This is a genomic window from Bradyrhizobium sp. Leaf396, assembly GCF_001424605.1.
GTDB lineage: Bacteria > Pseudomonadota > Alphaproteobacteria > Rhizobiales > Xanthobacteraceae > Bradyrhizobium > Bradyrhizobium japonicum_C.
This window is the reverse complement of record NZ_LMQJ01000010.1, coordinates 115,344-218,665: the sequence shown is the minus strand read 5'-3', so window position 1 is coordinate 218,665 and position 103,322 is coordinate 115,344. Positions and strand designations below refer to the sequence as shown.

94 protein-coding genes, 7 pseudogenes and 2 riboswitches (1 of these 103 only partly in view) are annotated in these 103,322 nt (G+C 62.4%); of the genes and pseudogenes, 38 read left to right on the top strand and 63 right to left on the bottom strand.

Going from position 1 to position 103,322, the window contains the following annotated elements; all coding sequences use genetic code 11:
- Positions 1–62: 62 nt before the first annotated feature.
- The 3 genes and pseudogenes from tnpA to ASG57_RS12450 form a co-directional block, all read right to left on the bottom strand.
- Positions 63–431: pseudogene (gene tnpA / locus ASG57_RS39110) on the bottom strand (IS66-like element accessory protein TnpA); the annotation flags it as partial.
- Positions 432–581: 150 nt separating this feature from the next.
- Positions 582–1,028 (bottom strand): annotated as a pseudogene (locus ASG57_RS39105) (transposase); the annotation flags it as partial.
- A gap of 156 nt (positions 1,029–1,184) precedes the next feature.
- Positions 1,185–2,054 carry a recombinase family protein gene (locus tag ASG57_RS12450; protein WP_057196401.1) on the bottom strand — a complete coding sequence of 290 codons (870 nt, stop codon included), beginning with the start codon at positions 2,052–2,054 and terminating at the stop codon, positions 1,185–1,187.
- 453 nt (positions 2,055–2,507) lie between these two features.
- On the opposite strand from ASG57_RS12450, the gene ASG57_RS12445 reads away from it, so the two are divergent.
- Positions 2,508–4,034, top strand: a complete 1,527-nt coding sequence (locus ASG57_RS12445; RefSeq protein WP_057196400.1) for a porin — start codon at positions 2,508–2,510, stop codon at positions 4,032–4,034.
- 71 nt (positions 4,035–4,105) lie between these two features.
- A complete protein-coding gene (locus ASG57_RS39965) occupies positions 4,106–4,606 on the top strand; it encodes a MarR family winged helix-turn-helix transcriptional regulator (RefSeq protein WP_057196399.1) in 501 nt (166 codons plus the stop codon).
- A gap of 299 nt (positions 4,607–4,905) precedes the next feature.
- On the opposite strand, the pseudogene ASG57_RS12435 reads toward ASG57_RS39965, so the two are convergent.
- From ASG57_RS12435 to ASG57_RS12430, 4 genes and pseudogenes are all read right to left on the bottom strand, one after another.
- Positions 4,906–6,048: pseudogene (locus tag ASG57_RS12435) on the bottom strand (ISNCY family transposase); the annotation flags it as partial.
- Between the two features lie 60 nt (positions 6,049–6,108).
- A complete protein-coding gene (locus ASG57_RS37695) occupies positions 6,109–6,231 on the bottom strand; it encodes a hypothetical protein (protein WP_502686918.1) in 123 nt (40 codons plus the stop codon).
- 52 nt (positions 6,232–6,283) lie between these two features.
- Positions 6,284–6,406, bottom strand: coding sequence for a hypothetical protein (locus ASG57_RS39635; RefSeq protein WP_283806180.1), 123 nt, complete (start codon positions 6,404–6,406; stop codon positions 6,284–6,286).
- A gap of 1,051 nt (positions 6,407–7,457) precedes the next feature.
- Complete coding sequence (locus ASG57_RS12430) at positions 7,458–8,144, bottom strand: ZIP family metal transporter (protein ID WP_057196398.1); 687 nt, start codon at positions 8,142–8,144, stop codon at positions 7,458–7,460.
- A 734-nt stretch (positions 8,145–8,878) separates the two neighbouring features.
- On the opposite strand from ASG57_RS12430, the gene ASG57_RS39825 reads away from it, so the two are divergent.
- From ASG57_RS39825 to ASG57_RS12415, 4 genes are all read left to right on the top strand, one after another.
- Positions 8,879–9,121, top strand: a complete 243-nt coding sequence (locus tag ASG57_RS39825; protein ID WP_349510056.1) for a flagellar basal body rod C-terminal domain-containing protein — start codon at positions 8,879–8,881, stop codon at positions 9,119–9,121.
- A 56-nt stretch (positions 9,122–9,177) separates the two neighbouring features.
- Positions 9,178–9,585 (top strand): hypothetical protein, encoded by a 408-nt coding sequence (locus tag ASG57_RS12425; RefSeq protein ID WP_057196397.1) that lies wholly within the window; start codon positions 9,178–9,180, stop codon positions 9,583–9,585.
- 270 nt (positions 9,586–9,855) lie between these two features.
- Complete coding sequence (locus ASG57_RS12420; RefSeq protein WP_057196396.1) at positions 9,856–10,386, top strand: MarR family winged helix-turn-helix transcriptional regulator; 531 nt, start codon at positions 9,856–9,858, stop codon at positions 10,384–10,386.
- Positions 10,383–11,030 carry a class I SAM-dependent methyltransferase gene (locus ASG57_RS12415; protein WP_057196395.1) on the top strand — a complete coding sequence of 216 codons (648 nt, stop codon included), beginning with the start codon at positions 10,383–10,385 and terminating at the stop codon, positions 11,028–11,030. The genes ASG57_RS12420 and ASG57_RS12415 overlap by 4 nt, the downstream gene beginning before the upstream one ends.
- A 228-nt stretch (positions 11,031–11,258) precedes the next feature.
- On the opposite strand, the gene ASG57_RS37685 is transcribed toward ASG57_RS12415, so the two are convergent.
- Positions 11,259–11,480: a hypothetical protein gene (locus ASG57_RS37685; protein ID WP_156402647.1), complete on the bottom strand. Its 222-nt coding sequence runs from the start codon at positions 11,478–11,480 to the stop codon at positions 11,259–11,261.
- A 202-nt stretch (positions 11,481–11,682) separates the two neighbouring features.
- Here ASG57_RS37685 and ihpA point away from each other — a divergent pair, with 202 nt between their 5' ends.
- From ihpA to ASG57_RS12345, 12 genes are all read left to right on the top strand, one after another.
- Positions 11,683–12,954 (top strand): divalent metal ion exporter subunit IhpA, encoded by a 1,272-nt coding sequence (gene ihpA, locus ASG57_RS12405; protein WP_057196393.1) that lies wholly within the window; start codon positions 11,683–11,685, stop codon positions 12,952–12,954.
- Complete coding sequence (gene ihpB, locus ASG57_RS12400) at positions 12,951–13,940, top strand: divalent metal ion exporter adaptor subunit IhpB (RefSeq protein ID WP_057196392.1); 990 nt, start codon at positions 12,951–12,953, stop codon at positions 13,938–13,940. Before ihpA ends, ihpB begins: the two co-directional genes overlap by 4 nt.
- Positions 13,933–17,151, top strand: coding sequence for an efflux RND transporter permease subunit (locus ASG57_RS12395; RefSeq protein WP_057196391.1), 3,219 nt, complete (start codon positions 13,933–13,935; stop codon positions 17,149–17,151). The genes ihpB and ASG57_RS12395 overlap by 8 nt, the downstream gene beginning before the upstream one ends.
- Positions 17,148–19,352 carry a heavy metal translocating P-type ATPase gene (locus ASG57_RS12390; RefSeq protein WP_057196390.1) on the top strand — a complete coding sequence of 735 codons (2,205 nt, stop codon included), beginning with the start codon at positions 17,148–17,150 and terminating at the stop codon, positions 19,350–19,352. The genes ASG57_RS12395 and ASG57_RS12390 overlap by 4 nt, the downstream gene beginning before the upstream one ends.
- Entirely contained in the window at positions 19,349–20,545 is a 1,197-nt protein-coding gene (locus ASG57_RS12385; protein ID WP_063817318.1) for an OpgC domain-containing protein, read from the top strand. The genes ASG57_RS12390 and ASG57_RS12385 overlap by 4 nt, the downstream gene beginning before the upstream one ends.
- Positions 20,476–20,790 (top strand): ferritin family protein, encoded by a 315-nt coding sequence (locus tag ASG57_RS39820; protein ID WP_057196389.1) that lies wholly within the window; start codon positions 20,476–20,478, stop codon positions 20,788–20,790. The genes ASG57_RS12385 and ASG57_RS39820 overlap by 70 nt, the downstream gene beginning before the upstream one ends.
- 25 nt (positions 20,791–20,815) lie before the next feature.
- Positions 20,816–21,061 (top strand): PilZ domain-containing protein, encoded by a 246-nt coding sequence (locus ASG57_RS12375; protein ID WP_057196388.1) that lies wholly within the window; start codon positions 20,816–20,818, stop codon positions 21,059–21,061.
- Between the two features lie 19 nt (positions 21,062–21,080).
- Complete coding sequence (locus ASG57_RS12370) at positions 21,081–21,575, top strand: hypothetical protein (RefSeq protein WP_057196420.1); 495 nt, start codon at positions 21,081–21,083, stop codon at positions 21,573–21,575.
- A complete protein-coding gene (locus ASG57_RS12365) occupies positions 21,572–22,432 on the top strand; it encodes a hypothetical protein (protein WP_057196387.1) in 861 nt (286 codons plus the stop codon). Before ASG57_RS12370 ends, ASG57_RS12365 begins: the two co-directional genes overlap by 4 nt.
- A 3-nt stretch (positions 22,433–22,435) precedes the next feature.
- Entirely contained in the window at positions 22,436–23,335 is a 900-nt protein-coding gene (locus ASG57_RS12360; RefSeq protein WP_057196386.1) for a cation diffusion facilitator family transporter, read from the top strand.
- Positions 23,328–24,332, top strand: a complete 1,005-nt coding sequence (locus tag ASG57_RS12355; RefSeq protein ID WP_057196385.1) for a cation diffusion facilitator family transporter — start codon at positions 23,328–23,330, stop codon at positions 24,330–24,332. The genes ASG57_RS12360 and ASG57_RS12355 overlap by 8 nt, the downstream gene beginning before the upstream one ends.
- A gap of 96 nt (positions 24,333–24,428) precedes the next feature.
- Complete coding sequence (locus ASG57_RS12345) at positions 24,429–25,886, top strand: tetratricopeptide repeat protein (RefSeq protein ID WP_082528934.1); 1,458 nt, start codon at positions 24,429–24,431, stop codon at positions 25,884–25,886.
- 288 nt (positions 25,887–26,174) lie between these two features.
- On the opposite strand, the gene ASG57_RS12340 is transcribed toward ASG57_RS12345, so the two are convergent.
- On the bottom strand, positions 26,175–26,417 hold the full coding sequence (locus tag ASG57_RS12340) for a DUF2171 domain-containing protein (RefSeq protein WP_057196382.1): 243 nt from the start codon (positions 26,415–26,417) through the stop codon (positions 26,175–26,177).
- Positions 26,418–26,591: 174 nt separating this feature from the next.
- Between ASG57_RS12340 and ASG57_RS12335 the strand changes: the two genes are divergently transcribed.
- Positions 26,592–26,804: a hypothetical protein gene (locus ASG57_RS12335; RefSeq protein WP_057196381.1), complete on the top strand. Its 213-nt coding sequence runs from the start codon at positions 26,592–26,594 to the stop codon at positions 26,802–26,804.
- A 122-nt stretch (positions 26,805–26,926) separates the two neighbouring features.
- Here the strand turns inward: ASG57_RS12335 and ASG57_RS12330 are convergent, their stop codons facing one another.
- Positions 26,927–28,696 (bottom strand): carbohydrate porin, encoded by a 1,770-nt coding sequence (locus ASG57_RS12330; protein ID WP_162250053.1) that lies wholly within the window; start codon positions 28,694–28,696, stop codon positions 26,927–26,929.
- A 698-nt stretch (positions 28,697–29,394) separates the two neighbouring features.
- On the opposite strand from ASG57_RS12330, the gene ASG57_RS12320 reads away from it, so the two are divergent.
- The 3 genes from ASG57_RS12320 (at position 29,395) to ASG57_RS12310 (ending at position 31,809) form a co-directional block, all read left to right on the top strand.
- Complete coding sequence (locus ASG57_RS12320; RefSeq protein ID WP_057196379.1) at positions 29,395–29,832, top strand: SPW repeat protein; 438 nt, start codon at positions 29,395–29,397, stop codon at positions 29,830–29,832.
- 365 nt (positions 29,833–30,197) lie between these two features.
- Positions 30,198–30,410: riboswitch (cobalamin riboswitch) on the top strand.
- 347 nt (positions 30,411–30,757) lie between these two features.
- Positions 30,758–31,216, top strand: coding sequence for a helix-turn-helix domain-containing protein (locus tag ASG57_RS12315; RefSeq protein ID WP_046847894.1), 459 nt, complete (start codon positions 30,758–30,760; stop codon positions 31,214–31,216).
- A gap of 2 nt (positions 31,217–31,218) precedes the next feature.
- Complete coding sequence (locus ASG57_RS12310; RefSeq protein ID WP_046847895.1) at positions 31,219–31,809, top strand: VapC50 family PIN domain-containing toxin; 591 nt, start codon at positions 31,219–31,221, stop codon at positions 31,807–31,809.
- 419 nt (positions 31,810–32,228) lie between these two features.
- Here ASG57_RS12310 and ASG57_RS12305 read toward each other — a convergent pair whose 3' ends face one another.
- The 11 genes from ASG57_RS12305 to ASG57_RS12255 are packed head-to-tail and all read right to left on the bottom strand — an operon-like array spanning position 32,229 to position 45,877.
- Positions 32,229–33,134, bottom strand: a complete 906-nt coding sequence (locus ASG57_RS12305) for an NAD-dependent epimerase/dehydratase family protein (protein WP_046847860.1) — start codon at positions 33,132–33,134, stop codon at positions 32,229–32,231.
- Positions 33,131–33,964, bottom strand: coding sequence for a sugar phosphate isomerase/epimerase family protein (locus ASG57_RS12300; RefSeq protein ID WP_046848460.1), 834 nt, complete (start codon positions 33,962–33,964; stop codon positions 33,131–33,133). Before ASG57_RS12300 ends, ASG57_RS12305 begins: the two co-directional genes overlap by 4 nt.
- A gap of 34 nt (positions 33,965–33,998) precedes the next feature.
- Positions 33,999–35,705 (bottom strand): FAD-dependent oxidoreductase, encoded by a 1,707-nt coding sequence (locus ASG57_RS12295; protein ID WP_046847861.1) that lies wholly within the window; start codon positions 35,703–35,705, stop codon positions 33,999–34,001.
- Positions 35,702–36,412, bottom strand: coding sequence for an SDR family NAD(P)-dependent oxidoreductase (locus tag ASG57_RS12290; protein WP_046847862.1), 711 nt, complete (start codon positions 36,410–36,412; stop codon positions 35,702–35,704). The genes ASG57_RS12295 and ASG57_RS12290 overlap by 4 nt, the downstream gene beginning before the upstream one ends.
- Positions 36,413–36,433: 21 nt before the next feature.
- On the bottom strand, positions 36,434–37,387 hold the full coding sequence (locus ASG57_RS12285) for an NAD-dependent epimerase/dehydratase family protein (protein WP_046847863.1): 954 nt from the start codon (positions 37,385–37,387) through the stop codon (positions 36,434–36,436).
- 10 nt (positions 37,388–37,397) lie between these two features.
- Complete coding sequence (locus tag ASG57_RS12280) at positions 37,398–37,820, bottom strand: cupin domain-containing protein (RefSeq protein WP_046847864.1); 423 nt, start codon at positions 37,818–37,820, stop codon at positions 37,398–37,400.
- A gap of 32 nt (positions 37,821–37,852) precedes the next feature.
- On the bottom strand, positions 37,853–40,426 hold the full coding sequence (locus ASG57_RS12275; protein ID WP_046847865.1) for a branched-chain amino acid ABC transporter ATP-binding protein/permease: 2,574 nt from the start codon (positions 40,424–40,426) through the stop codon (positions 37,853–37,855).
- Entirely contained in the window at positions 40,423–41,292 is an 870-nt protein-coding gene (locus ASG57_RS12270) for a branched-chain amino acid ABC transporter permease (RefSeq protein WP_046847866.1), read from the bottom strand. Before ASG57_RS12270 ends, ASG57_RS12275 begins: the two co-directional genes overlap by 4 nt.
- A gap of 39 nt (positions 41,293–41,331) precedes the next feature.
- Positions 41,332–42,558 (bottom strand): ABC transporter substrate-binding protein, encoded by a 1,227-nt coding sequence (locus ASG57_RS12265; protein WP_046847867.1) that lies wholly within the window; start codon positions 42,556–42,558, stop codon positions 41,332–41,334.
- Positions 42,559–42,601: 43 nt separating this feature from the next.
- The gene (locus ASG57_RS12260) at positions 42,602–44,392 is read right to left on the bottom strand and encodes a thiamine pyrophosphate-binding protein (RefSeq protein ID WP_046847868.1); all 1,791 of its coding nucleotides are present in this window, start codon (positions 44,390–44,392) and stop codon (positions 42,602–42,604) included.
- A 30-nt stretch (positions 44,393–44,422) separates the two neighbouring features.
- On the bottom strand, positions 44,423–45,877 hold the full coding sequence (locus ASG57_RS12255; RefSeq protein WP_046847869.1) for an aldehyde dehydrogenase family protein: 1,455 nt from the start codon (positions 45,875–45,877) through the stop codon (positions 44,423–44,425).
- Positions 45,878–46,008: 131 nt separating this feature from the next.
- On the opposite strand from ASG57_RS12255, the gene ASG57_RS12250 reads away from it, so the two are divergent.
- Positions 46,009–46,962: a LysR substrate-binding domain-containing protein gene (locus ASG57_RS12250; protein WP_046847870.1), complete on the top strand. Its 954-nt coding sequence runs from the start codon at positions 46,009–46,011 to the stop codon at positions 46,960–46,962.
- A 426-nt stretch (positions 46,963–47,388) separates the two neighbouring features.
- On the opposite strand, the gene ASG57_RS12245 is transcribed toward ASG57_RS12250, so the two are convergent.
- On the bottom strand, positions 47,389–47,781 hold the full coding sequence (locus ASG57_RS12245) for a hypothetical protein (RefSeq protein WP_046848461.1): 393 nt from the start codon (positions 47,779–47,781) through the stop codon (positions 47,389–47,391).
- 430 nt (positions 47,782–48,211) lie between these two features.
- Positions 48,212–49,621: a DUF2130 domain-containing protein gene (locus ASG57_RS12240; RefSeq protein WP_046847871.1), complete on the bottom strand. Its 1,410-nt coding sequence runs from the start codon at positions 49,619–49,621 to the stop codon at positions 48,212–48,214.
- An 811-nt stretch (positions 49,622–50,432) separates the two neighbouring features.
- Here ASG57_RS12240 and ASG57_RS12230 point away from each other — a divergent pair.
- Complete coding sequence (locus tag ASG57_RS12230; protein WP_046847874.1) at positions 50,433–50,747, top strand: hypothetical protein; 315 nt, start codon at positions 50,433–50,435, stop codon at positions 50,745–50,747.
- Positions 50,748–50,775: 28 nt separating this feature from the next.
- Entirely contained in the window at positions 50,776–51,336 is a 561-nt protein-coding gene (locus ASG57_RS12225) for a hypothetical protein (RefSeq protein WP_046847875.1), read from the top strand.
- 75 nt (positions 51,337–51,411) lie between these two features.
- Here ASG57_RS12225 and ASG57_RS12220 read toward each other — a convergent pair whose 3' ends face one another.
- From ASG57_RS12220 to ASG57_RS12200, 5 genes are read right to left on the bottom strand one after another with little or no spacing between them, the layout of a single operon-like run.
- The gene (locus ASG57_RS12220; RefSeq protein WP_046847876.1) at positions 51,412–52,791 is read right to left on the bottom strand and encodes a metallophosphoesterase family protein; all 1,380 of its coding nucleotides are present in this window, start codon (positions 52,789–52,791) and stop codon (positions 51,412–51,414) included.
- Positions 52,784–53,083, bottom strand: coding sequence for a hypothetical protein (locus tag ASG57_RS12215; RefSeq protein ID WP_046847877.1), 300 nt, complete (start codon positions 53,081–53,083; stop codon positions 52,784–52,786). Before ASG57_RS12215 ends, ASG57_RS12220 begins: the two co-directional genes overlap by 8 nt.
- Positions 53,084–53,098: 15 nt before the next feature.
- Positions 53,099–54,094, bottom strand: a complete 996-nt coding sequence (locus ASG57_RS12210) for a caspase family protein (protein ID WP_046847878.1) — start codon at positions 54,092–54,094, stop codon at positions 53,099–53,101.
- 17 nt (positions 54,095–54,111) lie between these two features.
- Positions 54,112–54,438, bottom strand: a complete 327-nt coding sequence (locus ASG57_RS12205) for a TIR domain-containing protein (protein ID WP_046847879.1) — start codon at positions 54,436–54,438, stop codon at positions 54,112–54,114.
- A 31-nt stretch (positions 54,439–54,469) separates the two neighbouring features.
- Positions 54,470–54,952, bottom strand: coding sequence for a toll/interleukin-1 receptor domain-containing protein (locus tag ASG57_RS12200; protein WP_046848462.1), 483 nt, complete (start codon positions 54,950–54,952; stop codon positions 54,470–54,472).
- Positions 54,953–55,171: 219 nt separating this feature from the next.
- On the opposite strand from ASG57_RS12200, the gene ASG57_RS12195 reads away from it, so the two are divergent.
- The 4 genes from ASG57_RS12195 (at position 55,172) to ASG57_RS12175 (ending at position 58,927) form a co-directional block, all read left to right on the top strand.
- Positions 55,172–56,341, top strand: a complete 1,170-nt coding sequence (locus ASG57_RS12195; protein WP_082528932.1) for a Fic family protein — start codon at positions 55,172–55,174, stop codon at positions 56,339–56,341.
- A gap of 158 nt (positions 56,342–56,499) precedes the next feature.
- Positions 56,500–56,886 carry a TIR domain-containing protein gene (locus ASG57_RS12190; protein WP_046847880.1) on the top strand — a complete coding sequence of 129 codons (387 nt, stop codon included), beginning with the start codon at positions 56,500–56,502 and terminating at the stop codon, positions 56,884–56,886.
- Positions 56,883–57,851 (top strand): caspase family protein, encoded by a 969-nt coding sequence (locus ASG57_RS12185; RefSeq protein ID WP_046847881.1) that lies wholly within the window; start codon positions 56,883–56,885, stop codon positions 57,849–57,851. The genes ASG57_RS12190 and ASG57_RS12185 overlap by 4 nt, the downstream gene beginning before the upstream one ends.
- A 47-nt stretch (positions 57,852–57,898) precedes the next feature.
- The gene (locus ASG57_RS12175) at positions 57,899–58,927 is read left to right on the top strand and encodes a hypothetical protein (RefSeq protein ID WP_046847882.1); all 1,029 of its coding nucleotides are present in this window, start codon (positions 57,899–57,901) and stop codon (positions 58,925–58,927) included.
- A 112-nt stretch (positions 58,928–59,039) separates the two neighbouring features.
- On the opposite strand, the gene ASG57_RS12170 is transcribed toward ASG57_RS12175, so the two are convergent.
- Positions 59,040–59,927, bottom strand: a complete 888-nt coding sequence (locus tag ASG57_RS12170; RefSeq protein ID WP_046847883.1) for an ImmA/IrrE family metallo-endopeptidase — start codon at positions 59,925–59,927, stop codon at positions 59,040–59,042.
- A gap of 2 nt (positions 59,928–59,929) precedes the next feature.
- Entirely contained in the window at positions 59,930–60,256 is a 327-nt protein-coding gene (locus tag ASG57_RS12165) for a helix-turn-helix domain-containing protein (RefSeq protein WP_046847884.1), read from the bottom strand.
- A 151-nt stretch (positions 60,257–60,407) separates the two neighbouring features.
- Here ASG57_RS12165 and ASG57_RS12160 point away from each other — a divergent pair, with 151 nt between their 5' ends.
- From ASG57_RS12160 to ASG57_RS12145, 4 genes are all read left to right on the top strand, one after another.
- A complete protein-coding gene (locus tag ASG57_RS12160; RefSeq protein WP_046847885.1) occupies positions 60,408–60,617 on the top strand; it encodes a hypothetical protein in 210 nt (69 codons plus the stop codon).
- Between the two features lie 250 nt (positions 60,618–60,867).
- The gene (locus tag ASG57_RS12155) at positions 60,868–61,350 is read left to right on the top strand and encodes a toll/interleukin-1 receptor domain-containing protein (protein WP_502686931.1); all 483 of its coding nucleotides are present in this window, start codon (positions 60,868–60,870) and stop codon (positions 61,348–61,350) included.
- Positions 61,351–61,565: 215 nt separating this feature from the next.
- Positions 61,566–62,405: a type IV toxin-antitoxin system AbiEi family antitoxin domain-containing protein gene (locus tag ASG57_RS12150; protein ID WP_046847887.1), complete on the top strand. Its 840-nt coding sequence runs from the start codon at positions 61,566–61,568 to the stop codon at positions 62,403–62,405.
- A complete protein-coding gene (locus ASG57_RS12145; protein WP_046847888.1) occupies positions 62,395–63,306 on the top strand; it encodes a nucleotidyl transferase AbiEii/AbiGii toxin family protein in 912 nt (303 codons plus the stop codon). The genes ASG57_RS12150 and ASG57_RS12145 overlap by 11 nt, the downstream gene beginning before the upstream one ends.
- A gap of 465 nt (positions 63,307–63,771) precedes the next feature.
- Here ASG57_RS12145 and ASG57_RS12135 read toward each other — a convergent pair whose 3' ends face one another.
- From ASG57_RS12135 to ASG57_RS12120, 5 genes are read right to left on the bottom strand one after another with little or no spacing between them, the layout of a single operon-like run.
- Positions 63,772–64,848, bottom strand: coding sequence for a relaxase/mobilization nuclease domain-containing protein (locus ASG57_RS12135; RefSeq protein WP_244490928.1), 1,077 nt, complete (start codon positions 64,846–64,848; stop codon positions 63,772–63,774).
- Complete coding sequence (locus tag ASG57_RS12130; RefSeq protein WP_057196374.1) at positions 64,845–65,363, bottom strand: plasmid mobilization protein; 519 nt, start codon at positions 65,361–65,363, stop codon at positions 64,845–64,847. Before ASG57_RS12130 ends, ASG57_RS12135 begins: the two co-directional genes overlap by 4 nt.
- Entirely contained in the window at positions 65,354–65,785 is a 432-nt protein-coding gene (locus ASG57_RS37680; protein WP_156402645.1) for a hypothetical protein, read from the bottom strand. The genes ASG57_RS12130 and ASG57_RS37680 overlap by 10 nt, the downstream gene beginning before the upstream one ends.
- Positions 65,782–66,765 carry a ParB/RepB/Spo0J family partition protein gene (locus ASG57_RS12125; protein ID WP_057196373.1) on the bottom strand — a complete coding sequence of 328 codons (984 nt, stop codon included), beginning with the start codon at positions 66,763–66,765 and terminating at the stop codon, positions 65,782–65,784. The genes ASG57_RS37680 and ASG57_RS12125 overlap by 4 nt, the downstream gene beginning before the upstream one ends.
- Positions 66,755–67,561: a ParA family protein gene (locus ASG57_RS12120; RefSeq protein ID WP_230646798.1), complete on the bottom strand. Its 807-nt coding sequence runs from the start codon at positions 67,559–67,561 to the stop codon at positions 66,755–66,757. The genes ASG57_RS12125 and ASG57_RS12120 overlap by 11 nt, the downstream gene beginning before the upstream one ends.
- A 363-nt stretch (positions 67,562–67,924) precedes the next feature.
- On the opposite strand from ASG57_RS12120, the pseudogene ASG57_RS36625 reads away from it, so the two are divergent.
- Positions 67,925–68,382, top strand: a pseudogene (locus ASG57_RS36625) (type IV secretory system conjugative DNA transfer family protein); the annotation flags it as partial.
- A gap of 139 nt (positions 68,383–68,521) precedes the next feature.
- On the opposite strand, the gene ASG57_RS38660 reads toward ASG57_RS36625, so the two are convergent.
- Positions 68,522–69,169: a hypothetical protein gene (locus ASG57_RS38660; RefSeq protein ID WP_200948553.1), complete on the bottom strand. Its 648-nt coding sequence runs from the start codon at positions 69,167–69,169 to the stop codon at positions 68,522–68,524.
- Here ASG57_RS38660 and ASG57_RS12110 point away from each other — a divergent pair.
- Complete coding sequence (locus ASG57_RS12110; protein ID WP_057196371.1) at positions 69,168–69,425, top strand: WGR domain-containing protein; 258 nt, start codon at positions 69,168–69,170, stop codon at positions 69,423–69,425. The genes ASG57_RS38660 and ASG57_RS12110 overlap by 2 nt on opposite strands.
- Here ASG57_RS12110 and ASG57_RS38655 read toward each other — a convergent pair.
- The 20 genes and pseudogenes from ASG57_RS38655 to ASG57_RS12010 all read right to left on the bottom strand — a co-directional run bounded on the left by ASG57_RS38655 (position 69,398) and on the right by ASG57_RS12010 (position 92,218).
- On the bottom strand, positions 69,398–69,574 hold the full coding sequence (locus ASG57_RS38655; RefSeq protein WP_197433729.1) for a hypothetical protein: 177 nt from the start codon (positions 69,572–69,574) through the stop codon (positions 69,398–69,400). The genes ASG57_RS12110 and ASG57_RS38655 overlap by 28 nt on opposite strands.
- A 61-nt stretch (positions 69,575–69,635) precedes the next feature.
- A pseudogene (locus tag ASG57_RS12100) lies at positions 69,636–69,890 on the bottom strand (DUF736 domain-containing protein); the annotation flags it as partial.
- Positions 69,891–70,038: 148 nt separating this feature from the next.
- Entirely contained in the window at positions 70,039–70,338 is a 300-nt protein-coding gene (locus ASG57_RS12095) for a DUF736 domain-containing protein (protein WP_057196369.1), read from the bottom strand.
- 504 nt (positions 70,339–70,842) lie between these two features.
- The gene (locus tag ASG57_RS12090; protein WP_057196368.1) at positions 70,843–71,304 is read right to left on the bottom strand and encodes a hypothetical protein; all 462 of its coding nucleotides are present in this window, start codon (positions 71,302–71,304) and stop codon (positions 70,843–70,845) included.
- Positions 71,273–73,159, bottom strand: a complete 1,887-nt coding sequence (locus tag ASG57_RS12085) for a site-specific integrase (RefSeq protein ID WP_152343722.1) — start codon at positions 73,157–73,159, stop codon at positions 71,273–71,275. Before ASG57_RS12085 ends, ASG57_RS12090 begins: the two co-directional genes overlap by 32 nt.
- Positions 73,160–73,161: 2 nt before the next feature.
- Complete coding sequence (locus ASG57_RS12080; protein WP_057196366.1) at positions 73,162–74,994, bottom strand: site-specific integrase; 1,833 nt, start codon at positions 74,992–74,994, stop codon at positions 73,162–73,164.
- Positions 74,981–76,138 (bottom strand): tyrosine-type recombinase/integrase, encoded by a 1,158-nt coding sequence (locus tag ASG57_RS12075; RefSeq protein ID WP_057196416.1) that lies wholly within the window; start codon positions 76,136–76,138, stop codon positions 74,981–74,983. Before ASG57_RS12075 ends, ASG57_RS12080 begins: the two co-directional genes overlap by 14 nt.
- Positions 76,139–77,373: 1,235 nt before the next feature.
- A pseudogene (locus ASG57_RS12070) lies at positions 77,374–78,299 on the bottom strand (ArdC family protein).
- A gap of 356 nt (positions 78,300–78,655) precedes the next feature.
- Complete coding sequence (locus tag ASG57_RS12065; protein ID WP_054164265.1) at positions 78,656–79,243, bottom strand: hypothetical protein; 588 nt, start codon at positions 79,241–79,243, stop codon at positions 78,656–78,658.
- Positions 79,244–79,718: 475 nt separating this feature from the next.
- On the bottom strand, positions 79,719–80,057 hold the full coding sequence (locus ASG57_RS12060; RefSeq protein WP_057196365.1) for a hypothetical protein: 339 nt from the start codon (positions 80,055–80,057) through the stop codon (positions 79,719–79,721).
- On the bottom strand, positions 80,054–80,305 hold the full coding sequence (locus ASG57_RS12055) for a hypothetical protein (RefSeq protein WP_057196364.1): 252 nt from the start codon (positions 80,303–80,305) through the stop codon (positions 80,054–80,056). Before ASG57_RS12055 ends, ASG57_RS12060 begins: the two co-directional genes overlap by 4 nt.
- Positions 80,302–80,499 (bottom strand): hypothetical protein, encoded by a 198-nt coding sequence (locus ASG57_RS12050; RefSeq protein ID WP_057196363.1) that lies wholly within the window; start codon positions 80,497–80,499, stop codon positions 80,302–80,304. The genes ASG57_RS12055 and ASG57_RS12050 overlap by 4 nt, the downstream gene beginning before the upstream one ends.
- Before the next feature lie 9 nt (positions 80,500–80,508).
- On the bottom strand, positions 80,509–81,387 hold the full coding sequence (locus tag ASG57_RS12045) for a DUF7007 domain-containing protein (RefSeq protein WP_057196362.1): 879 nt from the start codon (positions 81,385–81,387) through the stop codon (positions 80,509–80,511).
- Entirely contained in the window at positions 81,384–81,860 is a 477-nt protein-coding gene (locus ASG57_RS12040; RefSeq protein WP_057196361.1) for a UCP036055 family protein, read from the bottom strand. Before ASG57_RS12040 ends, ASG57_RS12045 begins: the two co-directional genes overlap by 4 nt.
- A gap of 88 nt (positions 81,861–81,948) precedes the next feature.
- The gene (locus tag ASG57_RS12035; RefSeq protein ID WP_057196360.1) at positions 81,949–83,595 is read right to left on the bottom strand and encodes a ParB N-terminal domain-containing protein; all 1,647 of its coding nucleotides are present in this window, start codon (positions 83,593–83,595) and stop codon (positions 81,949–81,951) included.
- Positions 83,596–83,851: 256 nt separating this feature from the next.
- Positions 83,852–88,945: a helicase-like domain-containing protein gene (locus tag ASG57_RS12030; protein WP_057196359.1), complete on the bottom strand. Its 5,094-nt coding sequence runs from the start codon at positions 88,943–88,945 to the stop codon at positions 83,852–83,854.
- Between the two features lie 168 nt (positions 88,946–89,113).
- Positions 89,114–89,713, bottom strand: coding sequence for a DUF1419 domain-containing protein (locus tag ASG57_RS12025; protein ID WP_057196358.1), 600 nt, complete (start codon positions 89,711–89,713; stop codon positions 89,114–89,116).
- 178 nt (positions 89,714–89,891) lie between these two features.
- Positions 89,892–90,662, bottom strand: coding sequence for a hypothetical protein (locus ASG57_RS12020; RefSeq protein WP_057196357.1), 771 nt, complete (start codon positions 90,660–90,662; stop codon positions 89,892–89,894).
- Positions 90,663–90,736: 74 nt separating this feature from the next.
- The gene (locus ASG57_RS12015) at positions 90,737–91,126 is read right to left on the bottom strand and encodes a hypothetical protein (RefSeq protein ID WP_057196356.1); all 390 of its coding nucleotides are present in this window, start codon (positions 91,124–91,126) and stop codon (positions 90,737–90,739) included.
- Between the two features lie 186 nt (positions 91,127–91,312).
- Entirely contained in the window at positions 91,313–92,218 is a 906-nt protein-coding gene (locus ASG57_RS12010; RefSeq protein WP_057196355.1) for a DUF3991 and toprim domain-containing protein, read from the bottom strand.
- Positions 92,219–92,710: 492 nt separating this feature from the next.
- Between ASG57_RS12010 and ASG57_RS12005 the strand changes: the two genes are divergently transcribed.
- Positions 92,711–93,037 carry a DUF736 domain-containing protein gene (locus ASG57_RS12005; RefSeq protein WP_057196415.1) on the top strand — a complete coding sequence of 109 codons (327 nt, stop codon included), beginning with the start codon at positions 92,711–92,713 and terminating at the stop codon, positions 93,035–93,037.
- Between the two features lie 171 nt (positions 93,038–93,208).
- Positions 93,209–93,799: an SOS response-associated peptidase family protein gene (locus tag ASG57_RS12000; protein WP_057196354.1), complete on the top strand. Its 591-nt coding sequence runs from the start codon at positions 93,209–93,211 to the stop codon at positions 93,797–93,799.
- A gap of 36 nt (positions 93,800–93,835) precedes the next feature.
- Here ASG57_RS12000 and ASG57_RS11995 read toward each other — a convergent pair whose 3' ends face one another.
- On the bottom strand, positions 93,836–94,093 hold the full coding sequence (locus tag ASG57_RS11995; protein ID WP_162250052.1) for a hypothetical protein: 258 nt from the start codon (positions 94,091–94,093) through the stop codon (positions 93,836–93,838).
- 137 nt (positions 94,094–94,230) lie between these two features.
- Between ASG57_RS11995 and ASG57_RS11990 the strand changes: the two are divergent.
- A pseudogene (locus ASG57_RS11990) lies at positions 94,231–96,347 on the top strand (ATP-dependent helicase).
- Positions 96,348–96,359: 12 nt separating this feature from the next.
- On the opposite strand, the gene ASG57_RS11985 reads toward ASG57_RS11990, so the two are convergent.
- The 6 genes from ASG57_RS11985 to ASG57_RS11960 all read right to left on the bottom strand — a co-directional run.
- A complete protein-coding gene (locus tag ASG57_RS11985; RefSeq protein WP_057196352.1) occupies positions 96,360–96,947 on the bottom strand; it encodes a cupin domain-containing protein in 588 nt (195 codons plus the stop codon).
- 122 nt (positions 96,948–97,069) lie between these two features.
- Complete coding sequence (locus ASG57_RS11980; protein ID WP_230646653.1) at positions 97,070–97,870, bottom strand: sulfite exporter TauE/SafE family protein; 801 nt, start codon at positions 97,868–97,870, stop codon at positions 97,070–97,072.
- Positions 97,871–98,016: 146 nt separating this feature from the next.
- A complete protein-coding gene (locus ASG57_RS11975) occupies positions 98,017–98,436 on the bottom strand; it encodes a hypothetical protein (RefSeq protein ID WP_156402644.1) in 420 nt (139 codons plus the stop codon).
- A gap of 175 nt (positions 98,437–98,611) precedes the next feature.
- A complete protein-coding gene (locus tag ASG57_RS11970) occupies positions 98,612–99,760 on the bottom strand; it encodes a ribonucleotide-diphosphate reductase subunit beta (protein ID WP_082528929.1) in 1,149 nt (382 codons plus the stop codon).
- Positions 99,761–99,786: 26 nt separating this feature from the next.
- Positions 99,787–102,738: a ribonucleoside-diphosphate reductase subunit alpha gene (locus ASG57_RS11965; RefSeq protein WP_057196349.1), complete on the bottom strand. Its 2,952-nt coding sequence runs from the start codon at positions 102,736–102,738 to the stop codon at positions 99,787–99,789.
- 113 nt (positions 102,739–102,851) lie between these two features.
- Positions 102,852–103,069, bottom strand: a riboswitch (cobalamin riboswitch).
- A gap of 19 nt (positions 103,070–103,088) precedes the next feature.
- Positions 103,089–103,322, bottom strand: the end of a protein-coding gene (locus ASG57_RS11960) for a hypothetical protein (RefSeq protein WP_057196348.1). 315 nt of this gene lie beyond the right edge of the window; the window shows 234 of its 549 coding nt (coding positions 316–549); the start codon falls outside the window, past its right edge; the stop codon is at positions 103,089–103,091.

Below are 103,322 nucleotides of genomic sequence, written 5' to 3'. Positions count from 1 at the left end.
TACTCTTCAGTAAACGACCGACGTGCACGTTCCATTCAACACCTCCAGGCTCAACGAGCCTACTACAGGTGTCCACTCATTCGGAGGAAGTTCACATCGAGAACCCGACGTAGCGCGTCTCCATCAACGTCGCCATCGACCCGGATGCGGTGCCCGCTACCAAGATCAATCTCGATGATGCCCTGGCTCTTCCGTCGACGCACCGCCGTCGTCGTCAATGGCGCTTCGGCCACCTCCCGCGGCGGCACAGACGGTCCAATCTCGACCGGCACGAACGGCGCTATACTCGTTTCACCGTGCTTGCAAAGCTCTTTGCGCCACCTGAACAGCTGGCTCACATGAAGGCCGGCCATGCGAGCCACCTCGGAAACGCTGGCTCCGGGCTCGAGCGATGCTGCAACAAGCCGTTCCTTCTCATCCTGCGACCACCGCCGCCGCCGCTCGACCGATGTGATCACCTCTGCTCTCGAAATCGTCATAGCGCTTCTCCTAGGATTACCCCTAGGACCTGCAGCCCACGCGTCCCTCAAACAAGACGGCCCTTGGCGGAGGGATACCGTCGAGCCAGCTTTCAAGGTTTCAAGGCGATCCCGGGTTCGATCAAGATGTCGGAAGTAGGATCGCGCTCCATGAACGAGGAGCTTGCGGACGTAGCGGTTCCCGCGCTTGCTGATACCGAGGAGCTTCTGCTTACCTCCGGTGGAGTGTTCCCGCGGAACAAGTCCCAGCCATGCAGCCAGATCGCGAGCCTTCTGGAACTGGCGCCCGTTACCGACGGCCGCAAGAACTGCGGTTGCGCCCAGCGCCCCGATTTCGGGGATTGTCATGAGCCGACGGGCAACATCTTCTCGGTCTGCAATCGCGGCGATCTCTCTCGTCACCTCATCGATGCGCTGCTCCAGCCGGCGCAAGTCGGCAAACAAGTCTCCGAGAAGTCTGCGCATCGCCGACGAGAGGTCGTTCGACGCATCTTCGAGAACCAGCGGCAAGTCGAGCTTGAACAGACCAGCTCCTTGCCTCAATGACTCTACCCATTCTTGGAGGAATTTGCGGGGCTCAGACCATCGGCCATGGCGGCATAACTTAAACCAAATGGCCTCCGGCAAACCCGGTGCGGTTCAACTATTCTGGGTACAGAGCATTGGGCGACCTGTTGGGTGCGCCGTCCATCCGCCACTGCGATGTTAGCCAATTGAAATGCAGCGGTAGACTGGTCCATCCCGCAATTGGATCTCAACAAACCTGCCGTTGATGTCTTTGCGGATTTGGGCCGATGAATGTCTAGGCGGCGTGAGCTTTCCGGCGCTGTGAACGTTTAATCCGGTGACGATCTGTTTGAGTAGGACGGTGATGTTTACTCTCCTAGAGTAACGTTGATCTTGATCTAAAGAGAGAGCCTCGATTTCCTGCACAAGGTCGCATAGCGCAGCCCTCTCCTCTCGGCCCACGCAGTCGAGCAAGGCTGGGTGAGCGAGAAAGGCGAGAACGGTGGTCTCGAAGTCGCTGTATGACCAGGCCGATCGGCTGCATGCGCCCTCGCTCAAGACCTGCTCGCACACCAGAACCTGCACGTTCGAGATCCGATGGAAAATAACTTTGCTGCCGCAATAAGCACACCAGCATAAGCCACCGAAAATGTTCGCGAGATCATTTCCTTTGCGGCCGCGAAGGGCGAGGTTTTGCTGACGAGCAATTTGCGCAGCGTCAAAAGTCGCCTTGTCTACGACCGCCGGGTAATAGTTAGAAATGGGAGGGCCGCTCGGAATACCCTTCTTATTACCCCCGGCAAAGGATTTCGGTTGGTACTCACCATAGGTCGCTCGATTCCTGAGCATGTAATCAATGGTGGTGTGATCCCAATTAGGCGACTGGGTGAAGGTTGGCACCTTCTGTTCGTCGAGATAATTCGCGATGGCGTAGCTGCCCATTCCTCCGATCGCGAGATAGAAGATTCTTTGCACAATTTCTGCCCTTTCCGGAAGGAACACAAACGCCGATCGGTCGTCAGTAAGGCTAAGCCAGCTCGGGGCTGCTGAAATCTTCTTTAAGGACACTTCAAGGTCACTCGATAATTACTGCAGAGAGAGGCGCCTCGCCTTCGCTTCTTTCGCCTAGGGGTTCTTGCTTCCTGCCGTTTGGCCCCGAGTAACGCGAGGCTAGGGTTCCCCTGTGCTGATGCAACCATCACAGCACCGTGAAAGGAACTCACAATTACTTCAATGACTTCCTCGAAATGCATTGTGAATGCATGCGTGATTTTTGTGCAACACCCATCGGAAAACAAGCTTTTCGGGGCCGCTTTGAGGCGATCTGTTGTTGTGTGTGCATGGAGCTTCGATCATGGTGACTGGGCGACGGAGGGGGGCATCCCAAGGTCGTCCCGTTTAGGTTATTCGCTTAATGAGACCTAAGCTACGAGGATGCGTTGATTTCCAACGTCTTTTCGCGGGCAGTTCAAACGGCTTTGTACAGGGAATTGTACGGGGCTTCAAACTTGGAGGTTTAACATGAAGTTGGTAAAGAGCCTTTTGCTCGGCTCTGCGGCGGGTCTGATCGCCGTGGGCGGAGCGCAGGCAGCCGATCTTCCCGTGAAGGCCAAGGCGGTCGAATACGTGAAGATTTGTTCGCTCTACGGCGCGGGTTTCTACTACATCCCCGGCACCGACACCTGCATCAAGCTGGGTGGTTATCTGCGCGCTGAAGTCGCGCTGAACACCAACAGCGTCTACACCGGCAACTATTCCGGCGTCGCGGGCGCGCACAACGCCCTCAGCAACTATTACACCATGCGGGCTCGTGAAGACCTCAACATTGACACCCGTACCGCGACGGAATACGGCGTGGTCCGCACGTTCTTCGATGCGACGTTCAGTTGGACCAGCGGTGGCTACAGCGGTAGCGGAACCACCGCTTATGACAGCAACAACCCCGCCGGAACTGGCAGCGGACAGGTGGCTGGTGGTGCGCTCGGCGTGTACTACGCCTTCATCCAGTTCGCTGGCTTCACGATGGGTAAGGCGGTCTCCCAGTTCTCCGCTCCCTGGACCAACTATCCCGGCAACAACTTCGACGGTCTCGTCGGTGGCGGCGGCACGGTCACTGGCGTCAACCAGTTCACCTACACCGCTGACTTCGGTCAGGGCATCACGGCGTCGTTCTCGGCGCAGGATCAGGTCGCCTACTATCAGGCAGGCATCAACAACCTCGGTGCTCCGGGCGGCTTCGGTTACGGCACCAGCAACATCGGTGGATCGCGCTCTCCTGATCTGGTTGCCATGCTTCGCGTTGACCAAGCTTGGGGTTTGTTCCAGGCATCGGTGGCCGCACATGAGAACCATGCTGGTTACAATACTGGTGCCGGCGAATTCTCGGGTCGCGCCAGCGACAAGTGGGGTTGGGCTGGGCAACTTGCTTTGTCGATCAAGAACATCCCGACAGGCGCGGGTGACACGATCAACGTTCAGGGCGTCTACACGAACGGCGCGACCCGCTACAACATCCAAGACCTTGCCGGTGGTGCGGGTGCGTGGACAACCTACAGCGGCACTGGCGTGGCTGGCGCCTACCAGAGCCTCGGCATCGCGTTCGCTCCTGATGCAGTGTACGCCCCGGGCGGTGACCTTCAGCTCGTTGAGACTTGGGGTATGCGCGGCGGTTTCACCCATAACTGGGATCCGTACTGGAACACCGGTATCTACGGTGCATACGCTGCAGTTCGCTACAATGGCGCATCAAAGACGCTGATGTGCGGTGTCGGTGGTGTCGGTGGAACGGTGAGGGCGGCACTGGGTGCTGCTGGTCTCACCAACTGCGACCCGGATTACAACATCGCCCAGCTCGGGGTAATCACCCGATGGACCCCGGTCAAAAACCTCACGTTCTCGGCTGATTTCACCTACACCCGCTTGGATCAGAAGTACTCGGGCGTCACCGGCGCTGGTGCGAATGCTGCTGTCGGTAAGCCGGTAGCGGCGTATGAGTTGAAGGACCAGGATACCTATCAGTTGCTCCTCCGCGCTCAGCGCAACTGGTAAGCTTAGTCAAACGACGTGACCTCCAAGAGCCCTCGGCGGGAATGCCGGGGGTTTTCTTGCTTTATTGAGTGATGGTGGACCTTATGGCCCCCAATGAGGCCCGGGCACGGCCCCCCGAACTGGTTGAACAGATCGTTAGAGCGGTCCGATCTGTTGATGTTCTTATCTCGAAGGTTCAAACCGCATGGGCAAGCAAGATGGGGCTGACTGTTCCGCAATGGAATATGTTGGTTGTCATCGCAGAGGCTCACCAATGCGGGGGTCTCCAGGTCAAATCCGTTGCTGAGGCTTTGCGAGTAAATGGCTCGTTCATCGTCAACCAATCGAGACCATTGGAAGAACTCGGCCTAATCCGAAGGAAAAGCTCGAGCACTGATAAGCGACTAGTCTATCTTTCCGCTACGCCGAAGGCTCTCAAGGACCTTGCTGGAATACAAAGCAGCAGGGACGCGGTGACTGCGTCCATCAAGAAGGAAATGGGCGAGGCAGCGACATTGCACACGATAGAACTGCTGCAGCAGCTTGAGCGGTGTATTGGTCGTTGTCGTGTGAGGTTGCAGATCGAGGACTAAAAAGTCGTCCGTGAAGAGCGGCTAAGCGATTGATCTGGGGTCGGATTATTCGTTGTGACCTGTTTTGAGATTGCAGGGTTTTGATGCTTCGGGCATCGGAACCCTGCAATTTCGTTTTGAGGATTGAACGAAGCCGCTGGCGCGGCATTTGAGGAGAGGTGGTAACGGCCGCCTCCTGTCTGAGAGGATCGAGGGTTTTCAGAGCCCAACCCTTCAGACAGGAGGTTTTCCGATGACCCAGGTGAGCCCTCTCCGCCGACGCATGATCGAGGACATGACGGTCCGCAATTTGTCGCCGCCCGAATGTCACGCAGCAACGCGACCGGGTCCAAGCTGATGCAGATTTCCTGCAGTCGGGCCCGAACCGCATCGGAGGTACGTGGGTCGGCGGTCAGCCGCTGATGCGGCGTCGTCGGCGCACTATAAGATTTCTGGCCGCGTGCGCCATCGCGTTGCTTTCCGATCAGCTTGAACGGCGGCCGGAAGAAGTTTAAGAACAGGCGCACTGAACGATAGAGTTCTGCGAGCAACGCAGCCGCCTCGAGCCCCTAAAACCGCCGATAACCAATCATCCGTCGGACCGCGGCTCCGTTCTTCTGTTCGACAAATGCCTGGTCATTGTTGCGGTAAGGTCGGCAACGCGTGAAGACAATGTTCGCCTGCTCGCAATACGCTTTCAGCGTCTCGTTTATGAAAACAGAATCATTGTTGGTATCGATGCCCTGGAGCGAAATCGGCAGCTGACGGCGAAGCTCTGTCAACACGGTGCTCAGGAGCGTTGCTCGCGCACCAGCAACGGCGCACACTCCGTCCAACCGGTCGCAATATCCGTGAGCACCAGCGTCTGGATAAAACTGCCGCGCGCCGAGGGTCCGCTGTGGGCGACTAGATCGGCTTCAACAAAGTCCGGCGCCGGATCCTTCCAGTCGGCGGACGTCCGTACCGGGTTGCTCCGTCGCAATGCGCTCGCCACCGGCCGACGGCGCTGGCGCCCGCCCTCCTGTCGGATCTTGACCAGCGCCCGGTCGACCGTCGACGCGCTCATCGCCAGCAGCTTCGCGCGGATTTCAGGCGCCAGGCCCATGTGGCCGTTCCGTTCCATCGACTCGATCCGGAGCGGCAGCAGCGCTTTCAGTCTCTTGCCACAAACCGGTCCGAGGCCTCCCAAAGAACTACCAGCGCATTTCGTTCAGCTTCCTCTTAAATCCGGCGACGGCTGTGCCGAACCGAGGATGCCTTCGGAGCAGGCGCATCACGTGCTTTCGATGAAAGTCCGTCACAACCACAAAGCCGTCGAGCATTCGCACCTTCTCCGCGCGGCTCGCCTCTCTGTAGCGCTGCCCCACAGCGACCGTCAGTTCTCTTCGAGTCGCCATGCTCAGTTGCCTCGTTATCGCCCCCGCTGTCCCATTCCACTGGGGAGTGAGGCAACGGCCTAGCATTCAGGAACATTTCAGGCGGCGCAATGCGCTCGTGCCTTCCCGAGGCGGTGAGCGTTGGAGTCATATGGGATTTGAGGCCGATCGGCCGCGCGCCTCACCGGCAGCTTCGATGTCGGCGAAGGCCTTGGCCATGCCGTGGAGGCCGAGGACGTTGAGGCGATCGAGGGTCGGATGGGTGAGCAAGGGATGATCCCCTAGCTTTAGTAGCGCGGTCCGCGGATGTTGGCATGCAGGATCAGCGCATCGTCCACGGAGCGCTGGTGAGCAGGACGCCGATCGCGAGCGGCTCGGTCGGGACGGGATAGACGATCATGTGAGCCATCTGGGCCGGTTCTAACGCGACCGGCTCGGCCTGCATCAAACGGTGACATCCGCACTGGACATGAAGCAGGATTCCTGCATCCGCTAGGTCGCCCGAGTTTGCATGATCCGGGGCCGGATGCGACGAGCAGCAGACCATCACTCTGGATGGAACTCAGTGCCGTCGCAGTTTCGGAGCTGATGACCGAGAAGGCGAACGCGAAAACCATGAGGCTTGCCAAGGCAGCACGCAGCAGGCGCGCTGGGTCGCTAGTCCAAAGGTGCCGCAGGCTCGTCATCGCACCCCTGATCTTTGTTCTGCCGCAAGCAGGCACAAGGTAGGCCTTCCTCTTGCCGGGATAAGGCGCTTCATCGTCTGGGACGGCCTCAAGCGAACCTGCGCGAGATACCGAATCTGCTGTCCTTCCCCGGTTTGGCACGTCGGCCGATGAATGCAGAGCCGTATTGGTGCCCGGTTCCTCTGGATCGGCTTCGGATCCTAGCATCGGCGTCGCCCGCGCCGCGGCGCGCGGCCCGCTTCACCCGCAAAATAGCGCAGCGTCAGTTAGGTAACGAGGCTCAAGATGGCAGTACAGGCCGTAGCCCATCGCCGCCCGACTCGCGCCTGTGGCCCAGAGGCTGGCCGCGGTTGACGTGCCGGAGGGGCGACCGGCATATTTGGGTATCGCACCGTCGCCGATGAAGCTCACACCCGTGATCAAGCCTTCCAGGATGCGAGCCTGTCGTGTCGAGCCCGCACGAGCATGCAGATGGCGACGAGCACGGAACCGCAGGAGGCGACGGCGACGAGGGGGAAGGTCCGGATGCCGCCCGCGCGCTACTCCCGCTCGGTCCCAGCCGATCGGCACCGCGAGTGCTTAGGCAGCCGCGAGGTCGATCACGTGAAACGCCACCTCCCAAAAACCAAGGATTGTAAACGTAAATAAAAGGTCTCTTTAAACAGAACTGCAAGCTACTCTCGTGCGATACGGCTTACTCTCACTGTCACGTCCAAGCCATGTCCGTAAGGGCCAACTTCCACGGCGCCCGAAGGGCCGCCGTTTATTTGCGCTGGTCAGAAGACATGGCCGGCACGAGCGCGGACTCCTTCAGGCGACGATCTCCTCGATGACCAGCATGCCCAGGAAGCCGACGAAGAACATCGCGGTGGTCCAGGGTTTCTCGGGTACGGCATGCGCCTCTACGAGCAGCTCTTCCGTGACGAGATAGAGCAGCGCGACGAGCGCGAAGGCAAAGAAGCCGGCGAGGTAGGGACCGGGCAGCGCGCCGACCGGCGTGCCCAGGAGGGCGCCCACCGGCAGCAAGACCGCGAGACCGGCCACAATACCGATTACGCGCGCCGCCGAGCCGCTTGTCTGCTTGAGCTCGGACGCAAGCGCGAGCCCGAGGAACAGTACCTCGAGCGTGAGTGCGCCCGTGAGCAGCAGACCTTGCTTTGCTCCGGCGGCGAAGCCGATACCGAGGACGAGCCCATCGACCAGGATGTCGATCCCGACGGTCACGATGAGCCCGGTCGAGCCTTTCGCTGTCTCTCCCAGACGCTTGACCAGGAGCATCAGGGCAACACCGAGGGCTCCACCCACAATCACCGCGATGGGAGATTGCTGGTGCTTGAGGTCGGGCAGGATCTCGCCCGCTACCGCAGCAAACAGAACGCCCGCCGCGAGGTGCTGGATGGCGCTGGCAAGCGACGGGCCGGGTTGGCGCACGGCGGTGACGGCCGCCCCCAACACCGACGCGACGGCAGGGATGAGCGTGTAGGCCCAAGCCGACATCAGGGCTCCATAGCCGGGATTGTCATCGGTGACATGATCGGCTCCGGCCGCTGACCGGCTCAGGTCCGTCAGACATGCAGCGCCTTCTCCTCGGCCCGGTACACATCATCATAGCCGCATCATAGCCGCGTGTGCTCATGTTCATGGTTCTACTCATGCCGATACTACAATCGGCACTCTTGGAGCTTGCAGCGCACCGCAGCACCCTCTGCTCCGAGGCTGCAAACGGCAGTTTTCTTCAAACGTTCCAACAGCGGACATCGGTGGTCTGGATTGATCCAATCCTGCTAAGCGATCGTCTCGCCAGCTGCGATCGCCGTCTCCGCAACCCCGACCAGCTCCGACGGAGTAATCGCTACCGTCTGTGCCACTGGAGAGAAGGAATGTCAGCTTGACAACAACACGCAGTTTAACGGCAGGTTGACAGGTCGCAGACGAATTTCTATGGTTCCATCGCGAAAAACGTTCTCAAGGTGAAGCGACGAAACCGATCAAGCATCCACCGCGATCACGCTCATGATCAAGACGGACTCGGGCAAGTCGGGGCTGGCGAAGTACAAGGACTAACGGCCGCCATCCGGCGGCGATTTCGACGGCTCAGAGCCGCGCGTTCCTTGCCGAGACCGGGCGCGCGGCGACACGGCGCGCCCGGTGGATACTTTCGCTGCAACTCTCCAAGTAGGGCAAGCGCAACGTGTCGCTGAAACGGGCGGCGAGCGGCTTCATTCGGCAGTTTGAAAGGTAATCTCTCCAGTGCCCGACAAGACCGTCATCGGACTTCGCGGCTAATCACGCTGCAGCAGCAGTTGGACAAGATCGCCCGGCTACTGGGGGCCTTGGAGGGACCCAATGTAAATGCAGTCCATGAGATGAGCAGTCTCGTCGCTGCCACAAGAGCCTACGATCAGGTCGCCAACACGATCTTGCGCGAAGACGACAAGAACGAACTCAGAAAACTGGCCGGTGAGGATCTGTAGGCCCATAAGCTCTCTGCCGCTTCCGACAAAATGCGGGTCGACGGAAGGTGACCCTCATGTTAGGTAGCCGCGTCATCTTCACCAAGAGCGTGATCATTGTCCGGTTGTCAGGTCATAACGGGAACCCAGCGCGTCTCTGCGTTTCGCGGATCATGTCCGTTCTCCTGACCGTGGCGTACCTCCTGTCCGTAATTCTGCACGGACTCGTTGATGTGGACGTCGTCAATCGCTACGGATCATCCTCGGCGATCGTATTGATGGACGGGAAAGACTCTCAATCGCCCGAATGGGGCTTGGTGGCCGATCACCACTGTCACGGTTGCTTCTCGGTGTCGGTCCCCGCACCAGCGCAGCAGGCTGAACTCGCCTTGGATTTGAAGATCGCGGAGTTGCCAAAATCGGCGGCTCCCTTGTACGGCAATGTTAGCGGTCTTGATCCGCCCCCGCCGAAATCTCTGACCTGAAGACGAACCACGCGGGACGCATCGCGCGCCCTGTCTCGGCTTTCCGTCGAATTCCCTCGCGCGCTCGTCACGCAGCGCGATGATGGCATCCGTGTCTTTAGACTGTCGACGGCGTCGATCGCAAAGCTTTCGCGATCTCAGCCGAGTTGCTGGGGGAGCGAGCGCGCAGTCGATCTTGATCGACAACGGACTTTTCAGGAGCCGCTCTGGAGGCCAGTCCGTTTTGCCGGGGCCGTCGCGGCACATCGATTGAAATTGAAGGATCGCGCTATGGAAACCAAGCAAGCTGAAGGCCCGCAGTCCTCGACGACGGACAACCTCTTGCAGCGATTATCTTGGGAAGTGAAGCAAATACACGGTTGTCTAAGCGAAGTGCAGAAGTTCTGGGCGACCCGCGTGGGCGTCACGGTGTCTCAATGGAACATTCTCATGGCCATATCGCATCTTGCGGGCGACGAGGGTGTGCGGGTCCACGTGGTGTCGGAGAAGCTCGCCGTAGACGCCTCATTCGTCACCGCCCAGTCGCAGTTGCTTGAGTCCAAGGGACTGATCTACCGCAAGCCGAGCGCAATCGACCGCCGAGTCGTCCTCCTCGCGCTCTCGAGCAAGGCTCAATGGCAGATAGAAGAGCTGTCTGGCTCCATGAACGCTGTGAATGCGTATGTTGCCAATAACGCAAGCGGCAAGGCGCACCGGCTTCTCACAGAACTCGGGGAGCTGAAGAGCGTCCTCAAGCGCGCGGAGCTCCTGACGGCTTCGGACGCGCTCCGCCATTGGCCTCGCGGCCGCGACACCGCATGAAATTTCTATCGAAATTGGTCGTGGCGTTGCTTAAGCCTCTCTACTACCGCTTCGCCGCTGCCATGCTGCGCGACACGACATGGCAAGAGCCGTTGTTCGAACTGGTTTCGCCGAAGAGCGGAGAACGCCTGTTGGCCTTCGGGCCTGGAAGCGCATCGTCCGCGACGTCCCTCGCGGAACGGTTCACCGAGCTCGACATTGTCGTTGCCGAGCCGAGCGCGAGAGCGGTCCGGAACGCGAAACGGGCCGTCGCCAGCGGTGGGATCCGCAACATCACCTTCGTCGATGCCGTCTCCATGATCAATCTCCCGTTCCACGCAAGCTGTTTCGACTGCGCGATTTGCATCATGTCCTTTCACTTGCGGCCACCCGAAGAAAAGGTCGCGCTTGCCAAGGAGGCTCTGCGGATCTTGCGGCGCGGGGGCGTGCTTTACGTTGCGGACTATGATCGGCCGGCCAACCGCGAGGAACGGATCGTTCTCAACCTTGCAGCGCAAGTGTCCAGCAGGAGTGCCGTTCAGTCACATGTTGACGGGACTTGGACCCAATGTTTGAAAAAAGCCGGCTTTGCGGGCGCGAGATCGCAGTCGTCGCAGTCAGTTAAAATCGGGCGGGTTGCGATCATGTTGTTTCGGAAGCCATGACCAATGTCCCGAGCGCGGTCGTGCAGAAGGGGCGGTTGCCCCGGACCTGTGTCAGCGACTCCGATTCTCCGGAAGTGTGTCGAGGGGGTGGGGATGACCGCGCTTCAATGCGATTACCCACCTTGCCGCGAATGCTTCGCAACTGAATGCTTGGGATTGTTACAACATTGCGGGTCGACGTGAGCCGCTTGCCCATGCTACCTACCAACTCGCGAACGTAGAGCGTGGTCACTGGTGATCGATCGGATCAGATTTGGAATGAGGCGTATCCCTGCATTGCGCGGGGTTGTGTCCGTATTTCTGATCCTGACCTATCTGCTGTCGGGTGTCCTGCATCGCTGTCTCGACCTTGACGTGAGCAATCCGACCGGTTCCCCGGTGTTTTGGATGGTCGACACCAAAGTCGATAGCGGCCCTGAGAGCGGTGCCATCGTCGACCATCACTGCCATGGCTGTTTCGCGGTTTCTGTCGCAGCGCCCCCGCAGCAGGTCATGTCCGTGATGGAACCCAAGCTGGCGGACCTCATCCGGTCGACGGACCCGTTAACGGATACTGTCCGCCGTCTCGATCCACCACCGCCGAAGTCCCTAACCTGAAAAATGATCGCCGGGCGCATCGCGCTCTGATTCCGTCTTTCGTCAGGTTTTCATCATGTTTTCAAAGTGCATCACGCGTTTCGCGTGCGCGACGGCGTTGCTGGTCTGTCCTGGGCTGACGGCGGCGTCGCATTCGCAGACCCTCAATCTCGGGGCGGCGCTGCAGCGCGCGCTCGCGAGCAGCCCCCGCCTGACCGCCGCCGAGCGCGACATCGGGATCGCGACCGGCCAGCGCATTCAGGCGGGGGCGCTCCTCAATCCGGAACTGTCCTACGAGCAGGACAACTCCTTCGGTTCGGGCATCTATCGCGGGACGAAGTCGGCCGAGACGACGCTGCAGATCAGCCAGCTTTTCGAGCTGTTCGGCAAGCGCGAGGCCCGCATCGCGGCCGGCCAAGCCGGCGTCAACGGGGCGACGATCGAGCGGCAGGCAGTGCGTCTGCAGATTCTCTCGGAAACGGCCATAGCGTTTCTGAACGTGCTCGGGTTGCAGCGACGGATCCAGATTCTCGACGAGCAGGTCGCCGCTCTTGAGCGGCTGACGCCGTTGCTTCAGCGCCGGGTCGATGCCGGCGCGTCGTCCCCTGCCGAGACCGGCCGCGCCGAGGTTGCGGCCGCCCTGGTGAAGGCCGATCGCGAGCGCACCAAGGCAAACCTCGCCAGCGCGCGCCGCGAACTGGCGGTGCTCATGGGCGACACTTCCCCGAAGTTCGGCGCCGTCTCCGGACGGCTCGATGCGACCACGCGCGCGCCATCTTTCCGGACGGTGATCGCCGCCATCGACGCCAACCCGCAACTGGTTCGGTGGAATGCGATCTATGCGCAACGCAATGCCGAGCTGCTGCTGGCACGGCTCAGGCCCTATCCGGACGTCCGCCTCTCGGCCGGATGGCGTCACTTCAACGAGACCAACGATGACGCTGTTCGGTTCAGCGTGTCGGTCCCGATCCCAATCTTCGATCAGAACCAGGGCAATATTCTGTCGGCGCAGCAGAACCTTGCCAAGACGCGGGCGGAACGAGAAGCGAACCGCAACACTCTGATCGTCGTCGCCGGACGGGCCTACGACAACGTTCAGGGCTCGCTGCGGGAACTTGCGATCCTTCGCGACTCCGGCATCCCGAAGGCCCAGGCCGCCGCCAACGAGATCGAGCAGGGTTACGGTGCCGGGCGCTTCTCGCTGCTCGAAGTGTTGGACGCACAGGCCAACGTCACCCAGGCTCGTCTGCGCGAGCAGGAGGCGCTGCAGAACTACCATGTCGCCGTTGCCACGATCGAAGGACTCGTCGGTAATCCCTTCGCTCTGGCGCGGGAGAGCGCACGATGAAGACTTCGAGCGCATTTGTCCTCGCAATGGTCGCGGCCGCTGCCGGCGCCTTCGGTTATCGCTGGCTGACGCCGAAGGACGGCTCCGCCGCGACGCAGCAGGTCGCGAAGCAGGACGCCAAGGAAGAGAAGGCCGGCAACGAGCACGCCGAGAAGGACGAGCACGGTGCCGACCGCATAGTGATCAGCGATGTCAAGCTGGCCGCCGCCGGCGCCACTTTCGCCGAAGCGGGCCCGGCGACCCTGACCGAAACCCTATCGTTCAATGGCGTATTGCGTGCCAACCAAGAGACCGTCGTGCAGGTCACGCCTCGCTTTCCGGGCATCGCCCGCGCCATCAAGAAACGGATCGGCGATGTGATCGGCAAAGACGACCTGCTGGCATCCATCGAAAGCAACCAGAGCCTGACCGTCTACGATCTCAAGGCGCCGATCGCTGGAACGGTGATTGACCGTCAGATCTCGCTCGGCGAATACGTCTCCGAGCAGAAGCCGTCGTTCGTCGTGGCCGACCTGTCGACGATCTGGGTCGATCTGTCGATCTACCGTCAGGATCTCAGGCGCGTCCGGATCGGGGACGAGGTCCTGATCGATCCGGATGATGGGGCGGGCGACATCAAGGGCAAGATCTCTTACTTGGCGCCAGTCGGCGCGAGTGAGACGCAGACGGCGATCGCGCGGGTGATCCTGCCGAATCCAGACGGAAGGTTGCGGCCCGGACTGTTCGTGACGGCTCGTTTGGTGTTGGCCGAGCGGAAAGTCGGGGTCGCCGTGCGCACTGGCGCGATCCAGACCTTCGAAAACAAGACCGTCGTGTTCGTGCGCGAGGGCGACGACAAGCTCGAGGCGCGTCCTGTTGAGCTCGGGGATTCCGATCAAAAATTCGTGGAGGTCCGCGCCGGGATCTCACCGGGCGAGAAGTATGTTGCCGAAAACTCGTTCGTTGTGAAGGCGGAGATGGGCAAGGGAGAGGCCGAGCATGATTGAGCGCCTCATTGAGTTCTCGATCCGCCAGCGCTGGCTGGTTCTCCTGTTCGTGCTCGGACTTCTGGCTTTCGGCGGCTGGAACTTCGTGCGGCTGCCGATCGATGCGGTACCCGACATCACCAACGTTCAGGTGCAGATCAACACGCAGGCGCCGGGTTATTCGCCGCTCGAGACCGAACAGCGCATCACGTTCCCGGTCGAGACAGCGATGGGCGGCCTCCCGAAGCTGGAATACACCCGGTCGTTGTCACGCTACGGTCTGAGCCAGGTGACGGTCGTCTTCCGGGACGGGACCGACATCTACTTCGCCCGTCAGCTCGTCAACGAGCGCATCCAGCAGGTTAAGGATCAGCTTCCCGCCGGCGTCGAAGTCGCCATGGGCCCCGTTGCGACGGGGCTCGGCGAGATATTTCTCTATACCGTCGAGGCCAAGCAGGGCGCCAAGGCACAGGGCGGCAAGGAGTTCACGCCGAGCGATCTGCGAACGATCCAGGACTGGATCATCAAACCGCAACTCCGCAACGTGCCCGGCGTTATCGAGGTCAACACGATCGGCGGGTTCGAGCGGCAGTTCCACGTGCTGCCGGATCCCGGCAAGCTCATGGCCTACAAGCTGGGATTCCGCGACGTGATGACGGCGCTCGCCGCCAACAACGCGAACGTCGGCGCCGGCTACATCGAGAAGAACGGCGAACAGTACCTGGTCAGGACTCCGGGGCAGGTAGCCAACATCGCTGAGATCGAGGACATCGTCATCGGCTCGCGCGGCGGCGTACCGGTCCGGGTCAAGGATGTGGCCCAGGTCGCCGAAGGCAAGGATCTCCGTACCGGCGCAGCGACTCTCAACGGGAAGGAGACGGTCCTCGGGACAGCCATGCTGCTGATTGGCGAGAACAGCCGCGCAGTGGCCCAGCGGGTTTCCGCCAAGTTGAACGAAATCGCCAAGTCGCTTCCGGAAGGCGTCGTCGCCCGCGCCGTCTACGACCGAACTCACCTCGTCGAGGCGACTGTCAAAACGGTCGAGAAGAACCTCGTCGAGGGCGCGATTCTCGTCATCATCGTGCTGTTCCTAATTCTCGGCAACTTCCGCGCTGCTTTGGTGACGGCCTGCGTCATCCCGCTTTCGATGGCGATGACCGTCACCGGCATGGTCGAGACGAAGGTCAGCGCCAACTTGATGAGCCTCGGCGCAATCGACTTCGGCATCATCGTCGACGGCGCGGTCATCATTGTCGAGAATTGCCTTCGTCTCCTCGCGGAAGCGCAGCATGAGAAAGGCCGGCTGCTGAACCTGAACGAGCGACTGGAGACGATCCGCAACGGATCGGCAGAGGTCATCAAGCCGAGCCTTTTCGGCACGCTGATCATCGCTGTCGTGTACCTGCCGGTGCTGACCTTGACAGGGGTCGAAGGCAAGATGTTCACGCCGATGGCGCTGACCGTCCTGATGGCGCTTGCTGCCGCAGCTCTGTTCTCGGTCACCTTCGTGCCGGCAGCGGTGGCTATCATTGTCACCGGCAAGATCTCGGAGAAGGAGAACTTCTTTATGCGCGCCGCCAAGCGCGTCTATCTTCCTCTACTGGACCGCGCCATCGCCTTTCGACGCGTTGTTGCGGTCGGGGCGGTCCTGATGGTCGGGGCGAGCGTGTTCGCGGCGACCCGCATGGGCGGCGAGTTCATTCCGAGCCTCGACGAGGGCGACGTCGCCCTCGCAGCGATCCGCATTCCGGGGACGAGCCTGACGCAATCGCTCGACCTGCAGATGGCGCTGGAGAAGAGGATTCAAGAACTGCCCGAAGTGAAGGAGTTCTTCACGCGAACGGGCACGGCCGAGGTCGCGACCGATCCCATGGCGCCGTCGATGTCGGACGGTTACGTCATGCTCAAGCCGCGCAGCGAGTGGCCGGATCCGGAGAAACCGAAGGCGGAGCTGATCGAGGAGATCGAGAAGGCGGCCAACGACATCCCCGGCAGCAACTATGAGGTCTCCCAGCCGATCCAGTTGCGCGTGAACGAACTGATTTCAGGCGTTCGCAGCGACGTTGGCATCAAAATCTTCGGCGACGATCTCGACGTGCTGCAAGGAGCCGCCAGCCAGGTGCAGGCCGTGATTCAGGGTATCCGGGGGGCTACCGACGTGAAGACCGAACAGGTCGCCGGCCTGCCGATCCTCACCGTCAAGCTCGACCGGCGGGCTCTCTCCCGCTACGGCCTCAGTGTCGGCGATGTGCAGAACATTGTGGAGATCGCCGTAGGCGGAAAGAGCGTCGGCAAGCTTTTCGAGGGCGATCGGCGATTCGACATTGTCGTGAGGCTTCCGGAGCGTCTGCGCGGCAATATCGAAGCGATCCGTGCGATCCCGATTCCGTTGCCCGCCGAAGAGCCAGGATCAGCTCCGATCGCCAAGACGGCCTTGTCGGGAGCGCTCGGAGTACAGCCTCGCTACGTGCCGCTGTCGTCGGTAGCGACGGTCGATTCCGCGCCAGGCCCGAACCAGATCAGCCGCGAGAACGGCAAGCGGCGCATCGTGGTGACAGCCAACGTACGCGAGCGAGACCTTGGGTCGTTCGTGTCCGAAGCGCAGGATGCGGTCGCGCAGAAAGTCAAGCTCCCGGCGGGCTACTGGATCGGCTGGGGTGGGCAATTCGAGCAACTGGTCTCGGCGACCAAGCGGCTCACCATCGTCGTTCCGGTGGCGCTGCTGCTGGTGCTGCTGCTGTTGTTCATGAGCTTCGGATCGCTTGCCGACGCGCTGCTGGTGTTCAGTGGCGTGCCGCTGGCGTTGACGGGCGGCGTGCTGGCGCTGCTGCTACGGGGCATCCCGCTGTCGATCAGCGCGGGCGTCGGCTTCATCGCGCTATCCGGCGTGGCGGTGCTCAACGGTCTGGTCATCATCGCGTTCATCGAACGGCTCCGCCATGAAGGAAAGTCCGTGCTCGAGGCCGTCCATGAGGGCGCCGTGACGCGGTTGCGCCCAGTGCTGATGACCGCGCTGGTGGCCTCGCTCGGCTTCGTTCCCATGGCGATCGCGACGGGCGCCGGCGCGGAGGTGCAGCGACCGCTGGCCACCGTCGTCATCGGCGGCATCATCTCCTCGACGATCCTGACGCTGCTGGTGCTACCGGCGCTTTACGTGCTGTTCCGGAAGGACTCTGCGCCGGCCCCTAAGCCGGACAATGTCGACGGCGCTGCGGTGGGAAGCCACGCATGACCGAAGCTGCCCAGAAGATGAGACTTCGGGTCGGCGGAATGGACTGCGCGGCCTGCGCCATTAAGATCGAGAACGCCGTTTCGCGGATGCCCGGGGTGAGGAGCGTCGAAGTCTCGGTGACCGGCGGCAGCGTGTCGATCGATCATGAGGGGGTTGTTCCGCGCGAGGCGATCAGCCGGCAAATCGCAGCCTTGGGCTACGTCGTCGAGGACGACCGGCCCCAGGGTAATGAGCGGCCGACGTATCAGCATGATGATGGTGATGATCACAATGGTCACGGTCACCATCATGTCGCCGGCGGCCAGGAACCATGGTGGCGGTCGAGCAAGGGCGATGCGACGATTGCATGTGGAACCGCATTGGCAGTCGCCTTCGCCTTGGGAAAGGCGGTTCCGAGCATCGAGAACTGGGCGTTCCTGCTCGCGATGCTGATCGGGCTGGTGCCCATCGCGAAGCGGGCATTTTCAGCGGCTTTTGCCGAAACGCCGTTCTCGATCGAGATGCTGATGACTATCGCGGCCGTTGGCGCGGTCTTCATCGGCGCGACGGAAGAGGCAGCGACTGTCGTCTTCTTGTTCCTGATCGGCGAACTTCTCGAAGGGTTCGCTGCGGGGCGGGCTCGGGCGAGTATCCGGGATTTGACCAAGCTCGTCCCGAAGATCGCCCGGCTAGAGCAATCCGATGGCCAAGTCAGCGAGGTGGAAGCCGAGACGCTGTCCGTCGACGCTCTGATCCAGGTCCGTCCTGGCGATCGCATCCCCGCCGACGGCGTCATCGTCTCCGGAGACAGCGCGATCGACGAGGCGCCCGTCACCGGCGAGAGCACGCCTGTCCGCAAGAAGGCCGGGGCGGCTGTGTTCGCCGGAACCGTGAACGGAGAAGCTCTGCTCCGGATCAAGGTCAGCGCCTCCGCCCAAGACAACACCATCGCCCGCGTCGTCAAGCTGGTTGAGGAAGCGCAGGAGTCCAAGGCGCCCACGGAACGCTTCATCGATCGCTTCTCGCGCTACTACACGCCGAGCGTGGTGGTAGTCGCCACCATCGTGGCTATCCTGCCGCCACTCGTCTGGACAGGCGCAAGCTGGCGCGAGTGGATCTACAAGGGATTGGCCATCCTTCTGATCGGCTGCCCGTGCGCGCTGGTGATCTCGACGCCGGCGGCGATCGCCGCGAGCCTCGCGTCCGGAGCGCGCCGCGGCCTGCTCCTGAAGGGAGGAGCCGTTCTCGAGCGCTTGCGCGACGTTACCGTCGCTTGCTTCGACAAGACGGGGACGCTCACCGCGGGGAAGCCAAAGGTCACGGACGTCGTCGGATTCGGTCACGGGGAGGTCGAGATCTTGTCCGTTGCCGCATCGCTCGAGCGCGGCTCCAGCCATCCTCTCGCGCTTGCAATCCTGCAGGCGGCCTCCGACAAGAGCGCTCGGCCGCAGCATGTCGAGGACTTCGTAAATCTGGCGGGAGAGGGCGTCAGGGCAGTTCTCGGGGGGCGTACGGTCTTTCTTGGCTCGCCCGCTGCGGCCGAACGGATTGCCCCGCTTGCCGAAGACCAGAGAAAGCTCGTCGAGGCGCTCAACGAAGGGGGGAAGACGGTATCGGTGCTCGTCGTCAATGGCGAGATCGCCGGTTGCATCGCCATGCGGGACGAGTTGAGGAGCGATGCCGTCGCGGCGCTGCGGCGCCTGGCCAACGGCGGGGTCCGGTCTGTGATGCTTACGGGCGACAATCCACGCACCGCCGCCGCGCTCGCGCGCGATCTCGGCATCGATCATCGTGCCCAGATGATGCCGGAGGACAAGCAGCGCACCGTCGAGGCCTACAAGAACCAGGGGGAGGTCGTTCTCAAGGTTGGCGACGGCATCAACGATGCGCCGGCTCTGGCCGCCGCCGACATTGGCGTCGCGATGGGCGGCGGCACCGATGTGGCGCTCGAGACCGCGGATGCCGCGGTTCTTCACGGGCGCGTCGCCGATGTGCCGGCCATGATCGAACTGTCCAGACGGACGATGGGCGTCATCCGGCAGAACATCTCGATCGCACTGGGACTGAAGGCGGTTTTTCTGGTCACCACCATCGCCGGGATCACCGGACTTTGGCCCGCCATCCTCGCCGACACCGGCGCGACCGTTTTGGTCACCATGAACGCGCTGCGGCTGCTTTCGATACCGGGCCGCGGTAGAGCGGGCGAGGGGGCGTCCACATGACGGCCAACAGGGTCCAAACCAGCGACCGTGACCTCCGCCTCGACCTGTTTCGTGGACTGGCCAACTGGGCGATCTTCGTTGACCACGTTCCGAACAATGCGGTCGCCTGGATCACGGCCCGAAACTACGGTTTCAGCGATGCTGCCGAGCTGTTCGTGTTCGTGTCCGGATATACTGCCGCCTTCGGCATTCTCGGCAGAGCCTGGCAGCTCTACGTCGCCTACCTCCTGCTTTTCGTCTTCTACGTCGTCACGATCGGATACGTGGCGCAGCGGTATGGCCACGCCCACCTGCTCGACGAGTTCAACATCCGGCTTCTCATTCGGGATCCGGTCGAGTTCCTGAAGCACGGACTCCTGCTCGAGTACAAGCCGCTGAACCTCGACGTCCTGCCGCTCTACATTGCGTTGATGATCGCGTTTCCACCGCTGCTTTGGGTTCTTATGAGGTGGCCCAACGTCGCGCTGGCGATCTCGGCAGGCGTCTACGTCGCCGCACAGACCTGGGGATGGAATCTACCGGCGTATCCCGCCGGCCACTGGTATTTCAATCCGTTCGCGTGGCAGTTTCTGTTCGTCATCGGTGCGTGGGCCGCCGTCGGGGGCGCGGGTGCGGTAAGGGCGCTCATCAACTCGAAGACAACACTCGGTGCCGCCGGCTTCCTTCTCCTGTTCGCCGCCATCGTCACGCTCGCGGCGCGGACCGGCAATCATAACCTGATCCCCGAATCCGTCCGCTCGGCGTTTATTCCGAACGACAAAACGAATCTGGCGCCGTACCGCATCGTCCATTTTCTCGCGCTCGCGATCCTCGTCTCACGGTTGATTCCGAAGGAGGCGCCGTTCCTGTCGGCTCCTTGGCTTCGGCCGCTACGGCTGTGCGGAGAGCGATCGCTCGAAGTCTTTTGCGCGGGCGTATTCCTGGCGTTCGTCGCTTACTTCGCCATCGACCTCGTCTCCGAGTCGCTCGCCTTCCAGATCGTCGTCAGCGTCGCGGGCATCGGCATCATGATCGCCGTCGCCTATTTCAAGACATGGACCCGGGACTATCGCGCCGCAACCGGCCGAAAGACCCGTCGAGCGCGACATTCAGCAGCCACGACTGGCACGAAGGGAGCGATGGGATGGGTTTCGATCAATACCACGAACCGCCGCAGGAGCTTTCGCAAGAGGTCCGCACCTTCGCGCGGATGATAGCTTCGCTGATCGAAGAAGCCGAGGCCATCAATCGGTACGAACAGCGGATGTCCGTCGAAAAGGACAAGACGGCGAAAGCCATCATGGCCAACGCGCAGAAGGAGGAGTTCAAGCATTTCGGCATGAACCTCGAATTCCTGTTGCGACGCAAGAAGGAGTGGCGCGAGGAGCTCAAGGGAATCCTCTTCACCGAGGGCGACATCGTCAAGCTCGGCGAGAAGGCCGAGAAGGCGGTCGAGTGATCGCATGACTGCCGGAGCAGCCGGAATGGAACGACGTGGAGACCCGCGCCGAAGGGTTCTTAAGAAGGGATCGATCGAGTTCGGAAGCTCCGCGATCGATTGCTCTATCCGGAACCTCAGCGATCGGGGCGCGATGTTGGAGGTCGAAAGCCCGCTCGGCATCCCCCGTGATTTCACGCCTGTGGTGCCGGCGGACGGGACACGGCGCGCCTGTCGGGTCGCGTGGGTTAAGGAGAAGCGGTTGGGCGTGGAGTTCGAAGAGTGTGGGTAATCCGGCGGTGGAGGCGCAGATGAGGAAGCATGCGGTATTCCAGGCGCTCGGAAGCATATTGGGTTTGATCGCTATAGTAGGCGCCGTCGAAGCGCGGGGCAGCATCGCGAGCGAGCGTCCCTATGCCGCTGAGCACATCGATCTGCTCCCAGCCGATATCCGTCACGGTCTGATCCGTCTGGAGCGTCAATGCGGCGGGAAAGCCGCAGCGACGCACTACTTTTCCACCACCATCGGAGCCGGCGGGTTGCACTTCAGGTCGCTGCATTTCGAAAATTTCGCCTGCGAGCAGCGAGAGGCGATCTGTCGGGCCGATCAATGCCTTCATGAAGTCTACCTGGAACGGGCCGGCCATTCGCGCCGGGTCTTCAGCGCCTATGTCGACGACATAAAGCTGATCAACGAGGCCGGGATCGTCGGACTGCAGTTCGCGGGAGACCGGCCGGCTATTCTACGTTGGAACGGACGCACATTCGTGCCCGTTCATTCATTCGGAAAGGGTGTCGAGCGGTGACGACGTCGATCATCTCCCATCTTCACTTCGGTGGCGCTGATATCTCCCTCTGGAAGAGGTTCCGGCTATTCTTCACCGTGGGAGTCGTTGTGCTGCTTCTGAGCGCAGCGAAGGTCGCGGTCCACTACTTCGGACTCGAGTTCCTCGATCTCAACCGTCTGCTGACCAGCGGCATCGGCGGCTCCGTCTTCATCGTCGGCTTTCTGCTGTCGAGCATCCTTCAGGACTACAAGGAGGCGGAGAAAATTCCGGCCGACCTCAGGAATTCCATCGAGGCCATCGACGGCGATCTCGCGTGCTTCGCGCAGACCAACGATGCCTTCGACCTACAAAAGGCTCGGCAGTTGCTGCTGGCCGTCATCGACAGGCTTCGCGAGGGTCTCGGGCACAAAAACGGCCACAAGGACGTTCCTCCCGCCCTCGATGAGCTGGCCAAGCTGACGCCGATCTTGGGTCGGCTCGAGAGCATGGGTATGGCCGCGAATTTCGTCGTTCGCCTCCGGACAAATCAGGACGTGATCCGGAGAGCCTTGCTCCGGATCTACACCATTCAGCGCGTCGAGTTCGTGCCGTCCGTCCACGTTCTGGTGCAGACCCTCGTCGGGTCGATCGTGCTCCTTCTGCTGCTGTTGAAGACCGAGGGCGATCCCGCTTCCGCGCTGCTATTCGGCTTCATCACTTACATGTTCGTCTACGTCCTCTACCTCGTTCGGCTCCTCGAACAACCCTTCGCCAAGGGACACGGCTCGGTGGACGACGTCAGCTTCTTCCTGCTCGACGAGCTCGAGCGAAACCTCCGCCGAGCGCTAGAAGATCCGGACGACCGCGCGCAGAAGGCGGCTACGACCGGAGATTGAGACATGCACGGAGGAGGAACCGTCGGAACGGCTGGCGCCAGGCACGCGACGAGGCTCGCCTGGGCGCTCGCACTGACCGCGACATACATGATTGCGGAGGTCATCGGAGGACTGGTGACGGGCAGCTTGGCGCTGCTCGCGGACGCCGCCCACATGCTCACCGACGTCGGTGGTCTCGCGCTGGCGCTGCTCGCGATCCGCTTTGCCGCACGCGAGGCGACGCCGCAACGCACCTTCGGCTACCTCCGGATGGAGGTCTTGTCGGCATTGGCCAACGCCAGCGTGTTGCTGCTGCTGACCGTCTACATCCTGTACGAAGCCTATCAGCGCTTCCTATCGCCACCCGAGGTACTGAGCGGGCCGATGCTTATCGTCGCCGCTATCGGCCTCGTCGTCAATCTGGTCAGCATGTGGCTGCTCTCGAGCGGCTCCTCCGAAAGCCTGAACGTCAAGGGCGCGTACTTCGAAGTGCTGAGCGACATGCTCGGATCGATCGGCGTGATCGTTGCCGCTCTGCTCATGATGTGGAAGGGGTGGGCGCTTGCCGATCCCATCATCGGTGCCGGTATCGGATTGTTCATCGTGCCCCGGACGTGGTCGCTCCTCAGCCAGGTGACCCACATCCTGATGGAAGGAACTCCACCCAACGTCGATATCGGCGCCATCGAAAAGCAGCTACTCGCCATTCCGGGAACCGTCGCCGTCCACGATCTGCACGTCTGGACCGTGACGTCCGGCTTCGACGCCATGAGCTGCCACCTCGTCGTCGCCGACATGTCGGCCGGGCGTGCGGCGCTGCGGGCGGCCCGCAACCTGATGAAGAGCGACTTCGGCATCGAGCACACGACAATCCAACTTGAGGACGAGGCCATGAGAGCCGAGGAGACCGTGCTCCATGTCTGAGGCAGGTGATCGCAGCGCCGGCGCCGCCGACCATGACTACCGGCGTCATGGCCGCCATGATCATGGCGGCGAGCAGCATGGCCATGATCACGATCATGGCGGGCTTGGGCATGTCCATGCTCCGGCGAGCTTCGGCAAAGCTTTCGCCATCGGCATCGGGCCGAACACCGCCTTGGTCGCGGCCGAAGCCGTCTATGGCTACCTCGGGAACTCGACGGCGCTGCTGGCGGACGCCGGGCACAATCTGAGCGACGTACTCGGCCTGGTCGTGGCTTGGGCCGCGTCGGTCGCAGCGAAGCGGGCGCCCAGCGGTCGCTTCACCTACGGTCTGAAGGGGGCGTCGATCCTGGCGGCGCTCGCGAACGCCGTGTTTCTTCTCGTCGCAACCGGCGCCATCGGCTGGGAATCCATACTCCGGCTGTACGAACCGGAGCCCGTCGCCGGCCTGACCGTCATGGTGGTCGCCGCCATCGGCATCGTCGTCAACGGCGCCACCGCCATGCTGTTCGCGAGCGGACGCAAGGGCGACATCAACATCCAGGGCGCATTTTTGCACATGGCTGGAGACGCCGCCGTTTCGGCCGGCGTCGTCGCGTCTGCCGCGCTCATCCTCTGGACCGGCTGGCTGTGGCTGGATCCCGGCATGAGCCTCACTATCTGCGCCGTGATTCTTTGGAGCACCTGGAGCCTTCTGCGTGGCTCGGTCGCGATGTCCTTGAGCGCGGCGCCAGCAGGGACCGACATGGATGCCGTCCGCTCGTTTCTGCTGCAGCGCCCGGGGGTCTCCAAGATCCATGACCTGCACATCTGGCCAATCTCCACGACGGAAACAGCGCTCACGTGTCATCTCGTCATGCCCGCCGGGCATCCTGGCGACGAGTTCCTGATGGAGTCGGCCCGACTGCTCCGGACGGAGCACAAGATCGGACACGCGACCCTGCAGATCGAAGTCGACGAGAACAACGCGTGCGCGCTGGCGCCCGACGACGTGGTTTGACGTGGATGAGGCCGAGAACAAGCTCGAGCGCCTCCATCGTCTCAAGTCGGCACTCGACATCGAGATCGGCGGAGGAAAAGAAAGAGGGAGGGTGGCATGCCCGAACTGTCCGCACGACGGCGACTGGCGAACCGAGGTCGGCGGTTGGGTTTTTTCCTGCGAGGAATGCGGTGTGCGCCTAGACGGCAGGTTTCCCGCCAGACGCATCGCGAATTGAGGGCGGTCGTGACGAAAACAGCTCGGAACGGCAATCGGTCCACGGAGAGAATCGACACCGGAATTCTTGCGAAGGGACTGAGGTTGCTTTTTGCGGCGTCCAGTCTCCTGATGCTGTGCTTGCTGGCTTCGCCGTCGGCCGCTCAGACCTCACGTGAGTTCGCGCGGGAAGCGTTCGCGGCCAAGGACCGGAAACAGTTTCCACTGGCCATCCAGTTGTTCAACGAAGCCATCAAACAAGGGCAATTCACTCCGGAACAACGTGGCTTTATCCTGTACGGGCGAGGGGTCTCATACGACGCGCTCGGTCTGCGCGATCTCGCTCTGGGTGACTTCGACGCGGCGATAGCGCTGTTGCCCGACTTCCCGAACTCCTACGTGTATCGCGCGCTAGCGTGGAGCGATCGACGGGAGTTCGACAAGGCACGTGACGATCTCATGCAAGCCCTTCGGTTGAATCCGACCAGCGCGCTCATTCACAACAATCTTGGATCGGTCTACGAACGCAAGGGCGAGGTGGACCGGGCCATCGAAAGCTACGAAGAGGCGATCCGGCTCGATCCCAAGTCGGCACAAGCCTTCTACAACCGGGCCCACGCCTTCATCGCGAGGCAGGACTATCGGGCCGCAATATCGGACTACGACCGGGCGATCGAACTGCAGCGCGACTTCGCGGACGCCTACAGCAACAGGGGCGGCATGTATCTCCTGCTGGGCGACACTGACAAGGCGATCGGGGATTTCGACGAGGCCATCCGGCTCAAGGGCACCGATCCGATTTTCTGGTCGAACAGGGCGAGCGCCTATATGACGATGGGGCGCTACAAGGATGCGTTGGCCGATTTCGACCGCGCCCAATCGATCGATCCCGGCAACCCCGCGACCTATCTCGGGCGAGGAAGAGCGCGGCTCTATTCGGACGAGATCGCGGGAGCGATCGAAGATCTGCGTATCGCTGCGAGGTTGAGGCCGACGAACGCCTTTCCCGCCATCTGGATGCACATCGCCCGCATTCACCAGGGCAACCCGGATCGAGAGGAACTTGAACGCAACGCGGCGAGGGTGGATCGCTCCCAGTGGCCGGGTCAGGTCCTAGACTTCTACTTGGGCAGACTCGACATGGACCGGGTGCGCGAAAATGCCGGCGGCAGTGCGGGCGCCGAGGGCGAAAGGCGGCTTTGCGAGGCGGACTTCTTCGTCGGTGAGTTCCTGAGCCATGGCCGACAGAAGGATGATGGCCGCAGGATGCTGCGGACCGTCGTAGATCGGTGCCGGCCGGTGGACATCATCTTCGCCGCCGCGCAAGCCGAGCTGCGCGAGGAAAAGACTTCAAAATAGGAGCCCGCAGCCGTTGCGTTTTTGCTTCGTCGTTGGTTATTGGCGCTGATAGCGTTGTCATCGACGGCGATTGGGATTTTCTGCATCGTGCATTTCCCGAGAGCCTGTCGCTCACCCTCATTGGTCCGCTCGGCGCTACAGCTGCGGTGATTGTCACCTTGTTCGGCTAAGCTCGGCTCTATCCATGCCGGTGGCAAGAACGGCCGGCGTGGCTCTTCTCGCCATGCCGGCGGCCAGTCAGGATCGACTGGCCCATGGGCGCCTTGGTTCGGTGGCCAAGTCGCCTAGCTACTTGCGACCTTCGTGCTGCCAGTGCGCCGTGACTTCGTCGCCTGATTTGGAGAGATGGACGTGCTGGTCGACATGATCGACCCAGGACACAGGAATGAAGTGGTGATGGTCGCCGTCGGGCGAGCACTGCTTCGTCAGCTTGATCTTGTCGGTCCCTTCCATGTGGTCGACCTTGCCGACGATTTTCTTGTCGGACGAGATGACATCCATATGTTCCTTGATCTGCGTCGTGCCCGGCATCGGAAAGCCTCCTATGAATTGAACAGTTTGAAACGCGCGGATCGATGCAAAGTTGCCCGACGGCAAGTGCCCGGCTCGATCCTTTTCCCTTGCGTTCGCAACCGCAGTCGTCCGCCGAAGGGAACGCCACGACGACGTGTGACTTGGGTAAACACTGGAGAAAGGGAATTGAAGATGAAGAAGCTTGGTCTTTTGGTAATCGGCTTGGCCGTGTCGTTCGCCCTGCCGGCTTCGGCGGAGACGGTGATTGTGAAGAAGGGACATCATGGTGGACATGGCGCGCGGGCCGAGATGCGCGGGTACCATGGCGGCGACATGCATCGCGGCATGAGGATGCACGGCAACCGGACCGTCGTCATCAAGCGCGGGCACGGCCATCGCTATTGAAACTTCGCGCGACGCTGGGCGGCGATGTCCTCCAAACATCCGCCAGACGGTCGATCGAAGACAAAGGCCGCCCTCGGGCGGCCTTTTAGTTTGCGGTGCTACGCGATAGAGCGGTGGGCTGCTCAGAACTGCGAGCGCACGCGCACGCCGAAGATCGACGCCGGTCCGCGGTCGCGGTTGTATCCCGGGTTGACGACAAGCTGGTAGTCCAGCGTCGCGCGCCACGACCACATTGGGAAGCTGTAGTAGGTTTCGAGGATCTTCTCCGGGCCGGAGTTCGGCAGGCGACCGTCGCCGACGAGAATGCCGAGACCTCCGGCATCGAGATACGTCCGGCGGGCTTGCGAGATCCCGTTGACCACGCCGGCGAGGCCAAACGTGTCGTTCGGCCTGTTCCAGGCAGATCCCGCGAGCGAGAGGCCCGCCGCGACCGTCGTATCGATGTCGGTGAATTCGTAGGACTCCTTGGTGCCGTCGGCGAGGCCGGCTCTAGCGAAGACGCCGAGATCTTTCGTGACCTCCTGCTCCAAATTGACGCTGATGCCGGCGCGGCTTTGGTAACGCCGGACCAGCGCGGCGTCGGTGGCAGTGCCCGTGGCCTGCGCGAGGGCCACGGCGTCATCGAAGCGGCCCATGCGCCTGCGCGTCAAGAACCCCGTCACGGCGACCTTGCCGGGCTTGCCCCAGATTTCGTGGCGATGTTCGATCTCGCCGATCCATTGGAATTGCGAGAAGCTCGGATCCAATTCGGTGCTGTTGGGAACGATCGAAAGGTCGAATATGCTGCCGCGGAAGGTCCAGTCGCCCTTGTACCACTCGAGGGAGGCGCCGTATGTGAAGCCCCAGGCGTCGGCCGCATAGTCGAACGTGCCGGTGTCGATAACCGACCAGTTCATGAAATCCTTGCGGGGATCGTGGGCGTACCTGTTGGTGTCGAACACGTCCGTGACCGCGAACTTTCCGACGGTCAGGACGACACGGTCGGTGGTCTGCGTGCCGGCGAACTGGTTGATGTCGGCGTCGACCTTCTTGGTCTCTCCGCCGAGATCGAAAGTCTGGCGGAAGAAGGCGCGCGGAATGCGGGCGTAGGGCGCTGCGGCCCCGACCTTGTAGGCCTCGCCGCTCGGGAAGCCCGCAACGCCCAGGGTCGAGCTCAAGCCGAATCCCTGATCAATCTCCGGATTGACCCAGAACTCTCCGCCGGCCCAAGGTCTGAAGCCGGCGTAGAGCGTCACGTCCCAGGTCTGCCGGGTCTGGTTCGGAATGAGGCTGTTCGTCCCAGTGTAGGGCGAGCGGAATGGGGCTGCGTACTGCTGCAGATAGGTCGTCTGCCCATGGATGCTGAACTGGTCCGTGTCGAACGGCGTCAGGCCGTCTTGAAGGGCCTTCTGTCCGTTCTGCCCGAAGCGGTAGTTGACGGCGAGGCGGGCGGTCTGCACAGCGAGATCGAAGGACAGGCGCTCCGTGCCGCTGAACGCTTTCTCCTTCGACCCGAAGTCGGTGTAGAGATAATCGAACCGCGCCGACCAGTTCGCCGAGAGCGCGACTTCGGCGCCGACACCCCATGCTGTACCAAGGCGAGTGAACCCGATCTTCTCGCCCAGAGTGCCGTCGGGCGGACCGAGCGTTGCCCGGTCGTAGCTCCATGCGAGGCCGCCGGTGGCGTAGAACAACCAGGCGCCGGGCGAGTACCCGAGGCGTGCCCGCAGCGTGCCTGAGGTCAGCACGGTCTCGGTGAGGGATGCGGAACCCTGCGCGCCCAGGACGGGAGCGGTTCCGGAAATCGTGTTCGGGAAGGTGAGATCGCCTTCGACGCCCAGGACCACGCGCGAGGGCAGCATGTAGTTGTAGCCGGCGCCCAGTCCGATTGCGTAGGAGCCCGTCCCTTTCATTGCATTGATGGAGTTCGACAGGTCGATCGATCCGGACGACGGGGCCTGACCCTGATCCGGCGAAGGAATACTGGGAACTACCCATGCCATAGGCAAAATGGCTGCCGACGAAGGGGCCGCTCCAATCCACGGCTTCGCCGGCACCGCCCTTGCCGAAGTCAGCCGAAAATCCCTCTACGGCCGTGCCTGCCGCCAGGATTATGCCCAGGAAAGCCGTTTTCATCGCTTCAATCGTCCGCCTCTCTGGAAGGTATTCGACACAGCTACGGAGGCTTGGCAACTATTAAGTTCCAGGCCGTGTGATGCCGACATCATGTCGAGGTTGGTCGCGTTCGGTTCAATTGCATCGCGGTCCTCCGGAGGCCTTCCACGATTTTCTCAGGCTGAGACCGCGGCAAAAGGCGTAAATGCGCTTGAGATAGAGACCGCTGCTCTCTGTACCTTCAGCGCGACGAGCGGCGATCCGCTGTCTGCTTCGCGCATCACGAACTCGATGGCGCCGACGGCGGACTGCCCCCTAAGCCGGGGGATCGTCGTCCAAAAAAATTGGAAGCCGACTGACATCCTGGAACCAAACCCTAGCCTTACCACTTATAGGTTTATAAGCGCATGCCTCAGGTTCGCCGCCAAACGGTGGTCAATAAAGGTGGCAGCCTCTTCGCTAGGCGCGTTGCAAATGCGATCGTGGGGTGCTGGCGATGACGCGCATCGCTTTCCTGAAGTCGCACCGAACTTGGGAAGATTATCTTGGCATCTTCCTTGGTATACTTATTGTAATGACCCCCTTTTTTATTGCGGGCGCAACGAGAGGCCACGTTTGGCACAATTCATTCCTGGAATTTATTATCGGGAGACCAATTAACCACGCCTTGATGCTCAACGCGTTGGTCGTTGGTCTTGTAGTGTTTATCTTCGCCACCTTTGAGCTGACTCATCGTAATCGCTGGGAAGAAGTCGGCCAGGTCTTGGCGGGAATTTGGCTGATGGCCTCGCCCTTTGTGCTCAGTTATGCCGCAACTGGCCAACTGAGATGGTGGCACTTTTTCTTAGGCGCGCTGGTCGCGCTCCTCGGGTTTTATGAGTTCTGGCAAGACTGGAGACTGAGCGACGAGGAATTGGCGCGATACGAACGCTAGTCTAGCGCCTTGGTCTGGATAGACGCTGCTGCTTCGCGATCGCAAGAAAAGCCCAGTTGGAGACTCGGGGGTTTTGTGAGTCGCACGGACTGATCATTTGCACTTCATCAGGAAGGCCGTCGAGGTCAGTCGTAAGCATGCTAGTCTACTCGATGAGTCTACTCGATTTTTCGGCCAGCCGGGAAAGTAGCGGTCACCGGATAATGCGTCTGCGGCGGCTGCAATCACGACAAGGACGACTGAAGTTCTCATCGTGCGCTCTCCCGCGCCAAGGCGAATGAAATGGATTGCCGACGAGGCCCTTCATGGTGGCAACGGCGACGCGGTAATTTTGATATGCTTCTTGTTCGCTGGAGTCGCGCCTGCGTAACGTTCGCTTGCGCGTCCACCCATCGCAGGCGGAGTGGTTAAGAGGAAGCCGGTGAACCGTGCCTCGGGCGCGGAATTCCGGCGCTTCCCCGACAACTGTCAGCAGCGAGCTGCTTCCGGACAATCGTCACCGGTGCATTTGCATCGGGAAGACGGGAGCGAGCGACGAGCTGCGAGCCGAGGAGATCTGCCGTGAATACCTGAACGTCCACGGGCGAGGTGTACCGGCGGTCATTTGCATGCTTCGCCGGTAGCCCTCTGCTGGCGATTTTGCAGCGTCTGTGGGTACCTCAGCAACCTCGGCATTGCGGTTTGTCCGATTCTATCTTAATATACTGATATTGCAGCAGTATTTCGCATAACATAGATTTTGGAATTTATTCCTAGCCGACCAGTCCATGAGGCGCGGCAACGCCAAAAGTTCCCAATCAGCTTGGGACAAAGGGAGGGAGGCCCAGCAGCTGGCCAGGAACTTTAGGGGCGTTTCGTTTATTTCACTTGTTGCGTTTATTTCGAATATAGCCTATACAAAAGGCCGTATAGGGGAGAAAATACGATGACGATGCCAGCCTACGCTGAAGAGCTGGGAGGTACTCGCCTGCCTTCCGCGAGCGAGAAGGCGGCAGCCAACCAGCTTCGTCAGATACTCGCTTCGCATGCGACGGGAGATGCCAAACTGCGAGTGCTCGACGATGCACAGCAGGCTGCTGAGATAACCTTGTCGCCGGCCCTGTCGAGTCTCTTGATGGAATTGCTGCGGCATATCGGTCGCGGCGATGCGGTGACGCTTGTGCCTGTGCATGAGATGTTGACTACGCAGCAAGCTGCCGACATCCTGAATGTCTCGCGTCCGTTTCTGGTCTCGCTGCTCGAGAAGGACGAAATTCAGCACGTGACAGTGGGGCGTCATCGCAGGATTAGGGCAGAGGATCTATTCGCCTATAAGCGCACGCGTGATGAAAAGCGGGGCAAAGCGCTTGCGAATCTCGCTGAGCAGGACGCGGAGCACCTGTAAGCTTGTTTGCAAACCGCTTCACCGCATTCGTCGATGCGTGCTCGCTTGCAAGCGCGCTCAAAAGGAATCTGCTTCTCTCCTTGGCGGAGGCGGAATTTTTTCGTCTCCGCTGGTCGAGCCCCGTCCTGGATGAGTCCGAAACAGCTATCGAGGAAATTTTGACCGGCAAGGGCTTCGCCGACGCCGCGGCGCGCGCAGAGCGGGCGCGCGCCAGCATGGAAGCTGCCTTCGAAGACGCCATGGTTACAGATTTTGATAACTTCTTGCCGGTTGCGGCGGGTCTGCCCGATCCCAACGATCACCACGTTGTTGCTGCGGCGGCCAAGACGGAAGCCGCAATGATCGTAACGGAAAACCTTAAGGACTTTCCGGCGGCAATTCTTTCCGACCTGAACATGGAGGCGAAATCGGCCGACGCTTTCATTGCGGATACTATCGCACTCGACGAAGCTCGCGCTGTTGCAGCCATTCGGCGTATGCGCGAACGCTTCAAGAAACCGGAAATGACGCCGGCGGAGCTCTTGCTCGTAATGGAAGCTGCGGGACTGATTGAGACGGTTGACGTGCTAAGGCCGCACGTGGAATCCCTCTAGGTCAGTAGCCAACCAGACGGGCTTTTGGCAACGCGATCTTGATGCAAACTCGACTTCGGATATTCCATAATGAGTATTATGCGAATCAATCAACGATGCGAACTCACATCGACGCCCATCTCCCCAGATCAGCCGGACCTGCATTGATGCGATGTCGCATCCTCGGCCAAACTGTTGCGCCTCGGACTCGATGATCAGGCGCCCTGTGTCCCCCGTTGCGCAACGCTGGAACAGGGCAGCGTTGCGGCAGGATGAAAACAGCCGCTATTGATTTTCGACATAATGGCATCAAATGGATGACGTTTACCAAGGGTCTGCTTCCATGTCGACGGCGTGGTTTTTTCCGACAACCGTGTCTTAGCGGGTTTGGTCGATTAGATATCCGACTCTGCCTCAACTCGCTAAAAATGTAATACCTTCTATACCCTGGAAATGAGGTGCCGTTGATCGTACTCGGCAACGAATCCCAGGCGCTGTTGCGCGTGCGAAAGGTCATACAGCGGCGCAAACGGCTGCCGTCTATAGACCTCCGGACTGCGGATCTCGACGGCGCTCCCGTGCAGAAGACGCAACCGATCAAGCGTTGGCTCGGGTGAAAGCGTGACCTGCGACGAGAGATAGAATTTCTCGAAGCCGCCTTTCGGCATCCTCATCTCCATGGCGAGACGGAATGCGCGGGCGAGATCACGGGCATCGATGTGATGGTGAAGCGGGCCTCCTCCGGCCGATGACGGCCCCCCGGCCGCTGGCCCATGATAGTTCTCCGGATCCTTAGCACGGGCGACAATCTCCGGTGCCATCTCCGGGTAGGCGACAAAGACCGTCCGGAGAGCCACGACCGACATTCCGCGCAATGCGTAAGCTCGGGAGAGATCTTCGCCCAATATCTTGCTGACGGCATAGGGATCGGTGGCCAGCAACGGATGGTCGAGATCGAGTGGCGCATAGAGTGGCTGCAACATGCGACCTTCGCGCACCGTATAGCCTGCTACCGAATCGCTCGAACAGAATACGAAGCGCTCGATCCGGGCGGCCTCGGCAGCCTCGAGCACCGTGTAGGTACCTTGCACGTTGACACGCATGATGGTCTGCCCGTCCCCCGACCAGATATTCGGCACGGCGGCGATATGGAGAACGGCCTCGACGTCCTTTAGCGCGTCGGCGACCGCAACTGCATCCGTGACATCCGCGACACGCCAGTCGATATCAGCCTTGCCGCGTCGGCGATCGAAGCCGCGGACGCGATATCCACTGGACAACAATTCTTCGACGACAAACCGACCGAGGAGTCCGGCCGCCCCGGTAACCAGTACAAGCTTTGTCATGACGGGCGTCCCGTCGATTGTGGCGGAAAGCCTACTTTTGCCAGAAGGTGATGGCTCTGAGGGATCGCGGTCCCCGGATCATCCGCGAGGATCTCGAGCATCGTTGGTCCGTGGTAGCCGATCTCCTTGAGGGCGGCGGCGACCTCAGCGAACGGCACCGTGCCGGTGCCGATCGGATCATGACGCCAAATCTTCCTGGTCGTGTCGGAGACGTGCACGATGCGCAGGACGTCGGCGAGCTTCCGAATTCCCTCAGCGGGCGACTCACCAATGAAATAGGCGTTCGCGGCATCGTAAGTTGCGCCGAGGTCTTCAGATTTGAAACTGCGGACGAATGTCCCGAGGGTATTCGCATCGGGGAACGATGCCATCGGGACATTCTCGATGGCCAGCTTGATGCCCTTCGCCTGGGCGTAGGGCAGCAATTTCTCGATCGAGTCACGCATCCAGTTCGTACGAGCTTCGACGGTAGGCGGCGCCAACGGGCTCATTCGGCCGGGCACGGTCACCACCCAATGCACATTGATGTCTGACGCCAGATCGATTGTCTGCTTGAACATCTCGATTGAAGCCGCCCGCACCTCGGGCCATGGGCTCGCCAGGTTGTGATCAAGACTCGGAAGGTTCATCGCGCAATCGGAAGCCTTTACCTCGTCCAACAGCGCCGCGAGCTTGCGTCTTGAAGACTGGTCGAAGTCGGCAAGCGGCAGATGAGGAGGGTGAACCAGGAACTCGAATGTTCGGTAGTTGAGGTCCGCAAGCTGGCGCACGCAATCGATCACCGGCGTCGTCCAGGCGTAGGCGTAGGTATTGATGCCCATCGTGATCATGACCTGCTCTCCTTCAGTGGCATTACGCTCGTGGCTAACGCGCATCCTGGTGTGCCTTGACCGCTTCTTTGCCGGCGATCCATCCGAACACCAGAGCCGGACCCAGCGTAATTCCCGGTCCCGGGTAGGCCCCCTCCATGACTGACGCCATGTCGTTACCGCAGGCGTAGAGGCCCGGTATGGCCGTCCCGTCCGGTCTGAGAACCCGTGTCGAGGCATCCGTCACGATGCCCGCCGACATGCCCAAATCGGCCGGCACGACCTTGACGGCATAGAACGGTGCCTGCTTGATCGGTCCGACGCACGGATTTGGTTTCACGTCGGCGTCCCCGAGCGAGCGCTGGTAGACATCACCGCCGCGACCAAACTCCGGATCCTCCCCCTTCTCTGCCCCGACATTGAAATTGCGCACAGTCTCATCCAGGGCCGCGACCGGCACGCCGATCTGCTTGGCGAGGTCCGCAAGGGATGCAGCCTCGATGAGATAGCCAGACGCGATATCGCCTTTGATCGATGTCGAAAACGGCTTGATCTTGCCGAGACCGTATTTCCAGAGGAAGCCGCAGTCGCAGATCAGCCAGGCTGGAATCGCACTGTTGGCGTGCGAGAGTTGCGCACGAACGAACTCGTGGTAGGACAGAGCCTCGTTGACGAACCGCTGGCCATTGCAGTCGACGGCGATCAGGCCGGGTTTGGCGCGGTCGGTGACCGTGTGAGGAAAGACGCCTGCGCTGCCGTCCGCGCGGACAAAGGTAGAGGCCGGAACCCAGAACGCCCCTTCCCTTGTCGATGACGACAGGCTGGCACCCAAGGCACTGGCGAGGACGGCTCCCCGCGGCTGCGGACCGGATTTGACCGTTGCAGTCAGCGTTCCCGCAGCTTCGGGGACATAGTTGCGACGGATCTCGGGCTGATGCGAGATGCCGCCGGTGGCGAGAATGATGCCGCGGCGGGCCACGAGCCTGGTCGATCGTCCCTGCGCATCCTGTGCAACGACCAGCGAGACACGGCCGTCCGGTCCGAGCTCAAGGCTTTCGACGCCGACGCCGGTCCGTATCTCCACCTTGAGATCGAGTGCGGACCGAAGCAGGCGCGCGACCAATGCATTGCCGAGATACAACGACGTGCCACGGCGCGCCTTGAGGCGCTGGAGGAAGTAGTCCAACAGAAGCCGCGTGACGCGCAGGGTCGACGGCAGCGACTTCATCGCGCGGCGAAAGTGTGGAATGTCCTTGCGGCTGACCATCATGCCGCCGAACAGCGTGAACTCCGGCAGAGGGTCCCGCACGAGCCCGAATGCACGGCCCAACTGCCTGCCGTCGAACGGCACAGGTTCGAGAACGCGTCCACCCGCCGTTCCGCCCGGCAGGTCCGGATAGTAATCCGGATAGGTCGGCACGGGCTGGAATCGAAGCGACGTCGTCGCCTCCAGATCCCGCAGCGCGTCGTCGGCCCGCGCCAGAAAGGTCTCGAGCTTATCCCGCCTCTTGCCGGGCACGGTAACCGATAGATAGGTCCGCGCAGCCTCGATACTGTCGGGCTGCCCGGCTTCGGCCATCTTGTGGTTGACCGGTAGCCAGACCATGCCGCCCGAAATCGCGGTCGTGCCCCCCACGACATCCGCCTGCTCGAGCACGAGCACGGATTTTCCCGCAGCGGCCGCCGTACAGGCCGCGGTCAGACCAGCCGCTCCCGCGCCGATGACGATGGCGTCCCAGGCATCGGCCACCGCAGGGGTCATATCATGCCGCCGTTGGGCCGGATGATCTGCCCCGTGATCCACGAGGCGTTCTGCGAGGACGCGAACAGCACCACCTCGGCAATCTCTTCCGCGCGGCCAATGCGGTTCAGCGGGCTCATTGCCGCCGATCTTTGCTTGGCTTCTTCCGTCTTTCCCGCGCGGAACAGGTCAGTATCGACCGGCCCCGGAGCGACTGCGTTGACGCGGACTTCGCGGCCCGCCAGTTCCTTCGACATCGACCGCACGAGACTCTCGACCGCCGCTTTCGTTGCGGTATAGGGGCCTCCCCCGGGAATTCCCAAACCGGTCATCGATGTGGTCAATGCCACGATCGAGCCGCCCTTCGGCACGCGCCGCGCGGCCTCGGACAGCACATTGAACGCGCCGACGATGTTGACGTCGACGAGCTCCTGAAAATCCGCCAAGGGGAAGTCCGCCATCGGACGCGGCGGCCGGTTGATGCCGGCATTGGCCACGACAGCAATCGGCGCGACGCCGAAATCCGCGGTCACGCGCTCAAAGACATCGGCCACACCCTTGGCATCGCGGATATCGACCTTGTATGCACGCCCGACCGGCTTTGCGGGCGCGTCCGCCGCATAGGTGCTGGCCACCTGCCAGCCCGCGTTCTCGAACGCACTACAGCAGGCGGCGCCGATGCCGCGCGAGCCACCGAAAATCAGAACTACGGGTGAAGGCTTGGTCATTTCTGTTCCTCGAACTCTCGCTTACCGTAAGCTTGCCCGGGTCGCGGCGATCGTCGCCGCGATGCCCTTCTTGATGTCGTATTTCGGCTCATAGCCGAGCTCGGCGCGCGCACGGCTGATGTCGAGCGCCCCCTTGACGGCGGTCGGGACCACGCCGCCATGGCGATAGACACCGCTGTCGCCGACCGTAATGCGGGCCCCCGGGATCGCCTCATTGACCGCATCTGCGGTGTCCCGGAGCGTCGGAGCCTCGCCCGTTGCGATGTTGTAGGCATCGAAACGATGCTTCTCCTTGTCGAGCGCGAGCAGGGTGCCGTCGACCGTGTCGTCGATGAAAACCTGATCGACGGCCAGATTTGCACCCTCCGTCTGATGATAGGGCTCGCCCCGGAGTGCCGCCTCGATGAAGGTGCGCGGCAATCGCAGGCGCGGCAGGTGCGGACCGTAAACCCAGCACGTGCGTACGTTGATGCACTCAAGGCCGTGGTCGCGTGAATAGACCCGACCGTAATGCTCTGCTGCCAGCTTGGTGAGACCATAGACGCTGGCCGGCTTCTGCGGATGGTCCTCGTCGATCCTGGGTGCCTGGAAATCGCCGTAGGTCTCTTCCGTCGAGATATGCACGACACGCCGAACCTTGCGCAGCCTCATCGCCTCGAAGACGTTGATCGAACCTTCGACGTTGACGCGCAGCGTCTTGATCGGGGCGTCCGCTGCAAAGACGACGCCCACGATCGCTGCCGTGTGCACTACCGCATCGACCGGATGCTTTTCGAACAACCGCACGACCTGATGCCACTCGCCAAAGTCGACCGCCTCGGCCGACAGCCGGGAATTGCTCGCGGCAAGCGCGGTCATTGCGGGCGAAACCGCGATATCCGCGGCAACGACCGTATCACCCCGGTCGAGCAGCGCCCTGACGATGGCGCCACCGAGCCAGCCGCAGCCACCCGTAACGAGAATCTTCTTGCTCACGATTTTTCTCTCAACGCGGCTCCGGCTCTTCGTCGGTCGGCGGGCTCGTGATCACGAGGAACACCAGAGGGTCGATGCCCGTGTTGTGGAACTCATGCACGACGCCCGGCGGGATGAAGGTCACGTCGTTGGAACGCACCACGCGACGCTCGCCGTCCACGACCAGCACGCCTTCGCCGGCAAGCACGTGGTAGATTTGCTCCTGCACCTTGTGGACATGGGATTCCACATGCGCACCTGCCTCGTAGGTCGAAATGCGGTGATCGAAGAACCGGCTGCCCGTGGTTTCGGGCGTGACGATCGCCTTCGACAGAGCCTGGTTGAAGTGGCCCGGATACTGGATCCACTGCAGTTCGGCGAGGTTGCGAGTCACCGCGTATTTTTTCTTTTCCGCATCCGCAAATGCGTTTGGGGCGGGCGCCACGATAGTCATGCGTTGTCTCCAGTCGTTGATCGGTTCGAATTTCACATTGTCGCAGGGGTGCGCTGCCCCACCTCATCGGCCTGGACAACGCCGAGCAGCCGCTCGCACTGCGCCTTGTCCATCGCCAAGGTGCTTGCGGCACCACCGTAGGCTACACGACCATTCACGAGCACATAGGCACGGTCAGCCATCGCGAGGACGCTCTCCGCATGGTGCTCGACGATGACCATGCTCGCCCTCGTCGACAGTCGTCCAACGGCGTCGCGCACTTCCTGGACCACGGCGGGCGCCAAGCCTTCGAACGGCTCGTCAAGCAGGATGAGCCTGGACGGCACCATCAGGGCGCGCGCAATCGCAACCATCTGCTGCTCACCGCCGGAGAGGGTTTCACCGCGCGAACGGATTCGAGCTCCGACCTTCGGGAACAGGTCGAATATCTCCTCCATCGACGCGCCCCCCGGCCGCGCGGCAAGCCTGAGATTCTCCTGTACTGTCAGGTTCGGAAACAGCCGCCGCCCCTCGGCCACCAGCGAGATGCCGAGTCTGTTGATGTCGCTGGGCCGCAGCTTCGATATATCGCGGCCTTCAAACGACATTTGTCCTTCCGACGGGTGCAGAACACCCGTAACCGCGCGCAGCAGCGTGGTCTTGCCGACGCCGTTACGCCCGAGCAGGGCGACGACCTCGCCCTTGTGAACGGCCAGATCGACGTTCTCGAGCACGGTGCTGCCGCCATAGCCAGCGCTTATTCCCTTGAGCTCGAGGAGCGGGGCCTGGTCGGCCGGCACAGCCGCGCCGCCCTTCCTCGTCGGAAGAACCACAACTTGCCCGCTCTCCTGCACCGGATGGGCATCGCCGAGATAGGCGGCGACCACTTCCGGATGCCGTGCGACCTCCGCCGGCTTGCCGTCGGCAATCAGACGGCCCTGATGCAGAACCGTAATGCGGTCCGACATTGCCAGGACCCGATCAATGTCATGCTCGATCAGAAGGACGGCATGGGATTGCGCCAGACGGCGGATGAGTTCGCCGACGATGCGACGATCGGATTCCGCCAGACCCGCCAAGGGTTCGTCCAGCAGCAGCAGCTTGGCGTCGATCGCGAGCGAGACCGCGATTTCGAGGAGGCGCTTTTCGCCGTGAGACAGCGAGACGCAGAGTTCAGCCGCTCGTTCGGTCAGGCCGACGGCCTCCAGGAGGCCCCAGACCCGCGCATTGACGCTCTCCGAGGCATGTGCGTCGGCCCACAGGCTGAAATAGGTCCTGTTGGAGGCCTGCACCGCGACCCGCACGTTTTCGAAGGCCGTCAGATTGGGAAACACGCTGAGGATCTGGAACGACCGCGCAATCCCCAGCCGCGCCCGCTTGTAGGGCGGCAGGCTGTTGATCGACCCGCCCTCGAACAGGATCTCGCCGGAGTCCGGCTTGTAGCGGCCGGTCAGGAGATTGAAGAAGGTGGTCTTGCCCGCGCCATTCGGTCCGATCAGGGAGTGTAGACCCGTCCGGCTCATCTCCAGCGAGATGTCGTTCTGGGTGACGATGTTGCCGAAGCGCTTGGAAAGGTTTCGGACCTGAAGGATCGGCGCGCCCCCGTCGCCTGACCCTTTCGCGGCGGCCGGCGTATACGGCACGATCTTCGCGGGACGCGGTGAAATGCCGTCGCGCGTCAGCGTCCAGCGGTCGCGCCTGACAAGACGCTGGAAGATGCCTTGCACGCCTTCATGCGACAACAGAGCGAATGCGATGATAATGGGCGCAAAGAACAGCCACCAGTTCTCGGTCAGGGCGCTGAGGCGATCTTCGAGTACAATGAAAATGATCGAACCCCAGAGAGGTCCGAGGAAGTGATGAACTCCGCCCAGAGCCGCCATTAACACCGGATCGCCGGCGTGCTGCCAGCTCAGATTGTTGGCGTAAGCTCCCTGCAGCAATAGCACCATCAGACCGCCGGCGATCCCGATCGCCCCGCCAGCGATGACGAGGGCGACGAGTTTCGTCTGATACGTGTTGTAGCCCAGACTGGCGACACGCTCCTCGTTGTCGCGCAGCGCCTGCATCATCCGGCCAAACGGGCTATGAGCGATCCGCCACAACAGCCACAACATGCCGAGGACGACGACGAGCGCGAACCAGTGAAACTCGAGCGCCGAGGTAAACAGGGGCCGCGCGACATCCTGGATACCGTTCTCTCCACCAGTGACGTCCGTCCACTTGAACGCGATCTCGAAGGCGATCTGTGAGCAGGCGAGCGTGAGCAGTGAAAAGTAGAGGCCTCGCCGGCGGAGGATGACCGCACCGACCGTCAGCGCCAGCAGCATCGAAAAACCGGCTGCGACCAGAACGTCGCCCAGTTCGTTCCCGCCGAGAAGACGCGTTCCGATCAGCGCCACGGCGTAACCTGCAGTCCCGAAGAAGAACGATGCGCCGAACGGGACCAAGCCCAGATACCCGATCAGGAAGTTCACCCCGGCCGCATAAAGAGTGTAGATCGCAATCTGAGTCACTCTTGCAACCGGCATGCCGATGCCAAGCGCAATGGCCGAGGCAACAAGCAATACGGCGGCAATGATCGCAATGGGATGGCGCGACACACGCCCGAGCAACGCCCCTTTCATTCGAAGCGCTCCCAGCGTTCACCGAACAAGCCGCGAGGGCGCAGAAGCATGATCGCGAACATCAGCACGTACATCGAGGCCGTCGACGCCGCCGGCCAGAACTGGATGGTCAGAGCGGTCACGACACCAACGGCGAGCCCCGCCACCACGGCGCCCCGCAACGACCCAAGCCCACCAATTGCAACAATTACAAATGCGGGCATAACTGCATTCGCCGCCATCGACGGAGAGACGGTCCAGAGCGGGGCTGCAAGCAGCCCCGCGATCGCGGCAAGCCCGCAGCCCAGGCCGAATACCGCCGTAAGGACGCGGGGCAGCTTGATGCCGAGCAGCTCAACCATCTCGGGATCGCGACTTCCGGCACGCAGAATCCGCCCATAAGGCGTCCAGGACAGGAAAGCCCAGAGGCCGAGCAATGCCGTCGACGTCGCGGCCAGAACCGCCACCCGGTATTTTGTGATCAGCAATGGTCCCAGCTCGACGATGCCCGCGAGCGGCGGCGGCGGGTTGAATGGTTTGCCGTCCGCGCCCCAGGTTGCGCGAATGAGAGCCTCGATCAACAAGGCCAGTGCGAACGTCACGATGAGGCTCAGAAGAGGCTCGCGCCCGTAAAGCCGACGTATCAGCAGGAACTCCGTCGCCATGCCTATGGCAGCAACGACGATCGGAGCCAGGGCGACAGCTCCCCATCCGAACCAACGAAAGAGTTGCCAGGACACGTAAGCGCCCAGCGCGAAGAAAGCGCCATGCGCGAAATTGATGACGCCAAGAAGCCCGAACGTGATCGACAGGCCGACCGCGATCAGGACGTAGAGAAAGCCCAGGACGAGGCCGTTGGCGACTTGCGAAATGATGATGTCGGTCATGTTTCCAACTCGCCAACGGGTATCAAAACGGGGGCTACTTCAGAGCGCCGGCATGTTGCAGCCGATCTCTTCCTTGGTCCCGAAGGCTTTTTCGGTCTCTTCCGCCGTAGCGGAGGTGTCCTTCAGGACCTCGAAGAAATCCCACTTGTCGGTGATGTTCTTCTTGACCTGCACGATGACGGCAGGCCGGACCATCTGATGGTCCCATTCGCGGAAGTAGTACGGCAGCAATCCTTCCGTGTTTTTCCATTTCTCTAGAGCGACAATGATGTCCTGAGCTTTGGTCGACTTCGCAGCCTCGATCGACTCCAGCAGCGCGCGCATCGCAATCCACCCCGACCAAGTCTTGTCCGACGGCGGCTGGCCGTACTTCTTCTGGAACGCTTCGGTCATCGCCTTCTCGGCTGCCGTGTTCTTGGGATTGTTATAGTACCAGGGCTTGATGTAGATGCCGCTGGAGGCCTGCGGGCCGACGTCCCAGAAATCCGTATCGGTCACCGCTATGGCGCCGTACGGGATTTTCTCCTTCATCCCCATCTCATTCCACTGCTTGAGGAAGGTGGAGAAGTCGCCGCCGACAAGGCCGCCGATGATCGCGTCCGGCTTGGCTTGCCGTATCTTGAGGATGTAGGATGAGTAGTCAGCCGTGTTGATCGGCACCTCGTCGGAGCCCGCTTCGGTCAGCCCGGTCTTGCCCAGCAAGGCTCGCGACGATCGCAGTATGTCCTGACCGAACGCATATGAGGCTGTCAGGAAATAGACTTTCTTCCCGATCGATGCGATGTAGGGCATCAGACCGCTCGTCTGCACCGGGACTGTCGCCTGGGTACGGAAGACGTAGCGGCTGCAGCTCTTGCCCGTGATTTCGCTCGCGGCTGCTCCCGGCAGGATGAGCGGAATCTTCGCGCGATTGGCCACGCTCATCATGGCGAGCGCATTCGAACTGTAGTTGCCGCCCACGACGGCGACGACCTTATTTTCGTCCACGAGCCGCTGCATGTTCTGCTGGGAGCCTTGCGGGTCCGATTCATCGAGCCAGATGACCTCGATCTTGCGGCCGAGCACCTTGCCGCCGGCCTGTTCGACGGCCAATTCGCTGCCGCGCTCCAGGAACTGGCCGATCGACGAGCCGGGTCCCTGCTTCGAATAAATCATGCCGATCCTGATTGGATCATCCGTCTGAGCGCTGGCACCAGTTGCAGCCGCGAGGCTGGCGATTGCTGCAGTCGTCAAACGGGCAAGCAGCTTCCGGCAAGCACTATCCATCCAACCCATAACGTTCTCCTCCCTTGTTGATCGACTTATTGCTTCAGATCAGCCGCTGCGGTTTACCGAAGACCGGCTCCTTGTACGGCACGGGCGGCAATTGCCACGTCCCCGTGGACGGTGGACGCACCTCGGCATCGACATGCAGATCGATGACGCAAGGTCGGCGATTCTTGATCGCCGTTTCCACGACACCGCGCAGATCCTCGCTCCTGGTGACCGTGTAGCCATCGGCGCCGCAGGCACGCGCCCACGCTGCGAAGTCCGGATTGTATCGTTCGCCGCCGGGCCCCTGATTGCCCTTGTAGAAGGCGGTCCCGAGCTCCCTGCCTCCGAACATTCCATATTGAATGTCGCGGATCGCACCCCAGGCGAAGTTGTTCCACACGATCCAGATGCAGGGCAGCGAATACTCGACCGCGGTCGCAACCACATGGGGCGCCATCATGAAGCCGCCATCGCCGACGACCGCAACACAGGTGCGGTCGGGCGCCGCCAGGTGCGCACCGAGAACGCCGCACACGCCGAAGCCCATCGACGAATAGCCCCAGCTATTGAGCATGCTCTGCGCCCGGCGGGGCTTCCAGAACTGCATGAACCAATTGTGATGCACGCCGGAATCTAGCGACAGGATCACATCGTCGGGCAGGATGTCGGTCAGCGCGTCGACCACATATTCCGGCCGGATCGGCGTCGTCACGTCCTTGAAGTGAGGACGGACGAACGCGTCCCATTCGGCCTGCCAACCGGCAACCTCGGCGCGCCACGGCTCGAAGTTCTCCCGCCGAATGTCCTTCCGCTCGGCCATCCCGTCGAGCAGTTGCGCCGCGAAGGTCTTGGCATCGGCGATGACGCCGAGCGTCGGCGGATAGTTGCGCCCGAGCTCCGCGGGATCGATGTCGGCCTGGATAAGCTTGGTCTCCGGGAAATTCCAGGAATAGCCCGGGTGCCATGACGATGACGAGCGGTCGTCGAAGCGCGTTCCGATGCAGATCACGAGATCGGCAAAACGACCGGCCTGATTGGCCGGATAGGCACCGTTGCGCCCGATAAAGCCCAGCGTCAGCGGGTCGCCGGAGGGCACGAGACCCATGCCATTCGGAGACGTGATAACCGGGATGCCGTATTTCTGCTGAAGCGCCGTGATCTCGGGGCTGGCTTCGGACAGCGTCGTCCCTTGCCCGACAAAGAAAACCGGTTTCCTGGAAGCGCTCAGCAGGTCGAGCGCCTTCGCAATATCCGCGGGGCTGGCATTGGGGCGATGCCCGCCGTGCACGTGTGACGGCGCCGGCAGTTCGACGTCATCCTCCTCCTGGAAGACATTGTATGGAATATCCAAGTTCACGGGGCCTGGCCTGCCGGTCACCATCGTGTCGAAGCCCTGGCGCAACGCCAGGGGCAGCATGTCGACGCGCGTGGGCTGGAACGTCCGCTTGACCACCGGCCGCATGACCTGAGCAAAGTCGGCCTGATTGTGCGCGTAGAGCTCCTGGAAGGGTCCACGATTGGCCTGCGACGTCGGCACGTTTGCCGTGATTGCCATGAACGCCGATGAGTCCGACAGGGCTGTGATCAGCGGCATCACGATATTCGCCGAGCCCGGACCTGTTGACGTCAACGTCGCGACCGGACTGTGCTTGACGCGAAAGTAAGCGTCAGCCATATGGCCCGCCGCCTGCTCGTGCCGCGGCGAAATCAGGCTGATCTTGTCCCGCACCTGGTAAAGCGCATCGAGAATGCCTACATTGCCATGGCCGCAGACGCCGAAAATGAACGGCACCTTCTGCTTGACGAGATACTCGGCGATGACCTCGCCACCCTTCATCTTGCTCATTTCTTGTTCTTCTCCGGCTGCGTTTCTCGATCAGGCCAGGATCGTGACCATGCGCTCTTCGCTCATCTCCCGGATCGCATAATACGGGCCTTCCCGGCCAAAACCGCTATCCTTCGAGCCACCATAGGGCATGAGATCGACGCGGGAGCTGGGAGTTTCGTTGATGTGTACGCCTCCGACCTGGAGCTTCCGCGCCGCCTCGAGTGCATTCCCGATATGCTGCGTGAAGATTCCGGTCGCGAGACCGTAAGGGGTCGCGTTGACTCGCTCGATCGCCTCGTCGAACGAGTCGAACGGCGCGACCGTCAGGACAGGTCCGAAAACCTCCTGACAGCCCAGCGGTGTTGCCTTCGAGACGTCGGCCAACAGCGCCGGATGAACAACCGAGCCGCTGCGACCGCCGCCGACCAGAAGGCGCGCGCCGCTCTTCACGGCTTGTACGATCCAGGATTCAACTCGAACCGCAGCCGCTTCGCTGATGACCGGACCCACCACGGTATTTTCGTTCGCCGGGTCGCCGAACGGCAGCGCGGCGACGAGTTCCGCCAGACGGTGCTCGACCTTGTCCACGAGCGATCTGTCGATGAGCAGCACCTGGATCGACGTACAGACTTGACCTGCCTTGCGATAGCTCGCGTTTATGACCTTCGGCAAGGCGACATTCAGATCGGCATCATTGCAAAGAATGCAGTGCGCGATGGAGCCCAGCTCCATCTGGGTTCGGCGCAGACCGACGCGCTGCTGTATCGCGCGACCGACCTGCGTGCTGCCGGTGAACGCGTAGAAATGAATATTCTTTTCGTTGATCAACCATTGCGCGACCTCCGCATCGCCGTGGAGGACAGACAGCAGACCGGGCGGCAGGCCTGCCTCCAGCAGGCACTCCGCCATAATGCAGGATGTCATCGGCGTATGGAGCGACGGTTTCAGAATTACGGCATTGCCGGCCGCGAGCGCCGGGCAGACTTTGTGCGCAACGGTATTCAGGGGTGCATTGAACGGCGTGATCGCGCAAACCACACCAAGAGGCATTCTGAGCGTAAATCCGATCCGACCTACCTGCCCTGCGGCCGACTCCAGCGGAATCATGTCACCCGAGAGGCGTCGCGCCTCCTCAGCGGAGAGCCGGAACGTCGCGGCACATCGCTGCACCTCGCCCAGCGCATCGCGCCGAGGAAATCCCGCCTCCTGACGCAGCACCTCGACGAGCTGGTCTGCACGCGCCTCGAGCCTTGCCGCTGCACGATCAAGAATGGCGCCTCGCTCATAAGGAGAGAGCGCATTGGCCTTGAAAGCCGAAAATGCAGCCTCCACACACACGCCAACCTGTTCGGCACTTGGAAGTTGCGCCACCATCGCAGGACGATTGTGAAACTTGTCAAGGACGTCCACTTCGCTCGCGCCAGACTGCCATTTCCCGGCGATCAGGAGCCTGCAGGCGGGTAATTCCCTGGTCGACAGTCGCTGCGCGCCGATGGTTACCACCCCGTGCTCCTTCCTGTTCGTTCACGGATGCAAGCTAGGGCAGGTTTGACAATCGCAAAAATAGGGTTTTCCATTGATGGCTATAAGCGCGCCGTATAGCCAACTCGCGGCGCCTCGGGGATGAGGCTTCCATGGACCTTCGTCAGCTTCGCTATTTCGCTCAGATCGTTGAAAGTGGAAGTCTCTCCAAAGCATCCCGCTGCCTTTTCGTCGCCCAACCGGCGCTGAGCCAGCAGGTCGCCAAGCTTGAAGACGAAGTCGGGAAACCGCTGCTTCAGCGCTCCTCGCGCGGCGTCGTCCCGACGGAAAACGGGCTGGCCCTCTATCATCATGCCCGCTTCATGCTGCGTCAGATGGACCAGGCGCTGTCGATTGCGAGAAAGGATGTCACAGACCTGCAAGGCATGGTGTCCTTGGGTTTGCCACCGACTACTCAGCGGGCCATCGGACTTTCGCTGATGAAGCGTATCCGGAACAGATATCCCGGCATCCTGCTCAATGTCGTCGAAGGAATGAGCGGTCATGTCGCTCAGATGATCCGCCTTGGGCAACTGGACATCGCTATACTATTTACTAATGACGTCTCGTCCAAGCTGTGCGCCGAGCCCCTGCTGGAGGAAGAGCTCTTCGTGATCTTCCCGGAAAAAAGCGGCTATATCCCCCACAATCGAAAATCGGTCTCGATTTCGGAACTTGCCCAGATTCCCTTGATCCTGCCAACCAGCTCTCACGGCCTTCGCCGACGTGTGGTCGCGGAGTTCGAACAGCGGAACATGAAGCCGAACGTGAGCGTCGAAATCGATTCCCTGACGCTTCTGATGCAATGCGTGAGCGAAGGGATGGGTGCCACGATCAAGCCGATGTCCGCATTGCACGAGGCCGACGAGACGTTGGGCAAGTGGCGCGCCCTTTCCATCAGCGACGCTCCCATCACGCGAACGAACTATCTTTATTCGCTATCGGCAGAACTGATGACAGATGCCGCCCGGGCGGTTCTAGGAGAGACGCGGGAAGTTGCCCGCGAATTGATCGAAGGCCGAAAGTGGAAAGGCGTCCAATTGATCGAGCGACGAGAGGCCGCGTGACGAAGCCGGTTCGAGCAGTAGTAAAGGCGATCCGAAGCGTCGAGGATCATTCCTTCGAGCACGCGTTCGCGCTGTGACATGACCAAGCGCCGCGAGGCGGTCGATCGTTCGTTTGAATCCTGCAGCGCTTCGCTGAATATACCGGGATGAATCAGCGTTTGTTCCAGCAGACAGTTTCGCCAGTCTGGCGCGTTAGGTAAACCAGAATGACGGAGTGAGACGTAAACTGGTGGCGCGATTCAATGGTCTGTTCTTTAGCGACAAGGCCATGACTCTTTTGGATCGGCTTCCTTGGACTCTGTAGGTTATGGAACAACATCATGCTATGAGACGACATATTCATGCCAACTCGATTTCTGCATAACATAGATTATGGAATATATTCCTATCTCCCGAAAGACGAAAACCGCTGGTTAGCTAGGTTTATCACGACGCAATCGCTCGTCTTCGCCGGAGAGCGTCGCGTTGGCGTCGGCTTCGTTTCCGCATGCGTCGAGTTGGAGCTATCGAAGACATCGGTGACAAAGTCGTGGTTGGTGTCGGCTCCTCCGTTGCTTGGACCGGTGCAGGCCGAGCCTCCATGATCTCGAGAACCGCGCGTCCTTTATCAGTGACACGCCAGCCGCCGTTCATCCGCTCGATGAGACCTTGGGAGAAGATATCCAGGTCGGGCACGCGGGCCGCCAATCGTTTCGTACGCTCGCTCCAGTCCCGTCCGCTGGTCGCCAGAATCGCCATATCGCGCTTGAGTTCGGCCATGGCGGCGAACCCGCCTGGATAGCTGACCAGCACCTTGAGAACCGTCACCTGGAAGTTCACTGCCCCACCCGTACCCGGCTCCGCGAACTTACTCCCGCTACATCTTAGGAGAAGTCGATAGCCCTGTCGACCCACGACATTCACCCGCTGGTTTTTGTTGGAAATTCGCAGAGAGATCCGCGTTGGGCATGACAGTAGCTGAAGACTCCGAATTCAAGGTCCGCAAAGTATCCGCTGCACGGCGGCGCAGGCCGCCAGGGGACGCATTGCCGCCCTCACAGAGCTTCTCAAGCCGCCGCTCGTGCAGTTCGTCGCAAAAGTGAAGGACAATGTGATTGCGACCCTGGCAACGGCCGCTGTTGCGGCAATCGTCGCCTATGTTTGGTCATAGTCATATCTTCGGCTAACCGCCGCCCTTCCGGCGTCAGACCGTGAAATCGTGAATTCGATTACACGATTTCGCGCGCACGGACTCACTACTTTAACCGCCTCACTCCGCGGCTTCGGCAGGCGGGCTCTTAAGCTCCGCGAATTTCGCCGCCATCGTCGGATTGCCCCGGGTCAGCTTCTTGATCGTCACGTCCTGTGCCTTGTCATTGGCAAGGCGCAGGTTGCGATCCGCACCGATCAAGGCATCCTTGGTCTTCTGCAGGTGGTCGATCGACTTATCGATCTCGGCGATTGCCGTCTGGAAGTGCCGCGAAGCAAGATCATAGTTCTTTGAGAATGCTGCCTTGAACGTTTCGAGCTGGCTTTCAAACTGGGTGATGTCGACATTCTGCGCTTTCACGAGCGCAAGCTCGGTCTTGTACTTCAGCGAACTGATGGCCGCATTCCTCAGGAGCGTAATCATCGGCAGGAAGAACTGCGGCCGGATGACATACATTTTCGAGTAGCGGTGAAAGACATCGACGATGCCAGCATTGTAGAGCTCGTTGTCCGGTTCAAGCAACGAGACCAGGATGGCATATTCGCAGCCCTTCTCGGTCCGGTCCCGGTCGAGCTCCTTGAGGAAGTCTTCGTTCTTGCCTTTCGTGGCGGTTTTGTCACTCTCGTTCTTCATCTCAAACATGATCGAGATGATCTCTGTGCCGGCATCGTCGGAATCCCGGAAGATGTAATCGCCTTTGCTGCCAGTCCGCGCGTCGTTGTCTTTCTCGAAATACGCCCGCGGAAACGCCATCGAGCGCACCCGGTTGAACTCGGTCTCGCAGTGCTGCTCCAAGGTCTCACCGACCATCTTGGTCGAGAGGCGGGCCTTCATATCCTTGAGACGCTCGATCGCGTCATCGCGATCCTTGATCTGGGTTTCGTACTTGTCCTTGAGCGACTGCTCGGAGAGTTGCTTTTCAAGCTGCACCTGCTTGATGCCGTTCTTCAGCTCATCGCGCTCTTTCTCGATCGCACCGACCGCTTCAGTCACGGCGAGCTTCTTCTCAAGCTCGACGGCCTGAAGCTTGGCCTTCAGCTCCTGGATTTCTTTTTCCTTGGCAGCAGCAATCTTGTGCTGCTCGCTCGCCAGGAGCGCGTCAGCAAGCTCCGAGGCCGCCTTCTTTTCGCGCTCGGACTCGGCCAGCGCGTTCGCGAGCCTGTCCCGCTCCTTTTCGACGGCGCTGAGCGCTTCAGCAACCGCGAGCTTCTGGGCAACGCCACTCCCCTCAAGCTTGGACTTCAAGTCCTGGATTTCAGCGTCTTTAGCAGCCGTTGTCTTCTGCAGATCGCTGCTTACCTGGGCCTTGGCCAATTCAACGGCGCTCTGCTTGTCGCGCTCGGCCAGCTCCAGCCGTTCGTGGAGCTGCTCAGCGAAATCCGCGTCACGGACCTGCTTCAGGATATCCGCGTAACCGGACTCATCGACCTTGAAGGCCTTGTCACAGTGGGGACAGATGATCTCGTGCATGGTTCCTGGCCGGATCGTGGTGGCTGCTGTTGTCATTCAAAATGGGACGGGCCGACAGAATCGGCCGCACGAGAACAGAATTAGGACGAGCGAATTTGGAGGGTCAAGTCAAGCGCTGTGGTTTTGCGCATTTTGCTCGGGCAATCCCCCGCGCGGCGACCAACGAGGGCGCTAGGGATGAGTTGTCTCCCCTCGTCGCTGACGGCATCGAAGCCATGATCGCCTCGATCAGGGAAAGCTCGCCGTGGAAGCCGACCGTGATCCCTGGCGGGAAGCAATGAGGTTACAGATAGCGCTGGTTGGCTGCTGCGCTGTCGTGAGGTATGCTGCTCGCAGCGCTGTTAAGGGCAGCGCAGACCCCGTGCCTGAGCGGGGCCTTTTGTTTGATAAGGACTTCTGGATCGTGGAAGCCCAAAATCGTGTAATCGTGTGCCCGATTACACGGTCGCCGCTTTAACTTCAACGCCATCGTCAATTATCTTGCGCAAGAAACCTAAGAAGAAGCCGGAGATGAGTTAGACGAGATGAAATTCACGATCGGCGATGAGACTGATAAGGCGCTCTTCATCGCCCTGAAGCACGAATTTCTGCGCTGCGATGAGGCCTTCAGACAGTTCGCCTCCGCGGGGGAAGACCTAATCATGCAAGGGCAGGATCGGCGGCGGGCTTACAAGGCGCATGACGCCTACGCGAGATTCGTCCACCACCTTTATGAATTTGCGCTCTGCGCCATTGCACGCGATCGTCACGCCATTAGCACGCTGCAGGCTGTCAATGCTGACAAGTACATTGCCAGCTATTTGCAGAGTCATTGCCGAAGAGACGGGACGCCATCCTGGACGGCACGGCCCCCAGTTGGGAAAATCACATCAGCGCATTTCCCGAGAGCATCCCGCCATCACTGCCCACCGAATTTCGCCGCGCCAGGAACATTGCGCTCGCGCATGCTGGGATCAAGCGACCGAAGCTCAACATGTCGGATTTCTACGATCGGTTCCATAAGTTCCTGCACATCTTTTACAAGGATGCGCAGAGTTGGTGGGGCCGAGAGGCAGACGAATTTCCTGATCTGGAAGAGATCACGACGTTCTCGCTGATGATCTCGCAAAAGCCGCCGACCAGCTAGCGGCGAGCTGCGGCGACGATCGGGGCCGATGGGTCGTCCGACCAGCACGACCGACCAACTCCATCAGCTTGTCGAAGTGCTCCAGCGGTATGTCGGCCATGCTGGGAGCGATCCGGCGCCCCAAACTCTGGGTCGAAGCGCTGCGATCAATGCAGAGATGCAAGATGACATGGTGGTTCGGGCAAAGCCACTCGTACTCGTGATCGGGTTTATCGAAGCCATGTTCGAACTGCTCGTTCAGGGGCACGACATGGTGCGCCTGCGCGATTGGTTCGAATCCCCCGCAAACAAAGCAGGCTTGTCGGCGTCCTGGTTGAAATTCCAAACGGGCAGCAGCGATCCAAGCACGCTTTTGCGCAGAGCGCTCGGCGACCAACTTGCGCTGCACCGTGCCAATACTAGCCGCAAGCATGGCGCGCTGAGATGGATTCAGGAGCTGGTTCGCCCGCGATATCCACTCCTCAAATGTTTCGCCCTCAAGGAAGGGAAAGTTGGACGAAACTTCGAGCTTAAGTCCCTCGACAAGGGCCGCCGTGTTGACCCGCTGCATATCGGTTCTCCCGGGCCGATGATACAGAGCCGCCGCTGATTCGAGGACAGTGATTAGTGCAGACGATCGGGCAACAGCAGCGCCATCCGTGAAGGCTTCGCTGCCAGCCTGGGGCTAACGAAATGATTCGCTGTACATCAGTTCGCGGCCTTTAGCCGTCGATTGATAATACTCGGCTCTGCATAGATCGGCTTCGAGGCTTAGAAGCGCGTAGCCGTGATTGTAAACGCCTCCTCGCGTCGCGAGCCGCGACTGATCAATCAAAGCTGGTGTCTCTGTAAGACCGGAGACCGGTTTGTAGATCTCGTCAATGACGGAGACAGGGACAGCGCCGTGGCCCACGCAACGGCCTCGCTCCAGCCCGGCAAATGGCTGGTAGATGCTGAGAGTGTGCTCATGCCCCCAGAACCAGGCGGCAATCGCCTTTGTTGCTGTCATCTGCTGAAAAGCTTTGAGCAGCAAGGGATTGACTGCAGACCGCTTACCCTGCGGATCGGCGGCCCCAATGGGAGAGAAAGCAGAGAACAACTGGTGATGAGACAGCAGGATGGTCCGGCCGGAGAATTCCCTGATGCGGTCGCAGTGCCAGTCCAGCTCATCTTCTTCAAGGTAAGTGAGTGCGCCAGCGACAGCGGCCGGATTGTCATCGTGCAAACCGGTATCCATGGCGAGCAATTGCCATTTCTCGTCCGCTGATCGCAGACAGAAGAAACTGGCTGGCTGCGTGAAGGGCGCAGGGTTCAGCTTCGTTATGAGGTCGTAGAAACCCACGCCTCCACAGTACATATCGTGGTTGCCTGACAGCGAAAACACCGGCAACGCCTTGTCCTTGCGGAGAATGGAGTCGATCGGATCGATGAAGTTCGATTGACATTCCGCGGCTGTGCCCGAGTAGTAGATGTCGCCGAGATGCAAGAGTATATCGGGATGCTCATCGGCGATGCGCTGCAAGACCTCGATGGCAGGTATGGCTCCCGTGCCCCAGTCTCCCATCAACGCGATACGTGAGTTGGCCTTGATCTCGATCGTCTTCGGACCGACAGCGGGCGCCGGGACGTAAGGAATGGGCTTACGCTTGCCGTTCTCGAAAAAGCGCCTGTATTCCACCAGGGTGCTGAACCATGCGGGATCGCAAGTCCCGGCGGTGAACTCGTTCTCGAGTTGCTGGATGGCGTTGGCATCGGAGGCCGCCAGCGCTTTCATGTAGCGCCACCCCCATTCGGCACAGACCTCAGCAATGCCGGACTTCGACAGTTCTCGTGCAGAGGGCCCTGCTGGGGAAGCAGGCGCCACACCTCCCGTCGCGCGACTATATTCCCGCTCGGCGATGTCCGCCGCGATACCGGGGAGAGTGCTGACCATGGATCGCTGCAGCCCGGCACGGCTCCGGGGAGCCGCGGCCGCTCCCTTGTCGATTTTCTTGGCAATTTCAGTGACGGCCGATTGATACAGGGAAAGGAGCGGGTCACGGAAGCACTTGAATGATTCAGGCATTACCTTCGTTTTCTCCGCGAACGCGCTGCAGCCAACGCTTCAGGATCGGCAGATATTTCTGCACCTGCTCGCGGTCGCTGTCCTTTTCTTCGTTTGTGAGCTCTTCGTACGGGGTGTTGATCAGGCGTTCCCACCGAGCAACAAGCTCTGCCGGCAAGACCACTGAACCGTCGGGGCGGCGCTCGCCTTTTTCATGAACATAGCGCTGCCAGTGCGCCCAACGCCGATGCTCAAGCGCGGCAAGCTCTTCGATCAACGAGGCGAAGGATACAGTAAATTGCTTGTCGGACATCCCGCCTCCCCGGTCTCAGATGAGCTTGTCTGCTACCAATCGACGATAATGCTCGCCCAGAACTGTCAGCTCGCACGACTTGCTCTCCATCGCTGCATGCCACATGTGGGGCGCATCGACGGGCCGAACCAGATTCACTCTGACATAGTTCTGGAGCACCTTGAAGATGGCATTCCTTATCGGGTCGGGCGGCGGGATCGCTGGATCGTCGCGCTTTTCCTGTGATCTTTCCGGCTCATAGGACGGATCAAGCTGGAACTTGAATCCCGGTTGCGGGAAGTGGATGGCGAGCTGCAGAAGCTCTTCGAGAGCAATCGGCGGTGTGGCCTTGCGCAACGACACAAACGACCGGACGTTGGTCTTGAAGACGGGACGCTGACCACCCCATGGTCCCAGCGATTGGTCGATATGGGCGTATACGCTGCCGGGCGTGACATCGCCAACCAGATTGGCCGCCGCCCCGTTCAATGCATCGACAAGCAGGTTGGTGAACACGCCCGGCGCCCCGTTCCCGCCCTCGTATGAGTATTGGTTCTCGGTCGACGCGGTCAGAAGCGTCATGCCCTCGCCGATCTCCGCGAGACCGCCTTTGCCGGCCTGGTTGCCCGCGATTCCGCCATGGCAGCTATCCAGGATGATGATCTTGTTCGCCGCTTTCGATGCCTTCGCGAACGTCATCACATCACTGAGCGCCAGTCCGTCATCGCCGTCCCGGCAATCGCTTGCACAAAGGTAGCCGCCGGTCGTGTCGACGTACCCATGGCCGGCGAAATACAGGAGAGCGATCTCGGAAGGGTCTGCGAACAGTGCCTCGATGGCGTCTCGCAGCGCCCGCCGGGTGATCAGGTTGTGAGCGCCGGTGGCGGTCAGCACCTTCGGTGTCGTGAAATTCGTTGTTCCGTCAGCATTTCGGGCCAGAACGCCGGCTACCGCATCTGCATCACTCACACATCCGCTGAGCGGGGTGAGGTCGTGATAGTAATCGACGCCAACGATAAGAGCCTTGCGCATGTCCGGCTTACAGGGAGTCAGGTCGACACGCCCTGAATCTCCGTGCGGTCATCGCTGTAGGCCCAGATTCCACGAATCTTCTTGCCCTCTTCCTTCGCGCAGGCGATTTCCCACTTCTGCCCGGTCGAGGAGGTCGAGTTCTTGCTGACGAGGACGATGACGCCATCGGATCGGCGAATGCGCGTCCGCACCTTGTCTTTCCAGCCGCTGTCGTACGTCTCCTTCACCGACATATCGATGAACTCGTACGGAGCGCGCGGATGAAGAGACTGCCCCTTCAGCAAATCGCGTTGCTTCACGTCCTCGATTGCAAAGGCAACAAAAACAACTTTCGTGGCAGCCATGCTGTCTTCTCCTGATACCAAGGTTTGTTGCTCAAGGCTGCCCGAGAGAAGCCTTCAATGACGTATGAAACGATCGGAAGCCTTGCGCGCGGGCCGTCAATCGATCGCCCTTTTGGACGCGATTTTCGACCAGCAGTTCTGCGCGTTTTGATTCTCGGACATAGGCGTCAAGGTCCGCCCTTGTGCGGAGGTAAGGCCATTTCTGCAGAAATTCCGGCACCGTGGCGTTGCCGGAAACGAACGAGGCCAGAAATCGCTCTTTCTCGGTCGCGACCCCGATTTCCCACGGCACCCACCAGGAGGCTTGGGTTTGCGCACTGATGACCGCCAGCAACTGGGTGCACTTTTCCATTTGGGCCCGGATGTAGTCAGCGAGATCCGGCCCACTCTTTCCCAGTTGCGCGTCGATGACGTCCAGGTAGACGAAGAGGCCATTGGCGGTAAGATGTGCCGCAATGGCGCCAGCTTGCTCCGTGTCCTCTTTTTTGTGTGAAATAAAGACCTTAATCGGCATCATTTCCCTCCTGCCCGCGGGAACATTTATAGAACAAGGGCCGAGGGTGCAACCCTTGCTGCGCAGGAGGGGAACTTTTCCACAGAGGTAGTGGAGCAGGCAGCGGGTTACGAGGATTTTTGCCCGCCAAAGCGGCAATAAAACCGGCAAATCATGCTGTCTTAACTTATCTTAGTGCCTCTGTTTGCTTTACTATTTGGCGGCAAAGAAAGCGGCAAAATGAACGTATCAGCGATGGAACCCCTCCTGCCCGACGACCGGCAGGAACTCGAAGACCTGGCCACTGACCTGGTTGCCAAGGCCAGCACCCTGGCCGGCCGCCTTCATCCCGTCATGCGGGGTTCCGTCGGCGACCTGGTGCGTTCGATGAACTGCTATTACTCGAACCTCATCGAGGGCCACAACACCTTGCCTATCGACATCGACCGCGCCCTTCACGACGACTTCGCCAGGGACCCGGAGCGCCGCAACCTGCAATTGGAGGCGCGCGCCCACATCGAGGTGCAGCGGATGATCGATCGCGGTGAAGCCCCCTCGCCCGTGCTATCCGTCGACTTCATCGTCTGGACGCACAAAAACTTCTGCGAACGCTTGCCCGAGGAGCTGCTCGTCGCCGAACACCCCACCACTAAAGCGAAGATCAAGATGGTCCCGGGCGAGCTGCGGAAGGACCACGTCAAAGTAGGCGCGCACATCCCGCCCCCTCCCGCAGACCTCCCCGCGTTCTTGGCGCGGTTTGCCGAAGGCTATTCCTCAAAGCATCTTTCGCGGCTGCGCAAGATCATCGGCGTTGCCGCTTCCCACCATCGGTTGGCCTGGATACACCCGTTTCTTGACGGTAACGGCCGAGTGACGCGCCTGTTCTCGCATGCGCTCTTGCGCGAGCTGGATGTCGGTTCTGAGCTGTGGGCCGTTTCGCGCGGGCTGGCGCGACTCGTCGCCGATTACAAGGCCAACCTACAGGCGGCTGACGAACCGCGACGCGGCGATCTCGATGGGCGCGGCAATCTCACGATGGCCGGGCTCATTGATTTCTGCAAATTCTTCCTGACGACCTGCGTCGATCAGGTTGACTTCATGGCCGGGCTTCTGGAGCCAGAAGAACTCCTCAGGCGTATGGAGATTTGGACAGAAGAGGAAACCCGCGCAAAACGGCTGCCAAAGGGCTCCTGGCCTTTACTGCGTGAAGCCGTCATGGCTGGTGAGTACGCGCGAGGCCACGCGCCGGCACTCACGGGCTATGAAGAGCGACAGGCTCGGACCGTCCTCAATGCACTTATTGAAAAGGGCTACCTGGTCTCGCCGACCACGCGCTCACCTGTGAAGCTCGGGTTTCCGACAGCCCTCGTCGATCGATGGTTTCCAAGACTGTATCAACCTGCCGTCTAAAGCCGGGCAGATGAGCCATAATTCGTCGCGAGATACCTCCGGCTTGGGCGTTCCGCCGGCCCACCCTCGACTGTCGCCAGTATCCCACAAGGATTTCCCTTTGCAATTTGACGTAACTCCCGGCTTTCTCCACAATCGCGGCGAGAAGGAAGAATCATATGGCAACAAAGAACAGAATTTTCATCGCTTTCGCCGTCGAGGACAAATGGGCCCGGGACTACCTGGTAGGCCAAGCCAAGAACGAGAAGAGCCCATTCGAATTCGTCGACATGTCAGTGAAAGAGCCCTGGGACGAACAATGGAAAACAAAGTGCCGGTCGCGCATCAAGGGCTGCGACGGCACGATTGCGTTGGTTAGCAAGAACACCAAGAACGCGGCCGGCCAGCTCTGGGAGATCAAGACGTCGAAAGAAGAAAAAGTTGCCGTTCGCGGCATCTACACAACGTCAGATGAGCGCCCGACCTCCCTCCCCGCCGAGCTTTCCGGCGTGTCGGTTGTTGGGTGGTCCTGGGCCAACATCAAAGCCTTTCTCGACAAACTGTGAGCAAGCGCGCCTTACTCGTCGGCATCAACGAGTACGACAACGTCACGCCGCTTGGTGCCTGCGTTGCGGACGTGCAGGCTATGGACGAGCTCATCAGCTTTCATGCAGATCAGTCGAGGAACTTCGACACCCGTCTGCTGACGAGCCCGGGCAAACAGCGCGTAACTCGGGCGACGTTGAGGACGGCATGGGACGATCTCTTTGCCGGGTTCAACGGTGATGTCCTGTTCTATTTCTCCGGCCACGGCGCGACCACGTCGACGGGCGCTTACCTAGTCACCCAGGAGGGTAGCGAGGGCGATCCCGGTCTGGCCATGGATGACCTGGTCAATCTCGCCAACAAATCCAAGGCGAGTACTGTTCTTCTCATCATCGACTGCTGCTTCAGCGGTTCGACCGGCAATATCAATCCCTTTCAGAACGGCGGGATGGAAAAGGTCCTGCTGCGAGAGGGCGTAACGGTTCTTGCGGCGTCCCGGTCCGACGAACCTTCTATGGAGGTCAACGGTCACGGCGTTTTCACGAACCTCGTGTTGGGCGCGTTGCGTGGCGGTGCTGCGGACGTCCGCGGCCGGGTTTCCGCGGCCTCGATCTATGCCTACGCTGAGGCCGCGCTGGGAGCTTGGGATCAGCGTCCGCTGTACAAGTCTCACGCGGCGCATCTTGAGCCCGTGCGGCTTTGCGAACCTAAGGTCGACCATCGGACGCTGCGCGAGCTGGCGAGGTATTTTTCAGGGCCGGAGCACGAGTATCAACTCGATCCGACCTTCGAAGAGACCAACGTCGGGGCGGCAAAGCCCGAGAACGTCGCCATCTTCAAGAAGCTGAAGCAGTATCAGATCGCGGGCTTGGTCCGGCCGAAAGTCGGAACGGATCTGTATTGGAGTGCTGAGCGGTCGGGCTTTGTGCTTCTCACCGACCTCGGAAAGTTCTACCTGCAGCTTGTTCAGCGGGGTCGACTGTAGGCCCCCTGCTCTACGAGCATGAGCGCCAATAACGGGAGTGCGTTGACATGGCCGGCTTCGAGGACACTCGGCTTTTTCCGTACTACCTCAACAGCCGGCGCCTTGGCTTGCTCGCTGACGTCAATTTCGCAGTCGAAGCGCAAAACCCCCTCGTCGAAAATTCGGGCGAACGGGTACTGGCAATGAGAGACGTTACCGCCACGGCTCAAGAGCTGCTGCGACACGGTAGGTTTCCAAATCTCACCGAAGTTGTTGCCATGAAGGACGTCGAAGGCAAACGCGTCCTGGGTTTCGTGTGGGGCGTATTTTCGTTTTCCGGCGCAGCCGAGGCAAGCAGGCGGGCGCAAAAAGGAAAGCTGCCCAAGAACGCGACCCTAAGAGGAAACATACCTCTGGCGACAACCGAATACGAAATGTTTGGCGAAATGAGCAACGAGCATTTCTTCTCGGACACCTCGGTCGGGGTATTGAAGGGCAAGAAGCGCATGCTTGTTGCCGGCCACTTCGAATTCAATGGTCAAAAGGCCGAAGTCTTTCCTTACATCATCGGCGAAGAGATTGAAGGCGCTGTCCTTCCCATGCCCATCGCCACATCGATCCGCATCTATCCGCAGCAAATTGACCAATTCTCACGAGTTGAGCAGAGGCCGCAGCCAACAGCCGCTGACCTCAGAGCAATCGAGAGCATGCCCGAAGCAGCGGTCAAACAGGCCTTCGCCGACATCATTGGGGAGCCTTACGTGTCGAAGGATTGGGGTGGCGAGAAATCCGACCTGCAGACCGCGCGCTTGACGATCGACGACAAGCCGACGTCGGCAGCCTTTATCTTTAAAGGACCGTCCGTACCTGGCCCACTCCATCCCGGCAACATGGGCAAACGCGGCGATCAGCTCATCCGTGCGTTCGAAGAGCCGGTCGATCTAATCGTGGTGCAGCACTGCAACAAAATTGAGAACACAGTGGTTCGAGTCACGGAGAGCCTTGCTTACGATCCGCGCCGGCCACGACGGTACTGCATCATCGACGGTGCCGAGACAGCGCAAATTTTGTCTGCCTACGGCAAGCTGAACGGATAAAGCGAAAGGTAGCCTTACGATGGTCCCAGACCGTGTCGGAGCCAGCCTTTGGAAATCGCTTCCCGGCGTGTCATTGGAGATGAAGCCGAACATCGCAAAATCGCAAATGCGACTAGCGCCAGCGCGCCTGCTGATCTCTGAAGCGCTGCGTCGACGTCCGGTCATCATCCGCCTCTTCGGCCTCCTCGATTTCGAGCCAGAGCATCAACAGCGCATATCCGTCCTGCTGAGGATACACCTGCTCGAAGAGCTCCGCCCGTTGCCCTTGCTTGAGGTCGACCCAAAGCTCGGGAATGATCGATGACAATTCGCTGGCGACGCGCTGGCGCACATCCTTCGCGTAGAAGCTAGATGCCCGCGGCACGGGCTTGCCGTAGGCTGCCGAAATCCATGGGAATGTCGGTCCCTTGTGGGCGCGTCGGACGATGCCGTCCTTGATCACCACGATGGCCAGTTGTTCGGGGTGATAGCGGGCGTAGGCGCGGGCGGCCGCCTCTTTGCTGACGTCGAAATGTTTCGCGACCAGAGGGATGTGTGCAAGCGTCGGATCACCCTTCGGGATGAATTTCCGCAGCGACGGCGGCGGGATCAGGAGAAGGCCGGAGAACTCGTTCGCCTCGGCCTCCATGCGAGCATAGCGGTCGCCCTGGTCGGCCGACCATTTTGCCATGTCGGCCCGTGAGCAAAGGAATTTGCCGGGCTCTACCGGCTTGTGAGACACAATTAAGAAGTGCCCCAGCTCATGCCCGATGGTGAATCTGCGGCGCCCAGAAGGCGCCGCGCGGTTGACGAGGATGAAGCCAGTCGAACGGGCGTCGTCGGTCACAAGGCCGCCTTCAAAGCCCTCGGTCTCAAGCGGCGCGATCTTCTCGATATCGAGCTGCTTGGCCAGCTCTTCAATCGGCACCGGTATCGGCAGGCCCTTCTCGACGGACAGTATCTTGGTGACGAGGCCCATCGGTGAGCCCGTGTCGGCCAAGTCCATCCGCGAGATCTTCATGGCTACCCCTTGGGCTTGCGGCTCTTCAGGTGATCCATCATGGCCTGAATGGCCTGGCGGTCGGCAGGACTCAGCTCGTTCAACTCACGATACATGGCCACGACCTGCGGATCGGCCCCCTCGCCTGTCGGATTCTCGCCGATCAAGTCGGCGACGCTGACGTCGAAGCATTTCGCCAGCCTGGTCAGAAGCTCGATGGACGGATTGCTGCTCTTGCCGGTCTCGAGGTCCCAAATGTGCGCCTTCGACGCGCCGACCTCATCAGCAACATCTTGAAGTGACTTCTTTTTTTTGAGTCTTAATTCTTTGATTTTTGAAGCCAGCGCCATTCAGACCTCTCGTCGAATCGTAACGGCGCGGTTTAGGACCGCGCCGCTATCAGACGATTTTGTACCACACCAGTTGACGGGACGCAAACTGTACAGATATAGTTGTACGGAATCGTCGACTCAGTGTCGGGGATAGAAAGGATCAGTTTCGATGACTAAGCACTGCAATAGCGGCCTGGATGATCGCTGCCGCGACCAGGATGGCGAGATTCGCCAGAAGCGTGGCGACACCCTCGTGGGCACTCTGCGCAAGACCTACGGGCCCGACTTCGCGCCCAGCGTCCGCAGCGACATGCGCCTCGACATGCTGCGTGAACGCATGGGCGGCGCATCGCTGTCGCAGATTGTCAAAGGCAAGTAGGAGACGCAGCGTGGCTAGATGCACAGCACCAGTAGAAGGCCATCGCTCAGCCAGCGCTGCGGCGAACTGCCCGGCATGCCGGGGAAGTTGGGGGCGCCGCTACGGTGGCCACAGCTACAGCTCGTACTCGCCCCCATCTTACTACTCGTCCCCGTCGTACTCTTCGTCAGGAAGCAGCTCGGGCGGCCGAAGCAGCGGCGGTGGGTCTGGCAGTCGCGTAAGGGCCAGATGGTCGCGACCCGGCTCATCCGTGCTGTACACGCCGACCGAGGTGCGCGAGCTCACTCCAGTCCGCGAGGCCGTTGAGAAGCAAGCGACCCTTGACCTTCGAGATATGTTTCTTTGCCATGCGTGGGACGACCGGCAGGGCGCAGCCAAACAATTGCACGATCTGCTTGAGGCACGAGGCGTCAAAGTATGGTTCAGCGAAAAGGACGTTGGCCTTGGCGTTCCATTGATGCGCGCCATCGACAAGGGCCTGGCGAACTCGCGGATTGGGATCGTATTGGTGACCCCTGCGTTGCTGCAACGCCTCCCAAAAGAGAGCATCGCCGACAAGGAGCTTTCGGTACTGCTCGCCGGTGCGCGCATCGTTCCCGTTGTCCACCAGACGACGTATGAAGCTCTCAGGAACATCAGCCCTATGCTTGCCTCTCGGACCGGTCTCGACACTGCAGAAGAGTCGATGGCGGACGTCGCCACCAAACTCGCCGAGCTAGTTGCCCTCCCTTAGCGCGATTTCCAAAGCGGCCGGCCGGAATTCGCACAAGCAGTGCGCGCGCTGACATGGCTGCGGTTAGGCCTTCAGGCCCGTGGAGCACTACGAAATCACACGGTACTGGGGCCGCTGGGCCGGTTTACGGAATATTAATTTCACGTATCATAGCTACGTAAATCGCCTAAAACTTAAACTCGCGCTTGGTTTGAAAACTCGCTATTTTACGTAGTATGGCGACGCAATTACTAGGAAAGCTAAACCACCTCCGCCGGGATCTCCCGGAGGGGCTGCTCGTTGACGCGGCTTGGCTGAGCAAGCACGGCTACTCCACCAGTTTGGTCAGCAAGTATGTCGCGGCCGGCTATCTCGAACGGCCGGCCGGCCGTGTGTACCGGAAGCCGCGCGGCGCCTTGAGCTGGGAGCAGGCCGTCATATCCCTTCAGACACTTCTTTACCGCACGCCGCTGGCCGTCGGCGGGCGAACGGCGCTGGCGCTTCAAGGCTACGAGCATTACCTGCCTCGCGTCACGCAACAGGTGCACCTCTACGGACCATCCGCGCCACCCGGTTGGCTCTCGAAGCTTCCCCTCTCCGTCCACTTCGTCTTCCACAACAGCACCAGGTTCTTCTCGCCGGAAGCGAGCCTGCCGCCCCAAGGCGATCTCAACCGCGCAAACGTCGCGGCCGAGAAGGAAGCGGCCGAAAAGGGCTTCGTCATCCAGTCATGGGGGCAATGGCGCTGGCCGCTGGTGATCTCTTCGCCGGAGCGGGCGCTCCTCGAAGTGCTCGACGAGCTTCCCGATCACGAGAGCTTCGAGGCCGTGGACAAGCTGGTCGAGAGCCTCTCGACTCTAAGCCCCAGGCGCATGCAGACATTGCTGAAGGCGTGCCAAAGCGTGAAGGCCAAGCGGCTGTTCTTCTTCTTTGCCGATCGCCATTCGCATGCCTGGAAAAACAAGATAAACAAGGATCACGTCGATCTCGGAAGCGGCAAGCGCATGCTGGTCAAAGGTGGCGTGTTCGACCGCACCTATCAAATCACCGTGCCGAAAGGGCTCGATGCCGTTTAGCGACCAGTATCGCAGACAGGTCACTCTGCTAATCCGCGTCGTCCCGCTGGTCGCGCAGGAAGACTGCTTTGCGCTCAAGGGCGGGACCGCGATCAATCTCTTCGTCCGCGACCTGCCCCGCCTGTCCGTCGATATCGACCTCACCTATCTGCCGGTGCAGCCGCGCGACCAATCGCTCAAGGAGATCGAAGCCGCGCTCAGGCGCATCGCCGGCCGCATCAAGGCGCAAATCGCCGGGTGCCAGGTCACGGAAGGCTCGGCCGAACGCCGCGTCAACAAGCTGTTCGTCCAGCTCGGCGCCGCGACCGTCAAGATCGAGGTGACGCCGGTCCTTCGCGGCTGCGTCTATTCCGCGAAAACGCAATCCGTGACCGCGACCGTCGAGGACGAATTCGGCTTCGCTGAAATCCAAGTCGTCTCGCACGCCGACCTCTATGCCGGAAAGCTGGTCGCGGCGCTCGATCGGCAGCATCCGCGCGACTTTTTCGACGTGCGCGCTTTGCTCGCCAACGAGGGCATCACCGACGATCTGCGAAAGGCCTTCGTCGTGTACATGCTCAGCCATCACCGACCGATGGCGGAAGTCCTCGATCCACCGCGCCGGGACATGAAGGACGACTACGAACACGGCTTCGTCGGGATGACCGAAGTGCCCGTCCCCCTCGCCGAACTGGAAGAGACGCGCGAGGTGATGATCAAGGCTATCGTGGGCGACATGCCGGACGCGCACCGGAAATTTCTGGTCAGCTTCGAACAGGGCATGCCGGAGTGGGATCTGCTAGGGCTGCCCGGGGTGCCCAATCTTCCGGCCGTCAAATGGCGCCAGCTCAATCTCGACAAGCTCTCCAAGGAAAAACGTGAGGCGCTCGTAGCCGCGCTGGAAAAAGCGCTCGGCGTATAGCGGCTCGCTGCCGCACCTGATTGTTCGAAGCCTTCAGCTCACATCGATCGGGACGTGCGTCACACGTCTTTGCCGAGCGCAATCAGCATGTCCCGCCGCCACCAATTCTCGAAACCCCACGGCTTTTCGTTGATGCGCGTCTTTCGGCGAAGGCATGCGGGCAAGCGGTCTTCCGCGCTCCAACCTCATCTCACCACCAAGCTCGCCGCCGAATCCAAGTCCTATGCGGAGGCTTGGGGTCGCATCGACGGATCGCTGAAGACGCTTGGCATGGATCACATTGACCTGATGCTGATCCACAGCCCACAACCTTGTACCGAATTCAGCGACGGCGGTCACTTCGACGGATGCAACCTGGACGTTTCGCCTCCCGCTGCGCATCGGTGATATTCGGACTTCGCAGCGGCACTTCGCGGGAATCTTCGTTTCGCTAGCTGATGGAGCCCAGATCATCCTCGGATCCAATTATCTTGTTCGTTCACCGTCTCGTTTGTAATCGCGCCGGTCAACGTGGCCCGCCTGCTCTGCCCCGCGACGCCGGCTGCTGGCAAGCTCCGAAAGCTCATTCTTCAGCGCATGACGGCGGGTTTCGACGGCAGGCATGTCGTTGACGAATTGCCGAACTTGGCGAGCTAACTCGTGATCCGCTGCCACGCCGGAGCGCTGCAGCTCAGCAGCATAGTCGAGATATCGCCGCCGGATCGCGTCCTGACGTGACTTGGTCTGCTCGTCCCAAGGATGTTTGGCAGTACTGCCGCCCCTAACCTCCGAAATCACCTCCTTACGAGCGAGCCGATCGACATCGGGCGTGATTTTTCGCTTGCGTAAAGCGAGCACCGCGCCGCGATCGGCCTTTCGAACCCGCCCGCGGGTACGCCGCGGCGTTGCCTCCGCCGCGATCCCGCGAAGCCGGAGTTCGCCGGCAAACCGTTCTCGCCAGGCTTGCAGATCCGCCTTGCGCGGGTTGAGGCGCTTGCCGTCATGACCCAGGGACCGAACGGTCAAGTGCACGTGGGGATGCTTGTCGTCGAGGTGCTGGACGAAGACGTAGTCGTGATTGTAGCCGAACGTCTCGGTAGCAAATGCCCGGGCTGAATCCTTGACTGCGACGGCATCGGTGCCAGCCGGCATCGACAGAATGATGTTGACCGAGAGTGACCCATCGCGGCGGCGCTTGTCGTCGAGACCGGCATCATCCTCCCAGCGTTGCTGCAGATCTTTCAATCCGGAACGATCCGCCAGTGTCGCGCCCTGCTCTGTTTCCGCATCGAGCTCGCCGTTTCTCGTGATGTACGAGAGGTGCGACTTGAGATGCGCCACGCCCTTGGTGCGACCGGTGATCTTGACCATCACCTCTGGTGCTCGGCGCACGATGCGTTCGAGCTTTGCACGCATCGCCGGCGTAAGGCGGCTAGGACCGGCCGGATCGGGGATATCCCACTCGGCCCGTCGTGGGCGCCGATTGGGCGTTTCCCAGACATACGAGATCGGCGGAAGTTCGGAGGTCAGGTCGGCCGGCCGCGGCGCGGCGCGTCGGCTCATCGCCGCCCATCCCAATAATCCGCGTTGCCATTCAACGCGTTACGCAATTGCGCGAGCTCTCTTTCAATGACCCATTTGGCCTCTTGAATTGCGGACAGATCGGGCTCAACCGCCCTGCCCTGCAGTACACTGATGTTTGCGGCACGCGCGATCTGGTTGATGTTTCCCCCGATCTGGTTGAGCTCGCGAACGACCGCGCGGAGCGCGGAATGCTCGTCCGGGGAATGCTGCACAGGCGATCCCAACCGCGAGCGCACCAACGCGGCAATCCAGCCGGTGCGGGTCATGCCACGCTGATGTGAAACTTCCGCGAGCTGCCGCATCTCGCTCTCGCGAAATCGCACCGTCACCTTTTCCGGCCGTCCGACCGGCAACGCGAAGATGCGCGGCTCTGGTGCAGCTAGTGCATCAGCAATGAGACGCCGCAGCAGCGCGGATTTGCCGCCCTGGGTAGCCGCAAAAGCGGAGAACTGCGCCGCGACTTCGTCGGAGACGCGAAGCGAGATCAGAGCCATGCGCTCCAATCCCAATTGCGATGTAATACATCGCTGGCGCGAAGCCTATCCTGCACTAGAAAGCAAAAATTTTTGCCCTTAGATGTTGGTTCAAACCAACACTCTCCGCATTCAGCGCTCGCCAAGGCAAAGCGATCGAGGGCCCCTGCCCTCTGCGCCGAATTCTGCTCGCGGCGCTCGCCTGGCGTAGTAGCCATCGCGAATACCGATCCGCCGGCAAGCGAGGAAACGAAGGCACTAACTGACACTGCCACTGTGGACCGCGACTTTCCAGCAGCCTGCGGCCTCTCTACGGCGCTATGGGAAGCGCGTTCGGCCTTCGGCTGCTGCGCTAACGCGCCATCCTTCGGATGGGAAAGTCGCTCCGCCAGCGCGCATCGATAGTCTGCCGCCGCGGCAGCGAAAGTGTCGAACGAGTTCATCTCGACAGGATCTCCTCGATTGTAAGCGCCGATGCTGGAACTTCTTGTTCGTGGTCCGCGCCGTCGACCAACACCACAGCGTGACGTGAGCCTTGCGTCGCGAGCCGATCGACAACAAGCTGTCCGAGCCGGTTCTGGTACCGAACCCTGATCGCCAGCGATGCTGCCGATCTCGATTGTGAAACGACGCGAGTTTTTGGCTGATCCTCCGTTGCCGCTTCGCGGTCTTTCACAGCGTTGCGCGGAAGCACCGCTTCCGGGAGGGGATCGGAGTTTTCGGATCGAGGTCGCCCAACCGGAAATTCGATCCGGGGATTGGCGCGGCCGCCCTCCCCGCGAACGCCCCGGGCCAGTTGTCGAGCCTGTGCGTCGGTAAAGCTGTCCTGCGTCGCGCATCGCCGTTCGATCTCGTCAGGATGCGTGCGCCAGGCCTGGTAGAGTTCATAAAGAGCACGGATCGAGCTGCCCTCAAGGCGCGCCCGAAGGAAGTCCGGCATGGCTTGAACCGACGCGTAACGCGATACCCAGTCTCTTGGCTTGCCGAGCTTGCGCGAGATCTCCGCCTGGGTATCTCCGGCGTTCAATCGGTCTGCGATGAACCTGGCGATCTCAGGCGCACGCAAATCATCGCGCTGGATATTCTCGATCATCTGAGCGTATCGGTCGGGTGAAGCGACGTCTTGAACGAAGGCGGGAATTTCACGCAGCCCTGCGCGCCGCGCAGCGCGGTACCGGCGCGCGCCCATGGCGATGACGTAGCGTCCATCTTCACTACAACGGCGAAGCACGACGGGTTGCAGCACGCCATGTTCGGCAACCGATTGGGAGAGCTCCTCCAGTTCCTGTTCGCTGAAGGTGTGGCGTGGTTGATCGGGATCCTCGTCAATGCAATCAATCGCGACCAAGAGCGGCCGCCCGGCTGCTGCGCTAGGGTTTGCCGCGACGTCGACGAGCTCCTTGAAGCTGAAATCAAGCGTCATTCGTCGTCTCCTGATCGAGCCGTTCTACGATCTTAGCGAGAACCGCACGGATTTCCCGACCGGCTTCTTGCGCCGAGCGACGCTTCAAGCTCCACACCGGCACCCGTTCCGCAACGGCTTCGGCATAGCCGTCCCGTGCAACGATCTGGCCTGGGAACACGTACTTGCCCGCTTCGCGCAACAACTGCTCCAAGTGTGTTCGTTGACGCGGCGACTTGGTATTAAAGTTCGACGGCAGCAGGCCGAGGAATCGCGTGTCCTGACGACCGTAGCGTCGTTGCACACCGATCACGGTCTGCATCAGGGCTTTGACGCCCTTTACGGAATAATCTTCCAGGTAAATCGGCGCCAACACGTGCGAGGCGGCGACCAGGCAAGCGACACTGCGAAGGCCAAGCGATGGCGGGGTGTCGATCACGCAAACATCGAACCGGGCGGCGGCATCGGCGAGATTCTGCTGCAGGGTCAAGACAGCTGCAGCATTGCCGCGATCGATATCCGTCAATGAGCTGTCGGCCGGCGCCAGTGTGATGCCGTTGTTTTCGCCAGCGACAAACCGGGTCGCCGGCTTGAAGAGGTCCGCCGCCGAAATTGACCCTCTATGCTGCTTGAGCGTGTCGGTCGCGTTGCCCTGCGCATCAACATCGATCATCAGAACCCGGCGGCCCGCTTCCGCCATAAACCAGGCCAGATGCACGGCAAGCGTCGTCTTGCCGACGCCGCCCTTCTGGTTGTTGATGACGATCGTGTTCACCGGGTCGACCTTGGTGCAACCATCTGCGCCCGTTTCATCCATGTTCCTCCAGACCGTGCTTCGCCTGCCGGGGCGGTCCTGATCAAACCGGCCTCTTCATCCTGGGTGTTGGTTTGAACCAACGCCCACTGCGAACCAGCACGCGGCAGGATCCTGAAAGCCAGGCACAAAATCCCCTGCCAGAAGAGTCAGGTGGGCCGAGCCACATAGGAACGAGGCGCTCACTCGAAATGAGTTCGCATCGATTGGGCAGGCGCACACCGGAGTTGAAGCAAGACAACGAAAGCCAAATGCGTGTGCCCCTAGCCGTGTTGGTTCAAACCAACACGTTCTGAGGCAGCGCCACCTCGCAATCTCCGTATAGTGTGGGAAGACGAGTCGGAGCCGACGCCCACCAAACCTGGACGGCGGTTAGAAACGCGCGGCGCCCTCGGGCGCAAATACGTCATCAACCTGCTGATGCTCTACCAGTCGATCGGCCAGATGCGCGAAGCTTATGGCGGCCGCGGTGCGACGAGCAAATGGTTCGAAAGCGGCGTCCTGGATCTCGTTCTCGGCGATCAACGATCCCGAGACAGCGGCCTATATCGATGCCCGCGGCGACGCGACCTTGGAGGTCGATCGGCTCACCCAGTCCTCGCAAATGTCAGGTTCGTCGCGGACACGATAGAAGCAACTCGCCCGCCGCCCGCTGATCATGCCGCACGAAGCTGCGCATGCGAACCGACGAACAGATCATCTTCACGGCCGGCAAGCCGCCGCTGCGATGCGGCCGCTGTTTTCACCGACGCACGCCTGCATGTCGGCGCGTCAGAACCAGATGGCGAGGTTCTACCGGAAACAAGGCTCCGGGACTTGAATGAGGATCGCAAGATGTGTCCGAGGCCCGCGAGAGGATCGTCACGCGCATGCGCGGAGACCGCGCGCGGGCTCCGGGAGCGCCGCGTTGGCGGCGCGAGTAGAGCCGTCCCCGAAGGGGCTCGCCCCATGCCCTCGGAGCGGTTATCGCGAGGAAGATGGTTCCGGGAAATTGGCGCGCAGGTACTCGGTCGCCGCCTCCGCCGTCGCGAACGAAGCGAGTTCCAGCATCTCCTCGTCGGGCCGCTGCGGCTGCCGGATCACCGTGACCCGGCCTTCGTCAAGACAGGTACGGGGGTGCTCGCGGAACCGCAGCCATTCGGCCTGCTTGGCTTCGGCCAACGCGCAGGCAGCATCATAGTCATCCGCAATGCCAAGATGGGTCGAGCGGTCCCATGCTCCGCCGTTCAGGCACCGAACCTCGATGCGACCATCCGGACGGGTGAGGCCGTAGGGACGATCCCACCACTGATCGAGCTGTGCCTTGCTCCGCGCTTCGTTCGGCGTCGCGTCAAAGGCCTTGGGCAGTTTCGGGTCGAGTGGAATCCGGCTCGGCATGGCGTCCTCTGATCGGACCGAAAATGCCAGAGAACGGGCCAGAATGGGAGCTGAATCTGGCCGGACCGACACGCCAAATGGCTGATGCTCGTCGTCGGCGCCGCTACAACAGCCCCCATCGAGGGATCGCGCGTGCACCTGCAATCGACCTATCAGGAAAATGAATCGATCGCCCTTGTTCGATTCAACAATCCAATTGGACACAGATTCCAGATGACGGAAGAATCGCTGCATGCCTCAGCTTCCGCCGGACCCTGTCCATCTTCGTCGTGTCGACGCAGCCCGCAATATGCGGCGGTTCTACCTTCTGTCCTTGCAGCCAACCCTGTTCGGCGGCGTGGCGGTGGTCCGCAACTGGGGCCGGATCGGCACGAGCGGTCAGACGATGATGCAAACCTTCGACGACAGCGCGAGAGCCGACGAGGCGTTTGACTGGCTCGAGCGAACAAAGCGACGCCGGGGCTATGCCCCGGCGGTGCAAAACCGCTGATCGGCGGGCGATGCGTCGCCGAACGTGGTTGGCTGGGTGCGTTGCCGGATCAGCTCGGCGAGTTGCGCTTCGAGCGCCTTGCGCTCCGCGGGGCTGAACAGGCAGTCGCGCAGCTCGGCGCGCAGTTCCTCGATAACGTCGACCGTCATGATCTTCTCTCCGTTCAAAGGGAAGAAGGCCCCGCCTCGCGGCGGAGCCCTCTTGGGAGGCTCAGTCCCGGTTCGGCCGGGACCAGATCAGTTGGAGGCCTTCCGCACCCTCGACCTCGGTCAGGGTGGCGTAGATCGGAGCGGGGAAGCTCGGATCGTCCAGCTTGACGGAGAGGTAGTCGCGCTCGGTGTCCTTGGCGGTCTTCTGCCAGGCCGCACCCAACTCGACGTTACCCGAGTAGATGCGGAAGTGCGGTCCCTTGTCCGAAGGATTTTCGACGCGGATCAGCTTGGCCTTGACGTTGAGGTTGAGGGTGAAGCCGTTTTAGGTCAGTTGGCAACCGTCTTTCTGAAATGAAGCGGTTGATCCGATAGCGACATTTTCTGAAGGACACTTCTACAGTGTCCTGTTGTCGGATTTGCGACGCCCCGAGATGGGGCGCCGCATCCGAGCGGTGGCCGCATCAGCGCGACCAGACCAATGCGTAGCCGTCATCGACCGCGACGAGGTTGGCGTAGATCGGCGCCGGGAAGGACGGGTCGTCGAGCTTGACCGAGTGGTAGACGGTGTTGTTGTCCTTGGAGGTCCGCTGCCACGCGGCACCTATCTCGACATTACCGACCACCACGCGCAAGTTCGGAGCCTTCTCGTTCTCAGAGGGTTCGGCCGGAAGGAAGCGCGCCTTGAAATTGAGCGAGAGCGTCTTGATGGTGCCGGTGTATGAGCCGTCTTCGGCGCGGGTGAAGGTGCCAATCTGAGCCATAGTGATCTCCTGTTGCTGTTTCCAAGCCCGCGACCATCGCGGCCTTGATGGCGATCTTTGAGCGCCGCAACGACCGACCTGCAGCCTCTGGCCCGCAGCGTCAGCGGAGGATGGCGGGCTGAGCGATCTTGTTGCCTCGCGAGGAATGCCGCCGCTTGGCGGCAGGGGAAGAAGATCGCGAACGAGCCATTGCGGGTAAAGGTCGGCGAGCGCAGCGAGCGTATTGTGGCGCGTGATCCCCCAGAAAAAGGCCGGTATGGACGTGGGCTAAGCAACCCAACAGGAGAGCATTGCTCAAAGGCCCTCACTACCGCCGCGACGGCGACATCACCGCGGCAACAGTAGCGCGATCGAAGGTACGGCGGGTTGATCCCGCGACCCCGATCCAACGGAGAAGGCTCGATTGTTCGTGCAGATGGCGCCGTGATACCGCCGCTTCGGAGCGGATCCAAGGTAATGCTCGTGAATCCGCCGCGACGAGAACGGCACCCGCGACGCACGAGGTCATTCGCTCGACGTTCGCAGCACTGCGGGACCGCGCAGGACAACGATCTCCTTGGTCAAGTGGGCGCTGCGGCGCTCGGCCCTCTCGGCACGGCGTTCCGCCTCGATGGCGCGTTGGAGGAGGCCGGCATTCTCAGTGACGATCTGCCGGATCTGCTGCTGCATGTTGTCGATTACACCACGCTGTTCGACGAGTGTGTCGCCCATGGTGGTGATCCGATCAGGTACGCTTTGCCGTCGGCGGGCTCGGATGAGGGCGTCGAGGATGTCACGGTGATTGGCGTAGATGGCGTTGCGGCCGACGCCCGCCTCGCGCGCGAGCGCAGCGACGGTCAAACGTCGGATCGAAGCGGCGGGTTGTTCTGAGGATCCATTCGTCAATCGATCGAGCGCCGCGCGCAGCTTCTCCGCCGTGGCCTTTATGCGCCGATCATCCGGATTTGCGGTGGATCTCTTGGGCATGGCCTTCTCCTGCGGCGGAAAGATCGGACAGAATGCGTTGGCACTCGGCGATGCGCGTGTTGGCGAGCGCGAGGCTTGGATCGTCGAGGCGTCGATCGGCGATCAACGCCAGATTGCGGTCGAGGCGTGCCTGCCAGACCGGGCGATGACGCTCGGTGACGGCGAAGTTGGCGCAGCTTGCGCAGGTGCTCTGGGTGCGCCAGAGCGCGTTCGGACCACGATTGTCGCCCATGCAGGCGGCGGTCTCCACACGGTAGACGCAATACCCCCAATCGCAGACGCCGAGCCGCATGCCGCTGTCTTCGATCAGGAAATTGATGTAGGCGGCGAGCTCGCCGTCGCGCGTGCGGCCGCGGAAACGCGATCGCGAGGACAAACGGCGCCCGCCATTGCCGGCGAGGCGCGAGGCGGTGAGCAGCTCCTCGAGAGCGAAGCGCGTCTCTTCGAGGGTCTGTGCGTCCACGAGCTCGCTCAGATCAAAATCGGTACCGACATAGGCGCTGTCGGTCATGATGCGGGTCACATGCCCGAAGTGATGCTGGAGAGCGTGCAGGCCGGTGCGATCGCGCTTGCCGACGAAGCGGGCGAAAGTCTTGCGCCCCTGATGCGTGGTCAGGTGCCAGGGCGTGCCGTCACCCTGACAAGGCAGATCGATGAAGGGAGCGAACCTCCGGTTCAGCCGGATGATGAGAGACCAGCCGGTCGGGACCTCCGGCGGGCGGCGGTCGACGACGCCCCTGCCAGCGAGGGAGAGCCAGAGCTCCGATCGGCCTGTCTCAGCGCGAAATGGCTCCGACAGATGATGCAGGACCTCGACGGCGCGCAGGACGGGTGCCGGCGCCGGCCAGAGATGCGGCGTTCCGGCGTCAGTGCCGGCGGTCTTGAAGATCCGCCCGCGGAGATAGCTAAAGGATTCGGCGCCATCGGCGGATGGGCGCTCTTCGACGCAGTTCGCTTGAAGCGAGAGAATCTCTGACACGCGCGCGCCGACCAGATAGGAGATGGTGACGAAACACGCCTCCTGAATCCGGTTGATCAGCAGGCGCAACTCCCTTGTGCGGGTCAACGGAGGGTGCCAGGCGACCTCCTCGCCCTCGATCGTGGAAAAGCGGAACGAGGAGACGAGCGCACGGACGGCCTGGCGGTGGGCGAAAGGCGTTGGGCCAGGATCGTCCTTGCGAAACGGCACGACGCGGTCGCGCAGCGCGATGACGTCGGCGGCTGGTTGCCCGATCAGCCGGATCGCTGCCGAGATGAGCGCAACGGCGATGTCGTCCGGCGTGTGGGGCAAGCGCTGGATGGTCTGGCGGCCGAAGCCGGAGAACCGGCTAGCGCGCTCATCGGCGAAGGGATGCTCGCTCGGTGGGCAGGCCAGTCTGGCTCTTTGCTGGAAGAGGCCGATCAATAGATTGGCGTATGCCTGACGGGTGCCCGGTCGGAGCGGCATGCCTGCATGGCCGCGTCGCTCCGTGACGGATCGCATGAACTCTTTTGCCGTATCGGTGTCCAACTCGTCGAACCCGTGCATGCCCCGGCCCGCCATCCATCGGATCAGGAAGCGCAGCTGGACGGCCACTGTCACAAGCGATCTGGCCTGAGCTTGCCGGCGACCGACAGGAGGATCGACGCGAAGCGACCATAGGAAGGTGCGGGCATCCTCCAGCCACCGATGCCATCGCGGATCGGTGAAGCGACTGCCGTCCGGCAGCTCGAATGCCCAATCGACGCGAAATTGGTGACGACGCAGATCGGCCCGCGTATGGTCGAAATGCCATTGCGCATCGGTCCAGATCGATCGTGACGAAACGCGTTGCGCGGCATCGAAACGATGGAGCCGCTCTGATTGTGCCGGCATAGTCATTCCAACTCCGGGAGCAGCGGCATGCCGGTAGCGAGCTTGCGGGCGGGCTCGTGCATGTTCGCGGGGAAATCCGGGAGGATGTCCTGGGTGAGAATGCGCCACGACGGGGCATAGAGAAGGCTCCAGCGCTTCGGATCGAGCCGTTTACGAGCCTCTTCGAGCCGATCGACAGCGGCGAGGATGCGCGCCAGATGCCCGACATCGATCGGGACGACGAGGCCCGGACAAGCGAGGCAGCCGCCGAACTGCGGGCAGAGGCGATCGACGCCGTCTCGGCCGGGAGCGACAGGAGCCAGGCAGTCGTGCCCGAAAGGGGCGGTGGCGCGCAGCTTCCCGAAGGCCGGCGGAGGCGTGTCGCGCTCGGGGCCGAGCACCCAGTTGATCATCTGCTCTTGCAGGTGCGCGATCGTCTGGCGCTGGAGGCGGGTCGTCTCCTCGCTCTTGAGATAGGTCTCTGTTGTTGCGACGCTGGCATGGTTCAGGATCGATTGAGCGACGAGAACGTCTCCGCCCGACGCGCGGTAGTGCTCAGTCGCCACGCTTCCACGAAATAACGCCGGCGCAAAGTCTGCGATCGGCTCCCGCAGTTGGTCCGGATGGTCCGTGTTCCACGCGTCGATGCGTTGGTTGGCGCGCTCGATGAATCTGAGGATGGCACGCCTCAGAACGGTGTGTTCGATGACCCCGGTGCGGCTGCGAAGCGATCGGCGCGAATGCTCCTTATGGATGCTGCGCGTCAGGAAGAGTCGATCTTGCTCGCTTGGCGGTGCTGTGGCGATGATCGGTTCTGTCAGCGCCAGCATCATCTCGATCAGGTTGGGTGCGGCATACCGCCGACGGCGATCGAAGGACCGCCGCTGCGCTTTCTGAAGCCGCGCGCCCGTTTTGGGCTTGTTCCAGTCGACGATGACGCGGTGTTCGTCGAGCGGATGCGGCACAAGGCAATCCCGACGGATGTGGCGCAGCGGTTCGGGATTGGCCGCGGTCTGGATGGCGATGGCCAAGAAGAAAGGAACCAGCGTGTCGGTGGTGATATGGAAATACTGCGCCATGGTCCGAGCGCCGCCCCAGTACTGGACCAGCGTGCTGGACTTGATCCCGTGCGCCTCGAGGACAGTCGTGTCGGGCATGAGGCCGTCGTCGATCCGGCCGATGCGCCATATCCATCGGTCGAGCCCCTGGCCGCGCAAGGTCTTGGGCGGTAGCTCGGGGCGTCGGATAACCTCCTGCCCGTACTGAAACCGGGCCCAGGCCTCGTCGATCTCCTCGTAGCAGGCCCGCAGGATCGCCTTGACCTGATTCGAGGGAAGTCGTCGCCGAGGCTGTTGGCTCGCCCTCCGCCCCGGAAACGCATTCCAGGGGATCTCCAGGTCGTGCGCTATGCGCCCGCGTCGATTACGCCGACACCAGAAGAGCAAGGGACGCAGAAGGTCGAAGGCGATAGCGTGGGCCCCGCGTGGCGCTCGCGATGCCCCTTGCTTCTTCAGCCAGAGTACATAGCGGCCAAGTGCCGCGGTATCGAGATCACTCGCGGTCTCGATCATGCCGTCGTCAACGACGAAACAGGTGAAACGTCGGAGCGCCCTCCATGTCGTCTGGCGTGTTGCTGATTGCTGAGCGACGCAATGCGCGCGGAATGCCTCGACCAGGAGGTCACGCAGATCGACAGGCAGGCCGGCGAGCTGTCCGGAATCGAACCGCTGATCGGGGTTGCCCCAGGCATCGACGAAAATGATCGTGTCAGCCGGCGCTATCGAGTCCACCGCCGCCGTCTGCGTCGCCTCAGTTGCAAACCGGCGGTCGATCGGGGTCCGCTTACGAACGGCCATGAGGCACCAGTTCGCCATACAGATAGGCGAGGCTCTCAGCGAGTGTGTCCGCGTGAAGCTCAACACAGCGCAGATAGATCGCGGTCGACTGGATCGACGCATGACCAAGAAGGACCTGCACGATCTTGAGCGGGTTGAGGTCAGGCGTTGTCGCCGCCTGCTTTTGCAGGCGGACAAGCATCGCCATCGCAAAGGTGTGTCGCAGCCAATGCCCTGATCCGGCGAGCCCGGCAGCCCTGAATCCAGCGCCGAAGACCGCCGAGAGCCTTGCGCGTGTGATGGGATCGCCCTTGCTGTTGAGGAAGAGCGTCGCCGGCGACCGATAGCGCGGTCGAGCCGCGCGCAATCGCTTCACGAGCGCGGCGCGCTCCTCTCCGGCGTACCAGTGGGTTCGGTCGATTAGCCGCAACGGCGGATAGACGGTCCTTGGCCGGTCTCCCTTGGTGATGGTCAGCGGGATGCCGACCAGCGGATCTTCCTCGATGTCGAGATGGGCAACCTCCGGTACCTGTTGAAGCTTCAGGCCGCACAACTCCTTGCGGCGCATTCCGGTCGCCAGCGCCCATTCTGCGATCAGCCCATAGGGCGGATCGAGATGGTGGAACAGAGCCTGGAGCTGATCGACGCGCAGCGGGCGCGGCAGCCGCTCCGCTTCCGAAATTGTCAGGACATTCGCCGCTATGATAGGCCGACGGTGGTCAAGATGCGCCATCATGCCCTGGCGCGACGACCGGAGCGACACATCGACATAATCGAACGGCAGCGTGTCGATCAGACCGCGCCGATGCGCCCACAAATAGAAGCGGCACACTGACCGGACACGATCGTTCACGGTTGAACGGGCATAAGGGCGACCCGTATGGGGGCTCGGTGCCGCCAGCATCCTGTTGCGGTACCCAGCAATCGTTCCTTCGTCGGCAAGCCGCCAGTCGAGGCCGCTCTGCTCCAAGCTGTCGAACCAGTCATGCAGGTGCTCGCTGTAGGTCCGCAGCGTCTCCGTCGCATGCGAACGGCCGGGGATCGTGGCGAGCTCGAGCAAATAGCTGAAAGCCGGCTCGATGATCGACATCTGCGCGTCGAGTAAAATGGGAAACCCGGCTGGAATCCCTTCAACGCCGTCGGTCGCCCGCACGATCGAAACCATCCCGCCCTCCGGAGGCAACGCACCCGGAGGCGCAAAGAGAATCAACATCTCCACGTGCTTACCCAATCGATCGAACTAACAGATGACAACACCGTAACGAGAGATAAGCGGAGCGCCTTCGGCGCGAGTCTTCTTTAGATGCGAGGCGTTCCCCCTCGCGCTCCCCCCGTTCGCCACGTGGCAGGGGTGCAGGACTTCGCCTGCACCCAATGAAAAGTTTGTGGTGTCGCCGCCGCGTCAAGCGTTGTCCTCGCTTCGCTGCGGGAACGCTTGACCCGGACGTCTGCGTGCAAAACTCGCAACAGTCAGCGCGCTAAAGGACACCTTCTCGCGCGTAACCTAAGCCGTTGCCGGNGCCTCGAGGATTTCACCTACGGCACGAAAAAGTTTGTGGTGTCGCCGCCGCGTCAAGCGTTGTCCTCGCTTCGCTGCGGGAACGCTTGACCCGGACGTCTGCGTGCAAAACTCGCAACAGTCAGCGCGCTAAAGGACACCTTCTCGCGCGTAACCTAAGCCGTTGCCGTTCACGGTGAAGTTGCCGATGGTAGCCATGTTCGTGTCCTCTTTCGTTTCTCGGGCCGCGACCATCGCGACCTCGATGGCTGTCGTTGACCGGAGGCGATCGGGCCGCACCCGAAGGGCCGCAACGCAGTGGAGGACGGCCAGGGCGAGGCTTTCTTGTCTCGCGAGGAATGGGCGCGCAGCGACCAGGGGAAGAAAGCTGAGAACGGCCGTTGCGGACTTGAGATCGAGACGGAGCGCAGCGACGACGGCCTTCGGTCAGACAAGCCAAATCGAGGACGCAGTGGGCGCGTCAGACCGAACGATGGGGACACGACGGAGCGGCCGGCACACCACCCCGAACGACAACGATGTCCGGGCACCTGACGAAAAACCCACCCGCACACCACACAAGGTCTCGCGCCGCCGACCACCACGAGACACCGGACAGCCGATCTGCGAGGCAACCGGCGATCGCCGCGGGCAGAGGGTCCGGGCAGGGCAATGCCGACGGCTCGGACAGCCACGCGAACCGCCGCTGCCCCGTCTCTTCGGCGCGGCTCGGTCGGGAGGGCGGAAGGACCGCTCCTCTCCGGTCGCCGGCGCAGCATGACGAAACACGCAACGAAGGCCCCGCCGCGCGGCGGGGCCTTCGTTTATTTCCAGACAAGGAGAACGATCATGTGCAAGGCGGCGCGCCTTGCCTGCGCTGCAATCGACGCAGCGGGACGGCATCATGCCGCCTCTCGCACCATGCCAGAGTCGGGCTGAAGGCCGTGAAGATAGGCGACCGCGCGTTGCGCGTGCGCCGCCGCCGAGAAGATGAAGCGCTTGTCGTTGGATAGCACGTCCAGCCACGATGCGAGGTAGCTCGCATGGTCGGGGCGCGGCTCGAGTTCAGGCACGATGTCGAGATCGGCGCAAAGGAAACATGCGCCGAGCTCAGCGACCAGCTCCTCGCGCGCGGCCACGCTGCGATCCTTCGCGTAGCGGCTGAGGTCGCGATCGACGCGGTGCGCTGGCGCGGTCCAATGCACGCTTTCATGCGCGAGCGTCGCCGTGTAGCTCTCGGCGTCGCGAAAGCTTTCGAACGGCGGCATCTGAATGATGTCGAGCGACGGCGCAAAGAACGCCTTGTCGCCGCCGTGTCGGATGGTCGCGCCGGTATTGGCGAAAAACGCGTCGGCGTGTGCGATACGCCGGGCCGGCGCAACGGTCGGTGCCGGACGCCCGTAATAATGATCCGGCAGGTTGTCGATCTGGTCGACGCAAAAGACGACATAGGCGCGCAGGAATGGAATCGCGCGCTCGACCTCATCGCCATGCTCATTGGTTTCCGTTTTCGTGATCCGATTGGCATACACGACCATCGTGCCGTGCTCGCCCTGCGGACATGGCCGCCGAGCTCGACCGCCTGCTTGAATGTCATCCAGATCGGCGACGTGAAGCTGCGCGCAACGGCCTCCGACCAGAGCAGCACGACGTTGATCCCCTGATAAGACATGCCGTTGTGGCGCAGCGGGCGCGTGATGCGTCCGGCCGTGTTGGCCGCGTTCCAAGGCTGGACCCAGGGTCGCACGCCGCGTTCGAGGTCGGCGACGATGCGATCGGTGATCCGCGCATAGATATCGGCGCGGGGCTTGGTTTCCTTCCGGCTCATGATTCGAACCTCCGTTTGGAGGCCGCGCCCATCGCGGCCCGTCACGGCGGTCCGCGGCGGAGGTCCGCGGGGCCGCGCATCCGGTCGTGAAAATGTGCCGCGTGACGACGGAGACGCCGGACCGGAACGTCAGTGGAGGACGGCGCAGCCGTTGCGCTGCCGCGCGGGCCGGAGCATGGACCGAAAGCCGCGACGGGCCGCGATGGGCGCTTCACGTCGATTCATTTTCTATTTGCGCAATTCTCGTGCAGCGTTTGCGCGGCGCCGGCGCGCGACATGAAAAAGGCCGGCCCTGAAGGGGCCGGCCGGAATTGATGATAGTGGAAGAAGGCGGGGCCGAAGCCCCGCCAGCGGCGTCAGCCGAACGCCGCCATCTGCACCTCTGCCGCCTTGCGGCTGACGGTCTCGCCGGGCTGCTCGGACTGACGCTCGAACGGCTTCCAGCTCTCGCCGACGACGTGTTCGTAAGCCGCCACGGCGCCCTCGGCCGCCATGCGCAGCGCGTGGGCTTGAAGGGCGACCTCAGCAGCGAACTCGCGCTTGCGCTGTGCCGCCGAGTCGAAGCCGACCGGACCATCGAGGTCCGCGTCGCGCGCATCGTTGGCGAGTCGCGCCGTGGCTTCGCGCGCTTCGGTGACGGCGCGACTGTAGAACTGCCCGGCGCCGTGCGCGGAGCCGACATACGACCCGACGATGCGCTGCAGGTGGATCTGCATGGCGCGTTCGCTGAGGCCTTCGTTGAGCGCGTCGGCGGTTTCGACGATGAGCCGCTGGTGTAGATCGCGGATGCCGTCGCTGTCGAGGACGGTGAGGCCGAAGCTCTCCGCGATGCGGGTGGCTTGCGCGGCATCCGGGCAAACGAGCCGGATCATTTCGAGGGTGGTGCCGCGACGGAGCGGGACGACGCGGGCGCTGGTGCGGGGTGCGCGGGCGGTCTTGGTCATGTGCAGTCCTTTCCTGGTTTCGCCGCCGGGTTCGATCCGGCCCCTGCCGGACCTCCCTTCGGGTGCGGTCGCCGGGCGCCGCCGGATTGAGGGCCGCTTCAAGGCCCGGGGGCCGCCAGGCGAGCGAGGTCCGGTTGCGGACAAGCGGGGCGAAAGCCCTGCGCAGGCCGCGGCCGGGCCTTGCCGAGATCGGCGGGCTCCGGTCGCTTGCGACTTGGCCTTGAAGCGGACCGCCGGCGGCGCAGACCGCAGCAAACCCGAGGGGAGGACCGACAGGGTGCGGGCCGGGTTGGCGATGCCGGGAAGGGCGTGACGTGGCCGCGCGGTCCCCACATCCAGCGCCGTCTTGGCCGTCCGGGGCTCTCCCGAATGGTCGCGACGTCTCCGACGCCACGCCCGCGTGTCGGTTCAGCTTCTCCCGGAGGAGATGCCGATGCACCGGGCGATCAGCGCGAGCGACCACGGTTGCCGACGATCAGCGCTCGACAATGGCCGCGCTGGCCGCGATGCCGTATCGAACGCGCAAGGCGGTGAGGGCGTCGTCCTGCCGGGCGAGGTGGCGGATCAACACGTCGATTTCCGGCATGCGCGCGAGCATCAAGTCGGCGACATAGCCTTGATAGGCGCGCTGGTCAGCACCGGTCCAGGCGCCAGCGCTAGATCGGCGACGGCGCCGTTTCGCCCGCGCCGTGATCGTCATCCGCTCGGCGCGTTTGGCGACCTGCCGCTCGATCACGGCGAGATGGTGCTGGGTGCCGCGTCGCGCGGCGTCCATGCGGGCGAGCAAGGCGCCGATGTCCGTGTGGCGCGTCATGGCTGTCGTCTCCGCGGCCAGGCCGGAAACGCCGTCGCGTCGGGTAGGTAGTCGCCAGCGATGGCGACCGGGACAATCGAGCCCGCGATGTCGTCGCCGGCGACGGCCCAGTCGATGAGGGACGAGTGCGCGCCGGCATATTTGCGCATGTCCTGCGTGAGGATGCCGTGCAGCGCATCGGCGACCTCGGCTTTCGGCGATCCGTTCGCCTCGACAAGGAGATGAACCGCGACGAGATAGGTCGTCATCGCGAGGGCTCCTTTCGCGTGTGAGGAAAGTTCGAAGCCGTCGGCGCGCGCACCGACAGCAGCACGGCCCGCTTCCACGCGTCGGCGCCCGTGAAATGGCGATGCAGCTTCGGATGCCAGACGACGAGCACATCCTCATCGTTGTCATGCGCCGCCTTCCAGCCGAAGGCAGCGGCGATGATTTTCCAGGGCATCGCCGCCTCCTATCGCTGCCAGCCGATGAAGCTCGACGGACCGCCATAGAGGCGATGCCGAACCTCATTGATGACGAAGCCGAACCGGCCGACGTGATACTCCTCCGCGGGAACGAGAAAGCGCCGCTCCTCGGTGCCAGGGCCGCGCTTGCCGCCGAGGGTTGCGACAACTTCGACGAAGCCCTTTTCGTGATCGGAGGTGATCGCGGAGACGACGATCCAGTCGCCGGCATGGTCGCGCTCGAAGGCGCGGCGATCCTTCTCGCGGGATTCTCCGGGTTGCAGCACGGTCCCGAAGATGGCTTCCCACGCATCGGGCCAGCTATCCTTGACCGTGCGCTCCGCGCAACGCCGCTCATAGCTGGTGAAGAGGTGCGGGAAGGTCAGCGCGACGATCGCCCAAGCCGCGTCTTCCTCGTACCAGCCGCCGCTCGCGCGCAGCATGGAATGGACCTTGCGGTTGCGCTCGGCCGAGAGGTGGAAGCCGCCGTGACCGGCCGTCGCGTGGCAGGTGACACCCTCCGCATAGACGGTTGCGCCCTGCGAGCGGCCCCATGGCGTATTCGCTGTGGAGGCGATGTCGCTGCGGTGGAGCATGCGCTTCTCGCGCTGGTGCTCGGCGCTTGCATCGACCTTGGCGCGGAAGGCGGCCTCATCTGCGAGCTCGCCGGAATGGCCGTAGAAGTCGGAGCGCATCCACTCCGCGATCGGTCGGCCGATGCGCCAGCCGCTCGCGAGATAGTGACGTCCATCATGCGCCGGCAGCATCGCGAGTGCGATGTCGCCGACGCGAGCGGCGAGAAAGCCCTCGGCGCTGCGTCCGAATTCCACCTGCGGCATTGCAGAGGTGGACTCGTCGTCGATCGTGGTGGAAGCGCGCGTTGTCATGCGACGGCCCTCCCCTCAACGCTCTCGTTCGAGTGGGTGTCCGCCGTCACCTCGTCGAGGACGGCATCGGGATAGCCATGGCTCTTGAGCCAGGTTTCGGCGTCGGCACGACTGCCGGCGAGATGGACGAGCTGGGCATCGTCTCCGCAGCGGTCGAACACGCGAACGGCGCCGGCAGCGGGCTGCTCGGTGACGACGAAGGTGAGCGCACTGTCGACCGAAAACGTGCGATGCACGCGAAGGACGACGACACCGCCGCCGCCGTAGTCGCCTTCGTGCAGGGTGAAGGTCGCGGCCAATGTCGTGTTGCCGACGCGCCGTTCGGCCTGCTTGCGGATCAGTCGGCCGCCGCTGTTGCGGTGTTCCCAGCCGGCGAGCTTCTTCGTGAATCGCGCAGGTGGCCGCGGGGCGCCGTCGGAATAGCGGATGATCGCGCCGATCGGCGCGCTGTCGAAGATCGATCGTGCGGACATGATGTCCTCCTGTTGATGAGCGTGGAAACGAAACCGCCGCCGGCTGGACGCCGGCGGCGGGAGTGTTTGAAGTGGCTCGAACGCGCGCCTATTCGGCGGCGACCGCGTAGTCGCCGTGCTCGTCGTCGCCGGCATCGGCCTCGTCGAACTCGCCGTCGTCGCCATCGTCGGCGTGCCTTTCGGTCCATTCCGCAATCGCGTCGGCCTGCGGCGCGAACAGCGCGGCGGGATGCACGAAGCGGCCGTCCGCGAAATGGGCGACCAACGCCGCGCGCGTATCCCTCACGCGCGGACGCGGCAGGACCGACGTTCCCTGCAGCGCGGCCTCGAGCGCCGTGCGCGACAGGCACGAGAGAAACTCCTCCGTCGCCAGATTGGGGAGGAACTCGTCGGCGCCGACCGCTGCGCCGGCGACGCGCGCGACAACGCCGCTGTTCGAACGGTTCTCGCGGCACGACAGCACGTCACTCAGCACCTCGCGCGCGACCACGCGCAGGGTGTCGCGGTCGTAGGCAAGCGTGCCGTCCTCGGCGATGAGGCGCCTCGCCTGCTTCGCGCACGCGCCGTATCCGGACGTGCGTCCCGATGCGGCGGTGACATTGTTCGCCGCGATGGCGAGGACGAGCAGCGCGGTCAGCGTGTCGTCCTCGATCGGGGCGCGCGTCAGCGCCTCGTGCAGCGCGTCGGTGCGCAGATCGCCGATCATGTCCATGCCACGCCGGGTGACGTCGGGCCGCGACGTCGGCGCAACGCTGTCCGCTTCGGCGGCACGGGCGCCCTTGCCCTTCGCCGCATCCTTCTTCGGGCGCGGCATCCGGTAGGCGACCGACTGAACCGAGCCGCTGCGCGGGTCGAGATACCAGCCCGTGCAGTCGCTCTTGTTCGGCTTGCCATAGACGCGCTCGGCCTTCGGCGGCAGCTTCGGCTCGCCCCAAGCCGACACCTCGATGACCGCGCCGCGCTTGGGCAGGTGGTTGGTCATCCATTCCTGCTGCGCGCCGAGGAATGCTTCGACGTCGTTGGTGTAGCGGCTGTCCTCGTCGGCCGGCGCGAACAGGTCCTCCTGCCAGACGATGCCGTAGGCCTGCGCGAGATCATCGCCGAAGCTCGCGTCGCGCGCATACATCCGCGTCTTGGTGAGCGCACGCGCCACCTCGCTCCACGAGACCTGCGGATCGGTCTTGCGCGGCTTGTGCTTCTTCCAGACTTGCGCCTGCTCGTCCTGCGTCGCCGCAGCGATCGTGCGCAGATGCTGTTCGTTCGGCATGTCGCCTTTGGCGATGTGGTCGAGCATCGCCGGCAGGATGTTCGCCAGCAGGCGGAGCTTGCGGATCTGGCGCACGGACTGTCCGAGCGCGATGCCGATCGATTCCTCGGTCCAGCCGAGCGCGACCAGGCGCTCGATGCGCCGCCATAGGTCGACCGGGTTCAGCGGCTCGCGTGCGACGTTCTCGATCAGGCTGCGCAGAGCATCCTTGTCGTCGTCGGGATCGGCGACGAGAACCTCGATCTCGTCGAGCTTGGCGGCGATCGCCTGCGCCACACGCCGCCGGCCGATCTGGATGACGAGGCCGTTGCCGCGGCCGGACTGCGGTGTGACGATCGGCGGCTGGATGATGCCGACGGCCTTGATGCTGGCAAGCAGCAGGGCGTCGCTCTGCGGCGTGGACTTGGTGAGGCGCGTCGGATCGGGGTTCACGATGAGCGCGCGCGGATCGATCTTCATCAGTCTCATGGGATGATCTCCATTGCAGGGGTTGCGGACCGCGCGGTTCCGGCGGTCCTTTTCCGTCTCCTTCCGGAGACCCCTCCCGGCCCGCAGGGCGTGAGTGGCCGGCGCAACTGCCGGCGAGCGTCCCTGCCCGGCCGCCCAAGCGGGGCGCTTGGGCCCTGCGCAGGGCGCCGTGGCCGGGGCGGCGGAGGCGGCGGTTGAGACTCGTCGCCGGCCCGAACGCTCTGCGACCGACCTTCTTCGCCGTCCCTTCTTTTCGTCAGGCGGCGGCGCGGGCATCTCCGGCCTCGCCGTCAGCCGGCTGATCTCGCGCGAGATCGGCTTCCACCTCGGCGAGCCGCCGCCGCTTCTCCTCGAGCTCCCCGGCGAATGCGAATTCCCCGCCCTGGCGGGCCTCGTAAGATGCGAGCCGGCGTCGGGCATCGGCCAGCCGCAGCCGGTAGCGCTCCTGCTCGTCCTCGAATCCGGACACGGCGTGTTCAAGCCGCGCGACGGCGCCCAGCGGCGTCACCGTGACCGGAAGTTCGATCTCGTAATCGGCGTTCGTGCGCGCCAGCATCACGGCATAGCGATAGTTGTCGCGTCCGAAGCGCTCGCCGCAATAGTCGACATCGAAGCCGCCAACCGCGGCGATTGTCTGCGTGCCATCCTGCCGACGCTGCACGCGTGTCAGGATCTCCTGCATGAGCGCCCGCCCGGCGCCTTTGCGCTCGTCGTAACGCGTGCCTGCGACCATCATCGTGAACGCGTCGCCGGCGGTCGGCACAAGCCGCGCAATGTCCTGGCCGATTTCGGTGATGCGGCGTGTCGCGAGTTCGATGTCGCGCTCCGCGTCGCGCACCTGCCGGCGGACCGCGTGCTGATCGTCGATATGTGCAGCGCGCTGGCGCTCCAGCCGCGCGATGTCGGCCTCAAGGCCCGCCTTCTGCATCAACCGCTGATCGCCGCTCGCAATCGCCTTGGCCAACGCGAACTGGTTCGCCTGGCCTTCGCCGATATCCTCGAGCCTGCGGATCGAGGTATCGCCGGAGAGCGCCGCCGCAATGAAGCGGGCCTTGCGCTCATTGTTCTGCCACATGCTCGCGTCGAGCGAGCCCTCTGTCGCATAGGCGAAGATGTCGATGACGTCGTGCTGATTGCCCTGCCGCTCGATGCGGCCCTCGCGCTGTGCGATCTGCGAGGGCAACCACGGCACGTCGAGATGATGCAGCGCCTTCAGCCGAAGCTGCGCGTTGACGCCGGTGCCCATCGTGTCGGACGAGCCGATCAAGAAGCGGACCTTGCCGGCGCGAACGTCGCCGAACAGGCGCTGCTTGGCCTCGGACTTTTTGTAGTCCTGCATGAACGCGATTTCGGACGGGGGAACGCCCATGCCGATGAGTGTGTCGCGTATCCAGCGATAGGCCGAGAAGCCGCGCGACTTCTCGACGCTGATGGTGCCGAGGTCGGAGAAGATCATCTGCGCCGCGCCCGGCAGCTCGTAGGGCTTGGCGTCCGGCCGGACGTAAGTGTTCGGCGCCGTTTCCTGCCAGATGCGGAAGGCGGTGCCGATCAAGAGATTGAGCTTGTTGTCCGGCTCGTTGCCGCTGTCCGGATCGACCAGGCGCAAGTCGATCGCGGCATGGCGGCCGTCGGTGATGACGGAGAGCAGGATATCGTCGCCCGGCTCCGGCGCGCGGTCGCGCGCCTCGATCGCCTTGATGCGCTCCTCGAGATGGCGCTGATAGACCTTGAATGCCGCCGACGGCTTCGCCGTGAGAATCTGCCGCTTGCCGGTCGAGATCGCCGGCACTTTCACATACTGGCGCAGATCCTCCGGCATCACGACATCAGCGAAGGTGCGGAACATCGTGATCAGCTCGGCCACGTTGACGAAGGTGGCGAAGCGCGTGACGGGCTTGTACTTGCCGGACGGCTGCAGCTCGAGCTCCGTCGTCGTGTCGCCGAAGGTCGAGGCCCAGGCGTCGAACTCGTGCAGGCCGCGCTCGCGCAGCGCGGCCGCGCCGAGGAAGCGCTGCACGGTGAACATCTCGCCGAGCGTGTTGGTGATGGGCGTGCCGGAGGCGAGCACGAGCGCACGGCCCGGGTTCTTCGTCTCGATGAAGCGCGACTTCACATAGAGGTCCCAGGCGCGCTGCGAGCCGCTCGGATCGACGCCTTTCAGCGTCGACATGTTGGTCGCGAAGGAGAGCTTCCGAAACTCCTGCGCCTCGTCGACAATGATCTGGTCGATGCCGATTTGCGAGATCGTCAACAGATCGTCCTTTCGCGTGGCGAGCGATTCCAGCCGCTCCTGCAATCCCTCCTTCAGCCGCTCGAGGCGCTTGCGCGAGACGCGGTCGTCGTTCTCGACCTTGGTGAGCAGTTCCTCGTAGAGCTCCAGCTCGTCATGGATCATCTGCTGCTCGAACGCGGACGGCACGCCAATGAAGCGGAATGCCGAGTGCGTGATGATGATCGCGTCCCAGGTCGCAGTCGCGGCGCGTGACAGAAAGCGCTGGCGCCTGTCCTTGGTGAAATTGGTCTCGTCCGCAACGAGAATGCGCGCGTTGGGATAGAGCGCCAGAAACTCGCGGGCCGCCTGCGCAAGGCAATGGCCCGGCACGACGAGCATCGCCTTGGCGACCAGGCCGAGCCGGCGCTGCTCCATGATCGCGGCCGCGATCGTCAGCGTCTTGCCGGCGCCGACGGCATGCGCGAGGTAGGTCGCGCCCGACGCGATGATGCGCCAGACGCCGCGCTTCTGGTGGCCGTAAAGAACGAAGGCGCCCGACGCGCCGGGCAGCTTGAGGTGCGAGCCGTCGAATGCCCGCTGCGCGATGTTGTTGAAGCGGTCGTTGTAGAGACGCGCCAGACGGTCCGTGCGATCCGGGTCGGACCACACCCAGGTCTGGAACGCGGTCTTGATCTTCGAAAGTTTCTCCTTGGCGGCCTCGGTGTCGATGACATTGAGCACGCGACGTTCGCTGTCGTCATCCTTGATGATGTCGAAGATCTGCGGGACGGCGCTGTTCAACGCATCGGACAGAAGCTGACCGGCATGACGGCGATCGGTTCCCCATTCCGACGTGCCGGCGGCCGTCCAGCCGAGCTGGCGGGCCTCGACCGTCCATGAGGCGAGTTCCGGCATGTGCCGGATCGTGATGTCGGCGCCCATCGTCTCCTTGACGAAGGCGACGACGTCGTCCGCCGGAATCCATGGGGCGCCGAGCCGCGCCGTGATGTCGGAGGGGCGAAGGTCCGCAGGCTGTACGGCCTGCAAGGCCCGGACATTGCGACCATAAGCGTCGTCGAGCCCCGCGGCCGCTTCCGCCGCCTTCAACTTGTCGCGGACAGGTCCGGACAGATAAGCGTCAGCGGTCTGCCAGGAGCCGTCAGACGGGTCGCGGAAGATCGCATCGCCCAGTTCGGCGATCACGTCGTCGACGTCGCGATGCAACAGTTCAGCGATATGTTCGGGATCAACGTAGCCGCGCTCATTGAGCACCACGGCGAGCGCATCGAGAGCCGAGGTGATGACGGGCGCGGGCGGCGGCGCGATCACGCGCTCGGTGAAGATCGGGCCGGGCCGCGCGGTGTTGCTGTCGAGATCGTAGTCCTCGATCGAGGCGACCAGCCAGCAATCGGGATCGTCGGCGAACGGGGCGAGGTTCGGGCGGCGATGGGTCTCGCGGACCTCGCCGGTTTCCTCGTCCTCGACCGTGGAGACGACGGTCGTGTTGATCGGTCCGAAGTCGCGCACGAAACTCGACCAGGCGATGCGCAGGCGAACCTGTGCCTGCTTCCATGGCTCGTCGCGCTCCTGCGCGCGAAGCACCTCGCGCACGGCGTCGCGGATTGGAATGAGCTTGCGAATGACCCGCGCGTGCTTGTCGAAGATGCCGTCCGTGGAGCGGCCTTTGCGCACCTTCACGACGACGGGCGCGCCGTCGAGAATCTGCATCAGCGCCGCGCCCGGACCGACGACGTAGCTGCCCTCGCGGATCGTCGCGCCACCGGCGGTCGCAGCCGCGACCTGTGGCGTATCCCTATCGGCGTCCGGATCGACCGCCTCCGGCTCGCCGTCATAGATGGCTTCCGGAAGACGATTGACGGCCGCGGCCAGCGCAACGCCGAGGTCCGCGCCGCGGCGTGGGTTGCAGGTGTAGGTCTCGCCGTATGGGCCTGACGTCAGCGCATGGATGCCGAGCACCATTTCCTGCTGCTGGGCGAACCAGCCATTGACGCGGATGGCGCCCTCGTCGGCGGTCGCAGCGCGGACCTCGGCGAGATCGAGCCATGCCACGTCGCGCGCCGCCTCGCCGGCGTCACGCTTGCGGAAGAACATGATATCGACGACGACATCGGTGCCGGCATCGGCGCGGAAGCTGCCTTCGGGAAGCCGGATCGCGCCGACGAGATCGGCCGTCTCCGCGAGGTGCTGACGCGCGCTCGCGTCGGCCTTGTCCATCGTGCCGTGCGAGGTGACGAAGGCGGCGAGACCGCCAGGCTTCAGCAGCCGAAGCGCCTTGGCGATGAAGAAGTCGTGCAGCCGCAGCCCGAGTCCACGGAAGGCGGGATCGCCGCGCACGGTTCGATCGGAGAACGGCGGATTGCCGACGGCCAGATCGAAATGCTGCGGCAGGCCGGCGCGCGCGAAATCCGCCGTGATGATCGCCGCGCGCGGATGCAGCAGGCGGGCGATGCGCGCGGTGACGGGGTCGAGCTCGACGCCGGTGACATGCGAGACGCCGCGCAGCTCGTCCGGCATCAACGCAGGAAACAGGCCGGTGCCGATGCCGGGCTCGAGGATGCGGCCGCCGCGGAAGCCCAGTCGGAGCAAGCCGTCCCAGACCGCGCGCACGATATAGTCCGGCGTGAAATGGGCATACTGCGTGCAGCGCGCCAGCGACGCATAGTCAGACGGCGTGACGAGCGCCTGGAGCTCCGCGCCGATCGTGTCCCAGCCGTCGCGGAATTCGTCCTCGCCCGGGCGGCGAAAGACACTATTGGCGAGTGCCGACGCGCCGAAGCCGGTGAAGCGGATGAGCGCTGCCTGCTCGTCCGGCGTCGCAGGCCGGCCAGCGGCGTCGATCTCGGCCGCGAGTCGGATTGCCGCGATGTTGTCGCGGGCGCGATCGCGCCAGGACGCGGCGAGGCCTCGCCCATCGAGAAGCCGGACATTCTCGCCCTTCGGCATTGATCCGATCGGCGATGCCGACGGCGCCGCAGGCGCCGGCATCACAGGCGGCGGATCATCGTCATTGCCGTCGGCCGCGGGGTCCGGCGCGAACGCGGTGACGCCGAGGCCGAGACCCGGCGCGATTGCGGGATTGCCGAAGAGGTCGAGGGTGAAGGGATCGTCGTGCGCCATTGGGGAAGTCCTTCTGTTGGGCGCGCGCGGCCGTCCGCCGGCGTCGCGGAGGCGACCGGCGGCACGGCGTTGCGGAGGTTGGGAGGAGCGGGCCGGTGAACGGACCGCGAAAATGCGAAAGCCCGGCGCGGGGCCGGGCTGGTCGCAGGTTCGGGAGGGCGTTGCGGTCTATGCCGCTTCGGGCAGATGCCGGAACTGCACTGGCAGCTTCGCGGCGACCTCGTCATCGGTGAGATCGTCGAGCGGCTTCAGGACTGTGCCGAGACCGCCGCAATAGACGAGCACGGTGCGCTTGCCCTGCAGGGGAGCCGGCCATCCTTTGCCGGCATAGCCGCGATAGTCGTCATGCGTGCCCGACCAGATGTGCTCAAGGCGTTCGTCGCGCGTCATGGCGCGGACCGGGCGGGACTCCCGCTCGATGATCGCTCGCTTCATCTGCTCGGGCGAGCCACGATCGGACAGGTCGCAATAGCCGTGGAAGAAGCGCTTGCGACCGTCGATCCAGAGCGTGAAGAAGACGCTGGTCACGTTATCCGTCATGAATTCGCGCATCGCGAACATGTCGGCGCGCATCCAGAGCGGCGGCAGAATCTCCAGCATGTAATCATGCTCGGGTTCGGCGATCTCGAACCACTCGCCGGCAAAGAGAGGCGCGGCATCGCCGGCCCCGTAGGTCGGATCGCCACGATGTCGGTTGAACAGACGGTGCATCTCATGGCGCGTGGCGATGCCCTGGAAGATTTTGCGGATGGTCGGGAGGGTGTGCATGGCGGCTCCTTTCGGCCTCACGGGCCGAAAGCGTGAGCGATCCGCGTGATCCCTCATTCACTTCAGCCCTTCATCACCTCCTCCCGCGGGCCGCCTCTCCGGTCCGGCGGGTCAAGGGCCGCGGAACGCGGGCGAAGCTTCCCTTGACGCGCCGGCCGGGCATGCGGCATCGCGCTTTTCACTCCTCCTCCCCTTTTTCATTCCCCTCTTTCACGTCGGCGCGGCGCTGTTCGGCGCTCTGGATGGCCGCGAGCGCGGCCTTGAACACGGCCGAGCCCCGCTCCTCCGCGAGCTGGGTCGCTGCGGCGACGGCGAGGCATGCGAGATGGATGTCGTCGTCGGTGACAGCGTCCGGCGACAGCGTCGTGAGCGCATCGTCGTAGGCGATGACCTCGCCGATCATCGTGCGCACCTCATTTTCGTCGAAGCGCAGGAGCACATGCGTTCGCGGCGCTGCTGCAGCCGCAAGCTCCTTGCGGAATTGCTCCAGCACCTCGTCCGTCGAGCATGACCGGATCGAACCGGCGGTGATCAGCGTGGCCATCCCGCCAAATCCATCCGGCAACATGCGCGAGCACGTGAACGCCGATGAGACGGCAATCTCGTCGAGCGTCGCGGAACGGCGCACGATGTCCTGAAAGATGGTCGACCAGGAGACGTCGGTGAGATCGAGCTCCGCAGAGGTGTCGGCGGCGGCGATCTCCCCGAGCCGGTTCTCGACGATGGCATTGAGGACGCTGTCGGCGCCGGCGGAGTCGCGATGCGCAGCGCGCAGCGCCGCGGCGGCGATGTCGATGCACTCCGCCGGACTCGCGTCGGCGAAGAAAAGCGTTCCGGCGCCATCCTGCTCGGCGGTGAACATATGTGAGAGCACGAGCCGCTCGAGCGGCGTCATGTCAGTGTCGGGAATCGTCGTCTGCACGACGGTTGGAACGCAGTAGCTGGCCATGTCCGGCTCCTGAAAATGACAAAGCCCGGCAGGGCCGGGCGTGGTTGCGGGAAGGTGAATTGTGCGAGGCGCGATCAGTCGGGATCGCGGGCGCCGGCGAGGATCGCTTCGGCTTTGGCGATCGCCGCAGCCGCGCGGTCCTTCCAATAGGCGCAGTCCAACGCCTTGGCGCCGCTGGTCAGCACTTTGACCAGGCCGAGCAGCACCTCGAAATGATCGGCCTTGCGCTGAAGCGTTTCTCGATAGTGCGACGGCACCGGCACGGACGGCGCCTGATAGGCGGTGTCGCGGCCTTTCCAGACGCCGGTGACGTAGGTCTCGCCGGCGGTTTCGTGGTCGTGCTTCTCGCCGTCCCAGTCGTCCTCGACGGCGAGCCGGCAGGCCGCAGCGAGATCGGCCGCTTCGTAGCTGCGCTGGCGATGGACCGGCAGGCGATAGGTCGTCTCGATTGTGTAGATTGGCATGAGGTTGCCCTTCCCTTCGGGTGTTGAAGACACCCTCAGGGCGCGGCCGCATCGAAGGTCCGGCGGGTCAAGGGCCGCGGCACGCGGGCGAAGCCTCCCTTGACGCGTCGGCCGGACATGCGGCACCGGGAGCCTCTCCGCCTCACTCTTTTTCTCGAGCGCCTGCTTCTGCGTTGAGCGGCCGCGCTATCGTCTCATTCGTCGCGCCGCCTTCAGGTCCTCATTCCAGTCATCGTCCGTCGGGCGCAGGCGATCGTAGCCGGCGCCGACATCCTCTGCGATGGCGCGCAGGCGGTTGCCGAACACGTCGCCCTGCAGGTTGCTGTCGGTCGCGGCGACAAGAACCGTGCCAGGGCGCGTGGCGACGGCGCGGATCGCCGCTTCGGTCGTCGGCGACCAGCCGCCGCCGGTGCTGACATAGAGCGTATCGTGGCGCAGGCCTTCGATCGCGGCACGGCTCATCGCGTCGATCGCCGCCTCGGTGACGCAGACGCGCGTCGCATGCGTCGCGCCGAGACGGAACAGCACCTTCGATCCGTCAGTCGCAAAGCCGCGCCATTCGGGGCCGCGCTCTTCCCAGCCGACAACAACGCCGGCGTCGTCCGTATGCGCCGCCCACATGCTGCCATGCGGACCTTCGCGCAGCCGGTCCTGATCGACGGCCTCCTGAATCAAGTGATCGGGAATGGCGCGCGTCTCGGCGAGATAGCGCCAGGTCGGCGAGCCCGGCCGCGGCTTGAGACGCGCGGCCCAACGATGCGCGAGCGGCGCGGTTGGCTTGGCCCGCGCCGGGCGTTTCCAGGCCGGCTGCGTCGGCGTGAAGCCAACAAGCTCGGCGACCTGCTGCAGAGCCACCGCAAAACCGGCGGCGCCGAGATGCTCGGCGAGGTCGAAGACGTCGCCCTTCGCTTCCGACATCGGATCGAACCAGCCGCGCCCGTCGTGAATGACGATGACGATCTGGCCCTCGCCGTGGCGGTATTTGACCGCCTTGCGGGTGCTCTCCTTCAAGTCGACCTTCCAGCCCGCCCTCTCCAGGACGGACGCGCAGGGCACCTTCCCCCGCAGCTCGTCGATGTCTTTCTTCTCCATGACACTTACGCCGAACCCGCCGCGGCGGCGATGTCCAGCCCTTTCTTCGGTTGGCTTCGCATTTCCCGCCATTGACGGGACGACTCCGACCAGCCGCGAAGCCTGCCGGGGGCAAGGGCGCGTTGACAAGACGTTGCATTCGTCGGGCTCCGGGCGCGGCGGAGCCTCCCTTGCGGCCGGCAAGGCGCAAGCGGCAGCCGGCGCCCGCCGTCCACAACCCTCCCCCGGCCGATCGGCATCCGGACACGGGCGTTGTCGCAGGGACACCGGGCTCGTGTGACCCGTCGGATTCGACAGGGTGTGCGGCTCGCCGCGCCGGTGGATGCTCCCGCCCACGGCGCACGCGTCGGCATGGGAGCCATCGGAATGCGAGCAAGTGGAATGGCGCGGCTGCTCGGGCATGGCGCGGACGCAGGCAAGTCCGACGCTGCAGGAAAGACCGCCGCGCATGCCGGACAGGATGCCAGTCGGAATGAAACGGGGAGACATCACATGCCAGCCATCGGCTACGTCAACAAACTCGACGACGGTTCCTATCGCGGCACGCTGCGGACGCTGTCGATCTCAGCGGCGCTGAAGATCATGCCGAACAAGGAGAAGAAGCCGGACAGCGACCGGCCCGACTATCGCGTCTATGCCAACGGCGCGGAAATCGGCGGCGCCTGGATTCGCAAGAACAAGGAGAACGGCGCCGACTATGTGTCGATCTCGATCTCGGCGCCCGAGTTCGGCCCGCGCAAACTATTCGCCAATCTCGGCCGCGCGGCGGGATCGGAGGGCGACGACGAGTTCGCGGTGATCTGGAATCCGACCGAATAGCGCATACCGCCTGGGTCGCCTGACTGCCGTTGTCCACCTTGGCGCGCGTCAGCGACGAAAGCCCGAAGGGTGAAGACCCGCGCAAGAGGGGCTTCAGCGCAGCCGCCGGCGCGGTCCCGCAGGGAGACGCCCATCTCGTCTGACCGGCGATGGGCCCCTACATTGGGGCCTATGTGCAACAATTACGAGCAGCACGTCCGCTGGCAGGAATACTGCAAAATGATGCAGGACCTCGCGCTCGGCATCCCGACACAGCAGACCGAACTCGACCTGCCGGAAGCAGACGACATCAAGATCAACGATCGCGGCCCGGTGATGCGCGCCGCCGGCAATCATGTCGAGCTCGCCTCGATGAATTTCAGCTTTCCGCCATCCGGCCGTGGCGGTCCGGTGTTCAATTTCCGGAGTGAGAACCGGCGCTTCGATCAGAGCAACCGCTGCATCATTCCGGCCAGCGCTTTCTACGAGTTCGTGGGGAAGAAATATCCGAAAGCAAAATATCGCTTCGCGCTCAAAGGCTCGCCGATCACGGGCATCGCCGGCGTCTGGCGCGAGGGCCAGGGCAATCATCCCGCGTCCTTTGCGATGCTGACGACAGCGCCAGGCGAGGACATCGCGCCCTACCACAATCGCCAGGTCGTGGTGCTGAAGCCGAAGGACTGGCCCGGCTGGCTGCAGCTTACCAGTCCGGAGGCCGAATTATTGCGCCCCCTGCCGAAGGGAACGTTGAATGTCGAACTTGTTCGCGAGGGCAGCGACTGATGGCGCGTCAACGCTTGCGGTTTGCCAATCCGAGCGTCAGTCGTCGAGCTTCTTGCTCTTGAACGTGTAGTCCGCGTTGAATTTCAGATCGTAAGCCCGACCGTCACTGCAGGAGGCGCTGTCGACCTCAAATTCGCGGTCATCGTCATCCCATTCCATCTTGCCGCCGGTACAACCCTGGGCCGCGACGGCTGACACGAGTCGGGCGCGCTCGGTGTCGGTGACCGCACGGTCGGCTTTGGCCTGGACCGTAACGATCGCCAGAAGAAAGAGAGACGCCAGCAGTACGCGCATGACGCGGACCTCGCTTCGGCACATCATTCCAGCGCCGTTCGCGGACGCTCAAGGACCAAACCGCCAGATTGCGAATTCGTTCGACTTAAATGCCTGTTCATGATTTGTACCATAGCCTCGGGATTCGGGGCAAGGGCATGCTGCAGCAGGTCAGGACGGCGCATCAACAGGACGCAAGCGGCGCGGCTTATCTCGCCGGGCTGAATGTCGAGCAGCGTCGCGCGGTCGAGCACGGCTGCGACGCGCTGGCTGACGCCCCGCCTCTGCCCCGCCTCTCTTGATCATCGCCGGCGCCGGCTCCGGCAAGACGAACACGCTGGCGCATCGCGTGGCCCATCTCGTGGTTTCGGGCGCGGACCCGCGCCGCATCATGCTGCTGACATTCTCGCGCCGGGCGGCGGTCGAAATGCAACGTCGCGTCGAACGGATCATGGCGAAGGCGCTCGGACCGAACGCCGGCGCGATGGCCGATGCGCTGGCCTGGTCGGGGACATTCCATGCGATGGGCGCCCGGCTTTTGCGCGAATACGCGGCGGACATCGGACTGGATTCGGCCTTCACCATCCATGATCGGGAAGACTCCGCCGACCTGATGAATCTCGTGCGCCACAATCTCGGCTTCTCCAAGATGGAGAAGCGCTTCCCGAAGAAGGATACGTGTCTGGCGATCTATTCGCGGGCCGTGAACGCGGAAACCCCGCTCGGCGAAGTGCTCGGTAGCGTCTTCCCATGGTGCATTGAATGGGAGGCCGAACTGCAACGGTTGTTCGGCGCCTACGTCGAGGCCAAGCAGAAGCAGAATGTGCTCGATTACGACGATCTGCTGCTCTACTGGGCGCAGATGATGATGGCGCCGGCGCTCGCCGAGGATCTTGCTGACCGCTTCGACCATGTCCTGATCGACGAGTATCAGGACACGAACAGGCTTCAGGCCTCGATCCTGCTCAACTTCAAACCGACCGGCCGCGGCCTCACGGTCGTCGGCGACGACGCGCAGTCGATCTATTCGTTCCGCGCGGCGACGGTGCGCAACATCCTCGACTTTCCCGGTCACTTCACGCCGAAGGCCGAGTTGATCACGCTCGAGCAGAACTATCGCTCGACGCAGCCGGTCCTCGCCGCGGCCAATGCGGTGATTGATCTGGCGTCGGAACGCTTCACGAAAAACCTCTGGTCCGATCGCGCATCATCCGATCTGCCCACGCTCGTCAACGTCGCCGACGACATTGCGCAGGCCGGCTACATCGTCGAAAATATCCTCGCCAATCGCGAAGCCGGGCAGCGCCTGAAGTCGCAGGCGGTCCTGTTCCGGACGTCAAGCCACAGCGCGACGCTCGAGGTCGAGCTGACCCGCCGCAACATCCCATTCGTCAAATTCGGCGGCCTCAAATTTCTCGAGGCGGCGCACATCAAGGATGTGCTCGCGGTGATGCGCTGGGCGCACAATCTGCGCGATCGCGTCGCTGGATTCCGGGTGGCCCAGCTCCTGCCCGGCATCGGCCCGGGCACGGCTGCGAAGCTTCTCGACGCCATCGCCGAAAGCGGGAGCGCGGCCTCGGGCCTGCACGGCTTCCGTCCTCCGGCCGCGGCTGCCACACAATGGCAGGAGTTCGTCGAGACCATGAGCGCGCTGCATCTCGGCGCGGCGGGATGGCCGTCCGAACTTGATCTCGCCTGCCGCTGGTATCTGCCCTTCATGGAGCAACGCTACGAAGACGCAATACAACGGCAGGCCGACCTGACGCAGCTTGCGCAGATCGCAGCCAGCTATCCGACACGCGAACGCTTCCTGACCGAACTGACGCTCGACCCGCCCGATGCGACGAGCGACCAGACCGGTCCGCCGCTGCTCGATGAAGACTATCTGATCCTCTCGACCATTCATTCCGCCAAGGGCCAGGAATGGTCGTCGGTGTTCGTCCTCAACGTGGTCGATGGGTGCATTCCCTCCGACCTCGGCGTCGGCTCGACGCCGGAGATCGAGGAAGAACGCCGGCTTCTCTACGTTGCCATGACGCGGGCCAAGGATCAGCTTCATCTGATGATCCCGCAGCGCTTTTTCACGCATGGCCAGCGCAGCCTCGGCGACCGCCACGTCTATGCGCAGCGCACGCGCTTTATTCCGAACGGGATCACGAAGCATTTCCAGAGCCGGTATTGGCCGCGGGCCCAGACGGCTTCCGCTTCGGCGCGCTCGACGCGTACGCCAATCGACATGAAGGCGCGCATGCGCGGCATGTGGGAAAACAGCTAAAAGCGGGGCCATCTACCACAGCCGTTCGCGGCTTCCGTAAAGCGGATGCTGTTTTGGTACACCCACACGGCGAATGGCCGTTATCGCCTGGTCGCGCTCCTGAAAACTGCCGCGGCATTCATTATAGGTGCCCGTCGGGGGATAGGCGCCCACGACCAGGAAGGTCGAACCTGCGTTCAGACATTCATGTCCAACGCCGGCCGGCACGACGATGACGTCGCCGGCGCCGACCTTGACGGTCTTGCCCTTGTTGCCGCCGAGCCGCAGCGTCGCGGAGCCGCGGGCAATCCCCAGCACCTCGTGGATCATTGAGTGATAGTGGACGTAGTCGTAAATCCCGTTACGCCAGGCCTCGCCCCAACCGTTGATGTTGAACAGCTTCTCCAGAACGGCGGCTGAATCGTCCTTGCGGCCGAACCGGAGGGCTTTGCGGTAATAGAGCAACGGAAACTTGGGATTGTTCGGGATGTAGCCGTCGTCGCGGAATTTCATGCGAGAGGGACGGACGTCACGCACGCAGCCGAGCGCCTCCTCCCGGCTCGGGATGCCGATGCCGGTCGCCTTTTCGACGATGCGCTTGACGGGTTCGATGACGTCCATGCCTTGAACTGAACGCCGAGCGAGGCATCGAGTTTCAGCGGGGCACCCGATATGACCGATCGTGACCCGCCGGGGACCTGGCTCGAGGCGGACAATTCCAAGACTCCGAGAGCACAGTTCGATCAGAAGGCGGCCGCGATCATGCGCGCTGCAGCGGCCAATAACAGAACCGCCAGCACCAGCCTCAGCGCACCCGGCTTGAGATACTGCGTGCCCAGCCACGATCCGACAAGCCCGCCGACGGCGACACAAGCCAGCCATATCGGCAATTGCGTGGGCAGAGATGGCATCGTCGCCCATGCACCGAGCAGAGCAGCCGCCGAGTTCAGAAGGTTGAACACCGCCGATATGGCGGCGGCCGTCCTTGTTTCGGTCCAGCGCATTGCAAGCACAACAGGCGCGAGGAAAATCCCGCCGCCGACGCCCGTCACACCGGACACCAGTCCGATCGCGCCGCCGACCAGAAGCGACGGGAGGAACGGAGGAACAACGGGCGCTTGCTGGTCGAGCATCGAGGCGGATTTTACGGAGCGAAGCATCAGCACCCCGGCGACGAGCAACAACACGCCCACGACAGGCATGTAAACGGCCGCGGGGAGATGGAGCGCGCCGCCCAACAGCGAGAAAGGAGCGCCAAGCACGGCGAACGGATAGACGGTGCGCCAGGTCAGCATGCCGGCGCGATAGAAGCGATAGCATCCGATCGCTGACACCAGCACGTTGAGCGCGAGGGCGGTCGGCTTGATCGTTGCCGGATCGAAGCCGATCAAGCCCATCACGGCGACATAGCCGGTGCCGCCGGCCTGTCCCACCGCTGAGTAGAAGAGCGCCACGACCGCCAGGGCAAGGGCAAACAGAGCGTCAGTCATATGGTGGCTGTAGCACCCGTTGCAGTGAGCTTGAAAGCAACGCCCGGCATTCACGATCGTCCGTTACCGGAAATCTCGTGTCTTCACGCGTGTCAGATGAAACGGAACGGAGGCCTATCGGCGCGTGCCCGGTTTCTCCCTAACAAATCTGCGGAAACCGGCATTCGAAGCCCGGCAGCGCAAAGCAGTAGGAACCGGCCTCATGCCCGAGCCAGCGACGGCCTCATCAAGGCAGGTGCAGGGAGAAACCCGGCGGCTACCGCCGTCTTGTGCGCAGCCAGGAGACCTGCAAGCGCCAACAGGTTGATGGAGAAAATCCAGCCGACAACGGAAGGCGAAAATGCCTCGGCGCTCGATGGCAAGACAGCCGTTGCCGCGAACAAGGCCAGCTCGTGAATCGCAAAAGCGGCAAGGAACGCACCGCCCGCAACGATGATCGTGGAACCGAAGCGGCCGGCGGCCATGGAGACGGCGAACGCCGCAAGCACTGCCGCGACGCCGATAGCGGCCCCCCAAGCAAAGCTGTCCCACGTTCGCGGATATCCAAGAAGCCCGTAGCCGACCGCTTGATTCAAAAACCACGCCACCCCAATCAGCGAAAGGGCGTCGCGGCGGCGCATCTGCGTTCCCGCGACCGTCACAAGAGCTGCGAAGGGCGTTGCACAAGCAAGCGCCAGGCTGAACAACACGCTGGAACCGGCAACGAGTGCGATCCAGATCGACGTCCGCGCCGAATGCGGAAGCCCGGCAGCGTGCGGATTCTCAATTCTGGATCGCATATCGCACTCCGTCGGTTCAATCCCACGCCAGCGCGCCGCCGTTCTGGTATTCGATGACGCGCGTTTCAAAGAAGTTCTTTTCTTTCTTGAGGTCCATCGCCTCGCTCATCCACGGGAAGGGATTGTCCGCCTCCGCGAACACCGGCGCAAGCCCGAGCTGGGCGCAGCGCCGGTTGGCGATGAAGTGCATGTAGGTTTCGCACAAAGCCGCATTGAGGCCAAGGAAGCCGCGCGGCATCGTGTCCCGCCCGTACTTCGCCTCCAGTTCGGCCGCGTTCTTCAGCATCCCGCGAACCTCCCCCTGGAACGTTTCCGTCCAGAGATGGGGGTTTTCGATCTTGATCTGATTGATGACGTCGATCCCGAAATTCAGGTGAATGCTCTCGTCGCGCAGGATGTACTGGTACTGCTCGGCGATGCCGACCATCTTGTTGCGCCGCCCGAGCGAGAGGATCTGCGCAAAGCCGGTGTAGAACCACATGCCCTCGAAGACGACGTAGAAGGCGACGAGGTCGCGCAGGAAGGCCTGATCGGCATCGGGCGTCCCCGTCTTGAAGTTCGCATCATCGAGATGCTGCGTATGCTTGAGGGCCCACGCAGCCTTGTCGGTGATGGACGGCACCTCGCGGTACATATTGAACAGCTCGCCCTCATCGAGGCCGAGGCTTTCGACGATGTACTGGAACGTGTGCGTATGCACGGCTTCCTCGAAGGCCTGCCGCAGAAGGTACTGGCGGCATTCGGGATTGGTCAGATGCCGGTAGATCGCCAGCACGATGTTGTTGGCGACCAGACTCTCGGAGGCGGCGAAGAAGCCGAGATTGCGCTTGATCATGCGCCGCTCGTCTTCGGTCAGGCCGTCTTTGGACTTCCAAAGCGCGATATCGGCCTGCATCGACACTTCCGTCGGCATCCAGTGATTGTTGCAACCCGAAAGATACTTCTCCCACGCCCAGCGGTATTTGAGCGGCAGAAGCTGGTTCACGTCGGCGCGCGCGTTGATCATGCGCTTGTCATCGACCCGCACGCGCGCCGCGCCGCGATCGATGGCGCCAAGGCCGGTTGCATCCACGGGGGCAGCCTCCGGCAATGAATTGTCACTCCCGGAAAGAACGGGACGGACGATGTGCAGCGGCTTGGCCGCGGTGTCAGACCAGTCGAGCATAATTCTTTTCCCTTTTTCTTCGCTGCTTACTGGCAGGCTTCGCAGTCGGGGTCGTCGATCGAGCAGGCCTTGCCCCAGGCTTCTACCTGGGCATGACCGTTTCCGTTCGCATGACCGTTCGTGTGGCCGTTGGCATGCCCGTTCGCATGGCCATTGGTCGGAGCGGCGGCCGGCACGGAAGCCGAGACGGCGTTGAGCTTGCCATCGGTGCCTTTCAGCGTGGATTTCTCGACATGCGTCGCGGAGCGCGAGCGCAGATAGTAGGTGGTCTTGAGGCCCCGCTTCCACGCATGGCGATAGAGCGTGTCGAGCTTCTTGCCCGAGGGATTGGCGATGTAGAGATTGAGCGACTGCGATTGGTCGATCCATTTCTGACGCCGGGCCGCAGCGTCGATGAGCCATGCCGAGTCAATCTCGAAGGCGGTCGCATAGAGCGCCTTCAAATCGTCCGGCACGCGATCGATCTGGCCGAGGCTTCCGTCGAAATACTTCAAATCTGATATCATGACCTCATCCCACAGCCCGCGGCTCTTGAGATCGCGCACGAGGTAGGCGTTCACGACCGTAAAGTCCCCGGACATGTTGGATTTGACGTAGAGATTTTGGTAGGCGGGCTCGATTGACTGCGAGACGGCGCAGATATTCGAGATCGTGGCGGTCGGCGCGATCGCCATGGTGTTGGAGTTGCGCATGCCGACGGTCATCACGCGCTGACGCAAGGTATCCCAATCGAGGCGACTCCCACGGTCGAGATCGACCGGCGCGCCGCGCGCCTCATCAACGATCTTGATGGAATCGAGCGGCAGGATTCCCTTGGACCAAAGCGATCCCTCATAGGACGGATAGCGCCCGCGCTCGGCCGCAAGATCGACGGACCCCGAAATCGCCCAATAGGAAATCGCCTCCATGCTTTCGTCGGCGAAGGCGACCGCTCCGTCCGAGGCGTAGGGCAGCCGGAGGATGTTGAGCACGTCCTGGAAGCCCATGATGCCGAGCCCGACCGGCCGATGGCGCAGGTTGGAATTGCGCGCTTCGGGGATGGTGTAAAAATTCACGTCGAGGACGTTGTCGAGCATCCGCATCGCGGTCGTCACGGTGCGCGCAAGATGCTCGTGGTCGAGCTTGCCGTCCGCGATGTGGTTGACGAGGTTGACCGAGCCGAGGTTGCAGACCGCAACTTCCGTGTTCGAGGTGTTGAGCGTGATCTCGGTGCAAAGGTTGGACGAATGCACGACGCCGCAATGCTGCTGCGGCGAGCGGAGATTGCACGGGTCCTTGAAGGTGATCCACGGATGCCCCGTCTCGAACAGCATGGTGAGCATCTTGCGCCAAAGGTCGACAGCGCGAAGCTGCCTGGTCACGCGCATTTCACCGCGCGCGGATCTGGCTTCATAGAAGGCGTAACGCTCGGCAAAGGCCTTGCCGGTGAGATCGTGGAGGTCGGGGGTTTCGTCCGGGGAGAACAGCGTCCAGGCGCCATCTTCTTCCACGCGCTGCATGAAGAGGTCCGGCACCCAATTGGCTGTGTTCATGTCATGGGTGCGGCGGCGATCGTCGCCTGTGTTCTTGCGAAGGTCGAGGAACTCCTCGATGTCCACATGCCAGGTTTCGAGATAGGCGCAGACCGCGCCCTTGCGCTTGCCGCCCTGGTTGACGGCAATCGCGGTATCGTTGGCGACTTTCAGGAATGGCACCACGCCCTGGCTTTCGCCATTGGTGCCCTTGATATGCGCACCAAGGCCGCGCACGCGCGTCCAGTCGTTGCCGAGCCCGCCCGCGTATTTGGAGAGCAGCGCATTGTCCTTGATGGCTTTGAAGATGCCGTCGAGATCGTCGGCGACGGTGGTGAGGAAGCAGGATGAGAGCTGCGAGCGCAGCGTGCCGGCGTTGAACAGCGTCGGCGTCGATGCCATGAAATCGAAGCTCGAAAGCAAGTTATAGAACTCGATCGCCTTTCCTTCACGGTCGATTTCACGCAAGGCTAGGCCGCAGGCGACGCGCATGAAGAAGGCTTGCGGCAGTTCGAACCGCGTGCCGCGCGCATGCAGGAAATAGCGGTCGTAGAGCGTCTGGAGGCCAAGGTAGTCGAATTGCAGGTCGCGCTCGGGCTTGAGGGCTTCGGCGAGACGCGCAAGGTCGAAGCGGCCGATTTCAGGATCGAGCAATTCATTCGTGATGCCGGTCTGCACATAGGCGCGGAAATATTCCGCATAACGCCCGGCCATTTCGGCCTGCGTCGCCTGTTCGGGCTGGCCCATCACGAAGCTCAGGGCTTCGCGGCGCAGCTTGTCCAACAGAAGCCGCGCGCTGGCCTTGGCGTAATCGGGATCGGTCTCGACGAGGGTGCGCGCGGCAAGGATCGGCGCCAGCGCCAGCTCATCCACGCTGATGCCGTCATAAAGATTGCGCTGGGCCTCTGTCAGGATGGCTTCGGCCGAGACACCGTCAAGCCCGGCGGACGCTTCCTCGACCACGGCGGCGAGGCGCTTGCTGTCGAGCGGCACCAGCGTGCCATCGGCGGTCTTCATATGCAGGGACGGCGTGGCGGTGGCCGCTTTGCCTTTGGTCTTTGTCTCCGCCTTGGCGCGTTCGCGCGCGCGATCCTCGCGGTACAGCACATAGGCGCGCGCGACCTTGTGATGCTCGCTTCGCATCAGCGCGAGTTCGGCCTGATCCTGGATGTCCTCGATATGGAAGGTGCGCCCGGCATCGGCGCGGCGCGTCAGGCTGGCGACGATCTGATCGGTCAGCTCAGCCACCACGTCATGGACGCGCCGCGACGCCGCGGCGCTGCTGCCCTCGACCGCAAGAAACGCCTTGGTCAGGGCGACGGTGATCTTGGAGGCGTCGAAGGGCGAAACCGATCCGTTGCGGCGAATGACCTGATAGCCCGGCTCGCTTGCGGGCGAAGCCGAAGCGGCAGGGTTAGACAAACGCACGACACGCGCGGCAGCGGCAGTTTCCGTTCCGAGAGACATTGGCTCAAGACCCCGTGGTTGTTGCGGGCCGGGGTCTAAGCGGAGGCGCATGCAGGAAGAGGAGCGGCGGATGCCGCAACCTGCCACGCGACCACCGGGACACCCCGCCCAGGGACGTTTCTGGTGTCGCGGCAGGTCTCCTGGCTCGCGGGTCTTAGCATCCGTCCGGTCTTCCCGAAATCGTGCGATTCCAGTGACGTAAAACGTGGACTTCAGCTCTCCGCTTACAGTTGCGGGGGCAGCACCGGCTTTGCCCAAAACATAGGCGCACCGGCTTCCCTCTTAGCTCCCGATATTGCGACTCGGGAGAACCGTGACCACCATATCTAGTAGTTTTATACGACTCGGTGTCAATAAATCGTTTCGACCGTCGTCACTGAATTCTCATAATTCACAGCCGCTCCGGAACCCTGCGCATCGGCTTTCCGCCAAGCCACGATGATCCCAGGGTTATTCGACAGGCGCGCGATTTCCTGGGGCGGATGCAGCGCAAAATGGATCGACTGCTGGCCACGGCGGAAGGAGCCTGTGCCTGACTTGGGAAGCCGTCCGTCCTTTGTCCAGCGCCGCCGCTCGCGCGGTGT

What these genes read in the sequence shown, in the direction of transcription:
- ASG57_RS12355 (WP_057196385.1), top strand. Translation starts at nt 23,328, where the DNA reads ATGTCTGAGGCAGGTGATCGCAGCGCCGGCGCCGCCGACCATGACTAC.
- ASG57_RS12220 (WP_046847876.1), bottom strand. Translation starts at nt 52,791, where the DNA reads ATGCCTGAATCATTCAAGTGCTTCCGTGACCCGCTCCTTTCCCTGTAT.
- ASG57_RS12225 (WP_046847875.1), top strand. Translation starts at nt 50,776, where the DNA reads ATGGGTCGTCCGACCAGCACGACCGACCAACTCCATCAGCTTGTCGAA.
- ASG57_RS12345 (WP_082528934.1), top strand. Translation starts at nt 24,429, where the DNA reads ATGCCCGAACTGTCCGCACGACGGCGACTGGCGAACCGAGGTCGGCGG.
- ASG57_RS12420 (WP_057196396.1), top strand. Translation starts at nt 9,856, where the DNA reads ATGGAAACCAAGCAAGCTGAAGGCCCGCAGTCCTCGACGACGGACAAC.
- ASG57_RS12175 (WP_046847882.1), top strand. Translation starts at nt 57,899, where the DNA reads ATGGCCGGCTTCGAGGACACTCGGCTTTTTCCGTACTACCTCAACAGC.
- ASG57_RS12250 (WP_046847870.1), top strand. Translation starts at nt 46,009, where the DNA reads ATGGACCTTCGTCAGCTTCGCTATTTCGCTCAGATCGTTGAAAGTGGA.
- ASG57_RS12390 (WP_057196390.1), top strand. Translation starts at nt 17,148, where the DNA reads ATGACCGAAGCTGCCCAGAAGATGAGACTTCGGGTCGGCGGAATGGAC.
- ASG57_RS12065 (WP_054164265.1), bottom strand. Translation starts at nt 79,243, where the DNA reads ATGACCAAGACCGCCCGCGCACCCCGCACCAGCGCCCGCGTCGTCCCG.
- ASG57_RS39965 (WP_057196399.1), top strand. Translation starts at nt 4,106, where the DNA reads ATGGTGGACCTTATGGCCCCCAATGAGGCCCGGGCACGGCCCCCCGAA.
- ASG57_RS12145 (WP_046847888.1), top strand. Translation starts at nt 62,395, where the DNA reads ATGCCGTTTAGCGACCAGTATCGCAGACAGGTCACTCTGCTAATCCGC.
- ASG57_RS12300 (WP_046848460.1), bottom strand. Translation starts at nt 33,964, where the DNA reads ATGATCACGATGGGCATCAATACCTACGCCTACGCCTGGACGACGCCG.
- ASG57_RS12335 (WP_057196381.1), top strand. Translation starts at nt 26,592, where the DNA reads ATGAAGAAGCTTGGTCTTTTGGTAATCGGCTTGGCCGTGTCGTTCGCC.
- ASG57_RS12240 (WP_046847871.1), bottom strand. Translation starts at nt 49,621, where the DNA reads ATGCACGAGATCATCTGTCCCCACTGTGACAAGGCCTTCAAGGTCGAT.
- ASG57_RS12370 (WP_057196420.1), top strand. Translation starts at nt 21,081, where the DNA reads ATGAGGAAGCATGCGGTATTCCAGGCGCTCGGAAGCATATTGGGTTTG.
- ASG57_RS12315 (WP_046847894.1), top strand. Translation starts at nt 30,758, where the DNA reads ATGACGATGCCAGCCTACGCTGAAGAGCTGGGAGGTACTCGCCTGCCT.
- ASG57_RS37680 (WP_156402645.1), bottom strand. Translation starts at nt 65,785, where the DNA reads ATGAACTCGTTCGACACTTTCGCTGCCGCGGCGGCAGACTATCGATGC.
- ASG57_RS12210 (WP_046847878.1), bottom strand. Translation starts at nt 54,094, where the DNA reads ATGCGCAAGGCTCTTATCGTTGGCGTCGATTACTATCACGACCTCACC.
- ASG57_RS11985 (WP_057196352.1), bottom strand. Translation starts at nt 96,947, where the DNA reads ATGGACGTCATCGAACCCGTCAAGCGCATCGTCGAAAAGGCGACCGGC.
- ASG57_RS12120 (WP_230646798.1), bottom strand. Translation starts at nt 67,561, where the DNA reads ATGGATGAAACGGGCGCAGATGGTTGCACCAAGGTCGACCCGGTGAAC.
- ASG57_RS12415 (WP_057196395.1), top strand. Translation starts at nt 10,383, where the DNA reads ATGAAATTTCTATCGAAATTGGTCGTGGCGTTGCTTAAGCCTCTCTAC.
- ASG57_RS11970 (WP_082528929.1), bottom strand. Translation starts at nt 99,760, where the DNA reads ATGCTCGACTGGTCTGACACCGCGGCCAAGCCGCTGCACATCGTCCGT.
- ASG57_RS12275 (WP_046847865.1), bottom strand. Translation starts at nt 40,426, where the DNA reads ATGAAAGGGGCGTTGCTCGGGCGTGTGTCGCGCCATCCCATTGCGATC.
- ASG57_RS12295 (WP_046847861.1), bottom strand. Translation starts at nt 35,705, where the DNA reads ATGACCCCTGCGGTGGCCGATGCCTGGGACGCCATCGTCATCGGCGCG.
- ASG57_RS38660 (WP_200948553.1), bottom strand. Translation starts at nt 69,169, where the DNA reads ATGCAGCGATTCTTCCGTCATCTGGAATCTGTGTCCAATTGGATTGTT.
- ASG57_RS12360 (WP_057196386.1), top strand. Translation starts at nt 22,436, where the DNA reads ATGCACGGAGGAGGAACCGTCGGAACGGCTGGCGCCAGGCACGCGACG.
- ASG57_RS12290 (WP_046847862.1), bottom strand. Translation starts at nt 36,412, where the DNA reads ATGACCAAGCCTTCACCCGTAGTTCTGATTTTCGGTGGCTCGCGCGGC.
- ASG57_RS12110 (WP_057196371.1), top strand. Translation starts at nt 69,168, where the DNA reads ATGCCTCAGCTTCCGCCGGACCCTGTCCATCTTCGTCGTGTCGACGCA.
- ASG57_RS12135 (WP_244490928.1), bottom strand. Translation starts at nt 64,848, where the DNA reads ATGAGCCGACGCGCCGCGCCGCGGCCGGCCGACCTGACCTCCGAACTT.
- ASG57_RS12375 (WP_057196388.1), top strand. Translation starts at nt 20,816, where the DNA reads ATGGAACGACGTGGAGACCCGCGCCGAAGGGTTCTTAAGAAGGGATCG.
- ASG57_RS12090 (WP_057196368.1), bottom strand. Translation starts at nt 71,304, where the DNA reads ATGCCCAAGAGATCCACCGCAAATCCGGATGATCGGCGCATAAAGGCC.
- ASG57_RS12270 (WP_046847866.1), bottom strand. Translation starts at nt 41,292, where the DNA reads ATGACCGACATCATCATTTCGCAAGTCGCCAACGGCCTCGTCCTGGGC.
- ihpA (WP_057196393.1), top strand. Translation starts at nt 11,683, where the DNA reads ATGTTTTCAAAGTGCATCACGCGTTTCGCGTGCGCGACGGCGTTGCTG.
- ASG57_RS12125 (WP_057196373.1), bottom strand. Translation starts at nt 66,765, where the DNA reads ATGACGCTTGATTTCAGCTTCAAGGAGCTCGTCGACGTCGCGGCAAAC.
- ASG57_RS12020 (WP_057196357.1), bottom strand. Translation starts at nt 90,662, where the DNA reads ATGGCCAGCTACTGCGTTCCAACCGTCGTGCAGACGACGATTCCCGAC.
- ASG57_RS12160 (WP_046847885.1), top strand. Translation starts at nt 60,408, where the DNA reads ATGACTAAGCACTGCAATAGCGGCCTGGATGATCGCTGCCGCGACCAG.
- ASG57_RS12150 (WP_046847887.1), top strand. Translation starts at nt 61,566, where the DNA reads ATGGCGACGCAATTACTAGGAAAGCTAAACCACCTCCGCCGGGATCTC.
- ASG57_RS12045 (WP_057196362.1), bottom strand. Translation starts at nt 81,387, where the DNA reads ATGACAACGCGCGCTTCCACCACGATCGACGACGAGTCCACCTCTGCA.
- ASG57_RS12040 (WP_057196361.1), bottom strand. Translation starts at nt 81,860, where the DNA reads ATGTCCGCACGATCGATCTTCGACAGCGCGCCGATCGGCGCGATCATC.
- ASG57_RS12190 (WP_046847880.1), top strand. Translation starts at nt 56,500, where the DNA reads ATGGCAACAAAGAACAGAATTTTCATCGCTTTCGCCGTCGAGGACAAA.
- ASG57_RS12320 (WP_057196379.1), top strand. Translation starts at nt 29,395, where the DNA reads ATGACGCGCATCGCTTTCCTGAAGTCGCACCGAACTTGGGAAGATTAT.
- ASG57_RS12280 (WP_046847864.1), bottom strand. Translation starts at nt 37,820, where the DNA reads ATGACTATCGTGGCGCCCGCCCCAAACGCATTTGCGGATGCGGAAAAG.
- ASG57_RS12330 (WP_162250053.1), bottom strand. Translation starts at nt 28,696, where the DNA reads ATGAAAGGGACGGGCTCCTACGCAATCGGACTGGGCGCCGGCTACAAC.
- ASG57_RS12305 (WP_046847860.1), bottom strand. Translation starts at nt 33,134, where the DNA reads ATGACAAAGCTTGTACTGGTTACCGGGGCGGCCGGACTCCTCGGTCGG.
- ASG57_RS37685 (WP_156402647.1), bottom strand. Translation starts at nt 11,480, where the DNA reads ATGGCAGTGATGGTCGACGATGGCACCGCTCTCAGGGCCGCTATCGAC.
- ASG57_RS12095 (WP_057196369.1), bottom strand. Translation starts at nt 70,338, where the DNA reads ATGGCTCAGATTGGCACCTTCACCCGCGCCGAAGACGGCTCATACACC.
- ASG57_RS12385 (WP_063817318.1), top strand. Translation starts at nt 19,349, where the DNA reads ATGACGGCCAACAGGGTCCAAACCAGCGACCGTGACCTCCGCCTCGAC.
- ASG57_RS12200 (WP_046848462.1), bottom strand. Translation starts at nt 54,952, where the DNA reads ATGCCGATTAAGGTCTTTATTTCACACAAAAAAGAGGACACGGAGCAA.
- ASG57_RS12445 (WP_057196400.1), top strand. Translation starts at nt 2,508, where the DNA reads ATGAAGTTGGTAAAGAGCCTTTTGCTCGGCTCTGCGGCGGGTCTGATC.
- ASG57_RS11975 (WP_156402644.1), bottom strand. Translation starts at nt 98,436, where the DNA reads ATGCGCCGCCGCGACGCCCTTTCGCTGATTGGGGTGGCGTGGTTTTTG.
- ASG57_RS12340 (WP_057196382.1), bottom strand. Translation starts at nt 26,417, where the DNA reads ATGCCGGGCACGACGCAGATCAAGGAACATATGGATGTCATCTCGTCC.
- ASG57_RS12050 (WP_057196363.1), bottom strand. Translation starts at nt 80,499, where the DNA reads ATGCCCTGGAAAATCATCGCCGCTGCCTTCGGCTGGAAGGCGGCGCAT.
- ASG57_RS12075 (WP_057196416.1), bottom strand. Translation starts at nt 76,138, where the DNA reads ATGGTTTCGATCGTGCGGGCGACCGACGGCGTTGAAGGGATTCCAGCC.
- ASG57_RS12060 (WP_057196365.1), bottom strand. Translation starts at nt 80,057, where the DNA reads ATGACGCGCCACACGGACATCGGCGCCTTGCTCGCCCGCATGGACGCC.
- ASG57_RS38655 (WP_197433729.1), bottom strand. Translation starts at nt 69,574, where the DNA reads ATGACGGTCGACGTTATCGAGGAACTGCGCGCCGAGCTGCGCGACTGC.
- ASG57_RS12055 (WP_057196364.1), bottom strand. Translation starts at nt 80,305, where the DNA reads ATGACGACCTATCTCGTCGCGGTTCATCTCCTTGTCGAGGCGAACGGA.
- ASG57_RS12195 (WP_082528932.1), top strand. Translation starts at nt 55,172, where the DNA reads ATGAACGTATCAGCGATGGAACCCCTCCTGCCCGACGACCGGCAGGAA.
- ASG57_RS12010 (WP_057196355.1), bottom strand. Translation starts at nt 92,218, where the DNA reads ATGGAGAAGAAAGACATCGACGAGCTGCGGGGGAAGGTGCCCTGCGCG.
- ASG57_RS12265 (WP_046847867.1), bottom strand. Translation starts at nt 42,558, where the DNA reads ATGGATAGTGCTTGCCGGAAGCTGCTTGCCCGTTTGACGACTGCAGCA.
- ASG57_RS39635 (WP_283806180.1), bottom strand. Translation starts at nt 6,406, where the DNA reads ATGCAGGCCGAGCCGGTCGCGTTAGAACCGGCCCAGATGGCTCACATG.
- ASG57_RS12130 (WP_057196374.1), bottom strand. Translation starts at nt 65,363, where the DNA reads ATGGCTCTGATCTCGCTTCGCGTCTCCGACGAAGTCGCGGCGCAGTTC.
- ASG57_RS12260 (WP_046847868.1), bottom strand. Translation starts at nt 44,392, where the DNA reads ATGAGCAAGATGAAGGGTGGCGAGGTCATCGCCGAGTATCTCGTCAAG.
- ASG57_RS12085 (WP_152343722.1), bottom strand. Translation starts at nt 73,159, where the DNA reads ATGCCGGCACAATCAGAGCGGCTCCATCGTTTCGATGCCGCGCAACGC.
- ASG57_RS12005 (WP_057196415.1), top strand. Translation starts at nt 92,711, where the DNA reads ATGCCAGCCATCGGCTACGTCAACAAACTCGACGACGGTTCCTATCGC.
- ASG57_RS12165 (WP_046847884.1), bottom strand. Translation starts at nt 60,256, where the DNA reads ATGGCGCTGGCTTCAAAAATCAAAGAATTAAGACTCAAAAAAAAGAAG.
- ASG57_RS12215 (WP_046847877.1), bottom strand. Translation starts at nt 53,083, where the DNA reads ATGTCCGACAAGCAATTTACTGTATCCTTCGCCTCGTTGATCGAAGAG.
- ihpB (WP_057196392.1), top strand. Translation starts at nt 12,951, where the DNA reads ATGAAGACTTCGAGCGCATTTGTCCTCGCAATGGTCGCGGCCGCTGCC.
- ASG57_RS39820 (WP_057196389.1), top strand. Translation starts at nt 20,476, where the DNA reads ATGGGTTTCGATCAATACCACGAACCGCCGCAGGAGCTTTCGCAAGAG.
- ASG57_RS12425 (WP_057196397.1), top strand. Translation starts at nt 9,178, where the DNA reads ATGTTAGGTAGCCGCGTCATCTTCACCAAGAGCGTGATCATTGTCCGG.
- ASG57_RS12025 (WP_057196358.1), bottom strand. Translation starts at nt 89,713, where the DNA reads ATGCACACCCTCCCGACCATCCGCAAAATCTTCCAGGGCATCGCCACG.
- ASG57_RS12395 (WP_057196391.1), top strand. Translation starts at nt 13,933, where the DNA reads ATGATTGAGCGCCTCATTGAGTTCTCGATCCGCCAGCGCTGGCTGGTT.
- ASG57_RS11965 (WP_057196349.1), bottom strand. Translation starts at nt 102,738, where the DNA reads ATGTCTCTCGGAACGGAAACTGCCGCTGCCGCGCGTGTCGTGCGTTTG.
- ASG57_RS12015 (WP_057196356.1), bottom strand. Translation starts at nt 91,126, where the DNA reads ATGCCAATCTACACAATCGAGACGACCTATCGCCTGCCGGTCCATCGC.
- ASG57_RS12080 (WP_057196366.1), bottom strand. Translation starts at nt 74,994, where the DNA reads ATGGCCGTTCGTAAGCGGACCCCGATCGACCGCCGGTTTGCAACTGAG.
- ASG57_RS12035 (WP_057196360.1), bottom strand. Translation starts at nt 83,595, where the DNA reads ATGAGACTGATGAAGATCGATCCGCGCGCGCTCATCGTGAACCCCGAT.
- ASG57_RS12000 (WP_057196354.1), top strand. Translation starts at nt 93,209, where the DNA reads ATGTGCAACAATTACGAGCAGCACGTCCGCTGGCAGGAATACTGCAAA.
- ASG57_RS12205 (WP_046847879.1), bottom strand. Translation starts at nt 54,438, where the DNA reads ATGGCTGCCACGAAAGTTGTTTTTGTTGCCTTTGCAATCGAGGACGTG.
- ASG57_RS12430 (WP_057196398.1), bottom strand. Translation starts at nt 8,144, where the DNA reads ATGTCGGCTTGGGCCTACACGCTCATCCCTGCCGTCGCGTCGGTGTTG.
- ASG57_RS11995 (WP_162250052.1), bottom strand. Translation starts at nt 94,093, where the DNA reads ATGCGCGTACTGCTGGCGTCTCTCTTTCTTCTGGCGATCGTTACGGTC.
- ASG57_RS12030 (WP_057196359.1), bottom strand. Translation starts at nt 88,945, where the DNA reads ATGGCGCACGACGATCCCTTCACCCTCGACCTCTTCGGCAATCCCGCA.
- ASG57_RS12170 (WP_046847883.1), bottom strand. Translation starts at nt 59,927, where the DNA reads ATGAAGATCTCGCGGATGGACTTGGCCGACACGGGCTCACCGATGGGC.